The sequence below is a fragment of the Kitasatospora sp. NE20-6 genome (genome assembly GCF_045862635.1).
Genome location: NZ_BPRL01000005.1, coordinates 56,933 through 172,275, shown reverse-complemented (window position 1 = coordinate 172,275; position 115,343 = coordinate 56,933). Strand labels below are relative to the sequence as shown.

General features: G+C 73.6%; 94 protein-coding genes and 3 tRNA genes (2 of these 97 running past the window's edge). 22 read left to right on the top strand and 75 right to left on the bottom strand.

Features of this window, described 5'->3' with window-relative positions:
* The 3 genes from ppdK to SNE206_RS06305 form a co-directional block, all read right to left on the bottom strand.
* Positions 1–960, bottom strand: partial view of a pyruvate, phosphate dikinase gene (gene ppdK / locus SNE206_RS06315; RefSeq protein ID WP_407912352.1) — the beginning only. Its footprint begins 1,749 nt before the window's first position; only the first 960 of its 2,709 coding nucleotides appear in the window; its start codon is at positions 958–960; the stop codon falls past the left edge of the window.
* A 563-nt stretch (positions 961–1,523) separates the two neighbouring features.
* Positions 1,524–2,597: a tRNA dihydrouridine synthase DusB gene (gene dusB / locus SNE206_RS06310; RefSeq protein ID WP_407912476.1), complete on the bottom strand. Its 1,074-nt coding sequence runs from the start codon at positions 2,595–2,597 to the stop codon at positions 1,524–1,526.
* Between the two features lie 271 nt (positions 2,598–2,868).
* On the bottom strand, positions 2,869–3,804 hold the full coding sequence (locus SNE206_RS06305; protein WP_407912351.1) for a helix-turn-helix transcriptional regulator: 936 nt from the start codon (positions 3,802–3,804) through the stop codon (positions 2,869–2,871).
* A 101-nt stretch (positions 3,805–3,905) separates the two neighbouring features.
* On the opposite strand from SNE206_RS06305, the gene SNE206_RS06300 reads away from it, so the two are divergent.
* The 3 genes from SNE206_RS06300 to SNE206_RS06290 all read left to right on the top strand — a co-directional run bounded on the left by SNE206_RS06300 (position 3,906) and on the right by SNE206_RS06290 (position 7,633).
* Positions 3,906–5,357 carry an MFS transporter gene (locus SNE206_RS06300; protein WP_407912350.1) on the top strand — a complete coding sequence of 484 codons (1,452 nt, stop codon included), beginning with the start codon at positions 3,906–3,908 and terminating at the stop codon, positions 5,355–5,357.
* A 121-nt stretch (positions 5,358–5,478) separates the two neighbouring features.
* Positions 5,479–6,057: an NADAR family protein gene (locus tag SNE206_RS06295; RefSeq protein ID WP_407912349.1), complete on the top strand. Its 579-nt coding sequence runs from the start codon at positions 5,479–5,481 to the stop codon at positions 6,055–6,057.
* A gap of 190 nt (positions 6,058–6,247) precedes the next feature.
* Positions 6,248–7,633 (top strand): hypothetical protein, encoded by a 1,386-nt coding sequence (locus tag SNE206_RS06290; protein WP_407912348.1) that lies wholly within the window; start codon positions 6,248–6,250, stop codon positions 7,631–7,633.
* Positions 7,634–7,784: 151 nt separating this feature from the next.
* Here SNE206_RS06290 and SNE206_RS06285 read toward each other — a convergent pair whose 3' ends face one another.
* Positions 7,785–9,167, bottom strand: a complete 1,383-nt coding sequence (locus tag SNE206_RS06285) for a glycine--tRNA ligase (protein ID WP_407912347.1) — start codon at positions 9,165–9,167, stop codon at positions 7,785–7,787.
* 212 nt (positions 9,168–9,379) lie between these two features.
* On the opposite strand from SNE206_RS06285, the gene SNE206_RS06280 reads away from it, so the two are divergent.
* The 4 genes from SNE206_RS06280 to SNE206_RS06265 are packed head-to-tail and all read left to right on the top strand — an operon-like array spanning position 9,380 to position 12,550.
* Positions 9,380–10,348 (top strand): metal ABC transporter substrate-binding protein, encoded by a 969-nt coding sequence (locus SNE206_RS06280; RefSeq protein ID WP_407912346.1) that lies wholly within the window; start codon positions 9,380–9,382, stop codon positions 10,346–10,348.
* A gap of 11 nt (positions 10,349–10,359) precedes the next feature.
* Positions 10,360–11,175 (top strand): metal ABC transporter ATP-binding protein, encoded by an 816-nt coding sequence (locus tag SNE206_RS06275; protein WP_407912345.1) that lies wholly within the window; start codon positions 10,360–10,362, stop codon positions 11,173–11,175.
* Positions 11,175–12,104, top strand: a complete 930-nt coding sequence (locus SNE206_RS06270) for a metal ABC transporter permease (RefSeq protein WP_407912475.1) — start codon at positions 11,175–11,177, stop codon at positions 12,102–12,104. Before SNE206_RS06275 ends, SNE206_RS06270 begins: the two co-directional genes overlap by 1 nt.
* A gap of 35 nt (positions 12,105–12,139) precedes the next feature.
* Positions 12,140–12,550: a Fur family transcriptional regulator gene (locus tag SNE206_RS06265; protein WP_407912344.1), complete on the top strand. Its 411-nt coding sequence runs from the start codon at positions 12,140–12,142 to the stop codon at positions 12,548–12,550.
* A 56-nt stretch (positions 12,551–12,606) separates the two neighbouring features.
* Here SNE206_RS06265 and SNE206_RS06260 read toward each other — a convergent pair whose 3' ends face one another.
* The 4 genes from SNE206_RS06260 to leuA all read right to left on the bottom strand — a co-directional run bounded on the left by SNE206_RS06260 (position 12,607) and on the right by leuA (position 17,101).
* Positions 12,607–13,470, bottom strand: coding sequence for an isoprenyl transferase (locus SNE206_RS06260; RefSeq protein WP_407912343.1), 864 nt, complete (start codon positions 13,468–13,470; stop codon positions 12,607–12,609).
* A 2-nt stretch (positions 13,471–13,472) separates the two neighbouring features.
* A complete protein-coding gene (recO, locus tag SNE206_RS06255) occupies positions 13,473–14,219 on the bottom strand; it encodes a DNA repair protein RecO (protein ID WP_407912342.1) in 747 nt (248 codons plus the stop codon).
* Positions 14,220–14,402: 183 nt separating this feature from the next.
* Positions 14,403–15,080: a TerB family tellurite resistance protein gene (locus tag SNE206_RS06250; RefSeq protein ID WP_407912341.1), complete on the bottom strand. Its 678-nt coding sequence runs from the start codon at positions 15,078–15,080 to the stop codon at positions 14,403–14,405.
* Between the two features lie 239 nt (positions 15,081–15,319).
* On the bottom strand, positions 15,320–17,101 hold the full coding sequence (leuA, locus tag SNE206_RS06245; RefSeq protein ID WP_407912340.1) for a 2-isopropylmalate synthase: 1,782 nt from the start codon (positions 17,099–17,101) through the stop codon (positions 15,320–15,322).
* 308 nt (positions 17,102–17,409) lie between these two features.
* Between leuA and SNE206_RS06240 the strand changes: the two genes are divergently transcribed.
* The gene (locus SNE206_RS06240; protein WP_407912339.1) at positions 17,410–18,468 is read left to right on the top strand and encodes a M4 family metallopeptidase; all 1,059 of its coding nucleotides are present in this window, start codon (positions 17,410–17,412) and stop codon (positions 18,466–18,468) included.
* A 63-nt stretch (positions 18,469–18,531) separates the two neighbouring features.
* Positions 18,532–18,798 (top strand): protealysin inhibitor emfourin, encoded by a 267-nt coding sequence (locus SNE206_RS06235; protein WP_405013403.1) that lies wholly within the window; start codon positions 18,532–18,534, stop codon positions 18,796–18,798.
* Between the two features lie 114 nt (positions 18,799–18,912).
* On the opposite strand, the gene SNE206_RS06230 is transcribed toward SNE206_RS06235, so the two are convergent.
* The 24 genes from SNE206_RS06230 to hrcA all read right to left on the bottom strand — a co-directional run bounded on the left by SNE206_RS06230 (position 18,913) and on the right by hrcA (position 47,278).
* Positions 18,913–19,740, bottom strand: coding sequence for a phosphate ABC transporter ATP-binding protein (locus SNE206_RS06230; RefSeq protein WP_407912338.1), 828 nt, complete (start codon positions 19,738–19,740; stop codon positions 18,913–18,915).
* Positions 19,741–19,771: 31 nt separating this feature from the next.
* The gene (locus SNE206_RS06225) at positions 19,772–20,713 is read right to left on the bottom strand and encodes a sortase (RefSeq protein ID WP_407912337.1); all 942 of its coding nucleotides are present in this window, start codon (positions 20,711–20,713) and stop codon (positions 19,772–19,774) included.
* The gene (locus SNE206_RS06220) at positions 20,710–22,392 is read right to left on the bottom strand and encodes a hypothetical protein (RefSeq protein ID WP_407912336.1); all 1,683 of its coding nucleotides are present in this window, start codon (positions 22,390–22,392) and stop codon (positions 20,710–20,712) included. Before SNE206_RS06220 ends, SNE206_RS06225 begins: the two co-directional genes overlap by 4 nt.
* Positions 22,393–22,478: 86 nt before the next feature.
* On the bottom strand, positions 22,479–24,080 hold the full coding sequence (locus SNE206_RS06215) for an Ig-like domain-containing protein (RefSeq protein WP_407912335.1): 1,602 nt from the start codon (positions 24,078–24,080) through the stop codon (positions 22,479–22,481).
* A gap of 39 nt (positions 24,081–24,119) precedes the next feature.
* Positions 24,120–25,115: a hypothetical protein gene (locus SNE206_RS06210; RefSeq protein ID WP_407912334.1), complete on the bottom strand. Its 996-nt coding sequence runs from the start codon at positions 25,113–25,115 to the stop codon at positions 24,120–24,122.
* A gap of 118 nt (positions 25,116–25,233) precedes the next feature.
* Positions 25,234–27,867, bottom strand: a complete 2,634-nt coding sequence (locus tag SNE206_RS06205; RefSeq protein ID WP_407912333.1) for a hypothetical protein — start codon at positions 27,865–27,867, stop codon at positions 25,234–25,236.
* A complete protein-coding gene (gene pstA / locus SNE206_RS06200; RefSeq protein ID WP_407912332.1) occupies positions 27,864–30,773 on the bottom strand; it encodes a phosphate ABC transporter permease PstA in 2,910 nt (969 codons plus the stop codon). The genes SNE206_RS06205 and pstA overlap by 4 nt, the downstream gene beginning before the upstream one ends.
* Positions 30,770–31,777 (bottom strand): phosphate ABC transporter permease subunit PstC, encoded by a 1,008-nt coding sequence (pstC, locus tag SNE206_RS06195; RefSeq protein ID WP_407912331.1) that lies wholly within the window; start codon positions 31,775–31,777, stop codon positions 30,770–30,772. The genes pstA and pstC overlap by 4 nt, the downstream gene beginning before the upstream one ends.
* Positions 31,774–32,169, bottom strand: coding sequence for a hypothetical protein (locus tag SNE206_RS06190; protein WP_407912330.1), 396 nt, complete (start codon positions 32,167–32,169; stop codon positions 31,774–31,776). The genes pstC and SNE206_RS06190 overlap by 4 nt, the downstream gene beginning before the upstream one ends.
* 405 nt (positions 32,170–32,574) lie before the next feature.
* The gene (gene era, locus SNE206_RS06185; protein ID WP_407912329.1) at positions 32,575–33,504 is read right to left on the bottom strand and encodes a GTPase Era; all 930 of its coding nucleotides are present in this window, start codon (positions 33,502–33,504) and stop codon (positions 32,575–32,577) included.
* 46 nt (positions 33,505–33,550) lie between these two features.
* Positions 33,551–33,706, bottom strand: a complete 156-nt coding sequence (locus tag SNE206_RS06180; protein ID WP_407912328.1) for a hypothetical protein — start codon at positions 33,704–33,706, stop codon at positions 33,551–33,553.
* 146 nt (positions 33,707–33,852) lie between these two features.
* On the bottom strand, positions 33,853–34,206 hold the full coding sequence (locus SNE206_RS06175) for a cytidine deaminase (RefSeq protein ID WP_407912327.1): 354 nt from the start codon (positions 34,204–34,206) through the stop codon (positions 33,853–33,855).
* A gap of 80 nt (positions 34,207–34,286) precedes the next feature.
* Positions 34,287–35,288: an aldo/keto reductase gene (locus tag SNE206_RS06170; RefSeq protein WP_407912326.1), complete on the bottom strand. Its 1,002-nt coding sequence runs from the start codon at positions 35,286–35,288 to the stop codon at positions 34,287–34,289.
* A gap of 126 nt (positions 35,289–35,414) precedes the next feature.
* Positions 35,415–35,951, bottom strand: a complete 537-nt coding sequence (locus tag SNE206_RS06165) for a DUF4383 domain-containing protein (RefSeq protein ID WP_407912325.1) — start codon at positions 35,949–35,951, stop codon at positions 35,415–35,417.
* A gap of 18 nt (positions 35,952–35,969) precedes the next feature.
* Complete coding sequence (locus tag SNE206_RS06160) at positions 35,970–36,200, bottom strand: hypothetical protein (RefSeq protein WP_407912324.1); 231 nt, start codon at positions 36,198–36,200, stop codon at positions 35,970–35,972.
* Between the two features lie 84 nt (positions 36,201–36,284).
* Entirely contained in the window at positions 36,285–37,610 is a 1,326-nt protein-coding gene (locus SNE206_RS06155; RefSeq protein ID WP_407912323.1) for a hemolysin family protein, read from the bottom strand.
* Between the two features lie 13 nt (positions 37,611–37,623).
* Positions 37,624–38,118 carry an rRNA maturation RNase YbeY gene (ybeY, locus tag SNE206_RS06150; protein ID WP_407912322.1) on the bottom strand — a complete coding sequence of 165 codons (495 nt, stop codon included), beginning with the start codon at positions 38,116–38,118 and terminating at the stop codon, positions 37,624–37,626.
* A 14-nt stretch (positions 38,119–38,132) separates the two neighbouring features.
* A complete protein-coding gene (locus SNE206_RS06145) occupies positions 38,133–39,233 on the bottom strand; it encodes a PhoH family protein (protein WP_407912321.1) in 1,101 nt (366 codons plus the stop codon).
* A 191-nt stretch (positions 39,234–39,424) separates the two neighbouring features.
* Positions 39,425–40,345, bottom strand: coding sequence for a ribonuclease Z (locus SNE206_RS06140; RefSeq protein ID WP_407912320.1), 921 nt, complete (start codon positions 40,343–40,345; stop codon positions 39,425–39,427).
* Position 40,346: 1 nt separating this feature from the next.
* A complete protein-coding gene (locus SNE206_RS06135) occupies positions 40,347–40,706 on the bottom strand; it encodes a histidine triad nucleotide-binding protein (RefSeq protein ID WP_405013381.1) in 360 nt (119 codons plus the stop codon).
* A 128-nt stretch (positions 40,707–40,834) separates the two neighbouring features.
* On the bottom strand, positions 40,835–44,053 hold the full coding sequence (locus SNE206_RS06130) for a PDZ domain-containing protein (RefSeq protein WP_407912319.1): 3,219 nt from the start codon (positions 44,051–44,053) through the stop codon (positions 40,835–40,837).
* 113 nt (positions 44,054–44,166) lie between these two features.
* Positions 44,167–44,916 carry a 16S rRNA (uracil(1498)-N(3))-methyltransferase gene (locus tag SNE206_RS06125; protein WP_407912318.1) on the bottom strand — a complete coding sequence of 250 codons (750 nt, stop codon included), beginning with the start codon at positions 44,914–44,916 and terminating at the stop codon, positions 44,167–44,169.
* 127 nt (positions 44,917–45,043) lie between these two features.
* Positions 45,044–46,183, bottom strand: a complete 1,140-nt coding sequence (gene dnaJ / locus SNE206_RS06120) for a molecular chaperone DnaJ (protein WP_407912317.1) — start codon at positions 46,181–46,183, stop codon at positions 45,044–45,046.
* 72 nt (positions 46,184–46,255) lie between these two features.
* The gene (gene hrcA, locus SNE206_RS06115; protein WP_407912474.1) at positions 46,256–47,278 is read right to left on the bottom strand and encodes a heat-inducible transcriptional repressor HrcA; all 1,023 of its coding nucleotides are present in this window, start codon (positions 47,276–47,278) and stop codon (positions 46,256–46,258) included.
* A 276-nt stretch (positions 47,279–47,554) separates the two neighbouring features.
* Here hrcA and htpX point away from each other — a divergent pair, with 276 nt between their 5' ends.
* Genes htpX through SNE206_RS06100 form a run of 3 tightly spaced genes read left to right on the top strand, consistent with a single transcriptional unit; the run spans position 47,555 to position 49,961 of the window.
* Entirely contained in the window at positions 47,555–48,478 is a 924-nt protein-coding gene (gene htpX, locus SNE206_RS06110; protein WP_407912316.1) for a zinc metalloprotease HtpX, read from the top strand.
* 12 nt (positions 48,479–48,490) lie between these two features.
* Positions 48,491–49,075: a PspA-associated protein PspAB gene (gene pspAB / locus SNE206_RS06105; RefSeq protein ID WP_407912315.1), complete on the top strand. Its 585-nt coding sequence runs from the start codon at positions 48,491–48,493 to the stop codon at positions 49,073–49,075.
* Between the two features lie 58 nt (positions 49,076–49,133).
* A complete protein-coding gene (locus SNE206_RS06100) occupies positions 49,134–49,961 on the top strand; it encodes a DUF3097 domain-containing protein (protein ID WP_407912314.1) in 828 nt (275 codons plus the stop codon).
* Between the two features lie 7 nt (positions 49,962–49,968).
* On the opposite strand, the gene SNE206_RS06095 is transcribed toward SNE206_RS06100, so the two are convergent.
* From SNE206_RS06095 to SNE206_RS06085, 3 genes are read right to left on the bottom strand one after another with little or no spacing between them, the layout of a single operon-like run.
* Entirely contained in the window at positions 49,969–50,526 is a 558-nt protein-coding gene (locus SNE206_RS06095) for a Uma2 family endonuclease (RefSeq protein WP_407912313.1), read from the bottom strand.
* 40 nt (positions 50,527–50,566) lie between these two features.
* The gene (gene hemW, locus SNE206_RS06090; protein WP_407912312.1) at positions 50,567–51,796 is read right to left on the bottom strand and encodes a radical SAM family heme chaperone HemW; all 1,230 of its coding nucleotides are present in this window, start codon (positions 51,794–51,796) and stop codon (positions 50,567–50,569) included.
* 55 nt (positions 51,797–51,851) lie between these two features.
* On the bottom strand, positions 51,852–53,750 hold the full coding sequence (locus SNE206_RS06085) for an AMP-dependent synthetase/ligase (RefSeq protein ID WP_407912311.1): 1,899 nt from the start codon (positions 53,748–53,750) through the stop codon (positions 51,852–51,854).
* Positions 53,751–54,045: 295 nt separating this feature from the next.
* Here SNE206_RS06085 and SNE206_RS06080 point away from each other — a divergent pair, with 295 nt between their 5' ends.
* From SNE206_RS06080 to SNE206_RS06065, 4 genes are all read left to right on the top strand, one after another.
* Positions 54,046–55,779: an ABC transporter ATP-binding protein gene (locus SNE206_RS06080; RefSeq protein ID WP_407912310.1), complete on the top strand. Its 1,734-nt coding sequence runs from the start codon at positions 54,046–54,048 to the stop codon at positions 55,777–55,779.
* A gap of 80 nt (positions 55,780–55,859) precedes the next feature.
* Positions 55,860–57,758, top strand: coding sequence for an ABC transporter ATP-binding protein (locus SNE206_RS06075; RefSeq protein ID WP_407912473.1), 1,899 nt, complete (start codon positions 55,860–55,862; stop codon positions 57,756–57,758).
* An 85-nt stretch (positions 57,759–57,843) separates the two neighbouring features.
* Complete coding sequence (gene sigJ, locus SNE206_RS06070; protein WP_407912309.1) at positions 57,844–58,722, top strand: RNA polymerase sigma factor SigJ; 879 nt, start codon at positions 57,844–57,846, stop codon at positions 58,720–58,722.
* A 134-nt stretch (positions 58,723–58,856) separates the two neighbouring features.
* A complete protein-coding gene (locus SNE206_RS06065) occupies positions 58,857–59,927 on the top strand; it encodes an NAD(P)/FAD-dependent oxidoreductase (protein ID WP_407912308.1) in 1,071 nt (356 codons plus the stop codon).
* 140 nt (positions 59,928–60,067) lie between these two features.
* Here the strand turns inward: SNE206_RS06065 and lepA are convergent, their stop codons facing one another.
* Entirely contained in the window at positions 60,068–61,939 is a 1,872-nt protein-coding gene (lepA, locus tag SNE206_RS06060; protein ID WP_407912307.1) for a translation elongation factor 4, read from the bottom strand.
* Positions 61,940–62,376: 437 nt separating this feature from the next.
* On the opposite strand from lepA, the gene rpsT reads away from it, so the two are divergent.
* Both rpsT and SNE206_RS06050 read left to right on the top strand, forming a co-directional pair.
* Complete coding sequence (gene rpsT / locus SNE206_RS06055; protein ID WP_407912306.1) at positions 62,377–62,640, top strand: 30S ribosomal protein S20; 264 nt, start codon at positions 62,377–62,379, stop codon at positions 62,638–62,640.
* 931 nt (positions 62,641–63,571) lie between these two features.
* Positions 63,572–64,174 carry a hypothetical protein gene (locus SNE206_RS06050; protein ID WP_407912305.1) on the top strand — a complete coding sequence of 201 codons (603 nt, stop codon included), beginning with the start codon at positions 63,572–63,574 and terminating at the stop codon, positions 64,172–64,174.
* A gap of 44 nt (positions 64,175–64,218) precedes the next feature.
* Here SNE206_RS06050 and holA read toward each other — a convergent pair whose 3' ends face one another.
* A complete protein-coding gene (gene holA / locus SNE206_RS06045; protein ID WP_407912304.1) occupies positions 64,219–65,214 on the bottom strand; it encodes a DNA polymerase III subunit delta in 996 nt (331 codons plus the stop codon).
* Between the two features lie 97 nt (positions 65,215–65,311).
* Between holA and SNE206_RS06040 the strand changes: the two genes are divergently transcribed.
* Both SNE206_RS06040 and SNE206_RS06035 read left to right on the top strand, forming a co-directional pair.
* Complete coding sequence (locus SNE206_RS06040; protein WP_407912472.1) at positions 65,312–65,548, top strand: hypothetical protein; 237 nt, start codon at positions 65,312–65,314, stop codon at positions 65,546–65,548.
* Between the two features lie 112 nt (positions 65,549–65,660).
* Positions 65,661–66,584: a helix-turn-helix transcriptional regulator gene (locus tag SNE206_RS06035; RefSeq protein ID WP_407912303.1), complete on the top strand. Its 924-nt coding sequence runs from the start codon at positions 65,661–65,663 to the stop codon at positions 66,582–66,584.
* A gap of 21 nt (positions 66,585–66,605) precedes the next feature.
* Here the strand turns inward: SNE206_RS06035 and SNE206_RS06030 are convergent, their stop codons facing one another.
* From SNE206_RS06030 to SNE206_RS05960, 15 genes are all read right to left on the bottom strand, one after another.
* Complete coding sequence (locus SNE206_RS06030) at positions 66,606–69,227, bottom strand: ComEC/Rec2 family competence protein (protein WP_407912302.1); 2,622 nt, start codon at positions 69,225–69,227, stop codon at positions 66,606–66,608.
* Between the two features lie 109 nt (positions 69,228–69,336).
* Entirely contained in the window at positions 69,337–70,362 is a 1,026-nt protein-coding gene (locus SNE206_RS06025) for a ComEA family DNA-binding protein (protein ID WP_407912301.1), read from the bottom strand.
* A gap of 156 nt (positions 70,363–70,518) precedes the next feature.
* Complete coding sequence (locus SNE206_RS06020) at positions 70,519–71,367, bottom strand: DegV family protein (RefSeq protein WP_407912300.1); 849 nt, start codon at positions 71,365–71,367, stop codon at positions 70,519–70,521.
* A 245-nt stretch (positions 71,368–71,612) separates the two neighbouring features.
* A complete protein-coding gene (locus tag SNE206_RS06015) occupies positions 71,613–72,374 on the bottom strand; it encodes a hypothetical protein (RefSeq protein ID WP_407912299.1) in 762 nt (253 codons plus the stop codon).
* Positions 72,375–72,821: 447 nt separating this feature from the next.
* On the bottom strand, positions 72,822–75,707 hold the full coding sequence (leuS, locus tag SNE206_RS06010) for a leucine--tRNA ligase (RefSeq protein ID WP_407912298.1): 2,886 nt from the start codon (positions 75,705–75,707) through the stop codon (positions 72,822–72,824).
* A 272-nt stretch (positions 75,708–75,979) separates the two neighbouring features.
* Complete coding sequence (locus SNE206_RS06005) at positions 75,980–77,293, bottom strand: hypothetical protein (RefSeq protein ID WP_407912297.1); 1,314 nt, start codon at positions 77,291–77,293, stop codon at positions 75,980–75,982.
* A 97-nt stretch (positions 77,294–77,390) separates the two neighbouring features.
* Positions 77,391–77,463 (bottom strand) — tRNA-Ala (locus SNE206_RS06000).
* Positions 77,464–77,977: 514 nt separating this feature from the next.
* Positions 77,978–78,050: transfer RNA gene (locus SNE206_RS05995), tRNA-Ala, on the bottom strand.
* 41 nt (positions 78,051–78,091) lie between these two features.
* A tRNA-Ala gene (locus tag SNE206_RS05990) sits at positions 78,092–78,164 on the bottom strand.
* Between the two features lie 106 nt (positions 78,165–78,270).
* Positions 78,271–78,918 carry a histidine phosphatase family protein gene (locus tag SNE206_RS05985; RefSeq protein ID WP_407912471.1) on the bottom strand — a complete coding sequence of 216 codons (648 nt, stop codon included), beginning with the start codon at positions 78,916–78,918 and terminating at the stop codon, positions 78,271–78,273.
* Positions 78,915–79,352 (bottom strand): ribosome silencing factor, encoded by a 438-nt coding sequence (gene rsfS / locus SNE206_RS05980; protein ID WP_407912296.1) that lies wholly within the window; start codon positions 79,350–79,352, stop codon positions 78,915–78,917. Before rsfS ends, SNE206_RS05985 begins: the two co-directional genes overlap by 4 nt.
* Before the next feature lie 120 nt (positions 79,353–79,472).
* The gene (locus SNE206_RS05975; protein ID WP_407912295.1) at positions 79,473–81,368 is read right to left on the bottom strand and encodes a LytR C-terminal domain-containing protein; all 1,896 of its coding nucleotides are present in this window, start codon (positions 81,366–81,368) and stop codon (positions 79,473–79,475) included.
* A 16-nt stretch (positions 81,369–81,384) separates the two neighbouring features.
* Positions 81,385–82,014 carry a nicotinate-nucleotide adenylyltransferase gene (nadD, locus tag SNE206_RS05970; protein WP_407912294.1) on the bottom strand — a complete coding sequence of 210 codons (630 nt, stop codon included), beginning with the start codon at positions 82,012–82,014 and terminating at the stop codon, positions 81,385–81,387.
* A gap of 109 nt (positions 82,015–82,123) precedes the next feature.
* A complete protein-coding gene (locus SNE206_RS05965) occupies positions 82,124–82,270 on the bottom strand; it encodes a hypothetical protein (RefSeq protein ID WP_405013355.1) in 147 nt (48 codons plus the stop codon).
* A 151-nt stretch (positions 82,271–82,421) separates the two neighbouring features.
* Entirely contained in the window at positions 82,422–82,568 is a 147-nt protein-coding gene (locus SNE206_RS05960; protein WP_407912293.1) for a hypothetical protein, read from the bottom strand.
* A 183-nt stretch (positions 82,569–82,751) separates the two neighbouring features.
* On the opposite strand from SNE206_RS05960, the gene SNE206_RS05955 reads away from it, so the two are divergent.
* Positions 82,752–83,852, top strand: coding sequence for a M48 family metallopeptidase (locus SNE206_RS05955; protein ID WP_407912292.1), 1,101 nt, complete (start codon positions 82,752–82,754; stop codon positions 83,850–83,852).
* Positions 83,853–83,894: 42 nt separating this feature from the next.
* Here the strand turns inward: SNE206_RS05955 and SNE206_RS05950 are convergent, their stop codons facing one another.
* From SNE206_RS05950 to SNE206_RS05840, 23 genes are all read right to left on the bottom strand, one after another.
* Complete coding sequence (locus SNE206_RS05950) at positions 83,895–84,950, bottom strand: hypothetical protein (protein ID WP_407912291.1); 1,056 nt, start codon at positions 84,948–84,950, stop codon at positions 83,895–83,897.
* Positions 84,951–85,046: 96 nt separating this feature from the next.
* Positions 85,047–85,640: a hypothetical protein gene (locus tag SNE206_RS05945; RefSeq protein ID WP_407912290.1), complete on the bottom strand. Its 594-nt coding sequence runs from the start codon at positions 85,638–85,640 to the stop codon at positions 85,047–85,049.
* A gap of 83 nt (positions 85,641–85,723) precedes the next feature.
* A complete protein-coding gene (locus tag SNE206_RS05940; RefSeq protein ID WP_407912289.1) occupies positions 85,724–87,031 on the bottom strand; it encodes a glutamate-5-semialdehyde dehydrogenase in 1,308 nt (435 codons plus the stop codon).
* Between the two features lie 105 nt (positions 87,032–87,136).
* Positions 87,137–87,649: a hypothetical protein gene (locus SNE206_RS05935; RefSeq protein ID WP_407912288.1), complete on the bottom strand. Its 513-nt coding sequence runs from the start codon at positions 87,647–87,649 to the stop codon at positions 87,137–87,139.
* Between the two features lie 70 nt (positions 87,650–87,719).
* On the bottom strand, positions 87,720–88,856 hold the full coding sequence (proB, locus tag SNE206_RS05930) for a glutamate 5-kinase (protein WP_407912287.1): 1,137 nt from the start codon (positions 88,854–88,856) through the stop codon (positions 87,720–87,722).
* A gap of 182 nt (positions 88,857–89,038) precedes the next feature.
* Positions 89,039–90,520, bottom strand: a complete 1,482-nt coding sequence (gene obgE, locus SNE206_RS05925; RefSeq protein WP_407912286.1) for a GTPase ObgE — start codon at positions 90,518–90,520, stop codon at positions 89,039–89,041.
* A gap of 112 nt (positions 90,521–90,632) precedes the next feature.
* Positions 90,633–90,890, bottom strand: coding sequence for a 50S ribosomal protein L27 (gene rpmA, locus SNE206_RS05920; RefSeq protein ID WP_407912285.1), 258 nt, complete (start codon positions 90,888–90,890; stop codon positions 90,633–90,635).
* 12 nt (positions 90,891–90,902) lie between these two features.
* A complete protein-coding gene (gene rplU, locus SNE206_RS05915; protein WP_405013346.1) occupies positions 90,903–91,220 on the bottom strand; it encodes a 50S ribosomal protein L21 in 318 nt (105 codons plus the stop codon).
* Positions 91,221–91,447: 227 nt separating this feature from the next.
* Entirely contained in the window at positions 91,448–95,044 is a 3,597-nt protein-coding gene (locus SNE206_RS05910) for an Rne/Rng family ribonuclease (RefSeq protein WP_407912284.1), read from the bottom strand.
* A 351-nt stretch (positions 95,045–95,395) separates the two neighbouring features.
* Positions 95,396–96,160, bottom strand: a complete 765-nt coding sequence (locus SNE206_RS05905; protein ID WP_407912283.1) for a TIGR03936 family radical SAM-associated protein — start codon at positions 96,158–96,160, stop codon at positions 95,396–95,398.
* A 139-nt stretch (positions 96,161–96,299) separates the two neighbouring features.
* Positions 96,300–97,079: a hypothetical protein gene (locus SNE206_RS05900; protein WP_407912282.1), complete on the bottom strand. Its 780-nt coding sequence runs from the start codon at positions 97,077–97,079 to the stop codon at positions 96,300–96,302.
* Positions 97,080–97,150: 71 nt separating this feature from the next.
* Positions 97,151–99,079 (bottom strand): TIGR03960 family B12-binding radical SAM protein, encoded by a 1,929-nt coding sequence (locus tag SNE206_RS05895; RefSeq protein ID WP_407912281.1) that lies wholly within the window; start codon positions 99,077–99,079, stop codon positions 97,151–97,153.
* 146 nt (positions 99,080–99,225) lie between these two features.
* Positions 99,226–100,425, bottom strand: a complete 1,200-nt coding sequence (gene rodA / locus SNE206_RS05890; RefSeq protein ID WP_407912280.1) for a rod shape-determining protein RodA — start codon at positions 100,423–100,425, stop codon at positions 99,226–99,228.
* Positions 100,422–102,644 carry a penicillin-binding protein 2 gene (mrdA, locus tag SNE206_RS05885; RefSeq protein WP_407912279.1) on the bottom strand — a complete coding sequence of 741 codons (2,223 nt, stop codon included), beginning with the start codon at positions 102,642–102,644 and terminating at the stop codon, positions 100,422–100,424. The genes rodA and mrdA overlap by 4 nt, the downstream gene beginning before the upstream one ends.
* Before the next feature lie 52 nt (positions 102,645–102,696).
* Positions 102,697–103,338 carry a rod shape-determining protein MreD gene (gene mreD / locus SNE206_RS05880; protein ID WP_407912278.1) on the bottom strand — a complete coding sequence of 214 codons (642 nt, stop codon included), beginning with the start codon at positions 103,336–103,338 and terminating at the stop codon, positions 102,697–102,699.
* Between the two features lie 2 nt (positions 103,339–103,340).
* Entirely contained in the window at positions 103,341–104,279 is a 939-nt protein-coding gene (gene mreC, locus SNE206_RS05875) for a rod shape-determining protein MreC (RefSeq protein ID WP_407912277.1), read from the bottom strand.
* A gap of 130 nt (positions 104,280–104,409) precedes the next feature.
* The gene (locus SNE206_RS05870) at positions 104,410–105,435 is read right to left on the bottom strand and encodes a rod shape-determining protein (protein ID WP_030270516.1); all 1,026 of its coding nucleotides are present in this window, start codon (positions 105,433–105,435) and stop codon (positions 104,410–104,412) included.
* 400 nt (positions 105,436–105,835) lie between these two features.
* Positions 105,836–106,249, bottom strand: coding sequence for a nucleoside-diphosphate kinase (ndk, locus tag SNE206_RS05865; protein ID WP_407912276.1), 414 nt, complete (start codon positions 106,247–106,249; stop codon positions 105,836–105,838).
* 101 nt (positions 106,250–106,350) lie between these two features.
* Complete coding sequence (locus SNE206_RS05860) at positions 106,351–106,725, bottom strand: DUF4233 domain-containing protein (RefSeq protein WP_407912275.1); 375 nt, start codon at positions 106,723–106,725, stop codon at positions 106,351–106,353.
* A gap of 7 nt (positions 106,726–106,732) precedes the next feature.
* Positions 106,733–108,130: a bifunctional tetrahydrofolate synthase/dihydrofolate synthase gene (folC, locus tag SNE206_RS05855; RefSeq protein WP_407912274.1), complete on the bottom strand. Its 1,398-nt coding sequence runs from the start codon at positions 108,128–108,130 to the stop codon at positions 106,733–106,735.
* 76 nt (positions 108,131–108,206) lie between these two features.
* Positions 108,207–111,008 carry a penicillin acylase family protein gene (locus SNE206_RS05850; protein WP_407912273.1) on the bottom strand — a complete coding sequence of 934 codons (2,802 nt, stop codon included), beginning with the start codon at positions 111,006–111,008 and terminating at the stop codon, positions 108,207–108,209.
* A 145-nt stretch (positions 111,009–111,153) separates the two neighbouring features.
* Positions 111,154–111,678 carry a hypothetical protein gene (locus tag SNE206_RS05845; protein ID WP_407912272.1) on the bottom strand — a complete coding sequence of 175 codons (525 nt, stop codon included), beginning with the start codon at positions 111,676–111,678 and terminating at the stop codon, positions 111,154–111,156.
* Between the two features lie 337 nt (positions 111,679–112,015).
* Complete coding sequence (locus tag SNE206_RS05840) at positions 112,016–114,658, bottom strand: valine--tRNA ligase (protein WP_407912271.1); 2,643 nt, start codon at positions 114,656–114,658, stop codon at positions 112,016–112,018.
* A gap of 181 nt (positions 114,659–114,839) precedes the next feature.
* Between SNE206_RS05840 and SNE206_RS05835 the strand changes: the two genes are divergently transcribed.
* Positions 114,840–115,343, top strand: the 5' portion of a protein-coding gene (locus SNE206_RS05835; protein ID WP_407912270.1) for a hypothetical protein. 537 nt of this gene lie beyond the right edge of the window; only the first 504 of its 1,041 coding nucleotides appear in the window; it begins with the start codon at positions 114,840–114,842; the stop codon falls past the right edge of the window.

The window sequence follows — 115,343 nt, the reverse complement described above, 5'->3', positions numbered from 1 at the left end:
GAGGTCGTGGTAGTGCAGTTCGAGCTTCTGCATGATCGCCATCAGCTCGTCGTACGACTTCTTGTCGAGGTTCTCCAGCTCGGCCAGCGGCAGGGTGTTGCGGATGCCGGCGACGACGTCCTCGCCCTGGGCGTTGGAGAGGTAGTCGCCGTACACGCCGACGGCGCCGGTCGAGGGGTCGCGGGTGAAGGCGACGCCGGTGCCGGAGTCCTCGCCGAGGTTGCCGAAGACCATGCTGCAGACGTTGACCGCGGTGCCCAGGTCGTTGGGGATGCGCTCCTGACGGCGGTACAGGCGGGCGCGGTCGCCGTTCCAGGAGTGGAAGACGGCGTGGATGGCGAGGTCCATCTGCTCGCGCGGGTCCTGCGGGAAGTCCCGGCCGGTCTCGCGGGCGACGATCGCCTTGAAGGTGTCGACCAGGGCGCGCAGGTCGTCGGCGGTCAGGTCGAGGTCGCTGGTGGTGCCCTTGGCGTGCTTGGACGCGTCGAGGGCCTCCTCGAAGAGCTCGCCGTCGACGCCCAGCACGGTCTTGCCGAACATCTGGACCAGGCGGCGGTAGGAGTCCCACGCGAAGCGCTCGTTGCCGGACTGGGCGGCGAGGCCGGCCACCGAGGCGTCGGAGAGGCCGATGTTGAGCACGGTGTCCATCATGCCGGGCATGGAGAACTTGGCACCGGAACGGACGGACACCAGCAGCGGGTCGTCGGCCTGGCCGAGCTTCTTCCCCATCGCCGCTTCGAGGGCCGTCAGGTGGCTGCTGATCTCCTTGTGCAGCGAGGTGGGCTCGCTGCCCGTCTCCAGGAAGACCTTGCACGCCTCCGTGGTGATGGTGAACCCCGGGGGGACGGGGAGGCCCAGGTTGGTCATCTCGGCGAGGTTGGCACCCTTCCCGCCCAGAAGGTCCTTGAGGTCCTTGTTTCCTTCGGTGAAGGAGTAAACAAACTTCTGCTTCGCCGCCACGGGTCGTCTCCTCGCACACGGTTGCCCTGACGCCGGAGAACATACCCATTTCAAAGGCGCTTCCGTGCCGCCAATAGGCCGTACGAGCTCGATGAACCGTCAGGACCCGGCAGATCGAATGCCCGGAGTGACATTCACCTCTGGTGCGGAAATCGTCCGTATGACGCGAGCAAACGTTCAAGTAGTGAACGCATGGAAACCCCAAGATCACAGGAACCGGACACGGAGTAACGGTCGATCGCCGCCCACGTTTCCCCGGTTTGATTTCCTGCAGCCAGGTGCACCGATCCGGCGGACACCCCCTTCGGGAAGCGATTCACGCTCCGGGTGCCCCCCGGCCATCTGACCGGCCGTCAACCCCCCGCGTCGTGTGGCAAGCGTCACGACCTTATCTCAGCCCTCGAACCGCCGCCCCGACCAAGATCGGCACTCTCCGGTGGCAGACCATCACCGGAGCGTCACCGAAATCTGCCGCAAAGGAGCCCTCTTGGCCAGATGGTCCAAGAGGGCTCCGCCGCACCGGCAGGGCGCCGATCCGGCCCGACTTCGACGGAATGGAGCGGTCAGCCGCCAGATGTATCCGATTCGGCATCACCCGAGGGTCGCGCGCAGTCGTACGGATCGTCCAGCCAGCCCTCGGGCAGCACCACGCGGTTGTTGCCGCTGGTCCGGCCGCGCGGCCCGTCCGCCCCCGTCGGCCACAGCTGCTCCTGGTCGACCTGGGCCAGCAGCCCCGCCAGCTCGGCCAGCGAGCCGGCGTTCGCCAGCCGCACCCGCAGCTCCGAGCCGACCGAGAAGCCCTTGGTGTACCAGGCCACGTGCTTGCGGAAGTCGATCACGCCGCGGGCCTCGTCCCCCAGCCACTCGCCGAGCAGCTGGGCGTGCCGCACCATCGCCCGCGCCACCTCGGCGAAGGACGGGCGGGCCGGACCGGCGTCACCCTCGAAGACGGCGACCAGGTCCTTGAACAGCCAGGGGCGCCCCAGGCAGCCGCGGCCCACCACCACGCCGTCGCACCCGGTCTCGCGCATCATGCGGACGGCGTCGCCCGCCGACCAGATGTCGCCGTTGCCCAGCACCGGGATCCCCGCCGGCACCGCCTCGCGCAGCCGGGCGATCGCCGACCAGTCCGCGGTGCCGCCGTAGTGCTGCGCGGCGGTACGGCCGTGCAGGGCGATCGCCGAGACCCCCTCCTCGGCGCCGATCCGGCCCGCGTCGAGGAAGGTCAGGTGGTCGTCGTCGATGCCCTTGCGCATCTTCATCGTCACCGGCAGCGCACCCGCGTTGGCGACCGCCTCCCGCAGGATGTCCCGCAGCAGGTTCCGCTTGTAGGGGAGGGCCGAACCGCCGCCCTTGCGGGTCACCTTCGGCACCGGGCAGCCGAAGTTCAGGTCGATGTGGTCCGCCAGGCCCTCGTCCGCGATCATCCGGGCCGCCCGGCCGACCGTCACCGGGTCGACGCCGTACAGCTGGATCGACCGGGGCTTCTCGCTCGGGTCGAACCTGATCAGCTGCATGGTCTTGGCGTTCCGCTCGACCAGCGCCCGGGTGGTGATCATCTCGGAGACGTACAGGCCCTTGCCGCCGCTCTGCTCGCGGCAGAGCGTACGGAACGGCGCGTTGGTGATCCCCGCCATCGGTGCCAGCACCACCGGCGGCCACACCTCCAGCGGGCCGATCGCCAGCGGTGCGAACTCCCCGGGAGCGGGAGCGGAAGCGGCCCCGGGCAGGGCGCCCGGCGCCGGGGACGGTGCGTCGGACGGCGTGGCGCCCGGTGCGGCGGCGGTGTCGGTGTCGGAGGTGCTGAGCGTGCTGGTCATGCGCGGCAGGTCCTCGGCAGAGGGGAATCGGGACTCCCCATTGTCCCCCACCCGCGCGGCCGGACGGCCCGCCCGGCCCCGGGGCGGGTCAGCCGCCGGCCGCCGCCAGCCGGTCCAGCGCCTGCCGGGTCTCCGCGTCCTGCGGGGTGTAGGCGACCACCCGCGGTCCGGGCCGCGGGCCCAGCCACAGATTGGTGTACTCGAAGCGCAGCAGGCCCGCCTCCGGCAGCAGGAACCGCTTCAGCCCGTTGCCCTGACCCGCCACCTCGTGCCGCTCCCACGCCGCCTCGAACTCCGGCGACACCCGGCGCAGCCGCGTCAGCAGCGACTTCCAGGCCGGCTCGGACCCGTGGTCGGCCATCGCCGCACGGAACCGCGCGACCATGCCGGGGTGCGCCTCGTCGACGTCGACCAGCGTGCGGCGGAAGACCGAGTCGGTGAACGCCAGCCACATGAGGTTGCGCTCCTCCGGCGGCAGGGCGTCGAGGTCGCCCGTGATCCAGGTGTAGGCGCGGTTGTACGCGAGGATGTCGTACCGGCTGTTGAGCACGGCCGCGGGCAACGGCTCCAGCTGCACCAGCAGCGCCCGCGCGGCCGGGGTCACCGTGGCGCACTCGACGACCGGGGCCGGGTCGTCCACGCCGGCCAGGACGAAGAGGTGGGCCCGCTCGGTCGGGTCGAGCCGCAGCGCACGGGCCACCGAGCCCAGCACCTGCGCCGACACCTGGATGTCCCGGCCCTGCTCCAGCCACGTGTACCAGGTGACCCCCACGGTGGCCAGCTGCGCCACCTCCTCGCGGCGCAGCCCCGGGGTGCGGCGGCGCCCGGTCTCGGGCAGGCCCACCTGCTCGGGCGAGATCCGCTCCCGGCGGCTCCGCAGGAAGGCTGCCAGCTCCTGGCGGCGGGCGGCCGCGGGCTGCCGGGCGGCCGGGGCCACGGGGGCCGACGGAGCTGCGGGGGCTGTCGGGGCTACGGGGGCGAAGACGGCCGGGGCCGGCTGGGCGGACAGGGTGGTGGAAGCCATGGCACCAGCATGCCCCTCCGGAGATCCCGGTGCCAGGTGTTCGGTATACCTGGATAAACCCTGTCTGGTACCAGGGTGCGCAGGCGCGGATCGTAGGACCCGTGACTCAGCAACCGACGCTCCCGCGGACCCCTTCCTCCGCCGCTGCCGCCCCCGGGGCGGCCCCGGCCCCCGTCTCCCTGGGCACCGCCGGCCTCGTGACCGTCCTGCTCGGCGCCTTCCTCCCGATGCTCGACTTCTTCATCGTCAACGTCGCGCTGCCCACCATCGACCACGACCTGGCGGCCGGCCCGGCCGTGCTGGAGCTCGTCGCCGCCGGGTACGGCATCGCCTTCGCCGTGCTCCTCGTGCTCGGCGGCAGGCTCGGCGACGCCCTCGGCCGGCGGCGGCTGCTCGTCGCGGGCGCCGTCGCGTTCACCCTGACCTCGCTCGCCTGCGGCATCGCCCCCACCGCGTGGATCCTCGTCGCGGCCCGGGTCGCGCAGGGCGCCGCCGCGGCACTGCTGCTGCCGCAGGTGCTCGCCACCATCACCGCGACCGGCACCGGTGCGCAGCGGGCCCGGGCCCTGAGCATCTACGGCGCCGTCGGCGGGATCTCCGTGGTGATCGGGCAGGTGCTGGGCGGCCTGCTGGTCGCCGCCGACCTGTTCGGCACGGGCTGGCGCGCGGTGTTCCTCGTCAACGTGCCGTTCGCGCTGCTGACCGCCGTGCTCGCCGTCCGGTACGTGCCGGAGACCCGGGCGCCGCGGGCGGCCGGCGTCGACCTGCCGGGCACGGCCCTGCTCACGGCGGCCCTGCTGGCCCTGTTCGTCCCCCTCATGGAGGGCAGGGCGGTCGGGTGGCCGCTGTGGACGTGGCTGCTGCTCGGCTCCTTCCCGCTGCTCGCGGCCGCCTTCGCCGTCGTCGAGCGGCGGGCCGAGCAGGCCGGCCGCACCCCGCTCGTCCCGCTCTCGCTGCTGCGCGTCCCGGAGATGCGGCGCGGGCTGGGCATCGCCCTGCCGTACTTCACCGGGTTCGGCGGCTTCATGTTCGTCGTCGCGATCATGCTGCAGCAGGGCCTGCACCTGGGCCCGGTCGCGGCCGGCTGGGCGCTCGTGCCGATGGCCGTCGGCTACTTCGCGGCCTCGCTCTCCGGCCCCCGGCTGGTCGGACGGTTCGGCAGCCGCGTCATCACGGCCGGCGGCGCCGTCCAGGGGCTGGGCCTCCTCACCCTGATCGCGACCGTCCTCTCCGACGGGGCGCACCTCTCGCCGCTGCGCATGCTGCCCGGGGTCGCCCTCGCGGGGATCGGCCAGGGCCTGGTGGGCACGCCGCTCTTCCGGGTGGTCCTCTCCACCGTGCCGGCCGAGCGCGCCGGGGTGGGCAGCGGCGTGCTGGCGACGGCTCAGCAGTCGAGCCTGGCCCTGGGGGTGGCGACCCTCGGCACGCTGTTCCTCGCACTGGCGCCGGGCCAGGGCCTGGACCGGGCGCTGGCCCTCGTGCTGGCCCTGCAACTCGTCGGCTCGGCCGCGATCGTGGTGCTGAGCGCCCGCCTGCCGCGCTCGGTCGGGTGAGTGCTCCCCGGGCCGCCGGACCCGTCGCCCTGCCGAGTCCCGGCGCGGCGGCGGGCACCGGGCGGGACCGGCGGCCGAAAACCGGCGGCGGGCGCCCGGCCGCGGATGGGACCATGGCCCCATGACGACCACCGGGCCCACCCTGCCGACCGACGCCCGCAGCCGTGAGCAGCTGGCCGCCCTGGTGGCGGCCGGGGCCCGGCCGCGCTACCTGCTCTTCTGGGGGCACCGGCCGGAGCAGGACGGCCGGATCGGCGCGGGGGCGCTCAGCCAGTGGTGGCCCGGCGGCCTCACCGTCGACGGTGAGACCTACCGCACCGCGGAGCACTGGATGATGGCGGGCAAGGCCCGGCTGTTCGGCGACGAGGGCGTCCGGGCGCAGGTGCTGGCCGCCCGCACGCCGGGCGAGGCGAAGAAGCTCGGCCGGCTCGTCCGCGGCTTCGACGAGAAGCGGTGGGCGGCCGAGCGGTTCGAGCTCGTGGTGCGCGGCAACGTCGAGAAGTTCGGGCAGGACGACGCCCTGCGGTCCTACCTGCTGGGCACCGCCCACCGGGTGCTCGTGGAGGCGAGCCCGCTCGACCGGGTCTGGGGCATCGGCCTGGCGGCCGACAGCGACGACGCCACCCGTCCGCAGCGCTGGCCCGGCCTCAACCTGCTCGGGTTCGCGCTGATGGAGGCCCGCGCCCGCCTCGCGGGCTGACCGCGGCCGGCCCGTCAGGGGTGCGAACGACCGCCACCCGCAAGGGTGTTCGCCCGGACATCGGGTGCGGACGAAAACCGGACGTCTCCTGTCCGTAACACGGTTGCCGTATCACTTGGCCAGGATGGCCCGCAGTCAGTGCCGGGGGCCGGCCGAGAGGCCCCGGGGCGGAGAGGGCCGGTCGCGCGCGATGACGGTACAGGAGCTGGGGCCCACGGCAGCGGATGTCCAGCTGCTGCGGACGGAGCTGGACGAGCTGCTCCGGGCGCGGCAGTACGCCGCACAGCGCGAAGGCCGCCTCGCCGAGGCGGTCGGCGCCGCCCGCGAGCCGGACCGCGCGCACGGCTACGCCCAGCCGCAGCGGTTCCCCGATCCCGAGCTGCTGCGGCAGCTGGCGCAGGCCCGGACCCTCCGCGAGGGCCTGGGGGTGCGCTGCCTGGAGCTGAGCGAGCGTCTGCTGGCGGTGGAGGACGGCCTGCGGCAGCGCGGCGCCGCGTGGGCGGACGGGCAGCACGGGGCCGCGGCGCCGGAGGCGGTGCCCGACCGGCCGGCCGCCGTCGAGCGGCCCGCGGCCGCGCCGCGGCGCAGGCGTCCGACCGGGGCCCGGTTCGGCGGGGTGTACGAGGAGGAGGCCGACCAGGAGTCCACCGCGGCCGTGGCGGCCCCGGTGGCCGCTCCGGCGGCGCCGGCCCGCGGGGCCCGCTTCGGCGGGGTACGGCCCGCCGCCGACACCGTGCCGGAGCCGTCGCCGCAGAGTCCGTCGCCGCAGGGTCCGCCGCCGGTGGAGGCCGCGGCTCCCGTGCCGCGCAGTGCCGAGGAGCTCGCGGGGCTCGCCCAGCGGATCGGCGAGCTGCACCGGCGGGGCTCGACGCACGAGTCGGCGGCGGTCGTGGCACAGGCGGCGGTGACACTGGCCCCGCGGGACGTGGCCCGGCTGGCGTCGGCCCTGCGCTCGCGCGGCCCGCACGGTTCGGCGGGCTACCTGGCCCGGGCGGCCGCGCACGGCCCGGCCCGGCAGGCCGCCGACACGCTCGCGGAGCTGCGGCGCACCGGGCTGACGGACGAGGCCGCGGAGCTGTTCCACGCCCTGTGGAGGCTGCCGGCGGCAGCGCTGCCGGAGCTGCTGGCCGCCCTGGAGGCGACCGGCCAGGCGGCCGACGGACACACCCTGCTGTGGGAGTGGGCCTCCGCTCCCCCGGCCGAACTCGCCTCGCTGGCCGCCCGGTTGTCGGCCGCCGGACGTACCGGCGACGTCTTCGGGCTGCTGCGCCAGACGGCCGGACGGCCGGTCGCCGACGTGGTGGCCGCCGTCGGGGAGCTCGGCTCCGCGACGGGCGGCCCCGAGGGGGCGCAGCTGGCGCTCGCGCTGGTCGGGGAGGTGGCGGCGCTGCGGTCGGCCGCGGACCTCGCGGAACTGGGAGCGGCCCTCGTGCGGTGGCCGGTGCTGTACGGGGCACTGCTGGCGGGGGTCGCCGCGCTGGACGAGAGCCGGACGAGGTCGGCGCTGGCCGCGCTGCGCTCGGTCGGCCTGCCGACCGTACCGGCCGCCGCGGGGCGTTCGCGCGGTCGCCGCTGAGCGGGCGGGCCGCCGGTGCCGGCGGGCGGGAAGGCGGAAGGCGGAAGACGGGCAGGAAGGCGGAAGGCGGGCGGGTGCGGGGAGGCCGGGGAACGGCCGGGCCCCCTCGGCCGCGGACGGCGGAGGGGGCCCGGTCGGGGTCGGCGGTGCGTCAGCAGCCGATGAGGCGCGCGCCCAGGTACGACTTGACCTGGTCCAGGGAGACGCGCTCCTGGGCCATGGTGTCGCGGTCGCGGACGGTCACCGCGTCGTCCTCAAGGGTGTCGAAGTCGACGGTGACGCAGAACGGCGTGCCGATCTCGTCCTGGCGGCGGTAGCGCTTGCCGATCGCGCCGGCGTCGTCGAACTCGACGTTCCACGCGGTGCGCAGGTCGGCGGCGAGGCCGCGGGCCTTGGGCGAGAGGTCGGCGTTGCGCGAGAGCGGCAGCACCGCGACCTTGACCGGGGCGAGGCGCGGGTCGAGCCGCATGCCGACGCGCTTCTCCATGACGCCCTTGGCGTTGGGCGCCTCGTCCTCGAAGTACGCGTCGAGGAGGAAGGCGAGCATGGCGCGGTTGAGGCCGGCCGCCGGCTCGATGACGTACGGGAAGTAGCGGTCGCCGGACTCCTGGTCGAAGTACTTGAGGTCCTGGCCGGAGTGCTCGCTGTGCACGGCGAGGTCGTAGTCCGTGCGGTTGGCGACGCCCTCCAGCTCGGAGTACTCGGTGCCGCCGAAGTTGAAGCGGTACTCGATGTCGACCGTGCGCTTGGCGTAGTGGGAGAGCTTCTCCTTCGGGTGCTCGAAGAAGCGCATGTTCTCCTCGCGCAGGCCGAGGTCGCGGTACCAGTTCCAGCGCTGCTCGAGCCAGTACTCGTGCCAGGTCTCGTCCTCGCCCGGCTTGACGAAGAACTCCATCTCCATCTGCTCGAACTCGCGGGTGCGGAAGATGAAGTTGCCGGGGGTGATCTCGTTGCGGAAGCTCTTGCCCACCTGGGCGATGCCGAACGGCGGCTTCTTGCGCGAGGTCGTCTGCACGGCCTTGAAGTTGGTGAAGATGCCCTGCGCGGTCTCGGGGCGCAGGTACGCCAGGCCGGACGCGTCCTCGGTGACGCCGAGGTGCGTCTTCAGCATGCCCGAGAACTCCTTGGGCTCCGTGAAGGCGCCCTTGTTGCCGCAGTTCGGGCAGTTGAGGTCGGCCAGGCCGTTGGCGGGGAGCCGGCCGTGCTTGGCCTCGTACGCCTCTTCGAGGTGGTCGGCGCGGAAGCGCTTGTGACACGAGAGACACTCGGTGAGCGGGTCGTTGAAGGTGGCGACGTGGCCGGAGGCCTCCCACACCTCGCGGGCGAGGATCACCGAGGAGTCGAGGCCGACGACGTCCTCCCGCGCGGTGACCATCGCACGCCACCACTGGCGCTTGATGTTCTCCTTGAGCTCGACGCCCAGTGGACCGTAGTCCCAGGCGGCGCGGGTACCGCCGTAGATCTCGCTGCAGGGGTAGACGAAGCCACGGCGCTTGCTCAGGCTGACGATCGTGTCGATCTTGTCGGCGGCCACAGTGCTCTCTTCATAACGACGGCACGGTCTGGGCGCGGCTGGTTGCGCGCACCCGAATACCTCAGGTTACCGGGCCCCCGGGTACGGGGTTCAAATCGGTTATGGCCGCGGGGCGCCCGTCCGGCGGGTGGCCGGGGGCCGGACGGCGGACGGCACGGTCACCCGATCGGGTGAGTTGACAATCATTTCCACATAAGATGAGAATGGTTGTCATGAAGATCCGACGACGCCCCGGCGGCAGCACCCGCCGGCCCACCGCCCCGACAGCCCTCGCCGCCACCGCCCTCACCGCCGCCCTCACGCTCACCGCCTGCGGCGGGAGCAGCAGCGCCGAGGACTCCGGCGGCCGGCTGTCCGTGGTCGCGTCGTTCTACCCGATGGAGTACCTGGCCGCGCAGATCGGCGGTGACCACGTGAAGGTCACCGGGCTCACCGCCCCCGGCGTCGAACCGCACGACCTCGAACTGACCGCCAAGCAGGTCGGCTCCGTGCAGAAGGCCGGCGCCGTCGTGTACCTCAAGGGCCTGCAGCCCACCGTCGACAAGGCCGTCGGGCAGTCCCGCTCGAAGCACGTGGTCGACGCCGCCGCGGCCTCCCCCCTGGTCGACCACCACCTCGACGAGGGCGCCGAGGAGCAGGACGGCCACGCGCACGCCGAGGGCACCGGCGACCCGCACGTCTGGCTCGACCCGACCCGCTACGCGACGGTCGCCAAGGCCGTCGGTGCCGAGTTCGCGAAGGCCGACCCGGCCCACGCCGCCGACTACGAGAAGAACACCGCCGACCTCGTCGGCCGGCTCGCCGCGCTGGACGAGGAGTTCCGCACCGGCCTGCAGGGCGCGAAGCAGAAGGTGTTCGTCACCAGTCACGCCGCCTTCGGCTACCTGGCCGACCACTACGGCCTGGAGCAGATAGCCATCAGCGGCGTCGACCCCGAGGCCGAGCCCACCCCGGCCCGGCTCGCCACCATCCACCGGGCCGCCGAACAGCACGGCATCACCACGGTCTTCTTCGAGAGCCTGGTGAGCCCCGCCCTGGCGAACAGCGTCGCGAACGACCTGAAGCTGAAGACCGCCGTCCTCGACCCGATCGAGGGCATCAAGGGCGGCAAGGGCGACTACTTCTCGGTCATGCGGCAGAACCTCGCCCACCTGCGGACCGCGCTCGGCACCACCAGCTGACGGGACACCCCATGAGCTCAGTCATCCCCCGGCGACGCACCGCCGCGACCCCGGCCCCCGACGGTCCCGACCGTCCCGCCGCCGTCCTGCTGCGCGACGCGGTCGCCGCGGTCGGCGGCCGGCCGGTGCTGCGCGGCGTCGACCTGACCGTCCGCCCCGGCGAGGTCGTCGCGCTGCTCGGCGCCAACGGCTCCGGCAAGTCCACCACCGTCAAGGCCGTCATCGGCGGCGTCCGGCTCGACGGCGGCAGCCTGGAGCTGTTCGGCACCCCGTACGCGGCGTTCCGCGACTGGCGGCGCATCGGGTACGTGCCGCAGCGCACCACCGCCGCGGGCGGCGTGCCGGCGACCGTCCGCGAGATCGTCTCCACCGGACGGCTGCCGCAGCACCGGCTGCGGCCCTTCCGCCGCGGCGACCGCGAGGCCGTCGACCGGGCGCTGGCCGCCGTCGGCATGGCGGACCGCGCCGAGGACGGCGTGGCCGGCCTCTCCGGCGGCCAGCACCAGCGGGTGCTGATCGCCCGCGCCCTGGTCGGCGAACCCGACCTGCTGATCATGGACGAGCCGATGGCCGGCGTCGACGTCGCCAGCCAGCAGGTGCTCGCCGACATCCTCCGCCGGGAGGCCGGACGCGGCTGCGCCGTCCTGCTCGTCCTGCACGAACTCGGGCCGCTGGAGCCGCTCATCGACCGGGCCGTGGTGCTGCGCGACGGCTGCGTCGCCCACGACGGCCCGCCGCCGCGCGGCGTCGGGCAGCACGCCCTGCCCGGCCACGACCACGTGCACCCGCACGCCGACGACCACCGCACCCAGGGACTCCTCGCATGATCGAGATGCTGCAGTACGACTTCATGCAGCGGGCGCTGATCGCCGCCGTGCTGGTCGGCATCACCGCTCCCGCGGTCGGCGTCTACCTCGTGCAGCGGCGCCAGGCGCTGATGGGCGACGGCATCGGCCACATCGCGCTCACCGGCGTCGGCCTGGGCTTCCTCTTCCAGACCAGCCCGGTCTGGATGGCGGTGCTGGTCTGCGTGGTCGGCGCGGTGCTGATGGAGCTCGTGCGCTCGCGCGGCAACCAGCGCGGCGACATCGCCCTCGCCATGCTCTTCTACGGCGGCATGGCCTGCGGCAAGCTGCTGGTCAGCGTGAGCGCCGAGGCGGGCAGCGGCAGCCTGGAGAGCTACCTGTGGGGCTCCATCCTGACCGTCTCGCCGTCCGACCTCGCCACCATCGCCGTCCTCGCCGGCACCGTCGTGGCGGTCACCTTCGGACTGCGCCGCCAGCTCTTCGCGATCTGCCAGGACGAGGAGTTCGCCCGGGTCACCGGCATCCCCGTCCGGCTGCTCAACCTGCTGCTCGCGGTGATGGCCGCGGTCACCGTCACGGTCGCGATGCGGGTCGTGGGGCTGCTGCTGGTGAGCGCCCTGATGGTGGTGCCGGTCGCGGCGGCGCAGCAGCTGACCCGGTCGTTCCGGGCCACCCAGACCGCGGCGGTCGGGATCGGCATCGGCGTCGCCGTGCTGGGCGTGGCCGGTTCGTACCAGGCCGACGTGCCGTCCGGGCCGGCGATCGTGCTGCTCGCGATCGCCGCGTTCGGGATCCTCGGCGCGGTCGCCGGGCCGCTGGCCCGGCGCCGGCACCGGATCGCCCCGGACACCGGGCCCGCCGTGTGCGACGTCGTGCTGCCCGCCCAGGCCCGGGACGGGAAGAGCGACGGGAAGAGCGAGGTCCCCGCGGGTCCGGGGCTGGCACAATGAGGTGCGACACCACCCCATTCCCAGGAGGACCCACGGTGACGACCGCAGGCCCGACGCCGCGCGCCCGATCCACTCGGCAGCGAACCGCCGTCTCGGCGGTCCTGGACGAGATCGAGGACTTCCGGAGCGCGCAGGAGCTGCACGACATGCTCAAGCACCGGGGCGACTCGGTCGGCCTGACGACCGTCTACCGGACGCTGCAGTCGCTCGCCGAGGCCGGCGAGGTCGACGTGCTGCGCACCGCCGAGGGTGAGGCGGTCTACCGCCGGTGCAGCAGCGGGCACCACCACCACCTGGTGTGCCGGCACTGCGGTGCGACCGTCGAGGTCGAGGGCCCCGCGGTGGAGCGGTGGGCCAACGCCGTCGCCGCCGAGCACGGGTTCAGCGACATCGCGCACACGCTGGAGATCTTCGGCACCTGCGGGACGTGCGCCGCGAAGGTGTGAGACGCGTACGCGTGAGGCCCGGGTCGCACCGACCCGGGCCTCACGCGTGCACGGGGTCAGCGCTGCGCGGGCAGCTCGGCCGCGCCGTCCTGGTCGGCCGCGTCGTCCTGGTCGGCGACCTCGTTGGGCTTGGCCCCGCCGAAGCGGCGGTCGCGCATCGCGAACTGCTCGCAGGCGCGCCACAGGTCACGGCGGTCGAAGTCCGGCCAGAGCACGTCCTGGAAGACCAGCTCGGCGTAGGCCGACTGCCAGGCCAGGAAGTTGGACGTGCGCTGCTCGCCGCTGGGGCGCAGGAAGAGGTCGACGTCCGGCATGTCCGGGTAGTACAGGTACTTGGCGAAGGTCTTCTCGTTGACCTTCTCCGGGTTGAGCTTCCCGGCGGCGACGTCGCGGGCGATGGCCAGCGCGGCGTCGGCGATCTCGGCGCGGCCGCCGTAGTTGACGCAGAAGTACAGCGTCATCGCGTCGTTGTTCTTGGTCTGCTCCTGGGCGACCTGCAGCTCCTGCACGACGCTCTTCCACATGCGCGGCATCCGGCCGGCCCAGCGGATGCGGATGCCCATGGCGTCCATCTCGTCGCGGCGGCGGCGGATGACGTCCCGGTTGAAGTTCATGAGGAACTTCACCTCGTCCGGGGAGCGCTTCCAGTTCTCGGTGGAGAAGGCGTAGAGCGAGAGGTTCTTGACGCCGACCTCCAGGCAGCCGCGCAGGACGTCGAGGACGACCGCCTCGCCGACCCGGTGGCCCTCGGTGCGGGGCAGGCCCCGCTCCTTCGCCCAGCGGCCGTTGCCGTCCATCACGCAGGCGACGTGGTTCGGCACCAGGTCGGCCGGGATCCGCGGCGGCCGGGCACCGCTGGGGTGCGGTGCCGGAACCTGGTAGTCCCGCTGCTTGCTGCCGAAGAGCCGTCGCGCTGCCATGCTCATTTCTCCACGTATCTCATCGAGCGGATACCCCGCTCCAGGTGCCACTGCAGATAGGCGGCCACCAGCCCGCTGCCCTCGCGCCAGTACCGCGGCGCGCAGGCGTCCGCCGTCCGCCAGTCCCCGGAGAGCAGTGCGCCGAGCAGTACCAGTGCCTCAGGGGAGGGTACGGCACTTCCGGGCACCCGGCAGTCGTGGCAGAGCACGCCGCCCGCCTGCAGCGAGAAGAACCGGTTGGGTCCGGGCAGGCCGCACTTGGCGCAGTCGGTGAAGCTCGCGCCGTAGCCGTTGACGGCGAGCGAGCGCAGCAGGAAGGCGTCCAGCACGAGGTGGGACTGGTGGGTGCCGTCGGCGAGCGTGCGCAGGCCGCCGACGAGCAGCAGGTACTGCTGCACGGCGGGCTCGCCCTCGTTCTCGGCGAAGCGCTCGGCGGTCTCCAGCATCGCGGTGCCGGCGGTGTAGCGGGCGTAGTCGGTGACGATCCGCCCGCCGTACGGGGCGATGGTCTCGACCTGCGTGCACAGCGGCAGGGTGCGGCCGACGAGGTCGCTGCCGCGGCTGAAGAACTGCACGTCGACGTGGGAGAACGGCTCCAGCCGGGCCCCGAACTTCGACTTCGTGCGGCGCACGCCGCGGGCCACCGCGCGGACCCTGCCGTGCTGGCGGGTGAGCAGCGTGATGATGCGGTCGGCCTCGCCGAGCTTCTGGGTGCGCAGCACCACGCCGTCGTCGCGGTACAGGCTCATGCGGCGGCGCTCCGGGCGGACGTGGTGGGCATCCCCCCATTGTCGCGTACGGCGGTGACAGGAACGCCGCGGACGGGCGGGCAGCCGTGAACCCGCACCCGGGGCAGGGGGGATTGCCCGGTCGGTGCGGGTCACGGCGGGGCCCGGGAGGGGGGGAGTCGGGCCCGGATCGGGGCGCCGCCGTCAGCGGGGCGCGCGGGTGGCGGCCTCCAGCAGGTCGTCGACCTGCGGGGCCCCGAGCCGCAGGCACCGCCCGACGGCGGCGAGCGCGGCGCGCTCCTGCGGCAGGTAGCGGCCGTCGGCGAGGGCGATCCAGGCGCCCTGCAGGAGGAGCCGCTCGCGGCCGCCCGGGGCGAGGTGCGGGGCGAGCGGTTCGAGGGCGGCGTGGAGCTCGATGGCGAGGCCGCCGGCACCGGCGGCGGTGCTGTCGTCGACGTCCTGCGGCGCGCCGCCGCTGCACCCGGTGAGGGCGGCGAGCGCGGCGAGCACCTGCGCCTCGCCGCAGTCGTCGAAGCCGGCCTCGCGGATGAGCCCGCAGGCGGCGTCCCGGCCGGCCCGGCTGCCGGCGCCGCCGGCGGCGAGCACGGCGAGCGCGATCGTGTACTGCGCGTCGCGGAGCATCGCGGCGAGGCGCACGCTGGTGAGCTGCTCCAGCGTCTCGACGCCGTACCGGCCGTGGCAGCTGGTGCACTGGACGCTGCCGATGACCGGGCCGAGCGGGAGCACCGGGGTGCCGAGCAGCCGCAGCCACCGCCGGCCGTGCTGCCGGCGGTAGTTGCGGTCGCCACCGCAGCCCGGGCAGAAGAAGTCACCGAGGACGTCAGTCCGCCAGCGAGGACGGACACCCCACAACCGTGTCACGGCGCCACTCCCCAGACATGGCAGGCGGCCTGCACATCTGCGGGCAGGTCACGCGACCGGACTCCGCGGGCGTCCCACCGACCCCGGTTCCGGTGCGTCGATGTTGCCACGGTTACGGGCACGTGTCAGCACCCCGAACGGGTGCCGCGGGGAAAAAATGTGGCGCAGGACACATCGGGCGGGGATGCGGCGAGAGGCCGCCCTCCCGGGCGGCCTCTCGTGTGCGGACGAAGCGGGGGTCAGCCGCGCTGCGCCCGGTTGACGGCGCTGACCAGAGCCTTCAGGGAGGCCAGCACGGTGTTGCCGTCGATGCCGACGCCCCACAGCACCTTGCCGTCGACGGCGCACTCGACGTACGCGGCGGCCTGGGCGTCGCCGCCCTCGCTCAGGGCGTGCTCGGCGTAGTCCAGCACGCGGACGTCCTGGCCGACCCCGGCCAGCGCGTCGACGAACGCGGAGACCGGGCCGTTGCCGGAGCCGGTCAGGGTGACCCGCTCGCCGTCGACGACGGCCTCGGCGGCCAGCACGTCGCGGCCGTCCTCGGTGGTCAGGCTGCGCGGGCCGTCCAGGGAGATCCGGCCCCACGGGTTGGCCGGGGTGGGCAGGTACTCGTCCTGGAAGACGGCCCAGATCTCGGCCGGGGTGACCTCGCCGCCCTCGGCGTCGGTCTTCGACTGGATGGTCCGGGAGAACTCGATCTGCATCCGGCGCGGCAGGTCCAGCTTGTGGTCGTTCTTCAGGACGTAGGCGATGCCGCCCTTGCCGGACTGGCTGTTGACCCGGATGACGGCCTCGTACGAGCGGCCGACGTCCTTCGGGTCGATCGGCAGGTACGGCACGCCCCAGGTGTGCTCGCCGACCGGCACCCCGGCGGCGGCGGCGTCGGCCTCCAGCGCGTCGAAGCCCTTCTTGATGGCGTCCTGGTGGGAGCCGGAGAACGACGTGTAGACCAGGTCGCCTGCGTACGGGTGGCGCTCGGCGACGCCCATCTGGTTGCAGTACTCGGCGGTGCGGCGGATCTCGTCGATGTCCGAGAAGTCGATCATCGGGTCGACGCCCTGCGAGAAGAGGTTCATGCCGACGTTGACCAGGTCCAGGTTGCCGGTGCGCTCGCCCTGGCCGAACAGACAGCCCTCGACGCGGTCGGCGCCGGCCATCACGGCCAGTTCGGCGGAGGCCACGCCGGTGCCGCGGTCGTTGTGCGGGTGGGTCGACAGGCAGACGAACTCGCGGCGGGACAGGTTCCGCGACATCCACTCGATCTTGTCGGCGTAGACGTTCGGGGTGGACCGCTCGACGGTGGTCGGCAGGTTCAGGATGATCTCGCGGCCCTCGCCGGGCTGCCAGACGTCCATGACCGCCTCGCAGACCTCCAGGGCGAAGTCCAGCTCGGTGTCGATGAAGATCTCGGGCGAGTACTCGTAGCCCAGGACGGTCTCGTCGCCCAGGATCTTCTCCGCGTACTCCATCACCAGGCGGGTGCCGTCCACGGCGATCGCCTTGATGTCGTCCTTGCTGCCCTTGAAGACCACCCGGCGGAACAGCGGCGAGGTGGCGTTGTACAGGTGGACGGTGGCCCGCGGCGCGCCCTTCAGGGACTCCACGGTGCGCTCGATCAGGTCCTCGCGGGCCTGGGTCAGCACCGAGATGGTGACGTCCGCCGGGATCGCGCCCTCCTCGATCAGCGAGCGGACGAAGTTGAAGTCGGTGGCGCCGGAGGACGGGAAGCCGACCTCGATCTCCTTGTAGCCCATGCGCACCAGCAGGTCGAACATCTTGCGCTTGCGGGCCGGCGACATGGGGTCGATCAGGGCCTGGTTGCCGTCACGCAGATCGGTGGAGAGCCAGCGGGGGGCCTGCGTGATGACCCTGGACGGCCAGGTGCGGTCCGGCAGGTCGACGGTGCCGAAGGGTACGTAGCGGTGGAACGGCATCCCGGAGGGCTGCTGCTGCACCGTGCGCGCCGTGATCGGGGTGGGGCGGTCGATGAACGCGCGGGCGACGGACGACTGCTCGGTCATGGGTGACTCTCGGCTTCCATGTCGATTGCGGGCTGATCGGGGGCTTGGACACCCGAACTCGGCCGACTGGTGTGCCGCATCCAGAAAGGGCGCAACACGGCTCCCCGCGGCAAGGGAGCCGGCCTCGATGGACTACAGGCCCTCGCCGCGGCAGCTAAGAAGAAGCAGCCCGTAACGCATGATGTTCACCAGCGTAACCCAGGCGCCGGAGCATACGAAGCGGGTCCGGCGGCGATTCCACCCACTGAGACGGACGGAACACCGCAGGGGTGGTGACAATTCGTCATGGATGCGTCACCCTGGGCGACATGGCAGCGACCTCCGCGCACCTCCAGACGCCCCTTCCGCCGCCCGCTCCCCCGCGCTGCACCATCGTGCCGCCGCACATCCTGCGGCGGCTCGCCGACCAGGGCCACGGCCCCGCCCGGCACTCCCTCGCCCTCGACACCGGCCTGCGCGAACAGCGCCTCGCCGCGGCCCCGCCGGTCGCCGCGACGCAGCACCTCACCCGTACCGTCGGCGACGCCCGGCACACCGAGACGCTGCCCGGCCGCACCGTCCGCCGCGAGGGCGGCCCGGCCGGCGCGGACGCCTCCGTCGACCGCGCCTACGACGGGCTCGGCGCCACCTTCGCGCTGTTCCGCGAGATCTACGGCCGCGCCTCGATCGACGACGCCTGGCTGCCGCTCGACGCCACCGTGCACTACGGCGACCGCTACGACAACGCCTTCTGGAACGGCGAACGCATGGTCTTCGGCGACGGCGACGGCGAGATCTTCAACGACTTCACCACCTGCCTCGACGTCATAGGCCACGAACTCACCCACGGCGTCACGCAGTTCACCGCCGAGCTGGAGTACCGCAACCAGTCGGGCGCCCTCAACGAATCGCTCTCCGACGTCTTCGGCTCCCTCGTCAAGCAGTACGCCCTCGGGCAGACCGCCGCCGAGGCCGACTGGCTCATAGGCGCCGGCCTGCTCGCCCCCGGCATCCACGGCACCGCCCTGCGCTCGATGAAGGCCCCCGGCACCGCCTACGACGACGAACGCCTCGGCACCGACCCGCAGCCCTCCCACATGGACGGCTTCGTGCACACCACCCGCGACGGCGGCGGCGTGCACATCAACTCCGGCATCCCCAACCACGCCTTCTACCTCGCGGCGCAGGCCCTCGGCGGCCACGCCTGGCAGGCCGCGGGCCGCATCTGGTACGACACCCTCACCGGCGGCCTGCTCTCCCCCTCCAGCGGTTTCACCGCCTTCGCCCGCGCCACCGTGGCCACCGCGAGCTCGCACAACCCCGGCTACACGGGCGTCGCCGACGCCGTCGCCGAGGCATGGTCGCAGGTCGGGATCGACACCGCCTGACGGACGGGTGGAGTCTGTGAAAGATCTCGGCAAAGCCCAGCCCTGCGTAGCACACTGACAACCATGCGTATCCAGGTCACCCGGACCGGCGGTTTCGCCGGCCTCGTCGCGCACGCCGAGCTGGACACCGCCGAACGCCCCGACGCGCCGCACGTGCACGCGCTGGCCCGCGAGGCGGTGGCCGGCGGACTTCGCGCCCCCTCGTACGGCGTGCCCGACGGCTTCCACTACGAGATCACCGTCGACGGCCGCACCGTCTACTGCGCCGACCCGAAACTCAGCGACTCCCAGCGGGAGCTCGTCGGCCTGGTGCTCCGCGAAGGAGCGTGAGCACCGGGCGACGGTGCCGCGGACGGCCCCGCCCGGGATGAGACCCGGGACACGGCCCGGGACACGGCTCGCACCGGGCCCCGCGTACGCGGCGAGGACGCCGGCCCCGCCCGCTCAGCCGAACCGGCCGTTCACGTAGTCCTCCGTCCGGGGGTCCGCCGGGGTGCCGAACATCGCGTCCGTCGGCCCGTGCTCCACGATCGCCCCCGGGGTGCCCTGCTCCGCCAGGAAGAACGCGCACCGGTCGGAGACCCGCTGGGCCTGCTGCATGTTGTGGGTGACGATCACGATCGTCACCTCGTCGACCAGCTCCCGGATGGTCTGCTCGATCCGGCGGGTCGACGTCGGGTCGAGCGCCGAGCACGGCTCGTCCATCAGCAGCACCTTCGGCCGCACCGCCAGCGAACGGGCGATGCACAGGCGCTGCTGCTGGCCGCCGGAGAGCGCACCGCCCGGCTGCCGCAGGCGGTCCGCGACCTCCTTCCACAGGCCCGCCTTGGTCAGGCACTCCTCCACCAGGCCGTCCTTCTCCGCCCGGGACGCCCGCAGGCCGGTCAGCCGCAGCCCGGCCACCACGTTGTCGTAGATCGACATGGCCGGGAACGGGTTCGGCTTCTGGAAGACCATGCCGATGTCGCGGCGGGCCGCGGTGAGCCGCTTGCCCGCCGCGTACACGTCCTCGCCGTCGAGCAGCACCTCGCCCGCCAGCGCGGCCCCCGGGATCAGCTCGTGCATCCGGTTGAGGATCCGCAGGAACGTCGACTTGCCGCAGCCGGACGGGCCGATCAGCGCGGTGACCTGCCCCGCCGGCATGGTGAGCGACACCTGCTCCAGCACCCGGCGGTCGCCGAACCAGGCCGACACCGCACGCGCGTCCAGGGTGCCCGCCGCGCTCGGCAAGGCGGTGTCGGGCCGCAGGTCGGTCCGGTCGGTGACGGTCATGGTGCAGGGTTCCTTCCGTGTGACGGGTACGTCAGATCAGATTGGGCAGCAGCCGGGCGACCTCGTCGGCGACCGCCAGGGCCAGGGCGGAGAGCACCGGCACCCCGACGATCCACGCCTGGCGCCGCCCCCAGCCCGCCCACGCCGCGGCCAGGGCCACGGCGGCGAGCAGCAGCCCCTCGCCCCACAGCACCAGCGGCACCCACGCGCCGTCGTCCCGCCCCATCGCCTTCTCCCCCGCGGGCAGCGCGGCGGCGGTCAGCGGGCGGGCGTTCGCCGGCTTCACCGGGGTCGTCAGGTCGGCGTCGACCAGCAGCGTGCCGGACGGGGCGTAGCGCGCGCCCGCCCCGGTCACCAGGACGATCCGCCCGGCACCGGCCTTCACCGCGGGCGGCACCGGATCACCGGCCCGCCGCACCGCCACCACCCGGAAGCGGTGCCTGCCCTGGCCGGTGGTGACGGTGAACGTCTCGCCGGTGTGCAGCTGCGCCAGCGTGCCGAACGGGCCGCCGTAGCCGCTCTGCCGGCCGAGCAGCACGCTGGTGCCGGCCTGGCCGGGCATCGGGGTGTCGCGCCGGTGCCCGGGGCCGTACTCCAGCACGCCCCCGGCGGTGCCCTCCCGTACGACCTCGCGCAGGCCGAGCTGCGGGATCTCCAGCAGGGCGACCGGGGTGCCGGGCACGACGGGCTTCCCGTCATGCCCGAGCTGCCCGACGGGGGCGGTGCCGAGCGCCAGGCTCTCGCGCAGCTGCGCGTAGCCGGTCTCCGCGTCGCGCAGGTGGCGCAGGCCGCCGAGCGGGCCGAGTTCGAGCAGCAGGCCGAGCAGCAGGGCGGCGGTGATGACGAGGGCGGCGCCGACCAGCTGCGGGCCGTCCGGGCGGGACGGCCGCCGCTCCGGCGGCGCGGGCGGGGCGGCGGCCGGGGCGGGGAGCGGGGCCGCGGGCGGCACCGGAGGCGCCTCGGTGAGGGTCATGCGCGTGCCCCCGCGGTGCCGCGGCGGGCGAGCCGGCGGCGGACCAGGCCGCCGCCGGCCGCGACGAGCACCAGCACGCCGGCGCCGGTCGCCCACACGGCGGCCGACGGGCCGCCGCCCGGCGCTGCGGCCGCCGCGGCGGCCTGCCCGGCCGGGATGGGCGGCTGCGCCGCCGGGTCGGCCGCGGCGGCGTGCACGAGGCCCTCCGGGGCGACGGTGGCCGCCTGCCACGTGGTCGGCGAGGAGAAGGTCAGCACCCCGGCGAAGTCGCGCAGCGCCGTGGGATTGACTTTGTTCCGGCAGCTGGCGGTGACGGTGTACGCGCCGTGCAGCGGGGCCGCGCCGGCCCGGTTGGCGACCACCCGCAGGGTGTTGCCGAGCGGCACGACGTACCCGCCGTTGGCGGCCGGGCGGTAGACGGCCGCCGCGACGGTGCCGGTCAGCGCGGCGCCTTCGGCGGGGAAGCCGGCGCCGGTGATCCGGACGGTCAGGTAGTCGGCGGCCGGGTGCGGGCAGAGCCCTGAGGTGACGACGTCGATGGCGTCGTCGTCGTGGCCGGTCGCGTAGTCGAACGCGAGGGTGCCGGTGTCGGCGGCCCGGGCGACCGGGGCGGCGGCGAACTGACCCGCCAGCAGCAGGACGGCGAGCACCGCCGCACCGGCGGCCACCGGCACGGCGGCGGCGGGCGCGGCGGGCCGTACGGGCGGTGCGTTCCGGCGGCGGCGCCACCACCGGGCGGCGATCAGCCCCGCGGGCAGCAGCACCGCGAGCAGCGCCCACGGCACGGACGCGAAGCGCTGCTTGCGGACGCTCCCGGCGAGGTCGGGGTCCTTGTCGCCGGCGACCGGCAGCGGGTCGACGGTGATGCCGGCGGTCCCCCACAGGGTCGGGTAGGCGCCGGTGACCTCGACGCGGTGGGCGACCGCGTTGCCGGGCAGCAGCTCCGCCAGCGCGGCGGGCGCCGTACCGGTGGCGACCGTGCCGAACACGTTGGCGACCCGGACGGCCTGACGGCCCGCGAGCCGGACGTTGCCGGTGTTGCGGACGGTGTAGGTGACCGTGGTGCGGCCGGTGGCGAGCGGGTTGGCGCTCGGGTGGTAGACGGAGTGCACGTCCTCGACGGTGAGCTCGGCCTTCAGGTCGCCCGCCACCCGCACGTGCACCCGGGCGCCGACCCGCTGGTCGACGGTGACGGTGTTGCCCCGGGCGTCCTTCGTCTCCTGCCGCAGCGCGGCGACGATCCCGGCCGCGTGGTCGCCGGGGGTCGCCGCGGCGGGCACGGCGAGCGTGAACGGCACGATCTGCCGGCTGCGGGCCGGCAGCGTGAGCGAGGTGGCGCCGGTGCGCAGCCACGAGCCGGCCTGCGTGGACGGCCGGCCCTCCGGGAGGACGTCGTAGCCGCCGGTGTCGGTGTTGAAGGCGTCCGCGGGGTAGATCCGCAGGGTGACCGGGCGGTCGCCGTAGTTCCACACCGCCACGTGGTCCTTGACGACGGCACCCGGCGTGGCGCCGTACGAGAACGAGCCGCGGGTGTCGGGGGCGGTGGCGGAGGCCGGCTGGATGCCGAAGGTCTGCGCCTGTGCGGGCTGCGGCGCGCCCCCGTCGGCGGCACGGGCGGTCGGGCCGAGCGGCAGCAGGGCCAGCAGGGCGGGGGCCAGGAGCAGGAGCCAGCGGCGCATCGGCGGCATCATCCTCGGGTGCGGGGTTCGGATCGGGGGCCGGGCCGCCCGGTGGGGGCGGCCCGGCAGGACCGGCTGACCTGGGGTCAGATCGCGGTCAGGGTGAGCACGCCCTGGTAGGTGCCTGCCAGGGTGGAGGTCGGCGCGAGCAGGGTGAGGTCGGCGCCGAGCTTGGCGGTGCCGAGGCCGGTGGCGGTGGCCAGGGTCCGGGAGGACTTCAGGCCGAGCGCACCGGCGTCGTTCGCCTCGACCGCGTTGGCCGGGGCGACCTGCCCGCCGAGGGTGACCTTGAGGCCGTCGCCCTTGGAGACCAGGGCCGGTGCCCAGCCGAGGTTCTGCGCGTTGATGGCGTTGCCGCCGGAGGTGAACTGCGCGACCTGGCCGCTGACCGACCAGCCGGGGGCGCCGGCGCGGGTGTCGGTGACGGTGACGGCCTGGATCGGGCCGGCCGCCGAGTACAGCGTGCTGGTGGAGTTCAGCGCGAGCGGCGGCAGGGTGACGTTGCTGCCGGCCACGCTGATCACCAGGGCGCCCGGGGCGACGGTGGTGGTGATGGTCTCGGAGACCGGGGCGGGCGGGGTCGGGTCGCCGGGGTTCGGCGGGGTGACGACCGCGGTGACGGTGAACGGCACCGCGGCGGACGCCGACGCGGCGAACTGCGCGGCGTCGGCCGGGGTGAAGGCGGCGGTGAGGGCGTGGTCGCCCTCGGCGAGGTCGCTCACGGTCGCCGAGGCGGTGCCGCCGGAGACGGCGACCGGGGAGCCGAGCGGGGTGCCGTGGTCGGCGAACTGCACGGTGCCCGGGGCGTTCGGGGAGACCGTGGCGGTGAGCTGCACGGGGCTGCCCTTGGCGGCCGAACCGGACGGGCTGATCGCGAGCGCCGTGGTGGTGGCGGTCGCCCCCTGGGGGCTGACGGTGTAGGCGGTGGCCGCCGACGCCGAGCCGAGGTAGTGCGCGTCGGTGGAGGTGAAGACGGCCGACAGGCTGTGCGCGCCCTGGGCGAGGGTGGTGACGGTCAGCTCGGCCTGGCCGGCGGAGACCGCGACGGGGGAGCCGACCGGGGTGGTGCCGTCGAGGAACTGCACGGTGCCGGCGGCGGCCGGGGAGACCGCGGCGGTCAGCTTCACGTCCGAGCCGACGGTGGCCGAGGAGCCCGGGGTGACGGTGAGCGTGGTGGTGGTGGCGACGGCGGCCGGGGCGTTCGGGTCGGTCGAGGTGTAGGCGGTGGGGCTGGTGAACCAGACCGCGCCGACGAAGTCGCCGAAGTACGTCACGCCGATCTTGTTGCGGCAGCGCAGGTGGAACTCGTACTTGCCGGTCAGCGTGGAGAAGCCGTTCTTCTGCGCGAAGCTGCGCATGGTGTCGTTCAGCGGCACGGTCATCCGGCCCTGCGCGTCGGGCGGGAAGACCGACTGGGCCTGGTTGAGGGAGGCGCCGTAGCCCTCGGCCGGGAAGCCCTGGCCGAGGACGAGCAGCTGCAGGTTGGTGCCGCCGGGGCAGGCGCCGGAGGAGACGACGCTCATGAGCTCGTCGTCCGCGCCGGTGGCGGGGTTGACGGCCAGGGTGCCGATGGTGGGGCTGGCGTCGTCGGCGTACGCGGTGGCGGCGCCGAGCACGGTGGCGGAGGCGGCGGCCAGCAGGGTGGCCGCGCCGAGCGCGACGGTGCGCTGGATACGGAGGGTCTTCACGGTGTCAACAGCCTTTGCTCGGAGGGTGGTGGGCGTGCGTCAGCCGGTGGTGCGGGACGTGTCGCCGCAGTTGGCGTTGGTGCCGAAGCCGTACTGCTTGATGAGGGCGGGCTGCTGGCAGATCGCCGAGCCGCTGCCGACGAAGACGTCGCTCCACGGGCTCGTCCCGACCCTGGACGTCGGGATCACGTTGTAGACGTCGCGGGTGGCCGCGGCACCGGTGTTGAGCAGCACCGAGGGCACGCCGTTGATGTTGCCGAGCTGGGCGGTGCCGCGGAGGTCGGCGATGGTGCCGGAGCTCTGCGCGATGTACTGGGCGATGGAGAACGGCACCAGGGAGTTGGGGTCGAGGACGCGGCCGTCGTGCTCCTCGATCTTCTTGCCGCCCTTGGTGTCGGTGACGCACGGGTACTTGCCCGCCACGACGTCGGCCTCGGTGATGCCGACCGTCGACTCCCAGAAGCTGCGGGTGCCGGAGCCCGCCTGCGGCAGCATCGGGTGCACCAGGTAGGTCGGGCCGGTGCCGACGTAGCCGGGGTCGCAGCTGTAGATGGCGTGCAGGTCGGCGGTGGAGAGGTCGAGCGGCAGGGAGCTGCCCGCGCTGACGGCGTAGGTGACGCCGTCGACCGCGAACGGCACGTAGGTGAGACCGGGGGTGGCGGCCGCCAGGTTGAGGCTGGAGGAGCGGGAGAACTGCAGGCAGTTGTTGCCCTTGTTGAGCTCGTTGAGCAGGGTGGTGCGGCCGGCGCCGGAGCCGTTCGGCCGGTTGAGGCCCTGGCAGGCCGCGGCGGCCTGGGGGCTGATGGTGGCCGAGCCGACCGCGTCGTACGAGCCGATGACCTTCTGGCCGTTGACGGTGACCACGTTCGACAGCGCGTTCATGACGCCCTGGGTGGTGTCCGAGCCGACGCCGGCGAGCGGGCGGTGGACCGGCGTGCCGGACGGGTCGGCGTGGGCGGTGCCGGTGCCGGCCACGAGCAGGCCGAGGCCGCTGAGGACGGTGACGCACTTGGCGAACGTGCGCTTGCTGGACATCTGCACGGGTTCTCCCCTGGAAACGGCTGGAAACGGCGTTCTGGACACCCGGCCGGAGGACCCCGGCCGGGTGGTGGCGCACCTGCGTCGGCGGAACGGGAGGTCAGGAGGTCTTCGGTCAGGGCCGGATGCGGCGGCGCAGCACCCGCGGCACGTACGCGCCCGCGGCCGCCGCGGCGAGGCCGGCGACCAGCACCGCGACCAGCACGTGCCGCAGCGGGCCGACCTCCGTCCGCCCGGTGCGGGCGGCGGGGGCCGCGTCGGCGGCCGGGGCCAGCGTGACCGGGCTGTGGACGGGCGCCGGGGCGGCCGGGCCGGTGTCGGAGGATCCGGTGCCGCCGGACCCTCCGGGCCCGCGGGCGCCGGCCGGACCGGCGGTGCTGCGGGTGCCGCTGCCCGTGGGTGCGGGGGTCGCCGCGCCCGCGCCGGCCGCGATGCGGTCGGCGGCCGCGAGGGTCTGCCGGCGCAGGGCGTCGGGCAGTCGGGCGTAGCCGGCCGGGAGCCGGCCGGCCGCGACGCCCGGGGTCTGGCCGTCGCCGACCGCGTAGCGCAGCAGCGAGGCGTACGCGGCGCCGCTCGCCCGGTCGAGGGCGGCGGGCACGGTCGCCGCGTACGTGACGGAGGTCAGCGGGTAGGCGCCGGCGGTCCTGGCCGCCGGGTCGACGACCGGCACCCCGGCCACCGCGCCGGGGGTGGCGGCCGCGGCCGCGGCGAGCAGGGAGGCGGTGCCCGGTGCGACGAACTCGCCCGCGGTGTTGCGGAGTTTCGCGGTGTCGAGGCCGTACCGGTCGGCGAGCGCCGTGGTGGTCAGGACGAGCACGCCGCGCAGCCCCTGGGCCTGCGGGGGCGCCTTCCTGAGCGAGCCGGGGGTGGTGGTGGCGTCCCACACGGACTTCGCGAGGGTGTCTCCGCGGGCGGCGGCGCGGGCGCCCTCGCTCATGCTGTTGGCGAAGGGGTGGGAGTCGAAGTTGCACCAGGGGGGCCGGCCGGTCTCGTCGTCCGGGAAGGCCAGGCAGTAGTCGTCGACCTTGGAGTAGTTCGACTTCGGCGCGGTGACGGGCGTGGTCAGGTACCGCTTGTTGACGGAGTCGTGCCAGGTCGGGCTGGGCCGTCCGGCGAGGAAGTCCCGGGCGTCGGGGTCGGCGAACAGCCAGCGCCACACCAGCAGGGGGCCGTCGCCCTCGCCGGAGGGCAGCAGCAGGTCGGGGATCCGGGACGGGAAGTAGAGGTCCTTGAACTGCGGGTTGATCGCGAGGAACTCCGGGTCCGAGGTGAGGTCGGCGGGGTTGTCCGCGGGGATGTCCGGGTCGCCCGGGTTGGCGGCGAACCGGTAGCTCTGGGTGAGGAGTTTGGCGACCAGGCGCGGGGTGAGGCTGAGGTCGGTGATCCGTTCGCCGTCCCGCTGCCGGACCTCGGGCGGGGTGCGGGAGTACGACTGGCTCTCGATGTCGAAGGCGATGGTGAGCCCCGAGACGGCGACCGGCGCGTAGACGGGGTCGCGGCCGGGGGTCTGCTCGGCCGGTGCGAGCGGGGCCCCGACGTAGACCAGGCCGGGGTCGCCGTCCTGGAGCCGGGCGCGGGCCCGGTCGTCGGTGAGCCGGGTGAAGCTGAAGATGCCGCCGGCCTGCTGGCAGAGCACCGGCTGCCACCGGGCGATCATCTCCTCGGCGAGTTCGGTGCCGAGGGTGGGCCGCTCGGGGCTGCCGATCGGGCAGGAGATGCCGACCGGTTCGAAGTGCAGCGGCACGACGAGGCGCTGCTGCCAGTTGGTGGCGGACAGCGGGGACGACTGCAGCTGCCCGGACTGCCCGCTGGGGGCCTGCCCGTCGACCTCCTTGTCGCCGCGCGGCACGATCACCAGCCAGCAGCGGCGGCCCTCGGTGAACGGGCCGGTCCGGCCCTGGGGCGTCTGCCCGCAGCCGAGGCCCGGGGCCTGGGAGCCGGTCTGCACCTCGAAGTAGACCTGGCCGGTGCCGTCGGCGCGGGTCGGCGCGAAGGGCACCTCGTTGGTCGACTGGATGTCGAAGTACTGGCTGCTGCCGCCGGTCTCGGCCGGGTCGCCGGTGGCGGGCCGGAACGGCACGTACGCGTTCTCGTTCTCCTTCGCGGGCCGCACGGTCTCGGCCGGGTCGATGAGCGTGCGGCCGTAGTTGAGCTGGCGGCTGGGTACGAAGGCGCCGCCGCGGCTGTCGCCCTTGGTCGCGCCGTACTGGCACTGGGAGCGGTCGGGGCCGGTCTCCTCGTCACCCCAGCACTGCATGATCTCCAGGTAGTTGCGGGCGAAGACCATGGGGCTGGGCTCGGTCGGGCGGCCGCCCGTCCAGGTGACGGCGACCACCTGGTTCACGAGGTGGCCGGTCTGGCCGACCGTCACCTCCAGGCCGGCGAAGTCGCCGCTGCCGGTGACCGTGACGGGGTCGGCGGCGGTGGCGGCCCCGGTGGCGGCGGGCGCGAGCCGGGCCGCGCCGGGCGCCCGGCCGAGGTCGCGGCGGGCCTGGGTGCCGGCCGGGGCGGGGGCGGCGGCCGGGCCGGCCGCCGGGGCCGCGGCCGGGCCGTCGATCGGCACCGGGGCGCCGGTGACCGGGTCGACGGGGATCTGCGGGGAGGCCGTCCCGGCCGCCGCGGCGGGGACGGGGCCCGGGCCGGTGCCGGTGGAGAGCGAGGCTCCGGCGGCGGTGCCGAGCAGCAGGGCGAGGACGGCGCCGGTGCGCAGCGCCCGCCGGGCGGAGGTGCGGAGGGTGCGGGCGCTCATCGCCGGGCCTCCCGTCGGGCGGCGCGGCCGGCGACCAGCGGCGGCAGCACGATGACGGCGCCGAGCAGCACGCCGGCGATCAGCATGAGGGCGTGCCGCAGGCCGGTGCCGGAGCCGGCGGCGATGGCGACCGAGTCGCCGGTGAGCTGCTGGCCGGTGCCGCCGGTGGCGGCGCCGCCGCCGTCCAGGGCGGGGTCGGCCCCGGTGGAGCCGGTGCCGTCCGCCGCGCCGCTCGTCCCGCCGGTGCCGCCGGTGGTTCCCGCGGCGCCCGCCGTACCGCCCGCGGCGCCGCCGGTGCCGCCCGTGCCGCCGGTGCCGCCGCCCGTGCCCCCGGTGCCGGTGGGGGTGGTCTGGCGGGCGCCGCCGGTGCCGGTGGCGCACTGGGTGGCGGAGCCCTTCCTGTCGCAGTCCTGCGGCGGGGCGGCGCTGTCGGCGTACGGGTTGCGGCCGCCGGAGCCGAAGGTCGGGTTGGCGCACTTGGCGGCGTCGAAGGCGCGCTTCTCGCTGCCGGGCACCTTGGCGAGCTGTTCGAAGGCGGACTGCACGAGGTTCGCGGTGAGCGGGGAGTAGCCGAGTCCGTCGGCCTGTTTCTGGCCCTCGCAGAGGAAGTAGTAGCCGAAGGCGGCCAGGGTGCGGCCCTTCTCCGGGCTGAACGTCCCGGCCGCGCTGGTGTGGACGATCATGTAGCTGTAGCTGGAGAGCGGGTAGGCGCTGCGGTCCGGGCTGTCGTAGACCTCGTCGAGCTGCTGGGTGAGGTCGGCCGGGTTGATCTTCGCGCGCTTGAGGGCCACGGAGACGTTCCTGCCGTTGGGCTCGGTGTAGTAGCCGGCGCTGTTGAGCATCTTGACCACCGGGAAGTGGCTGTTGAGCGCGTACGAGTACTCGACGTAGGTGATGGCCCCGACGTTGGCCTCGTTGGCGACGGCGTTGGCGACGGCCACGGAGGTGCCGAGCGCCTGCCAGGTGGAGCCGCTCTTCAGCGGGAAGAACGAGGTCATGCCGCAGGGGGCGCGGCGCGAGGTCGACCGGCAGTAGTCGTCCCAGACGCCCTGCTGGCGCTTGCTCATCCAGGTGGTGAGCTGCGCGGTGGTGCCGGAGCCGTCGGAGCGGACGATCGGCCGCACCGCGACGTCCGGCATCTTGAGGCCCGGGTTCTCGGCCTGGACGGCGGGGTCGTTCCAGCGGGCGATCTTGCCGGTGAAGATCTTCGCGACGGTGTCGCCGGAGAGCCGCAGGTTGGTGACCCGGTTGCCGCCGATCTTCAGGTTGTACATGAACGAGGTGCCGCCGGCCACGATCGGCAGGTAGGCGAACGGCACGGGCGGCGGCGCGTCGAACTGCCCGCCGTCGGTGAGGCCGTACGGGATCTCTGAGACCGCGAAGTCGGCGGCGCCGTTCTTGAACTGGTTGCGGCCGTAGCTGGAGCCCTGGCCGTCGAAGTCGATGGTCATGCCGTACTGCTTGACGTTGCTGATCCAGGAGTCGACCGCGTTCTGGCTCCAGGTCGACCCGGCCCCGCCGATCCGGCGGTAGTCCTCCGCGGCGGCCCGGGGCGCCCCGGTGAGCAGCGAGGTGCCGCACAGGACGAGCGCGGTGAGCAGGGTGAGGGTGCGGGTGAGGGCTCGGCGGTGCACGGGGGCCTTTCGGGGTTCTGTGGGGTGCGGCGCGTCGGTCCGCCGCATCCGGGCCGCGTCCGCGGCGGACCTCCGCGTCCGGGCGGCGGACTGACGCCTCGACAGCTCGCCGGGTCCGCGTCCGCCGACCGCGCGGGCCAGCAGGAACAGCAGCAGCACCAGGGCCAGCAGCACCGCCGCGGCGCCGAAGGCCCGCGCCACCTGCAGCTCGCTGGGGAACTTGACCAGGGTGAAGGCCATCAGCGGCAGGGAGGCCTGGCGGCCGTCGATCGGGCTGAGGTTGAGGTTCTTGGTGTAGCCGGAGCAGAGCAGCACCGGGGAGGTCTCGCCGATGCCGCGGGCCGCGCCGAGGATGACGGCGGTGGCGAGCCCGGAGCGGGCGCTCGGCAGGGTGACCGTCCACACGGTGCGCCAGCGGCTCGCGCCGAGCGCGTACGACGCCTCCTTGAGGGAGGCGGGCACGAGCCGGAGCACCACGTCGGCGGCGCGGACGAGGATCGGCAGCATCATCACCGACAGGGCGATGCTCGCGGCCAGGCCCGAACGCGGCCAGTCGAGGGTGACCACCCACACCGCGTAGACGAACAGGCCCGCGAGGATGGAGGGCAGCGCGGTCATCGCCTCGACGAGGGTGCGCACCAGCCGTGCGAAGCGGCCGGGCACCTCGCTCAGGAACACGGCGCAGCTGATGCCGAGCGGGATGGTGATCGCCAGCGAGATGGTGATCTGGGTGAGGGTGCCGACGACGGCGTGCAGGGCGCCGCCGCCGGTGAGCGGGTCGGCGGGGCCGGCCGCGGAGAGGTCCTGGGTGTAGAAGTTGGTGTGCCGGAGCGCGTCGAAGCCGTTCCAGAAGACGTAGCCGACGGTCCACACGAGGACCGCCAGGACGACCGCGGCGAGGGAGTGCACGACGGCGGCGGCGAGGCGGTCGCGGACGGCGAGGCCGTTCTCGTCGCGGGAGACCACGAGCGCGTACAGCCCGAGGAACGCGAGCCAGGTGCACACGGCGAAGCCGACCGCGCCGCTGAACGGTGCGAACCGCTGGAAGACCAGCGCGCCGAGCGCGAGTGCGCCGGCCAGGCTGCCCCCGAGTGCCCAGCGGTCGCCGGGCCGGCCCCCGCCGGTGCGGCGGCGCACCGGCGGGGGGCCGCCCGCGGGACCGGCGGGCGGCACGACGGTGGTGCGCGGGGTCCGGGGCAGGGTGACGGTGGTGGCGGTGGCGGTGGCGGTGGCGGTGGTGACGGTGGCGGTGGTGGTGGTGCGGTCGGTCACGAGCCGGCCCCCGATCGGCTGCGGGCGACCACGGCGGCCGCGGCGAAGTTCACCACGAGGGTGAGCAGGAAGAGGGCGAGGCCGGCGGCCATCAGTGCGGAGACCGAGAACGGGCTGGAGTCGCCGTAGCGCAGGGCGATCAGCGGGGCGACCGCGCTGCCGCCGGTCTGCAGGACGTGCGGCTGGATCTCGAAGTGCATGGAGAGGATCAGGTACACGGTGATCGTCTCGCCGAGGGCGCGGCCCAGGCCGAGCATGGTGCCGCCGATGATGCCGCCGCGGCCGAACGGCAGCACGACCGTGCGGATCATCCCCCAGCGGGTGGAGCCGAGCGCGTAGGCGCCCTCGCGCTCCGCCGCCGGGGCCTGGTCGAAGACCTCGCGCATGATCGAGCACATGATCGGCGTGATCATGAAGGCGACGACGGTGCCGGCCATCAGGCTGGACGCCGTGTAGACCAGCGGCGGGTTGAGCGGGTCGTCCGGGTCGACGCCGTCGACGTGCAGCAGCGGGATCCAGCCGAGGTACGTGGACAGCCAGCGGGCCGTGCCCGCGAGCTCGTACTGCAGCAGCACGAAGCCCCACACGCCGTACACGACGCTGGGCACCGCCGCCATCAGGTCGACCAGGCCGACCAGGGTGCGGCGCAGGCCGCGCGGCGCGTACTCGCTGATGTACAGCGCGCAGCCGAGGGCGAGCGGCACGGCCAGGCCGACCGCGATGCCGCCGATCAGGACGGTGCCGGTGATCACCGCGGCGATGCCGAACTGGCCGTGCCCGCCGTCCGGGTTCCAGTCCTGCACGGTGAGGAAGGACAGGCCTGCGGTGCGCAGGGCGGTGCTCGCCCGCACGGCGAGGTAGCCGCCGACGGAGAGCATGACGACCAGCACGAGGGCGCCGCTGCCGCGGGCCCAGGCGAGGAAGATCCGGTCGGCGAGGCCGACGTCGGTGCGCAGCACCCGGGGGGTGTCGGGGGCCCCGGCCGAGGGGGCGGGGGCGGTCACGTGCCGACGCCGCGGAGCCGCACCACGGGGGCCGGACGGCCGAGCGGGCCGTCGTCGACGCCGCGGGCCCCGGCCAGGAAGCGGGCCAGGTTGTACTGGCACTCGCGCTGGCGGCGGTAGGCGCGGGTGGAGCAGGCGACGGTGCGACCGTCGACATCCAGCCGCCAGCGCCACTGCTGTCCGTGCTGGACGGAGCCGATGGACGGCCGTCCGCGGTCCAGGCCGCGGCGGAGCTGTTCGATGGCGTGCAGGCAGGCGGGGACGGACGCGAAGTCCTCGCCGCTCTGCCCGAGGTGACGGTTGTTCGCACCGAGCAGCCGCCAGACGGTGGTGTCCCGCTGGGGGTCCGCCGTCGCGGGTCTGCTGACGATCAGGAACCGCGGCTGTCCCATGCCGGTATTCGCCTTCCGGAGCGCTCTGTGGCCGGAAGAGACCGTCTCGGGTGCCGAAGGATGACCGGATGCCGCCGCATGAACGCCGGACACGGCGGATGTGAACGGGTGGTGCGCGGGTTCTCCACGACTCACTCACCGTCCGTACACACTCTACGGGCGTCACGCCGCACGGCCCCCGCGGCGACCCCTCCACCGCGCTCCCGGACGGACCCCGGCGGGCACCCCCCGGCACCCCCGGCGGGCCCCTCAGGCACTCCCCGACGGCTCCGCGGACCGTGCGCCGTCGCCGTGCGCCGTGCCGTGCGGACCCGTGCCGTGCGGACCCGTGCCGTGCGGACCCGTGCCGTGCGGGCATGCGAAGGGCCCGCCGGGCGGATGCCGGCGGGCCCTGGCGGTGCGGGCTCAGAAACCGAGCTTGCGCAGCTGCTTGGGGTCGCGCTGCCAGTCCTTGGCGACCTTGACGTGCAGGTCGAGGTAGACCGGCGTGCCGAGCAGCGCCTCGATGTGCTTGCGGGCGGTGGTGCCGACGTGCTTGAGCCGGGAGCCCTTGGCGCCGATGACGATCGCCTTCTGGCTCTGCCGCTCGATGTAGACGTTGGCGTGGATGTCGAGCAGCGGGCGGTCCGCCGGCCGGCCCTCGCGGGGCAGCATCTCCTCGACGACCACGGCCAGCGAGTGCGGCAGCTCGTCGCGGACGCCCTCCAGGGCGGCCTCGCGGATGAGCTCCGCGACCATGATCTGCTCGGGCTCGTCGGTGAGGTCGCCGTCCGGGTAGAGCGGCTGGCCCTCGGGGAGGAGCTTGCTGAGGAGGTCGGCGGCCAGGCCGACCTGCTGGTCGCCGACGGCGGAGACCGGGATGATCTCGGCCCACTCGATGCCGAGCTCCAGCCCGAGCTGGTGGACCGCGATGAGCTGTTCGGCGAGCCGCTTGGAGTCGACGAGGTCGGTCTTGGTGACGATCGCGACCTTGGGGGTCTTCTTGATCCCGGCGAGTTCCTTGGCGATGAACTTGTCGCCGGGGCCGAGCTTCTGGTCGGCGGGCAGGCAGAAGCCGATCACGTCGACCTCCGCCCAGGTGGAGCGGACGAGGTCGTTGAGCCGCTCGCCGAGCAGGGTCCGCGGCTTGTGCAGGCCTGGCGTGTCGACCAGGACGAGCTGCGCGTCCGGGCGGTGCACGATGCCGCGCACGGTGTGCCGGGTGGTCTGCGGACGGTCGGAGGTGATCGCGACCTTCGTCCCGACCAGCGCGTTGGTCAGGGTCGACTTGCCCGCGTTGGGACGGCCGACGAAGCACGCGAACCCGGAGCGGTACGGGGAGGAAGGGGCATTCATGCGCCCCATTCTCCCTGATCACCGGGGGCCGGGCGGACCGCCGCCCTCAGCCGGTCTTCTTCCTGCCGGTCATGGCGCCCACCAGCACGAGCAGCAGCAGCACGAGCGAGCCGATCAGCCAGTACGGCGAGCCGGTCTCGCGCCAGCGGCCGAAGCCCATGACGGTGAGCAGCAGCCCTGCGAAGAACGCGAGGACGCCCATCTCCCCTCCCCCTGACGAACGGATGATCAGACTATCCGTCCGGGCGGGGCGGCGGGGAGCGCGGGACGGCCGGACCGCAGGGATCCGGCCGTCCGCCGCGGGCCCGGCAGCGGGCCGCCGACGGCGCCCGCAGGCCTCAGCGGGCCTCAGCGGGCCTCGGCGCGCAGCCGCAGGGCGCCGTCGGCGCCGGCCAGCAGCACGGGCGTACCGGCCCCGCCGAGGTCGCGGACGGCGGCCAGGTCGGCCTCGGCGGGCTCGGCCGCGTCGCTGACCACCGCGGCGGCCTCCAGGCCCTGTGCGCCGCTGGCGACGGCCATGGCGACGGCGGTCTGCAGGGCGCTGAGCCGCAGCGACTCCAGGGCCACGCTGCCGGCGACGTAGGTGCGGCCGGTCTCGTCGCGCACCGCGGCCCCCTCCGCCACGCCGTTGCGGGCGCGGACGGAGCGGGCCAGGGTGATGATCTTCTTGTCCTCGGGGTCCAGTTCGGTGAGCTCAGTCATGAGGCCTGAGCATAGGCGCCCGTGGCGATCACGCGCCGGGGCGTCCGCCGCCGGGGCGTCCGGCCGGCCCGCGGGGGCGCTCAGGACCTCTCGGCACCGGACAGCAGGGCGCCCTCGCCCGCCGGCGCGAAGGCGGCCAGGGCGTCGTCGATCCGGGCCAGGACACCCGCGTCGAGCTCGACGGCCGCGGCGGCCTGGTTCTCCTCGATGTGCGCCGGGGTGCGGCTGCCGGGGATCGGCACGACGTGCTCGTCCTGGTGCAGCAGCCAGGCCAGCGCGAGCTGCCCCGGGGTGAGGCCGAGCTCCACGGCGATGCCCCGCAGCGGGGCGTAGCGGTCGTTGTTGGCGGCGAGGTTGGCGGCGTCGAAGCGCGGCATGTGCTGCCGGAAGTCACCGTCGGCGACCTGCTGGACGGTGCCGGTGAGGAACCCGCCGCCGAGCGGGCTCCACGCCACCAGGCCCGCCCCGAGCTCCCGGGCCGCGGCGAGCAGCGCGGGGTCCACCGGCTGCCACATCGACCACTGCGTCTGCACGGCGGCCACGGGGTGGACGGCGTGCGCGGCGCGCAGCTGGTCGGCCGTGACGTTGGAGAGGCCCAGGTGCCGGACGAGCCCGGCGGCGACCAGCTCGGCGACGGCGCCGACGGTGTCCTCGAAGGGCACCTCCGGGTCCGGGAAGTGCGGGTAGTAGAGGTCGATGACGTCGGTGCCGAGGTTGCGCAGCGACTGCTCCGCGTAGCCGCGGACGTACTGCGGCTCGGCGTTGACGGCGAGCTCGCCGAAGGAGTACGTGACCGGGAAGGTGTGCGGCTTGGCGCCGTCGGGGATGCGGAAGCCGAACTTGGTGGCGATCACCACCTCGTCGCGCCGCCCGGCGAGCGCCCGGCCGACGAGCTGCTCGTTGTGGCCGTCGGCGCCGTAGCCGTCGGAGGTGTCGATCATCGTGGCGCCGGCGTCCAGGGCGGCGTGCAGGGCCGCGACGCCGCGGCCGTCGTCGATCTCCCCGTACACGCCGGGCGACAGCACCATCGCCCCGTAGCCGACCGGTGCCGTGGGCAGTCCGCCGAGCAGGCGCTGGCTCATCGGGGCACTCCTCAGGGTGGGGTCCAGAACGGTCCCACTCTGCACCGCGACCTGACGGTGCGTCAAAATCGTCCCGCACCGCGGAACCCGGACACGCGTCCGGGTTCCGCGGGAGGGTGGTGCCGGTCAGTGCCCGACGGGTTTCGGCGGGCCTGGCCTGAGCACCTTGACGAGGGTCTCCGGCCCGGACGGCTGCGTCACGGGCCCGCTGTGGCGATCGCGCCAGTACGGGTTGTCGTGCGGCAGGTGGCTGCTCACCCTGCCGTACATGCCGAACGTCAGGATCACGAACCCGAAGACGAAGCTGAAGAGCACGTTCGGGATCTGGAACGCCAGCCGGTTGGCGCTGCTGTCGAGCACCATCAGGCCGACGAAGCCGGCGAGGACGAACACCACGCCGACGATCATGTTGAGGTTCGACGCGAAGTTCCCTCCGATCACCGCGCCGAGGACGAGGATCGCGCCGACCACGATCGACAGCACGCTGAGCGCGCCGTTGCTGGAGAGCCCCAGGGTCTCCTTGCCGCTGGTGTCCAGGAAGCCCGTATGGTCGAACAGGCCGAGGATGCCGAAGACCAGCAGGAACACGCCGCCGAGACCGGCTCCGTACCGGTAGACGGTCGCCAGCCGGTGGTCGACGGGGAGTTCGTCTTGCAGTTTCATCGCTGCCTCCGCTCCGCGTCAGCCGTGTTCGGCCCGGTGGAAGGGAACCTCGTGCAGATAGAGCGACCCGCACTGCTGGCAGGTCCGCAGTCCTCTGCCCCAGTCCGTCTCGGGCCTGGTCTCGGCATCGGGTTCGATCTTGGCGCCGCACATGCCCTCGTCGGCACCGGCGGTCCGGACGATGTGCCATCTCCTGACCTCGCCGGACCGCCCGGCCGGGCCGTACTCCGCGCGCAGTTGATGCGTCATACCTCCAGGGTGCGCGCCCCCGGCCGTCCTCGCCAAACGCGACCGGCCCCTCACCGGGAGGGGCCGGTCGTGCACGGAACGGCGCTACGGCGCGTCGACGGCCTCGCTGTCGGCGGGCTGCCGGACGGGCGCGGCGACGATCGTGCCGATGCGGTTGCGGCGGCCCGCCGAGCTCTCCGCGCTCAGCCGGATCGCCACCAGGTCGGTGGCGTCCTCGTCGGGCACCGGGATGTCGCAGGACGAGCCGGGGATCGGCACCCGCCCCAGGTGCTTGGCGAGCAGGCCGCCGACGGTCTCGACGTCCTCGTCCTCCAGCTCCAGCCCGAAGAGTTCGCCGAGGTCCTCGACCAGCAGCCGGGCGGTGATCCGGTACGAGCCGTCGCCGAGGTCCTCGACCGGGGCGATCTCCCGGTCGTACTCGTCGGTGATCTCCCCGACGATCTCCTCCAGGATGTCCTCGATGGTGACCAGGCCGGCGGTGCCGCCGTACTCGTCGATCACGATCGCCACGTGCGACCGCATCTGCTGCATCTCGCGCAGCAGGTCGCCCGCGGGCTTGGAGTCCGGCACGAACACGGCCGGGCGCATCACCTGGCCGACCGGCTCGGACTCGGACTCCCGGTTGACGTGGGTGCGGCGCACCAGGTCCTTGAGGTAGACGATGCCGACCACGTCGTCCTCGTTGTCGCCGACCACCGGCATCCGGGAGAAGCCGGAGCGCAGCGCCAGGGTCAGCGCCTGCCGGACGGTCTTGTGCCGCTCGATCATCACCAGGTCGGTGCGCGGCACCATCACCTCGCGGACGATGGTGTCGCCGAGCTCGAAGACGGAGTGCACCATGCGGCGCTCCTCGTCCTCGATGAGGTCGTCCTTCTCGGCGAGGTCGACGAGGGCCCGCAGCTCGGCCTCGGAGGCGAACGGCCCCTCCTTGTAGCCCTTGCCGGGGGTCAGCGCGTTGCCCAGCAGGATCAGCAGCCGCGGGATCGGCCCGAGGATCCGGGCCAGCGGCAGCAGCACGAAGGAGGCCGTGGTCGCCGTGGTGAGCGGGTGCTGCCGGCCGATCGTGCGGGGGGAGACGCCCACCGCGACGAACGACACCAGCACCATCACGCCGACGGCCACCAGCACGGCCTGCCAGGTGCGGTCGAAACTGCTGATGCAGACCACGGTCACCAGGACGCCCGCCGCCATCTCGCTGGCCACCCGGATCAGGGTGGCCAGGTTGAGGTAGCGGATCGGGTCGGTGGCCAGGGTCAGCAGCCGGGCCGAGCCCTTGCGGCCTGCCCGGACGGCCTCCTCCGCCCGGAAGCGGGACACCCGTGAGATGCCCGCCTCCGCGCAGGCCGCCAGCCAGCCGAGGACGACCAGCAGCAGGGCCCCGACCAGCAGGCTCGTACTTTCACCGCTCACCGAAGGCCGGCCCTCAGTGGACGGTCGGCGCCGGGGAGATCCCCGACAGGCCGCGGCCGGAGCGCCAGTCGTCCAGGATGCGCTTCTGCAGCCCGAACATCTCCTGCTCCTCGTCCGGCTCCTCGTGGTCGTAGCCGAGCACGTGCAGCACCCCGTGCACGGTGAGGAGCTGCAGCTCCTCGTCCATGGAGTGCTTCGACGGCGCGGCCTTGCCCTGCTCCCGGGCGACCTCGGGGCAGAGCACGATGTCGCCCAGGAGTCCCTGCGGCAGCTCCTCGCCCTCCTTGCCGGGACGGAGCTCGTCCATCGGGAAGGACATCACGTCGGTGGGGCCCGGCAGGTCCATCCACTGGACGTGCAGCTCCGACATGGCGTCGCTGTCGACCAGGATCACGGAGAGCTCGGACTGCGGGTGGATCCGCATCTTGTCGAGGGCGTAGCGGGCGATGTCGAGGATGGCTTCCTCGTCGGCGTCCCACCCGGACTCGTTGGCGATGTCGATCGACATGGAGGGCTTGTGACTCAGCTTTCGGTGCGATGGGACTGGCGCGGGGCACGGGCGCCCCGGCGCTGGACGGGCTTGCGGGCGGGGGCCTCGTCGGACTCCTGCAGGGCGTCCCAGCGTTCGTAGGCGTCGACGATCCGGCCGACCAGCTTGTGCCGGACGACGTCGGTGCTGGTCAGCACCGAGAAGTGGATGTCGGGTACGCCGGCGAGGATCTCCTGGACGACCTTGAGGCCGCTGCGGGTGCCGCCCGGCAGGTCGATCTGGCTGGTGTCGCCGGTGACCACCACCCGGGAGTTGAAGCCGAGCCGGGTCAGGAACATCTTCATCTGCTCGGGCGAGGTGTTCTGCGCCTCGTCGAGGATGATGAAGGCGTCGTTGAGGGTGCGGCCGCGCATGTACGCGAGCGGTGCGACCTCGATCGTGCCGGCGGCCATCAGCCGGGGGATGGAATCCGGGTCCATCATGTCGTGCAGCGCGTCGTAGAGCGGGCGCAGGTACGGGTCGATCTTCTCGTAGAGGGTGCCGGGCAGGAATCCCAGCCGCTCCCCCGCCTCGACCGCGGGCCGGGTCAGGATGATCCGGTTGACCTCCTTGGCCTGGAGGGCCTGCACGGCCTTGGCCATCGCCAGGTAGGTCTTGCCGGTGCCCGCCGGGCCGAGGCCGAAGACGATCGTGTGCTTGTCGATCGCGTCGACGTAACGCTGCTGGTTGAGGGTCTTGGGGCGGATGGTGCGGCCCCGGTTGGAGAGGATGTTCGCGGTGAACACCTCGGAGGGCGCCGGGTGGTCCGGGTTGTCGGCGGCGCTCCTGAGCATGGCGATGGAGCGCTCCACGGCGTCCTCCGTCAGGGGTTGGCCGGTGCGGAGCACCAGCATCATCTCGTTGAAGAGCTGCTCGACGATCCGGATCTCGGCGCGGTCGCCCGTGGCGGTGACCTCGTTGCCGCGCACGTGGATGTCGGTCTGCGGGAAGCCCTGCTCGATCACGCGCAGGAGGGAGTCCGCCGCACCGAGGAGAGTCACCATGGGATGCTTCTCCGGGATCACGATCCGGGTGCTGGCCTCCGCGTCGCGGCGCGGCTGTCCGTTGGTACGGGTCTGCGGTGTGTCACTCATGGGTCGGCACAGCGGCCTGCCTCATCCCCATCCGTCGTCTCGGGGTGCAGCTCGGGGGTGTCCGAGGTCACCAGGGTACGCCGCGCGCGCCCTCTCCAGGAGGGCAGGGCACCGGGTCGGCGCGGCACCGCCCGGCGGGTTCGATGGTGCGCCACCGCGCAGGGCTGCGCGAGTGGTTTTCGTCCGCCGTGCTACGTCCGGCGCTTCGGCACCGGGATCCTGGCCAGGTCCTCGGCGACGACGATCTCGCCGTCGAACTGCTTGCGGGCCTCGGCGAGGTGCTGGTCGAGCACCGGGTAGCGCTGCGAGAAGTGGGTGAGGACGAGGGTCCGCACGCCCGCCTCGGCGGCGACCGCCCCGGCCTGCCCGGCGGTGAGGTGGCCGTGCTCGCGGGCCAGGTGGGCGTCCGCGTCGGCGAAGGTGGCCTCGGCGACGAGCAGGTCCGCCCCGTCGGCGAGTTCGGCGACGCCGTCGCACAGCCGGGTGTCCATGACGAAGGCGAAGCGCTGCCCGGGGCGGGTCTCGCTGACCTCGTCGAGGGTGACCGTGCGGCCGCCCGCCTCGATCCGGCCGTCCTGCAGGAGGGTGCCGACGGCGGGGCCGCGCAGGCCGAGGGCGGCCAGGCGCTCCGGGATCATGCGGCGGCTGTCCGGTTCGGTGAGGCGGTAGCCGAACGACTCGACCGGGTGCGAGAGCCGTACCGCGGAGAGCTCGAACGCCGCGCCGGGCGCCGGCAGCGGGCCGGGGTCGAGGATCGGCCGGGGCCGCAGCTCGGCGCTCTCGTGGTAGGCGGAGGAGTACCGCAGCCGGTCGAAGAAGACCTGGCCGGAGGCGGGGTAGTAGGCGTCGACCGGGTGCGGGACGCGGTCCAGGCTGATCCGCTGGATCACGCCGGACAGGCCGAGGCAGTGGTCGCCGTGGAAGTGGGTGACCGCGATCCGGGTGATCTGGGTGGCGGACACCCCGGCGTGCAGCATCTGCCGCTGGGTGCCCTCGCCCGGGTCGAACAGGATGCCCTCGCCGTCCCAGCGCAGCAGGTAGCCGTTGTGGTTGCGGTGCCGGGTGGGCACCTGGCTGGCGGTGCCCAGGACGACGAGTTCGCGCTGCGACACGTCAGACCAGGCCCTCGCGGAGCGGGGTGCCGCCGAGGACGTGCACGTGCGCGTGGAAGACCGTCTGGCCGGCGCCCGCGCCGGTGTTGAAGATCATGCGGTAGCCGGAGCCGTCGATCTTCTCGTCGGCGGCGACCTCGCCGGCCTCGGTGAGGAGCTCGGCGGTGATCGCGGGCTCGGCGGCGGCGAGCGCGGCGGCGTTCGGGTAGTGCACCTTCGGGATGACCAGCACGTGGGTCGGCGCCTGCGGGTTGATGTCGCGGAACGCGACGGTGTTCCCGGTCTCCCGGACGAGCGTCGCCGGGATGTCACCCGCCACGATCTTGCAGAACAGGCAGTCGGGCTGGGCCTCGCCGGCCATGAGCGGTCTCCTCGGTCATGAGCACTGGTGATCGTCACTGACGGTCCGCAGCCTAGCCGAGGCGCCCCCCGGGCAGGCGGCGGCCGGGGGCGGGGACGGCACGGTGGCCGCCCCCGCCCGCGGGCGCGCTACAGCCCGGGCAGCGGCGGGGGCGTGCGGGCCGGCTGCTCGGCGAGGGCGGCGAGCGCGAGGCGGACGCCCTCGGCGAGCTGGGTGTCGCGGCCCGCCGCCCAGTCCTGCGGGGCGATCTCCACGACGACGTCCGGGTCGACGCCGTGGTTCTCCACGCCCCAGCCGTAGCCCTCCAGCCAGAAGGCGTACTTGGGCTGGGTGACGGCGGTGCCGTCGACGAGCGCGTACTTGCCGTCGATGCCGATCACGCCGCCCCAGGTGCGGGTGCCGACGACCGGGCCGATGCCGAGCGCCTGGATGGCGGCGTTGACGATGTCGCCGTCGGACCCGGAGAACGCGTCGGCCAGCGCCACCACCGGGCCGCGCGGGGCGTCGCCCGGGTACGGGTCCGGGTTGGCGATGTCACGGGCCCGGTCCCAGCCGATGATCTTCCGGTTGAGCTTCTCGATGACGAGCTGCGAGGTGTGGCCGCCGCGGTTCTCCCGCAGGTCGACGACGACGCCCTCGCGGGCGAGCTCGACCCGCAGGTCGCGGTGGAGCTGCGCCCAGCCGGAGCTGACCATGTCGGGCACGTGGAGGTAGCCGAGCCGGCCGCCGGAGCGCTCGCGCACCTCGGCACGGCGGCCCGCCACCCAGTCGTGGTAGCGCAGCGGCTCCTCGTCGGCGAGCGGCACCACCACGGGGTGGCGGGTCGTGCCGTCCTTGCCGGCGACGGTCAGCTCGACCGGCCGGCCGGCGGTGCCCGCGAGCAGCGGCGCCGGGCCGGTGACGGGGTCCACCGGGCGGCCGTCCACCGCGAGGACCGCGTCGCCGGGCCGGACGGCGACGCCCGGCGCGGCCAGCGGCGAGCGGGCCCGCGGGTCGGACGACTCGCCGGGCAGGATGCGGTCGACGCGCCAGACGTCGCCGTCGCGGACGAGGTCCGCGCCGAGCAGGCCCTGCCGGCGGGCGGCCTCCGGGCCGCGGCCGGGCGGGGTGACGTAGGCGTGGGAGGTGCCGAGCTCGCCGACGGTCTCCCAGAGCAGGTCGACGAGGTCGTCGTGCGTGCCGGCCCGGTCCACCAGCGGGCGGTAGCGGTCCAGGACGCCGGCCCAGTCGACGCCGTTCATGTCGGCGCGCCAGTAGTTGTCGCGCATCAGGCGGCCGTTCTCGTCGAACATCTGGCGCCACTCGGCGGCCGGGTCGACGGTGACGCGCAGGCGGCCGAGGTCGACGTCGACCTCGTCGTCCTCGCCGGCCTTGCGGTCGGCCGGGACGATCTTGAGCGCGCCGCCGTCGCGGACCGCGAGGCGGGTGCCGTCCCCGCTGACCGCGTAGCCGTCGAGGCCCGCGACGATCTCCTGGGCACGGCGCTTGCCGAGGTCGAAGTGCTCCAGCGCCGGGCGCGGGTGGTCGTCCTCCAGGGAGGCGGCGTTGTCGCCCAGTTCGCCGACGAGCGGCAGCCGGGTCCACACCACGCCGTCCTTGACCGCCCGCAGGCTGCCGAAGGAGCCGCCCTCCACGGGGAACGGCAGGATGCGGTCGGCGATGCCCTCCAGGTCGACCCGGGTGGGCTCGGGCGCGGTGTCCTCGGCCTTCCCGGCGTCCTTCCCGGCGGGCTTGGCGTCCTCGTCCTCGCCGCCGACGGGCCGGCCGGCCCGCTGCGGGCCGAACGGCGACGGGGTGTCCGCGGCGAGCGTGATCAGGTACGGGCGGGTGCCGGTCGGGAACGACAGGTCGAAGGAGTGCACGTCGTAGACCGGGTCGAAGTTGCGCACCGACAGGAACGCCAGGTGCTTGCCGTCCGAGGTGAAGGCCGGCGAGTAGTCGACGAAGCGCTGCTGGGTGGCCTCGCTGACGGTGCGGGCGGTCAGGTCGGCCAGCATGATCTGGCGCAGCGACCAGGCGCCGAGCACGGGGCTGGACCACGCGAGCCGGCCCGAGTCGGGGCTGAAGGCGAGGCCGGTGACCTCGCCGTTCTCGCTGCGGGCGAGCTCGTGCACGGTGCCGTCGGAGAGCGCGACGAGCAGCACCCGGCCGTCGTGGGAGGCCACGGCGAGCTGCTTGCCGTCCGGGGAGGCGACGAGGTCGAGCACCCGGCCGAGCCGGCCGGCGGCGAGGCGGCGGCGGCCGGGCTCCAGCACGGCGGGCGCGTACTCCAGGGCGTCGTCGCCCTCCGCGTCGGTCACCCAGACGACGCCCTGCGCGCCGTCGGCGCCGGGCACGACGCGGGCGAGGCGGGCGCGCACGCCGGGGGTGTCGTCGAGCACCCGGGCGGGGCCCTCACGGTGCGTCAGCCAGTGCACCGTGCCGCGGACGACGACCGCGCCGGCCCGGCCGGTGCGGTCGGGGGCGACGCCGTCGAGGTGGCCGGAGGCGGCGACCGGGTGCGGCTGGCGGCGGGTGCGCGGCCCGGCGAGGCGGATGTCCAGGCGCCGGGGCACGGCACCGTCGAGGTCGTCGAGCAGCCACAGGTCGCCGCCGCCGTGCCAGACGACGCGGGTGCCGTCGGTGGTGGCGTTGCGGGCGTAGAACGGGCCGTCGCTGTGCCGCCGCAGGTCGGTGCCGTCGGGGAGGCTGGAGTAGAGCCGGCCGCTGCCCTCGTGGTCGGAGAGGAAGGCGATCCGGCCGCCGACCCACAGGGGCGACTCGATGTTGCCGCCGAGGTCGGCGTGCACGCGGGTGAAGTCACGCGTGCCGATCCACAGCTTCCCGGCGGTGCCGCCGCGGTAGCGCTTCCAGTGCGCGGGCTCGCGGCTGAACGCCGACAGCAGCAGCACCCGGTCCCCGCCCGGCTCCAGGGCGAGGCCGCCGACCGGCCCGTACGGTAGGCGGGTCGCCTCGCCGCCGTCGAGCGGGACGGCGAACGCCCAGCTGCGGCGCAGGGTGGCCTGCCCGGCGGTGGTGACGGCGATCGGGCGGCCGTCGGCCGTCCAGCCGCGCAGCTGGGTGCGGGCGCTGCCCCAGTGGGTGAGGCGGCGGGCGGGGCCGCCCCCGGCGGGGGCGACGTGGATCTCCGGCGCCCCGTCGCGGGTCGAGGTCCAGGCGACGTGCGCGCCGTCCGGGGAGAAGCGCGGGTGGGAGGCCGGGGTCTGGTCCGCCGTCAGCCGCCAGGCCCGGCCGCCGTCCAGCGGCGCCAGCCAGACGTCGTCCTCCGCGACGAAGGCGACGAGGTCGCCGTGCAGGTGGGGGTGGCGCAGGTAGGCGCCGTGGGAGGTGCTCTGCGGTTCGGTCACAGGCAGCACCCTAGGCACGGCCCGGCGCCGACGCAGGCGGTTTCTTCAGGAGGGTACGAACGGGTCGTGCGGACCCCGCCGGAGGGGCGTACGGGCCGGGCCCGGACGCCGGATCAGGACCAGCGGCCGGTGCGGCCGAGCAGCAGCGCACCGGCCGCCACCCCGGCGGTGGAGGTGCGCAGCACCGTCGGGCCGAGCCGGTGGGGTGCCGCGCCGGCCTCGGCGAAGGCGGCGAGTTCGTCCGGGGAGACGCCGCCCTCGGGGCCGACGACGAGCACGATGTCGCCGCCGGCGGGGAGTTCGGCGGTGGCGAGCGGCCGGGCGCCGTCCTCGTGCAGGACGGCGGCGAACGCCGCCCGGGCCAGCAGCGGGGTCAGCTGACGGGTGGTCACGAGGTCGTGCACCTCGGGGAAGCGCAGCCGGCGGGACTGCTTGCCGGCCTCGCGGGCGGTGGCGCGCCACTTGGCGAGCGCCTTGGCGCCCCGGTCGCCCTTCCACTGGGTGATGCAGCGGGACGCCGCCCAGGGGATCACGGCGTCGACGCCGGCCTCGGTCATGGTCTCCACGGCGAGTTCGCCGCGGTCGCCCTTGGGGAGCGCCTGGACGACGACGATGCGGGGGGCCGGCTCCGGCTCGGTGCGGACGGTGACGACGGTGACGTCCAGCGCGTCCTTGCCGTGCACCGCGGCGACGGTGCCGTCGGCGCCCAGGCCGTGGCCGTCGGCGAGGGTGACGGCCTCGCCGGTCTCCAGCCGCTTCACCGCGGCGGCGTGGCGCCCCTCGGGCCCGTCGAGGCGGACGACCGATCCCGGGGCGGCCCCGGCCAGCAGCGCGGTCTCGACGACGAACACGGGCGCGGTCACAGCGGCTCCACTCCTGGTGTGCGGGGGGCCTCCCCGGGCGGCCCGGGGAGGCGGGGGTGCGGGGGTGCTGCACGACCGCGGGGCCCGGCCGGTCGGCCGGGCCCCGCGCGTCGGTGCAGGCGACGGCCTAGCGGCCGTTGAAGGCGTCCTTGAGCCGCGAGAACAGGCCCTGCTGGCCGGGCGAGAAGTGACCGGACGGCCGCTCCTCGCCGCGCAGCACGGCGAGCCGCCGCAGCAGGTCCTCCTGCTCAGGGTCGAGCTTGGTCGGCGTCTGCACCTCGACGTGCACTATCAGGTCGCCCCGGCCGCCCCCGCGCAGGTGCGTGATGCCGCGGCCGTGCAGCGGGATCGACTGGCCGGACTGCGTGCCGGGCCGGATGTCGACCTCCTCCATCCCGTCGAGCGTCTGCAGCGGCACCTGGGTGCCGAGCGAGGCCGCCGTCATCGGGATGGTGACCGTGCAGTGCAGGTCGTCGCCGCGCCGCTGGAAGGTCGGGTGCGCCGACTCGGCGATCTCGACGTACAGGTCGCCGGCCGGGCCGCCGCCGGGGCCGACCTCGCCCTCGCCGGCCAGCTGGATGCGGGTGCCGTTGTCGACACCGGCGGGGATCTTGACGGTGAGGGTGCGGCGGGCGCGGACGCGGCCGTCGCCGGCGCACTCCGGGCACGGGGTCGGCACGACGGTGCCGAAGCCCTGGCACTGCGGGCAGGGACGCGAGGTCATGACCTGGCCGAGGAACGACCGGGTGACCTGGGAGACCTCGCCCTTGCCGCGGCACATGTCGCAGGTCTGCGCGGAGGTGCCGGGTGCGGCGCCCTCGCCGGAGCACGTCGTACAGGTGACGGCCGTGTCGACCTGGAGCTCCTTGGTGGTGCCGAACGCGGCCTCCTCCAGGGTGATCTCCAGGCGGATCATGGCGTCCTGGCCGCGGCGGGTCCGCGAGCGCGGTCCGCGCTGGCCCCCGGCCGCGCCGAAGAAGGCGTCCATGATGTCGGAGAAGCCGAAGCCCGCGGCGCCGAAGCCGCCTGCCCCACCGCCTCCGCCGTTCGGGGAGAGCGGGTCGCCGCCGAGGTCGTAGACCTGGCGCTTGGCCGGGTCCGACAGCACCTCGTAGGCGGCGTTGATCTCCTTGAACCGCTCCTGGGTCTTGGGGTCCGGGTTGACGTCCGGGTGCAGTTCACGCGCGAGGCGCCGGAACGCCTTCTTGATCTCGTCCTGCCCCGCATCCCGTCGGACGCCGAGTACCGCGTAGTAGTCCGTGGCCACCAAATGCTCCGCTTGTTCCGCCTCTAGAAGTGCTTGCGCCCGACCGGCCGCGCGGTGTCCGCGCCGCCGTTGTTACGACTCGGCCAGGATCTGACCCACGTACCGTGCCACCGCTCGCACCGCCCCCATTGTGCCGGGGTAATCCATCCGGGTCGGACCGATCACTCCCAGTTTTGCCACGCTCTGGTCGCCCGAACCGTAACCGACGGAGACCACGGACGTGGAATTGAGTCCCTCGTACGCGTTCTCCCGGCCGATCCGGACGGTCATGCCCGACTCCGCGGTCTCCCCCAGCAGGCGCAGCAGCACCACCTGCTCCTCCAGTGCTTCGAGCACCGGCTGGATGGTCAGCGGGAAGTCGTGGCCGAAGCGCGTCAGGTTGGCCGTGCCGGCCAGCATGATGCGCTCCTCGTTCTGCTCGGCGAGCGTCTCGAAGAGCGTGGCGAGCACGGTGGAGACGGCCGGCCGGTCGACGGGCTCGAACGACCCGGGCAGGTCCTCCAGGAGCTCCGGGACGTCCGGCAGCCGCTGCCCGCACGCCTGGGCGTTGAGCCTGGCGCGCAGGTCGGCCAGGACGGTCTCGCCGACCGCGCCGGGACAGTCGACGATCCGCTGCTCCACCCGTCCGGTGTTGGTGATCAGGACGAGCATCACCTTCGCGGGTGCCAGCGCGACCAGTTCGACGTGCCGCACGGTGGAGCGGGTCAGGGAGGGGTACTGCACCACGGCGACCTGCCGGGTCAGCTGGGCGAGCAGGCGCACCGTCCGGGCGACGACGTCGTCGAGGTCGACCGCGCCCTCCAGGAAGTGCCGGATCGCCCGCCGCTCCGGGGCCGTCATCGGCTTCACCTCGGCCAGCCGGTCCACGAAGAGCCGGTACCCCTTGTCGGTGGGGATGCGCCCGGCACTGGTGTGCGGCTGGTGGATGAAACCGTCCTCCTCCAGGGCGGCCATGTCGTTGCGCACCGTCGCCGGGGAGACCCCGAGGTTGTGGCGCTCCACGAGGGCCTTGGAGCCGACCGGCTCCTCGGTGCCCACGTAGTCCTGGACGATGGCCCGCAGCACGGCGAGCCTGCGCTCGTCGAGCGGGCGCACGGCGGCACGCGTGTCGATCAGGCGCTCGTCGACCCTGCGTTCGTTGACCACGGGGCACGCACCTCCGTCTCCGCCCGTTGGACCTGGTAGCCGTCCGGTCCTTTGGCACTCTGGAAGGCAGAGTGCCAGAACCGTACCTGCCAGTGTAAGGCCCTCCCCCGGCGGCAGGAACGGGCCGCCCACGTGATCCTCGACCGATTGTCGGGACCGCGGGCCGCGCCGCCCCCGCCTCCTGGTGGCAGCATCGAAGGCGAGCGAGCTACCGAAGGAGCAGCGATGTCGTCGTCACGGCAGCACTCCCGCTTCGCACCGGACCGCGGCCTGACCGGCCGGATGGTCGTCACGATGTTCCTGATCGGCCTGGTGTACGTCGGCTTCACCGGCGTGCTGATCGTGCTGCTGCGCGGCGCCTGGCCGATCGTCCTGCTGATCTCCGGCGGCCTGTTCGTCGCGCAGTTCTGGTTCAGCGACCGGATCACCGAGCGGGCGATGGGCGCCCGGCCGGTGACCCCCGAGGAGTACCCGCAGCTGCACGGCACCGTCGACCGGCTGTGCGCCCTCGCCGACATGCCGAAACCGCGGATCGCCGTGGCCCACAACGACATGCCGAACGCCTTCGCCACCGGGCGCAACCAGCAGAAGGCCGTGGTGTGCGTGACCACCGGCCTGCTGCGCCGCCTGGAACCGGAGGAGCTGGAGGGGGTGCTCGCCCACGAGCTGTCGCACGTCGCGCACCGCGACGTGGCCGTCATGACCATCGCGGGGTTCCTCGGCGTGCTCGCCGGGCTCATCACCCGCATGGCGCTGTACGGCGGCTTCCTGGGCGGCGGCAACCGCAACAACAACGACCCCAACGCCGCGATCGCGCTGATCCTCGTCCCGCTGGTCAGCATGCTCGTGTACGCCCTCAGCTTCCTGCTGACCCGGCTGCTCTCCCGCTACCGGGAGCTCGCCGCCGACCGGGCCGCCGCCCAGCTGACCGGCCGGCCCAGCTCGCTCGCCTCCGCACTGACGAAGGTGACCGGGCAGATCGCCGCCATCCCCACCGAGGACCTGCGCAGGTCGCAGCCGTACAACGCCTTCTACTTCGCCCCGGCGCTGAGCGCGCGGGAGGCCGCCTCGCAGCTGTTCTCGACCCACCCGTCGCTGGAGCAGCGGCTGGAGCAGCTGGCGCGGATCTCCGCCGAGCTCGGCCGGTGAGAGGAGCGCACCGTGGGTTTCCTGGACTCCCTGCTGGGCCGTACCAAGCCCGTCGAGCCCGATCTGGACCAGCTCTTCGGCATCCCGTCGGCGGCGCTCACCCTGGAGGCCGCGGCGGGCTTCCGGCCGACCGGGCTCGGCGCGGTGTGCTTCGCGGCCGTCGAGGGCGGCGCCTTCGAGGAGGTGCAGCAGCAGGTGCAGGCCCTGCTGGACGCCGACACCGGACGCGGCGGCGTGCCCGTCGAGGCGTCCCGGGACGCCTACGGCTACTCCTGGCTCCTCTCCCGGCACACCCCGGAGGAGCTGCCCGACCTGGTCAACGACCTGCACGCGGTCAACAGCGAGCTGGAGGCGCACGGTTTCGGCCCGCAGCTGCTCTGCTCGATCGTGGGCTTCCGCAACGCGTCCGGGCAGCCGCTGGGCCTGGTCTACCTGTACAAGCGCGGCACGTTCTACCCGTTCGCGCCGGTGCCGGGCGGCGGCGAGAAGCGCAACAGCCCGGTGGAGCTGCAGGTGAAGGCGATGCTGCCGAACGACCTGCGGATCGAGTCGGACCTGTCGCGCTGGTTCCCGGTGTGGGGCGCCCCGGGACTGTAGCCGGACGGCGGGCCCGCGGGATCCGCCGGGCGGTGCGCCGGCTCGTAGACTCCCGTCCATGCGCAGCAGGGAGTACGGGCCCGATCTGACCCCGCCGTGGAAGCGGCAGCAGCCCGCGCCGGAGGTGGCCGCCGAGCGCGACCTGGTGGTGGAGGACGCGGCCACCGGGTACTGCGGGGCGGTCGTGCGGTGCGAGCGGACGGCCGAGGGGTTCACCGTGACCCTGGAGGACCGCTTCGGCAGGCACCGGGTGTTCCCGCTGGTGCCGCGGGGCTTCCTGCTGGAGGGGCGGGTGGTGACGCTCGTCCGCCCCGCCGCCGCGGCCCCCGCGGCCGGGCCCGCCCGGACGGCCTCCGGGTCGGTCGCGGTGCCGGGGGCGCGGGCCCGGGTGGCCCGGGAGTCGCGGATCTACGTGGAGGGCCGGCACGACGCCGAGCTGGTCGAACGGGTCTGGGGCGACGACCTGCGGATCGAGGGCGTGGTCGTCGAGTACCTGGAGGGCGTGGACGACCTGCCGGCGATCGTCGCCGGGTTCGCGCCCGGCCCGGGGCGGCGGCTCGGCGTGCTCGTCGACCACCTGCTGCCGGGCACCAAGGAGCACCGGATCGCCGCGCGGGTGACCGGTGCGTCGGTGCTGGTGGTGGGCCACCCGTACGTCGACGTGTGGCAGGCCGTGAAGCCGTCCAGCGTGGGCATCCCCGGCTGGCCGGAGGTGCCGCGCGGGGAGGTCTGGAAGGAGGGCGTCTGCCGCCGCCTGGGCTGGCCCGTGGACCCGCCCGCGGCGTGGCGGCGCATCCTCGCCTCGGTGGACTCCTACCGCGACCTCGACCCGGCCCTGCTGGGCCGGGTCGAGGAGCTGATCGACTTCGTGACGCAGCCGGACTGAGACCGGGTCAGTCGAAGGTCTGGAAGTCCGAGGTGTCGAGGGTGATGCCGAGGACGTCCAGCGGAACCGCGGCGCCGAAGCGGCTGGTCCGCGCGGACAGGTAGTCCGGAAGGCCCTTGACGTTCTCGTCCGCCGGTTCGGTGAGCAGGGTGCACTGCCCCTGGACCGGATCGACGATCAGGTAGGCGGGGATGCTCCCGGCGGCGTACATCTCGCGCTTGGTCCGGTGGTCGCGGTCGCCGCTGGTCCTGGAGACGACCTCGACGACCAGGGCCAGGGCAGCCGCCGGGACGAGGCGACCCGGACCGTCGACGGCTCCCCGCTCGTAGACCACGAGGTCGGGTTGAGGCTCACTGACCTCGCCGGGGATCGCGATGTCCTGGGTCTGGCCCCGGTGCCAGCGCGCGCGCGGGATCTGGTCCTGGATCGACTCGATGATCCAGTTGTGGACCCGGTCCGGCCCCGCCATCATCACGATTTCCCCCCGAATGAGCTCGGCCTTGAACCCCTCCGGGACGTCGAGGCTCTCGTAGATCGCACTCACCCGGTCGTCAACGGCAGTCATCACTCGCTCCCTCGGACGGCTGCTACCAAGGTAACGGCCGTCAGTCGACGAGGTCACGTACCACGGCGTCGGCGAGGAGCCGTCCGCGGAGGGTGAGGGCGGCGCGGCCGTCGGCGTGGGCGGCGGGGTCGAGGAGGCCGTCGGCGAGGGCGGTGGCGGCGGCCTTGCGGCCGGTGGCGGTGAGCAGGTCGAGCGGGCAGCCGTCGACGAGGCGCAGCTCCAGCAGGATGCGCTCGACGCGGCGGTCCTCGTCGGCGAGGACCTCGCGGCCCAGGGCGGGGGTGCGGCCCTCGGCGAGGGCCTGCGCGTACGCCGCGGGGTGCTTGGCGTTCCACCAGCGGACGCCGCCGACGTGGCTGTGGGCGCCCGGCCCGGCGCCCCACCAGTCGGCGCCCGTCCAGTAGAGCTCGTTGTGGCGGCAGCGGCCCTCGGGCGTGGTGGCCCAGTTGGAGACCTCGTACCAGGCGTAGCCGGCGGCGGAGAGCGCCTGCTCGGCGATGAGGTAGCGGTCGGCGTGCACGTCGTCGTCGATCATCGGCAGCTCGCCGCGCTTCACGCGGGCGGCGAGGCGGGTGCCGTCCTCGACGATGAGGGAGTAGGCGGAGACGTGGTCCGGGCCCGCGCCGATCGCGGCGTCGAGGGAGGCCCGCCAGTCGTCGTCGGACTCGCCGGGGGTGCCGTAGATGAGGTCGAGGTTGACGTGGTCGAAGCCGGCCGCGCGGGCCTCGGCGACGCAGGCCTCCGGGCGGCCCGGCGTGTGGTGGCGGTCGAGCACCTGCAGCACGTGGCGGCGGGCCGACTGCATGCCGAAGGAGACCCGGTTGTAGCCGCCCGCCCGGAGCTCCTCCAGGTAGGCCGGGCCGACCGACTCGGGGTTGGCCTCGGTCGTGACCTCCGCGCCCTCGGCGAGGCCGAACTCCTCGCGCAGGGCGGCGAGCATCCGCACCAGGTCGCGGGCGGGCAGCAGGGTGGGCGTGCCGCCGCCGAGGAAGACGGTCCGCACGGGCAGGTCGGTGTCGCCGAGGACCGCCCGGGCGTGCCGGATCTCGGCGATCACGTTGTCGGCGTACGTCTCCTGCGAGGCGACGGCGCCGGAGCTGCGCAGTTCGGTGGCGGTGTACGTGTTGAAGTCGCAGTAGCCGCAGCGGCTGGCGCAGTACGGCACGTGCAGGTAGAAGCCGAACGGCCGGCTGCCGAGCCCGGCGAGGGCGGAGGAGGGCAGCGAACCGTCGGACGGCACGGGTTCGCCGTCGGGGAGTGCGGAGGGCATGACCCCATTGTCCCGTACGGCTCGGGTTGCCCCGGCGCCGTACGGGACGGGGCGGTCAGGCCTCGTTGGCGCCGGCGTACATCCCGGTGATGGCGTCGGCGTAGGTGCGCTCGACGACCGGGCGCTTGATCTTGAGGCTGGGCGTGAGCTCGCCGTGCTCGATGTCGAGGTCCCGCGGGAGCAGCGTGAACTTCTTGATCGTCTGCCAGCGCTGCAGGTCGCCGTTGAGGCGCTGCACGAAGCCCGCGATCAGCTCGTGCGTCTCGGGGGCGCCGACGACCTCGGCGTACGACTTGCCCGCCAGGCCGTGCTCGGCGGCCCACGGCATGATCACGGCCTCGTCGAGGCCGATCAGCGCGGTGCAGAAGTTCCGCTGGTTGCCGATGACCAGGATGTTGCTGACGAACGGGCAGACCGCCTTGAACTTGCCCTCGACCTCGCTCGGCGCGACGTACTTGCCGCCGGAGGTCTTGAACATGTCCTTCTTGCGGTCGGTGATCCGCAGGTAGCCGTCCTTGTCGAGCTCGCCGATGTCGCCGGTGTGGAACCAGCCGTCGCTCTCCAGCACCTCGGCGGTCTGCTCGGGCATCTCGTGGTAGCCGCGCATCACGCCGGGGCCGCGCAGCAGGATCTCGCCGTCCTCGGCGATCCGCACCTCGGTGCCGGGCAGCGGCAGGCCGACCGTGCCGACCCGCACGTGGCCCTCCCGGTTCACGGTGGAGCCGGCCGAGGTCTCGGTGAGGCCGTAGCCCTCCAGGATCGGCACGCCCGCGCCCATGAAGAAGAAGCCGATCTCGGGGGCCAGCGCGGCGCTGCCGGAGACCGAGCCGCGCATCCGGCCGCCGAACGCGCCCCGGATCTTCGCGTAGACCAGCTTGTCGGCGATCGCGTGCTGCACCCTCAGCCCCAGCGGGGCGGTCGCGCGGCCGGTCGCGATCTCGTTGGCCTGGGTGGTGCGCGCGTGGTCGCGCGCCACGCCCGCGGCCCACTGGAAGATCTTGTACTTGGCGCCGCCCTCGGCCCGGGCCTTGCCCGCGATGCCGTTGTAGACCTTCTCGAAGATCCGCGGCGCGGACGCCATCAGGGTCGGGCGGATCGCCGGCAGGTTGTGGATGATGCGGTCGACCCGGCCGTCCACGGCCATCACGTGGCCGGTGGCGATCTGCCCGGAGATCAGCGTCTTGCCGAACACGTGCGACAGCGGCAGCCACATGAACTGCACGTCGTCCGCGCGCAGCAGCCCGCTCTCCTCCTGCGCCACCGCCTCGTACGCCCAGCAGTCGTGCACCAGCCGCACGCCCTTGGGGCGGCCGGTCGTGCCGGAGGTGTAGATGAGGGTGGCGAGCTGCTCGGGCTGCAGCGAGTCGACGGACTTCTCGACGGCGTCCGGGTGGTCCGCCAGCCAGGCGGCGCCGCGCTCCTCCAGCCCGGCCAGGGTCAGCACGGTCAGACCGTCGGCCTCCGGCAGCCCGTCGGGCGCGTCGAAGAGGATCACGGTCTCCAGGCCCGGCAGCTGCGCCCTGGTCTCGACGACCTTGGCGAGCTGCTTGGTGTTCTCGGCGAACAGCGCCCGGCTGCCGGAGTTGGCCAGGATGAACGCGGTCTCGTCCGCGTTGGTGCTGGGGTACACCGTCGTGGTGGCCGCACCGGCGCACATGTTGCCCAGGTCGGCGATGATCCACTCGACCCGGGTGGCCGAGGAGAGCGCGACCCGGTCCTCGGACTCGATCCCGAGCGACATCAGGCCCGCCGCGACCGCCCTGACGCGTTCCGCGGTCTGCGCCCACGTCAGCGAACGCCACTGCTCGGCCCCGGGAGCGCCGTCCGCGGCATGCTCGTCGACCGGCACCGGGTAGCGGTACGCCTCCAGGTCGGGCGTGGCGTTTACCCTGCTGAGGAACAGATGGGCCACGGAGGGCGGACGGCGCTCGATCATGGACTGCACGGAACTCAACGAGGACCTCCGGGGGGCGGGTGGTCGAGGGTGAGGGAGGACGGCGGCCGTGGGGGCAGCCGACCGACCCGCCTTGTTAACCAGCAAGTAACAAGAGCCAGGCAGCAGCCTAGGGGGTGCGCAGCAGTTCCGTAAGAGGGTCAGGACACCTGGCACGGCATCGGACCTGCAGTGCAGGGCGACCCTGCGGTTGCGGACCACCCCGGCGACTGATGTGGTCCTAGCACGAAATACCCAGTCGCGAGTAGACCCAAAAGAGGATGCGCGCATCCCCGGCGACGACGAGAGTGTCACGGTGCTGATCAGACTGTTGCGGGCCCACCTACGGCCCTACCGCCAACCGATCTCCCTGCTGGTGCTGCTCCAGCTCATCTCCACCATCGGGGCCCTCTACCTGCCCACGCTGAACGCCGACATCATCGACGACGGCGTGATCAAGGGAGACACCGGGATCATCCTGCGCCTCGGCGCCGTGATGATCGGCGTCGCCCTCGCCCAGGCCGTCTGCTCGGTCGGCGCCGTGTACTACGGCGCACGCACCGCGATGGCCGTCGGCCGCGACATCCGCGCCACCGTCTTCGACCGGGTGCAGAGCTTCTCCGCCCGCGAACTCGGCCACTTCGGCGCGCCCTCGCTGATCACCCGGACCACCAACGACGTCCAGCAGGTCCAGATGCTGGTGCTGATGGCGTTCACCCTGATGGTGGCAGCGCCCATCATGTGCGTCGGCGGCATCGTCATGGCGCTCAACCAGGACGTGCAGCTCTCCGGGCTGCTGCTCGCCGTCGTCCCGATCCTCGGCATCGTCGTGGTGCTGCTCGTCCGCCGCCTCCGCCCGCAGTTCCGCGGCATGCAGGAGCGCATCGACGGCGTCAACCGGATCCTGCGCGAGCAGATCACCGGCATCCGCGTCATCCGGGCGTTCGTCAAGGACGGCCACGAGCAGGAACGCTTCGCCTCCGCCAACCAGGACCTCGCCGACGTCTCCCTGCGGGTCGGCCGCCTCATGGCCTTCATGTTCCCCGCCGTCATGTCCGTGGTGAACGTCTCCAGCGTCGCGGTGCTCTGGTTCGGCGCCCACCGGATCGACAGCGGCGGCATGCAGATCGGCGCGCTGACGGCCTTCCTCTCTTACCTCATGCAGATCCTCATGAGCGTCATGATGGCCACCTTCATGTTCATGATGGTGCCGCGCGCCGAGGTCTGCGCCGAGCGCATCCAGGACGTGCTGACCACCGAGACCAGCGTCACGCCCCCGGCCCACCCCGTCACCGTCCTGGAGCGGCACGGCCGGCTCGAACTGCGCGACGTCGAGTTCCGCTACCCCGGCGCCGAGGCGTCCGTGCTGCGCGGCATCGACATCCACGCCCGGCCCGGCGAGACCACCGCCGTCATCGGCTCCACCGGCGCCGGCAAGTCGACCCTGCTCGGTCTCGTCCCGCGGCTCTTCGACGCCACCGGCGGCCAGGTGCTCGTCAACGGCGTCGACGTCCGCGAGATCGACCCGCTCACGCTCTCCGGCGTCATCGGCTTCGTCCCGCAGAAGCCGTACCTCTTCTCCGGCACCGTCGCCAGCAACCTGCGCCACGGCCGGCCCGACGCCACCGACGAGGAACTGTGGCAGGCCCTCGCGACCGCCCAGGCCAAGGACTTCGTCGAGAAGTTCCCCGAGGGCCTCGACGCCCCGATCGCCCAGGGCGGCACCAACGTCTCCGGCGGCCAGCGCCAGCGGCTCGCCATCGCCCGCGCGCTCGTCCGCAAGCCGGAGATCTACCTCTTCGACGACTCGTTCTCCGCGCTCGACTACGCCACCGACGCCAAGCTGCGCCGGGCCCTGGCCGCGGAGACCTCCGACGCCACCGTGGTGATCGTCGCCCAGCGCGTCTCCACCATCCGCGACGCCGACCGCATCATCGTCCTCGACGAGGGCGCGGTCGTCGGCACCGGAACCCACCAGGAACTCATGGCCGACAACCCGACCTACCGGGAGATCGTCCTCTCCCAGCTCACCGAACAGGAGGCGGCGTGACCAGCCCCGGCAAGCCGGCGAAGCCCAGCGCCTCGCAGGAGGCCGCCGCCCGCCGCGGCCCGGCCGGCCCCGGCCGGTTCATGGGCGGCCAGGGCACCGAGAAGTCCATGGACTTCAAGGGCTCCAGCAGGCGCCTGCTCGCCATGCTCCGGCCGCAGCGCACCCTGCTGTACGGCGTCCTCGCCCTCGGCGTCGTCAGCATCGGCTGCGCCGTGGCCGGCCCGTACGTCCTCGGCCGCGCCACCGACCTGATCTTCGCCGGCGTGGTCGGCGCGCAGAGCCCGGCCGGCGTCAGCAAGCAGCAGGTCCTGGAGAGCCTGCAGCAGCGCGGCGACGGCGCCGTCGCCGACATGCTCTCCACCGTGCCGTTCACGCCCGGCCAGGGCATGGACTTCGACGCCATCGGCACGGTGCTGCTCTGGGTGCTGGGCATCTACGTCGTCTCCGCCGTCTTCGGCATCCTCCAGGGACGGCTGGCCACCACCGCCATCCAGCGCACCGTCTACCGGCTCCGCCAGGACGTCGAGTCGAAGATCGCCCGGCTGCCGCTCAGCTACTTCGACAGGCAGCCGCGCGGCGAGGTGCTCAGCCGGGTCACCAACGACATCGACAACATCGGCCAGTCCATGCAGCAGACCATGGGCCAGGTCGTGAACTCGCTGCTGACCATCGTCGGCGTGCTCGCGATGATGTTCTGGATCTCCCCGCTGCTGGCGCTGATCGCCCTGATCTCCGTGCCGCTGTCGGTCGTCGTGGCCGCCCGCGTCGGCAAGCGGGCGCAGCCGCAGTTCGTCGCCCAGTGGAAGACCACCGGCGCGCTCAACGCGCACATCGAGGAGATGTACACCGGCCACGCGCTGGTGAAGGTCTTCGGCCGCCAGCAGGAGGCCGCGAAGGTCTTCGCCGTGGAGAACGAGGCGCTGTTCGAGTCCAGCTACCGCGCGCAGTTCATCTCCGGCATCATCCAGCCGGCCATGATGCTGATCGGCAACCTCAACTACGTGCTGGTCGCCGTGGTCGGCGGCCTGCGGGTGGCCGGCGGCGCCCTGTCGATCGGCGACGTGCAGGCGTTCATCCAGTACTCCCGGCAGTTCAGCCAGCCGCTCACCCAGGTCGCCTCCATGGCCAACCTGGTGCAGTCCGGCGTGGCCTCCGCCGAGCGCGTCTTCGAACTCCTCGACGCCCCGGAGCAGAGCGCCGAACCGGCCATGCCGGAACGCCCCGCCGAGCTCTCCGGCCGGGTCGCCTTCGAGGACGTGTCCTTCCGGTACGAGCCCGACAAGCCCCTCATCGACGGCCTGTCGCTGAAGGTCGAGCCCGGCCAGACCGTCGCCATCGTCGGACCCACCGGCGCCGGCAAGACCACCATGGTCAACCTGCTGATGCGCTTCTACGAGGTCAGCGCCGGCCGGATCACCCTCGACGGCGTCGACGTCGCCGCGATGTCCCGCGAGGAGCTCCGCTCCGGCATCGGCATGGTGCTCCAGGACACCTGGCTGTTCGGCGGCAGCATCGCCGACAACATCGCCTACGGCGCCGACGGCGCCACCCGCGAACAGGTCGTCGACGCCGCGAAGGCCGCCCACGTCGACCGCTTCGTGCGCACCCTGCCCGACGGGTACGACACGGTCATCGACGACGAGGGCGCCGGCGTCAGCACCGGCGAGAAGCAGCTGATCACCATCGCCCGCGCGTTCCTCGCCCAGCCCAGCATCCTCGTGCTGGACGAGGCGACCAGCTCGGTCGACACCCGCACCGAGGTGCTGATCCAGCGCGCCATGGCCCGCCTGCGCACCGGGCGGACCAGCTTCGTCATCGCCCACCGGCTCTCCACCATCCGCGACGCCGACGTCATCCTGGTGATGGAGAACGGATCGATCGTCGAGCAGGGCACGCACGACGAGCTGATCAGCGCCGAGGGCGCCTACGCCCGGCTGTACCAGGCGCAGTTCGCCGAGGCCGTGGCCGAGGTCGACTGACGGCCCCGCCGCGTACGGGAGGGGGGAGGTCCGGTCCGTCCGGGTCTCCCCCCTCCCGCGTGCCGGGCCGCGCTACGGTGGTCGGGTGACCGACGTCGACCAGACCGCCATCGACGCCTTCGAGGCCCAGCGCCGCTACCTCGGCGCCGTGGCGTACCGGCTGCTGGGCTCCCTCGCCGACGCCCAGGACGTGCTCCAGGAAGCCTGGCTGCGCTGGCAGGGCGTCGACCGGGCCGGCGTCGACGACCCGCGCGCCTACCTCACCACCGTCGTCACACGGCTCTGCTACGACCAGCTCGGCTCCGCCCGGGCCCGCCGCGAGGCGTACTTCGGCGAGTGGCTGCCCGAACCGGTCGTCTCCACCGACGCCACCCCCGACGAACTCGCCGAACTCGGCGAATCGGTCTCGCTGGCCGTGCTCGCCGTCATGGAACAGCTCTCCCCCGCCGAACGCGCCGCGTTCGTGCTGCACGACGTCTTCTCGGTCGGCTTCGACGAGATCGCCACCACCCTCGACCGCACCCCGCAGGCCGCCCGGCAGCTCGCCTCGCGCGCCCGCCGCCGGGTCCGCGAGGGCGGCCGCCGCGGCACCGTCGACCCCGCCGAACACCGGCAGGCCGTCACCGCCTTCGCCGCCGCGACCGCCCGCGGCGACCTCCAGGCCCTGCTCGCCGTCCTCGACCCGGACGTCGTCTGGCACTCCGACGGCGGCGGCGTCGTCTCCGCCGGCGCCCGGCCCGTGTACGGCGCCGACAAGGTCTCCCGCCTCGTCGCCGGCCTGGTCACCCGGTGGTACACCCCGGAGTCCTCCTACGCGCACGTGCTGGTCAACGGCGAACCCGGCCTCCTCTTCCTCTCCGCCCCGGACCGGATCGCCGGCGTGATGGCCTTCACCGTGACGGACGGCCGGATCGCCGAGACGTACGTCGTCGTCAACCCGGAGAAGCTCTCCCACCTGGGCTGACCGGCCGCTCCCCACCCCCGGGCGCGACTGTGACCCGGATCACGGTCACAGCCGCGCCCGCTGCGTCGTCCCCCTTCCGAGCAGCGTCCGCAGGCCGCCCGCGAGGCAGGCCGACCGCATCGGAGGACCGACGGATGACCGAGCAGCAGCGCATCGTCGTGGTGGGGGCCGGGTACGCCGGACTGACCGCCGCCAACCGCATCGGCCGGAACAGGCCGGTCACCCTCGTCGCACCGGAGGCCCGGTTCCTGCACCGGGTACGCCAGCACGAGGCCGCCGCCGGCCGGCCGGAACACCGGCCCGACATCGCCCACGTGCTCCGCGGACGCCGGGTGACCCACCGGCAGGCCCGCGTCACCGAGATCGACCTGACCGCCCGCAAGGTGTTCCTCGACTCCGGCGCACCCCTCGCGTACGACACCCTGGTGTACGCCCTCGGCAGCCGCACCGCCTTCCACGGCGTCCCCGGGGCCGCCGAGCACACCTACCCCGCCGAGCGCGCCGCCGAGCTGCGGCAGCGCATCGCCGACGCCCCCGCGCCCGGCACGATCGCCGTGGTCGGCGGCGGCGCCACCGGCATCGAACTCGCCACGGAACTCGCCGAGGCGCACCCGGCCTGGCGGATCGCACTCGTCTCCGCGGAGCGGATCGGCGGCTGGCTCTCCCCCAAGGGGCGCGGCCACGTACTGGCCGTGCTGGCACGGCTCGGCGTCCGGCTGCACGAGCACACCGAGGTCACCGGCGTCGGCCCCGACGGGCTGCGCACCGCGACCGGGCCGGTCCCCGCCGACCTCACCGTCTGGGCCGCCTCGATGGAACCGCACCCGCTCGCCGCCCGGGCCGGCCTCGCCGTCGCCCCGGACGGCCGGGCCGTGGTCGACGGGCAGCTCCGCTCCGTCTCCCACCCGGACGTCCACGTCGTCGGCGACGCCGCCGCCGTCGACCTGCCCGGCACCGGCCGGCTGCGGATGGGCTGCGTCACCGCCCAGCCGATGGGCCGCTACCTCGGACGGCTGCTCGGCGGACGCACCACCGAGCCGTTCACCTTCCGGTACGTCGTGCACTGCCTCAGCCTGGGCCGGCGGGAGGCCTTGGTGCAGCTGGTCCGCGCCGACGACGCGATGCGGCCGGCGGTGCTCACCGGGGCGGCCGGACGGCTCACCAAGACCCTGATCGTCAACGGCGTGGTGACCGGGCTGCGCTGAGCGGCGGGGGCGGGGCGGGGGTCCGGCGGGAGGCGGTGGCTCCTGGTTGCCTGGTTCCCGGAACGGCGGAGGGCCGCCGCACCGCACGTCGGATCGACTCCGACGTGCGGTGCGGCGGCCCTCGCGGTACCGGGCGGGCGCTACTTCTTCTCGCCCTTGGGGGCCTCGGCGTCGGTGGACAGCGCGGCGATGAAGGCCTCCTGCGGGACCTCCACGCGGCCGACCATCTTCATCCGCTTCTTGCCCTCCTTCTGCTTCTCCAGCAGCTTCCGCTTACGCGAGATGTCACCGCCGTAGCACTTGGCGAGGACGTCCTTGCGGATGGCGCGGACGGTCTCACGGGCGATGACCCGGGAGCCGATGGCCGCCTGGATCGGCACCTCGAACTGCTGCCGCGGAATCAGCTTCTGCAGCTTGCCGGCCATCATCACGCCGTAGTTGTACGCCTTGTCCTTGTGCACGATCGCGGAGAACGCGTCGACCGCGTCGCCGTGCAGCAGGATGTCGACCTTGACGAGGTCGGCCGCCTGCTCGCCGATCGGCTCGTAGTCGAAGGAGCCGTAGCCGCGGGTCTTGGACTTCAGGTGGTCGAAGAAGTCGAAGACGATCTCCGCGAGCGGGAGGGTGTAGCGCAGCTCGACGCGGTCCTCGGAGAGGTAGTCCATGCCCTGGAGGTTGCCGCGGCGGCCCTGGCAGAGCTCCATGATCGCGCCGACGAACTCGTTCGGCGCCAGGATGGTGCCGCGCACCACCGGCTCGTGGACCTCGGAGATCTTGCCGGTCGGGAACTCGCTCGGGTTGGTGACGGTGTGCTCGGTGCCGTCCTCCATCACCACCCGGTAGATCACGTTCGGGGCGGTGGAGATCAGGTCGAGGTTGAACTCGCGCTCCAGCCGCTCCCGGATGATCTCCAGGTGCAGCAGGCCGAGGAAGCCGCAGCGGTAGCCGAAGCCGAGCGCGACCGAGGTCTCCGGCTCGTAGACCAGCGCGGCGTCGTTCAGGCGCAGCTTGTCGAGGGCGTCGCGCAGCAGCGGGTAGTCCGAGCCGTCCAGCGGGTACAGGCCCGAGAACACCATCGGACGCGGGTCCTTGTAGCCGCCCAGCGCCTCGGTCGCACCCTTGTGCATCGAGGTGATCGTGTCACCGACCTTGGACTGCCGGACGTCCTTCACACCGGTGATGATGTAGCCCACCTCGCCGACGCCGAGGCCGTCCGCGACCTTGGGCTCCGGCGAGATGACGCCGATCTCCAGCAGCTCGTGCGTCGCGCCGGTCGACATCATCGCGATGCGCTCACGCTTGGTGAGCTGGCCGTCGACGACACGGACGTAGGTGACCACGCCGCGGTAGGAGTCGTAGACCGAGTCGAAGATCATCGCGCGGGCCGGGGCGTCCTTGACGCCGACCGGGGCCGGGATGTTGTCGACGATGTGGTCGAGCAGGTCCTCGACGCCCAGGCCGGTCTTGGCGCTGACCTTGAGCACGTCCGACGGGTCGCAGCCGATGATGTGCGCGATCTCCGCGGCGTACTTCTCCGGCTGGGCGGCCGGCAGGTCGATCTTGTTGAGGACCGGGATGATCGTGAGGTCGTTCTCCAGCGCCAGGTACAGGTTGGCGAGGGTCTGCGCCTCGATGCCCTGCGCCGCGTCGACCACGAGGACGGTGCCCTCGCAGGCGGCCAGCGAACGGGACACCTCGTACGTGAAGTCGACGTGGCCCGGGGTGTCGATCATGTTCAGGATGTGCGTGTTCCCGGTGTTGGCACCGGTCAGCGGCGCCCACGGGAGGCGGACCGCCTGCGACTTGATGGTGATGCCGCGCTCACGCTCGATGTCCATGCGGTCGAGGTACTGGGCGCGCATCTGCCGGGGGTCGACGACACCGGTGATCTGCAGCATCCGGTCGGCGAGCGTCGACTTGCCGTGGTCGATGTGGGCGATGATGCAGAAGTTGCGGATCACCGCCGGGTCGGTCCGGCTGGGCTGTGGCACGTTGCTGGGGGTCGCGGGCACCTTGGTCCGATTCTCCGTGTGGTCCGGGGGCCGGGGTGTCCGGGTCATCGCTGACCGGCTTCCCGGGGACCGGACGGGCTCGTCCGATCGATGTATGGCTCCCCCCATCCTCCCACGAGCCCGGGGCGCCGTGGCGGCCAGCTCTTCCGCCCGGCCGGACGGGCACGGAAGGACCTCCGCTCCTCCGCCCCCACCGGGGCCCGGCGGCGCTCCGCGGAGGGTCGGCGCCGCTCCGCGGGGAGTCGGCGGAGGGTCGGCGGCGCTCCGCGCAAGGGAGGGACCGCCGGCCGGCTGCACGGGCGCGGCCGGTTTGGGGACGGCCGACCGCCCCTGGTAGCGTGGGGCGCTGCACCCCGCCTTCGGCATGCCCTCTCAGCAGGTCACGGAATCCGGGGGTGCAACCCGTCAAGACCGATCAAGACAGACTGAGGCTCTTCGTGGCGAACATCAAGTCCCAGATCAAGCGCAACAAGACCAACGAGAAGGCGCGCCTGCGCAACAAGGCCGTCAAGTCCTCGCTGAAGACCGCGCTCCGCAAGGCCCGCGAGGCCGCCGCTGCCGGCGACTCCGCCAAGGCCACCGTGCTGGCCCGCGAGGCCTCCAAGGCCCTCGACAAGGCCGTCAGCAAGGGCGTCATCCACAAGAACCAGGCCGCCAACAAGAAGTCGGCGATCACCAAGCAGGTCAACGCCACCGTCTGATCGACGGTGACACGTCGGCACCGGTTCCGGTGACGACCCCCGGGCCAGGCCCGGACCGGACGGCTCAGCAGCGGCCCTCTACCCGCGCCCGCCGTCCACCCCCTCTCGGAGCAGCACCGGCCCTCTACCCGGAGCCCCGAGACGCTCGACTCCGTACCGCACGCGGCCTGCGTTCGCCACGCGGGTGCGGTACACAGCACCACCGACGCGCCTGATCACAGGCGCTCCGCCGACTGCCCGCCCGGTCTCGACCGGGCGGGCAGTCGGCGTTTCCGGGCCCGTCCCGCCGCGCGGTGAACGGTGGGCCGGTGGACGGTGCGACGGTTCACGGTGGACGCCGATCCAGGACGGGCCGGGGGCCGACCGATCGCGCCCGTCCGGGTCGGGTCGGGCCGGGTCCGCACGGCTGGGCGGTCGGGTTGCGCGCTCGGGCTGCGCGGTCGACACGGAGAGGCGGTGACCTCGACCGATTATCCTGTGACTCTCTGTCATGACATCTTCACCGGTATGGTTCGGTGCTACCACTCCGCCGGACGGCCACTTGGGGGCTCCGATGTCGACACCCACGCCGCCACCCCCGCATGCGGCACCGACCCGGGGCGCAGCGCCGACCGGGTACGGGCCCGGGACCGGGCCCGGTGGCTACGGGCAGGGTCCGCTCACAGGGACCGGATCGGCCGGCCACCTCGGGAACGGAGCCCCGGGCGGGCCGCCGACCGACCCCCGCACCGGACACGGCCGAGTCCCGGTACCCGTACCGGGAGCGGGGACGGGACCTGGGACGGGGACGGGGGCGGTCCCGGGGCAGTTGCCGACACCGGGTCAGGTCCCGACGCCGGGGCACGGCGGGACTGTCGGCGACGGCGCGACCGGTGCGGGCGGCGGGCGCGGCACCGGCCGGTCCGGACGGGCGCGCGGCCTGCTGTGGGGCGTGGGCGGGGTGCTGGCCGCCTCCGCCGTGTGGGCCACCGCGGTGCTGACCGTGCCGCAACTGGTGGCCACCGGCCGTCCCGTGCCGGGTGCCGGGCCGTACCGGCTCGTCGACGACGTCTGTGCGACGGCACCGCTCACGACCTTCGGGCAGCTCTACCCCTCGGAGTACGGCAAGCCCTACCACTACGCGACGCGGCACCCCGCGCTCGACGACATGTACTGCAGCCAGTACCTGAAGAAGACCGGGGCGGACACCGACTACGTCTCGCTGTACATCCAGGCGCAGTTGCACAAGGCCACCGACCCGCAGCCGGAGTTCGAGGCGCAGCGGGCCGGGCTCCTGCAGCGGAAGTACCAGATCACCTCGGTGCCGGACCTGGGCCAGGACGCCTACCTCGGCTACCTGGACGACCCGAGCACCTCCGACGCGAGCTGGCACTACATCACGCACGTGCTGTACGTCCGCGACCGGGGGCTGACGTACTACCTGAGCTGGTCCGGATCGTTCCAGGACGGCAAGACGAGCGCGCCGGACCGGGAGCAGATCCGTCAGGCCCTCGTCATCGACAGCCGCGACCTGATGCACGCGCTCGGCGGCTGACTGCACCTCTGCCGCCACGAGCCCGGGCCTGCCTGACCGGCGGCTCAGTACGAACGGGATCCGGACCGGGCCGCGCGGGCGACGGCGACGACCGCCCGCTCCAGCGCGTACGCCGGGTCGTCGGAACCGCCCTTGACCGCGGCGTCCGCCTGCGCGACGGCCGTGAGGGCGGCCGCGACGCCGTCGCCCGTCCAGCCGCGCATCTGCTGGCGCACCCGGTCGACCTTCCACGGCGGCATGCCCAGCTCCCGGGCGAGATCGGCCGGGCGCATGGAGCGTCCGGCCGTCGCCAGGCGGCCGATGCTCCGCACACCCGAGGCGAGCGCGTAGGTGATGCCGGTGGGCGGCTGCCCGACCGCCAGGGCCCAGCGCAGCCGTTCCAGCGCCTCGGCGGCGCGGCCCGTGACGGCGAGGTCGGCGACCTCGAAGCCGGTGGCCTCGGCGCGGCCGCTGTAGTAGCGGGCCACGGAGGCCTCGTCGATGGTGCCCTCGACGTCGGCGGTGAGCTGGCTGCAGGCGGCGGCGAGCTCGCGGAGGTCGCTGCCGAGCGCGTCGAGGAGTGCCTGGCACGCCTCCTGCCCGGCCGCCCTGCCCAACTGCCGGAACTCGTTGCGCACGAAGGCGAGCTTGTCGCCGCTCTTCGTGAGCTTGGCACACGGAACCTCGCGGCCCCCGGCCTTCTTCGCCGCGTCCAGCAGGCCCTTGCCCTTGGCCCCTCCGGCATGCACGAGGATCATGATGACCTCCTCCACCGGCGCGTCGAGGTACGCCTTGACCTCCTTGACCGACTCCGCGGAGAGGTCCTGCGCGGCGCGGACGACGATCACCTTGCGCTCGGCGAAGAGGGAGGGCGTGGTCAGCTCGGCGAGGCTTCCGGGCTGCAGAGCCCCGGGGGCGAGGTCCCGCACGTCGGTGTCCGGGTCGGCCGCCCGTGCGGCGGCCACCACCGCGGCCACCGCGCGGTCGAGCAGCAGCTCCTCCTGGCCGACCGCGAGGGTCAGCGGGGCGAGCAGGTCGTCGGGTGCACTCTTCCTGGCCATCGCGTACCAGGATCGCACGGGCCGCGGACACCCCCGGACCGTAACGCCGCAGGGCCGGTTGGAGAATGGTGCCGTGACCGAGAACCTCACCCGCCAACTGCTCGTCCTGCCCGACCGCGATGCCGCCGAGGAGGTGCTGGAGGAACTGGCGACCCGCTTCCCCGACCTCGACGATCCCGAGCTGGTGCGCGATGCGCTCGCCGGGGAGGACGACGCCGAGGACGCCCAGTGGCTGCTCGTCGTGGAAGCGCCGGAGGACGGATGGACGGAGGCGCAGCTCGCCGAACTCGACGCGGTGGCCCGCGCGCAGGAGGGGTGGCGCGAGGAGGACTGAGCCCTTGCCGCGCGCCCGGGACGAACCGGCGACGGGCGACGGGCGACGGGCGGCGAGGGTGGTATCGCGGGGCCCTGGCTCTCCGCCGCCGGGACGCCCGATCATGGGAATCATGGACATGGACCGCCGGGAACTCGCCGACTTCCTCCGACGCTGCCGTGAGCGTCTGAGCCCTCAGGACGTGGGCCTGCCCGCGGGGGCCAGGCGGCGCACCCCGGGGCTGCGGCGTGAGGAGGTGGTGCAGTTGGCCGGCATGTCGGCGGACTACTACATCCGGCTGGAGCAGGCCCGGGGTCCGCAGCCGTCCGTGCAGATGCTCGGCGCGCTCGCCCGGGCGCTGCGGCTGTCGGAGGACGAGCGCGACCACCTCCACCTGCTGGCCGGGCACCGCCCCCCGGCCGGCCGGCAGGCCGGGGACCACATCAGGCCGGCCCTGCTGCACCTGCTCGACCAACTGCGGGACACCCCGGCGCAGATCATCAGCGACCTCGGCGACCTGCTGGCCCAGAACGCCGTCGCCACGGCGCTGTTCGGCAGCGTGTGCTCACTGCGCGAGGGCGAACGGAACGTGGTCCTGCGGTGGTTCACCGATCCGACGGTCCGCCGGGCGTACGCGGCCGAGGAGCGTGACCACTGGAGCCGCGTACACGTGGCCGATCTGAGGGCGGCCGTCGTGCGACGGTCCAACGACGCCGCGTCCCGCGCGCTGGTGGCGCGGATCGCGGCGGCGAGCGAGGAGTTCGGGCGGCTGTGGGAGCTGCACGAGGTGGCGGTGCGCCGGACCAGCCGGATGAGTGTCGTGCACCCCGTGACGGGTCCGATCAGCCTGGACTGCGAGGCGCTGCTGACACCGACGGAGGACCAGCGCCTGCTGATCTTCACGCCGCCTCCCGGCACCTCGGCGGCAGGGCAGCTCGAACTGCTGCGGGTGGTCGGAACCGAACGCTTCGACTCGCCCGACCGCCGCAGCACCGGCACCATCGGCACCACCACCGGTACCACCACCAGCACCACCGGGACCGCCACCGGAAGGTGAGCGGAGGGGGACGGGCGGGCCTCACGGATGCCGTCCCGTGGCCACCCCGAGTCGGCCCGGGCCGCCCACGACGGCGATGTCCCCGGCCCGGTCGGTCCGCAGGACGGTCGCCCCGAGCGCGGTGAGCCGGTCCACCGTCCGGGCCGCCGGATGGCCGTACGGGTTCTGCCGGCCGCACGAGACGAGGGCGAGCCTCGGGTGGAGCGCACCGGCCAGGTCCCAGTCCTGGTGGGCCGAGCCGTGGTGCGCCACCTTGAGGACGTCGACGCGGGCGGGGGGTGGACCCGCCCTGAGCAGGGCGGCCTGGGCCGGCGGTTCGAGGTCGCCCAGCAGGGCCATCCGCAGTGTGTCGCCGGGCGGTCCGACGGTGGCGATCAGGGCGATGCTGGCGTTGTTCGCCCCCGGGGTGGCCGGGCCGAGGGTGTCGTCCGGCCAGAGCACGTCCCAGGACAGCTCCGGGCCGGCGGTCCGGTGCTCACCGCGGTCGGCGCGGAGCACCGGGATGCGGGCGGCGCTCGCCCAGCGCAGCACGCGGGCCTGTTCGCCCGGGGGTGAGCCGAGGAGCGTCACCTGGAGTGCCCCGACGCTCCGCCCGTGCACGACGCCGGGCACACCCTCGACGTGGTCGGCGTGGAAATGGCTGAGGATCAGCAGCGGGATGCGGGTGACGCCCAGGCGGCGCAGGCAGGCGTCGGCGGCCGCGGGATCGGGCCCGGCGTCCACGACCACGGCGGTCCGCGGGGCGACCGGAAGCACCGTCATGTCGCCCTGGCCGACGTCGCACATCGCGAATCGCCAGCCGGGCGGCGGCCAGCCGGTGGCGATCCGGACCAGGGCGGGTGGGCGCAGCAGCACGACGGCGAGCACCAGGGCGACACTCACCGCCAGAGCGGCCCTGACCCGCTGCGGGGCGGTGCGGCCCGCGGCCAGGAGCGGCGGGAGCGCCCAGCAGAGGGCGAGGGTGACACCGGCGAGCAGCGCGGCACCGGTGGGCCCGGTGGGCCACCCGAACAGCGCGCCCGGCAGGGCCGCGCCGTGGCGGGCGACGGCCGCCAGCCAGCCGGTGGGCAGCGCCGCGAGGTCGACGAGCAGCCGGGCTGCGGACGGCGCCGTCGGGGCAACGGCAAGGGCGGCGAAGCCGAGCAGCGTGGCGGGGGCGACGGCCGCCTCGGCGAGCAGGTTGCAGGGGACGGCCACCAGGCTGACCCGGGGCGCGAGCAGGATGGTGACGGGTGCGCAGCATGCCTGGGCGGCGGCGGTGGCCGCGACGGCGGTGGCGAGGAAGCCGGGCCAGCCGCGGCGGCGGAGGGCGTCGGCCCATCGCGGTGCGAGGGTGAGCAGTCCCGCGGTGGCGAGCGTGGACAGCAGGAAGCCGTAGGAGCGGGAGAGCTGGGGATCGAGGAGGACCAGCAGCAGCACGGCTCCGGACAGGGCCGGAACGCCCTGCCGGGGGCGGCCGGTGGCGAGGGCCAGCAGGCCGATGAGGCCGGTGGCAGCGGCCCGGAGGACGCTGGGTTCCGGGCGGCACACGGTGACGAAGGCCAGTGTGAGTACGGCGCCGCAGAGGACGGTCGTGCGGGTTCGGAGTCCGAGGAGGCCGGCCAGGCCGCCGCGGCCGGCCTCGCCGGGTCGGCGCGGTGCGCCGGTCAGGACGGCCATGACGATGGCGAGGTTCGCGCCGCTGACCGAGGTCAGGTGGCCGAGGTCGGTGGCGCGGAAGGCCTCGCGGAGGTCGTCGGGGAGCCTGGAGGTGTCGCCGACGACCAGGCCGGGGAGCAGCCCGCGGGTGTCCGGCGGGAGGTGGTCGGCTGCGCTGCGGAGCCCGGCGCGGAGCCTGGCGGCGGCCTGCTGCGGCCGGTTCGGGCCGGACAGCTGCCGGGGCGGTCCGTGGACGGTGAGGCGCGCCGCGCTGCCCGGGCGGGCCGCCGTCCCGGTGGTGGGAAGGGTGACGTCCGCGGCGACCCTGGTCGACGGCACGAGTGTGCGCCACTGGGCGATGTCCGGGGCGCGGACGACGACCTGCACGGGGGTGTGGACGGTGACGGCGGGCCGGTCGGGCTCGCCCGGGAAGCGGACACGCTCCACGACGGCGTCGAAGGTCACCGTGGTCTGGCCGGGGACGGTGCCGCGCACCCGGCCGGTCCGGGCCGTCGGGTCGCCGGCGAGGGTGAGGTCGACCGACAGCCGGACGGCCGGAGCCTGGGTCGACAGCGGTGACGGCGAGGGCGGCCCGTGGGCGGGCGACGGCGGAGGCAGCGGCCGGGCCAGCTCCGGGATCGGCCCCCGGTGGAGGTCCGCGGTGTGCAGGACGGTGGTCAGGGTGGCCGCCGCCGCGGTGAGGAGGACGGCGGCCATCAGGGGAAGCGTGCGGGCCGGCAGCCGGCGTACGTCCGCAGGGCGGTCTGCGGGCCGCCGGAGCAGCAGGACGGCCGTGCTCGTGACCAGCAGCGCGGCGACGACGAGCAGCGGATGGTGCCGCGGTGCCACGCCGAGGACGGCCGAGGTCACCGCCCACGCCGTGAGGGCGGGCACCAGGAGCCGCAGGTCGGGCCTGGCCTCACCGGGGTCGGGCGGGGCGTGGTCGCGCCGCTCCGGGCGGGCTGGCCGTACGGGGCCCCCGGTCCGGGTGCGGATGGTCGTCATGTTGCTCCCTCCGTCGGAGTCGGGGCTCGCGTCGTAGCGGGTTCGCGGTACAGGGGTGTTCGGTGCAGGGGTGTGCGGCCGCGGGGTCCGGCCGGGCGGACTCGGGCCGTCAGAGCGTGAGCAGGCTCCTGATCTCGGAGAACTTCTTCTCGCCGATGCCGGGCACCTGTCTGAGCTGGTCGATCGAGCGGAACGGCCCGTGCTCCTGCCGGTACAGGAGGATCCGCTGCGCCAGCGTCGGGCCGACCCCGGGCAGGGTGTCCAGCTGCGCCGCGGTCGCCTGGTTGAGGCTGACCAGGGCTGCCCGGCCGGGGGCCGTCCCGGTCTGGCCCGCGGGGGCACCGACGAGAATCTGTTCGCCGTCGCCGAGCACGCGGGCCAGGTTGAGCCCGTCGGTGTCCGTACCGGCCAGGGCTCCCCCGGCGGCGCGCAGGGCGTCGGCCACCCGGGATCCGGTGGGGAGGGTGCGGAGGCCCGGGTGTTCGACCTTCCCGGCGACGTCCACGACGACGGTGGGGGCCGGCGAGCCGGGCGGGCCGGTGGTGTCGTGGGTGGCTGCCGGTGCGCTGCTGGCCGCCGCGGCCGGGACGGTCACCGCTTCGGGCCGGTTCAGCCAGAAGTGCTGGACGGCGTAGCCGACGGCGAGCAGGAGCAGCGCGGCGAGGCCGAGCGCAGCCCGCCGGTCGAGGGTGAGGCCGGGCGGAAGGGCGAAGGCGAGCCGTCGTGCCTGGGCCGACCGCGGAACGTCGGTCGGTGCGGGCCCGGGAGCGGTGGCCTCACCGAACGGCGAGCCGAGGTCGGGCGGCGGTCCGGCACCGTGCGCGGCCGGCGGGCCGTCCCGGACGTGGCGACGGCCGCGCACGGACCGCCGCCCGCGCGGTGGGGCCGGCGGCGGTCGGCCGTCACCCGTGCCCGGTCGGCCGCTGCTGCCCGGCCCCTGCGGACGCTGGGCGGTCGGCCCGGCGCCGCCGGGTGCCGGACCGCCGCCGGACGTGTCCGGCGGCAGCCTGAGGGGGCGGCCGTCGGCGGCCGCGGGGCTGCCGCGCAGGGCGGAGGTGAGCAGGACGGCCAGCCGTCGCCGGACCGTCTCGGTGGTCTCTCGGCGCCGTGCGGCGCCCGGGATGATCGTCCTCATGCCGAGGACGGTACGGATCTCCCCCGGCCGTCCTCGGGCACCGCGATCCGCCTGTGGACAACTCGGCCCTGTGGACAACGGGTGTCCCCCGGACGGGTGGGGACCGCGTCCGGACGAGTGACAACCGCGTGCAGGAGGGAACCCGTCGGCCGCCGCTCAGCAGCGCGGCGAGACCACCACCGCCAGCAGTCCGGGGCCGACGTGCGCACCGATGACGGCGCCGACCTCGCCGACGTACAGGTCGCGGAGCCCGGGCACGCGCTGCCGCAGGCGTTCGGCGAGCGGTTCGGCGCGTTCGGCGGCGGCCAGGTGGTGGACGGCGATGTCCACCTCCGCGTCGCCGGCGCGGTCCACCGCGATCTCCTCCAGCCGGGCGATCGCGCGGGAGGCCGTGCGCACCTTCTCCAGCGGTTCGATGCGCCCGCCCGAGAGGTGGAGCAGCGGCTTGACGGCGAGGGCCGAGCCAACCAGGGCCCGGGCGGCGCCGATCCGTCCGCCGCGCCGCAGGTGTTCGAGGGTGTCGACGTAGAAGAAGCCGCTGCAGGCGGCGGACCGGCGGACGGCGGCCGCCGCGGCCTCGGCAGGTCCGAGTCCGGCCTCCGCCGCCTGGGCGGCCGTCAGGACGCAGTGGCCGAGCGCCATGCCGACCAGGCGGCTGTCGACCACCTCGACCGGGATCTCCGCCTCGGCGGCGGCCAGCACGGCCGCCTCGTAGGTGCCGGAGAGCTCGGACGAGAGGTGCACCGACACGACTCCGGTGGCCCCGGCCTCTGCCGCTGCGCGGTAGGCGCCGGCGAAGGTCTCGGGGCTGGGACGGGACGTCGTCACCCGCCGCTTGGCCCGCAGGGCCTCGGCGACGTCCTTCGGCGAGATCTCGACGCCCTCGGTGAGGACCTCGTCCCCGACGGCGACGCTGAGGGGCACCACCTCGATCCGGTGCCGGTCGACGGCGTCCTGGGGGAGGTAGGCCGTGGAATCGGTGACGAGGGCGAGGTGGCCGGGCATGAGCCGGAGGTTACTCCGCGACCGGCGCAGATGACAGCGGCCGCCCTCCCCCGGACGGCCGCGCGCCCGTCCCCGGGGCCCGGGGCCGTCCCGCCGGTCGGCACGGACGCGCCGCCGCCGAGCGGCCTGACCCGTCCTGGCTCTCGTACTGGCCCTCGTACTGGTGTCGGCCCTGACGCCGGCCCTGACGCCGCGCCACCTTCCGGCCGGGCGGCCGGCGGGGAGGGGTGTCCGGTGCGGCGTGCCTACGCACCACCGGTGTGCGGCTTGCGCAGCCGGTCGGCCAGCCGGTTCAGCGGCTCGCCGAGCCCGAGGACGTCCTCGGCCCGCAGGCGTCCGCCGGTGCCGAGCCCCTTCGGCCCGTCGCCGGCTGCGGACGAAGCCTGCGCGGCCGACGCGGCAGGCCCGGCAGGCGCGGCAGGCGCGGCCCCCGGAGCGGCGTCCGGGCCCGCGACGCGGTCCCAGTGCCGGAGCGCACCGGCCTCGTCCTCGCACTCCCGGCCGAGCCTGGCCAGTTCGTCGTCGGCGAAGCGCCGCATCCGGTCCTGGGCGGCCCAGCGCATGGCCTCCGCGGAGTGGGTGATCCGCCCGGCGCGCTCCTTCAGCTCGGGCAGCCGGGCGGCGAGGCGGCCGGGGTCGGGCTCGCGTTCCAGGGTGCGCATCTCGCGGTCGAGTTCGGCGGCGTGCGCGTCGAGGCGGGCCAGCAGCTGGAGGGATTCGGAGAGCTGGGAGTCCTCGGCCACCCCGGCTTCGAGTACCTGCCGGGTCGCGTCGAGCGAGGTGCGCAGCGACAGGCGGGCGGAGGCGAGCTGCCCCTGCGAACCGGGCTTGGCAAAGGACTTGGCCCGCAGGGCGGCGTTCTCGACGGCGCGCCGGGCTTGGGCCTCGTGCCGTTCGACCTTGGCCGCGACGGCCTTCGCGGCCTTGACCGTGCCGACCACGGCCATGACGGCACCCGCCATGACGAACAGCACTACCAGGGCGATCACCACGCCGAGCGCGTCCATCCCTACCCCACTTCCCCGGTGCCCGCCGGGGCCCGGTCGCCGGTGCGGCCCGCGCGGCCGCCCTGGAACCTCCACCGTAGCCTCCGGGGCGCTCGGTGCGGAGCCTCTGCGGCCTGCGGACGGCAGAGATCAGGGTGAGCTCAGGGACCTCTCAGGGCTTGATCGGGGCCGCAGGGGCGGGGATCCGTACCGCCCCCGGGTCCGGGCGGTGCTCCACGCCCGTGCGGGCCGCCGAAGATCCCGGGCCCGAACCGAACCGCCCGGAACCGCACCGCACCACACCGGCCCGCGCAGAGCCGCACCCGCACCCGCACAGAGCCGCACCGCACCGCACCCGCACAGAACCGGCCGCCGCAGAACGGCCGACGGGCCGGGTGCCCCCGAGGGAGCACCCGACCCGTCGTGCGGTCCGCGTCGGCAGCCCGCGCGGGGCGGCCGTCACGGGCGTCAGCCGGTGACGATGTTGACCAGCTTCGGCGCCCGCGCGATGACCTTGCGCACCGGTGCGTCGCCGATGGCGGCGACGACCAGCGGCTCGGCCAGGGCCAGGGCCTCCAGGTCGGCGTCGGAGATGTCGGGCGCGACCTCCAGGCGGGCCTTGACCTTGCCCTTGATCTGGACGACGCAGGTGACGGTCTCGTCGACGACGTACGCCGGGTCGGCGACCGGGTAGTCGGCGAAGGCCAGCGAGTCGGCGTGGCCCAGGCGGTGCCACAGCTCCTCGGCGACGTGCGGGGCCAGCGGGGCGATCAGCAGGACGATCTGCTCGGCGACCGGCCGCGGGGTGGAGCCGCGCTTCACCAGGAAGTTGTTCAGCTCGATGGCCTTGGCCACGGCCGTGTTGAACCGCAGGCCGGCCATGTCGCCGCGGATGCCGTCGATGGCCTTGTGCAGGGCGCGCAGGGTGGCCTCGTCGGGCTCGTCGTCGGTGACGACCAGCTCGCCGGTGGCCTCGGAGACGATGTTGCGCCACAGGCGCTGCAGGAAGCGGTACGAGCCGATGACGGCGCGGTCGTCCCAGGGGCGGGAGACGTCCAGCGGGCCCATCGACATCTCGTACAGGCGCAGCGTGTCGGCGCCGTACTGGTCGGCGAACTCGTCGGGGGCGATGGCGTTCTTCAGGGACTTGCCCATCTTGCCCGCCTCGCGGCGGACCTGCTCGCCCTCCCAGAAGAAGGCGCCGTCGATCTCCTCGACCTCGGCGGCGGGCACCGGGAAGCCCCGCTCGTCGCGGTAGACGTCGGCGGTGATCATGCCCTGGTTGAACAGCTTGTGGAACGGCTCGACCGAGGAGACGTGGCCCAGGTCGTGCAGCACCTTGTGCCAGAACCGGGCGTACAGCAGGTGCAGCACCGCGTGCTCGGCACCGCCGACGTACAGGTCGACGCCACCGGCCGGCTTGTCGGCCGTCGGGCCCATCCAGTAGGCCTCGTTGGCGGGGTCGACGACCTTCGCGGAGTTGACGGGGTCGATGTAGCGCAGCTCGTACCAGCACGAACCCGCCCAGTTGGGCATGGTGTTGGTCTCGCGGCGGTAGGTCTTCGGACCGTCGCCCAGGTCCAGCTCGACGGTGACCCAGTCCGCGTTGCGCGACAGCGGGGTCTTCGGGGTGGAGGCGGCGTCGTTCGGGTCGTAGGTGTGCGGCGAGTAGTCCTCGACCTGCGGCACCTCGACGGGCAGCATCGACTCGGGCAGCGCGTGCATGGCGCCGTCCTCGCCGTAGACGATCGGGAAGGGCTCGCCCCAGTACCGCTGGCGGCTGAACAGCCAGTCGCGCAGGCGGTAGTTGACGGTGCCCTCGCCGATGCCGCGGGCGGCCAGCCACTCGGTGACGCGGGCCTTGGCGTCGACGACGCCCAGGCCGTTCAGCGACAGGTCGGCGTGCGCGGAGTTGACGATCGCGGCGTCGTAGGACGCGAAGGCGTCGTCCCAGGCGGACGTGTCCTGGTCGCGGCCGTCGGTGGGCTCGACGACGCAGCGGATCGGCAGGCCGAAGGCGCGGGCGAACGCGAAGTCGCGGTGGTCGTGGGCGGGCACGGCCATGATGGCGCCGGTGCCGTAGCCCATCAGCACGTAGTCGGCGATGAAGACGGGCACCTGCTCGCCGCTGACCGGGTTGGTCGCGTACGCGCCGGTGAAGACGCCGGTCTTGATCTTGGCGTCGACCTGGCGCTCGACGTCCGACTTGGCGGCGGCCTCGGCGCGGTAGGCGGCGATCGCCTCGGCGGGGGTGGCGGCGCCGCCCGTCCAGTCGGCGCGCACGCCGGCCGGCCACGCGGCGGGAGCGATGGCGTCGACCAGGGCGTGCTCGGGGGCCAGCACCATGTAGGTGGCGCCGAACAGCGTGTCGGGGCGGGTGGTGAAGACGGTGATCGCCTCGCCGCCGGCGACGGCGAAGTCGACGCGGGCGCCCTCGGAGCGGCCGATCCAGTTGCGCTGCTGCAGCTTGATGGCCTCGGGCCAGTCCAGCAGGTCCAGGTCGGCGATCAGGCGGTCGGAGTAAGCGGTGATGCGCATCATCCACTGGCGCAGCTTCGACTTGAACACCGGGAAGTTGCCGCGCTCGGAGCGGCCGTCCGCGGTGACCTCCTCGTTGGCCAGCACCGTGCCCAGCCCGGGGCACCAGTTGACCGGCACCTCCTTGGAGTACGCCAGCCGGTACTCGCCCAGCACCTCGTCGCGCTCGACCGCGGACAGCTCGGACCAGGCGCGGCCGCCCGGCACCTCGCGCGAGCCGTCGGTGAACTGCGCGACCAGCTCGGCGATCGGACGGGCCCGGCCGGCCGCCTCGTCGTACCAGGAGTCGAAGATCTGCAGGAAGATCCACTGCGTCCAGCGGTAGTAGTCCGGGTCGATCGTGGCGATGGAGCGCCGCGCGTCGTGGCCCAGGCCCAGGCGCCGCAGCTGGCGGCGCATGTTGGCGATGGCCGCCTCGGTGGTGATGCGGGGGTGCTCGCCGGTCGCGACGGCGTGCTGCTCGGCGGGCAGGCCGAACGCGTCGTAGCCCAGCGTGTGCAGGACGTTGTGCCCGGTCATCCGCTGGTAGCGGGCGTACACGTCGGTGGCGATGTAGCCCAGCGGGTGGCCGACGTGCAGGCCGGAGCCGGAGGGGTACGGGAACATGTCCATGATGAAGCTGTGCGGCTTCGCGGCGACGTCGCCGGCCGCGCCGTCGGCCAGCGGGCCGGACGGGTTGGGGGCGTTGAACGTCCCCTCCTTCTCCCACAGGTCCTGCCAGCGGGACTCGATCTCGGCGGCCAGCGCCGCGCCGTAGCGGAAGGGCTCGGAGGCGGCCTCGGCCGCGCCGGAAGCAGGGGTCGTCGTCTCGCTCATGGTCCTTCGGGCTCCATCGTCATCAGTCAGCGGACCTGCGCCGTACACCCGGCGCGCGCTCGACGCGCCCGGGCCGTCCTCGAAAAGCAAAAAACCCCTCGCAGGAGGGGTCGCCACGCCGACTCCGGCCCCGGGCCGGTCCTGGTCAGCGCGGCCGGCTAAGGAGCAGGCGCACGGTTCGCATGGGCTCAGGGTACCGCAAGGGCCCTTGCCCTCCGGTGCGCATTTCCCCCGTGCACGGACCGCGGCGCCGGCCGGTGCGGCGGCGGTTTCTAGCGGGCGGCCGCGGCGGTGCCGTCCTGCTCCCGGGAGGCCGTGTCGAAGTCGCGCAGGGCCCGGGCCACCCGGGCGGACTGCATGCCCGACGCCAGGTGCCGGGCCCGGTCCGCGGTGCGGGCCGCCTCCTCGTGGGCGCCGGTGCGCCGGTACGCGTCGGCGAGGCGCACCATCAGCAGCGCCCGGGCGCGGGCGCGTTCCGGGGGGAGCGCGGCGACCGCGTCGGCGAGCATGCGCTGGGCACGCTCGTACTCGCCGAGGAAGAGGTGCGCCTCGCCGATCATGCCGGCGAGGTCGGCGCGTTCCTGCACGTGCTCCTCCTCGCCGTCGAGGGCCTGGAAGGCGCGTTCGGCGACGGCCTCGGCGCTGATCTGCTCGCCCTTGCGGCCGTGGGCGCGGGCGATCCGGCCGAGTTGGAGGGCGCGTTCACGCGGGGTCAGCACCTCGTCCGCGGCGCGCAGTGCGGTGGAGAGCATGGCGACGGCGTCCAGGCCGCGCCCGCCCGAGTTGTACGTCGCCTGCACGGCGAGGCAGCCGACCACGCTCACGCCGAGCCGGGGTTCGCCGGAGACGTGGGCGGCGCGCAGGGCGGCGACGAAGGCGCGCTGCGCCGCGGCGTCGTTGCCCATGTCGTAGTTGGCCCATCCGACGAGCCGGGCGAGGCGTCCGGCGGCGCCGTAGAGCTGCCGGCCGAGGTGCTCGTCGTACGCGCCGAGCTCCAGGAGCTTGCCGACCATGGCGAGTTCGGCCTTGGCGGGGTCGAGGATCAGGCCGCCGCCGAAGGCGCGTTCGAGGCGGCGTTTGCTGTCGTGGGAGAGCCGGAGGTCGCCGAGCTGCTCGGGGGCGACGAGCAGCGCGCCCGAGCCGCCGGTGACTTCGGGCGGCGGGGACGCCCAGTGCCGGGCGGCCTGTTCGAGTTCGTCGCCGCGGAAGAGGTCGGTCAGCCGGACGGGTGCCGCGTCGGCGCCCGCCTCGCGGAGTGCGGTCTGGGCCGTGTCGGCCGTCCACGGGTCGGTGAGCAGGCGCGGCGAGAGGACCTTCGCTCCGCGGCCACTTCCCATGCGGCCCCACAGCTGCTCGTAGGTGACCGCTATGCCGACGGCCCGGCCGAGCACCTCGCAGACGGTCTGGTCGTGCGGGGCGCGCGGCACCATGCCGCGGTCGCGCCACTTGTAGGGCGCGGTGGAGCTGATCGCGAGGCCGGGCGGGAGCCCGGTGTTCACCTCGCGGGCGAGCCGCTCGGGGCTCCACCCGAGCTGGTGGAGGATCCGGGCGAGCTCTTCGTTCCGCTTGCGCACCAGGTCGGCCATACCTCGACGGTAGCGGGCGGGCCGCGGGCGGGGGTAGGCGATCGGCGCAACGACGGAAGGGCCGCCCTCCCGGAGGAGAACGGCCCTTCATCTTCTGTGGAGCTACGGGGAATTGAACCCCGGACCTCTTGCATGCCATGCAAGCGCTCTACCAACTGAGCTACAGCCCCGCGCAGTGGTCACCGGCCGTTTCCCCCGGCGACATCGACCACTTTACACGGTCGCGGGGGTGCTCCCTAATCAGTTCCCCGGGGCGGGCCACCGCGCTCCTCCGCACCGTCGCACCGACCTGACCAGGGCCGCACCGGGGAAGGCCGCGAGGGCGGGGCCCGCCCGGACCGCCGCCGCCCGGGCGCCGCCGGCAGGCCCGGCGATCATGGGAGCCGCCCGGCGGCGCCGCGCGGGACGGGCCTCCGCGACCCGACCGGGCGGGCTCTCCCCCGGCACCCGCCGCACCGCCTCCGGGCCCTCCGCGGGCTGCGCACGGGCCGCACGCGGTCTCCCCGCTTCCCCGCACCCTGCGGCCCCCTCCGCGGGCCGTACGCAACCTCCCGCATCCCCGCCACCCTGCGCTCCCCTCCGCACCCGCGGGCAGGGCCGGCGGGCACCGCGGCAGCGGTCCCGCACACGCCGTGAACGCCGAAGGCCGCCATCCGGATCGGATGGCGGCCTTCGGAACCACTGTGGAGCTACGGGGAATTGAACCCCGGACCTCTTGCATGCCATGCAAGCGCTCTACCAACTGAGCTACAGCCCCGCGACACGTGCGGCCCGGGTGACCCGGCCACTGGTGCGGAGTGGAGCTACGGGGAATCGAACCCCGGACCTCTTGCATGCCATGCAAGCGCTCTACCAACTGAGCTACAGCCCCGCAGTCCCGGATTGGCGCTTTCCTGTCGGTCTGCGCTCCTCGCTGCGAACGAGGAAGACTCTAGCCGGTCCGGCCCGGAACTGCGAAATCGCCTCCCGGGCCGGGCTCAGGTCTCGTCGCCGATGACCGGCTGCGGCAGCGTGCCGGCGTTGTGCTCCAGCAGCCGCCACCCGCGCGCGCCCTGTCCGAGCACCGACCAGCAGCAGTTCGACAGGCCGCCGAACCGCTCCCACAGCACCGGGTCGATGTCGAGCAGCCGACCGATCATGGTGCGGATCGTCCCCCCGTGGCTCACCACCACGAGGGTGCCGTCCTCGGGCAGCTTCTCGGCCGCGGCCAGCACCACCGGTACGGCCCGGTCGGCCACCTCGGTCGCCAGCTCGCCGCCGCCGCGGCGCACCGGGTGGCCCTGCGCCCAGGCTTCGTACTCCTCGGCGAAACGCGCCCGGATCTCGGCGTTGGTGAGGCCCTGCCACTCCCCGGCGTAGGTCTCGCGCAGGCCCTCGTGGTGCTGCACGTCCAGCCCGGTCACCCTGGCCAGCTCCGCGGCGGTGCGGGCGGCACGCTGCAGGTCGGAGGAGATCAGGAGGTCGGGCCTGAGGCCGGAGAGCAGCCGGGCGGCCCGCTGCGCCTGGAAGACGCCCTGGTCGGTGAGCGGGATGTCGGTGGACCCCTGGAACCGGGATTCGAGGTTCCAGGCGGTCTGGCCGTGCCGCCAGAAGACGATGCGCGGCCCCCGCGCGGCGCGGCTCAGCTCTCGTCTCCGGCGGTCGCGTTGCCCGCGGCGTCGGTCAGCGCACCGTCGGGGCGGTTGCGGGTGGCCAGGGCGTCGGCGGGCAGCGGCAGCTCGGGGCAGTCCTTCCAGAGCCGGTCGAGGGAGTAGAAGGAGCGCTCCTCGGAGTGCTGGACGTGCACGACGATGTCCAGGTAGTCGAGGAGGATCCAGCGGCCCTCGCGCTCGCCCTCGCGGCGTACGGGCTTGACGTCGAGCTGCTCGCGCAGCTGGTCCTCGATCTCCTCGGCGATCGCCCGCACCTGGCGGTCGTTGGCCGCGGAGGCGATGACGAAGGCGTCGGTGATCGACAGGACGTCGCTGACGTCGAAGGCGATGACGTCGTGCGCCAGTTTGTCCGCGGCCGCCTGTGCGGCGACGTTGATCAGTTCCTGGCTATGGTCAGTGGCAGTCACGGTGCTCTTCCGGCTCGTCTGTGTGGTTACCCCACCAGGATCTCACGAACGCCCCGGGCCCCCGGCCGGTTATGGCAGGGGGCCTGTGCGGGAGGGCCGGGCGGCCGCGGGGCGCGACGGTCAGCCGTCCGCCTTGGGCAGGCCCTTGTAGTCCTTGCCGAGCACGACGACGAGGTCGGTGCTCTGCGGACCCGCCACCTTCTTCGCGGCCTCCGGCTGGAGTCCGAGCGCCCCGGCCAGCGTGCGGGCGGCCTCGGCGCGGGCGTCGTCGGTGTAACGCACCTCACTGGCGGCCTGCGCGGTGCCGGGCTTGGTGCTGCCGGGCACGACCTCCATGCCGGCGTTCATGGCCTGCACCGAGGCGTCGTTCACCGCGGTGCCGGTGCCCGAGGCGTTCAGGAAGGAGACGCGGGGGACGCTGCCGGTGGAGGTGGCGTTCTTCACGGTGCCGCCGAGCACGTCCTTGACCTGCTGACCGGCGGCCGCGTCGAGCGTGCCGTCGGCGGCGGCCTTCAGCGTCTGGGTGCCGAGGTGACCGGCGTCGGCCTGCTTGGCGAGCTGGGCGAGCACCCCGGCGAGCGCCTTCTCCGGCAGGGAGGGGTCGAGCACCGCGTTCATCCGGTGCACGTCGTCCGTGGCCTCGGTGAGGTCGGTGGGCATGGCGTGCAGCACGGCCGCCATGACCTGCCCGAAGCGGGCCAGCTGGGCGTCCCGCCCCTCGTCCGGGCCCTGCAGGGTGGCGTACGCCACGGCGGCCTGGCCGTTCAGCGCGGTGCCCTTGCCGGCGGCGGCGAGCACCTTGCCGTCGGCGTCCTTCACCTCGGCGTTCGTGTCCACGGTGATGCCGCCGAGCTGCGCCACGAGCAGCGTCAGGTACGGGGTGTCGAGGCGCCAGGTGCCGGCGACGGGGGCGCCGAGCACCGCGGCGAGGCCCTCCCGGGTGCCGGACGGGCCGAGGTCGTCGAGGGCCGTGCCGGTGCTGGTGGTGCCGCTGTCGCCGCCGGGCAGCTTGAGGGTGTCGGGGAGGAGCAGCACGGTGCCCTTGCGCCCGGAGACGTCGTCGACGAGCAGGGCGGTGCTGACCTTGCCCTTGAGGTCGCGCAGGTGCACCACGCTGACCTGTCGGCCGCCGGCGGCCGCGGCCGCGGAGGCGCCGCTGTCGCGGCCGGTCCACCAGACGTAGCCGCCGACGCCGCCGCCCGCCACGGCGACCGTGACGGCGAGCGCCACGAGCCGGTTGCGGAGCTTGCGGCGGCGTTCGGCCCTCACCTCGCTGCGCGACTCGGCGAACTTCAGCCAGTCGATGACGTCCTCGGACTCCTCCGCCTCCTCGTCGACGAAGGTGAACTCGCCCGTCTCGTAGTTCGGGTCGCCGGCCTGCCGGCGGGCCTCGCGTCCGCCGCCGACCTGCTCGGACGGCTGCGCGGGCACGGTCGGGGCCGGGGCCCGGACGGGTCCGGGCCGGGGCGGGGCGGCGACCGGCGCGACGTGCTGCAGCGGCGGCTGCGGCACGGGCGGCTGCCGCACCGGCTGCACCGGCACGGACGGCTGCTGGTACGGGTCCTGGACGTAGCCCTGCTGCCCGTGGCCGGCGTACGGGTCCTGCCCGCCGACCGGCTGCTGCTGGTAGTAGCCCTGCTGCTGGCCCTGCTGCGGCTGCTGCGGGTACCCCTGCTGCTGATAGCCCTGCGGGTAACCGCCCTGCTGCGGCGCGGGCGCCTGCTGCTGGTGGTAGCCCTGCTGCGGGTAGCCCTGCTGCTGGTGAGCGGACTGCTGGTGGGCGGGCTGCGCGTACGGGTCCTGCGGGTACGGCTCCTGCGGGTAGCCGCCCGTGTACGGGTCGCCGGGCTGCTGCTGGCCGTACGCGTCGTGGCCGTAGGCGTCGTGGCCGTCCTGGCCCTCGTAGGCGTAGCCCTGCTGCGGGTGCTCGGGCCGTCCGTAGGGGTCCTGCCCGTTCGGGGCGTACGGGTCGTACGGGTACCCCTGCGGTCCGCCGCGGTCTGCCGTTCCGGTCACGCCGTCCCTCCCGGGATCAGGGCTGGGCCGGCGCGTAGAGCGCCCGCTTGTCGATGTAACGGACCACGCCGTCCGGGACGAGGTACCAGACCGGCTCGCCCTTGGCGACCCGGTTGCGGCAGTCCGTGGAGGAGATGGCCAGTGCGGGCACCTCCACCAGGGAGACGCCGCCGGCCGGAAGACCGGCGTCCGACAGAGTGTGCCCCGGCCGGGTGCACCCGATGAAGTGGGCGAGCGCGAAGAGTTCCTCGGAGTCCCGCCAGGAGAGGATCTGGGCGAGGGCGTCGGCGCCGGTGATGAAGAACAGCTCGGCGTCGGGGTGCAGGTCGCGCAGGTCGCGCAGGGTGTCGACGGTGTAGGTCGGACCCTGCCGGTCGATGTCGATCCGGCTCACCGAGAACTGGGGGTTCTCCGCGGTGGCGATGACCGTCATGAGGTAGCGGTCCTCGGCCGGGGTGACGTGGCGGTCCGACTTCTGCCAGGGCTGCCCGGTCGGTACGAAGATCACTTCGTCGAGGTGGAAGGCGCTCGCCACCTCGCTGGCGGCGACCAGGTGCCCGTGGTGGATCGGGTCGAAGGTGCCGCCCATGACGCCTATGCGCTTCCCCGCCCCGCCCGTGCCTGCGGAATCGGCCTGCTGTCCCATGCCGCCACACCTTACGCGACGCGCGTCACGGCCTCGCAAGCCGCCTGAAGAGGTCCGCGGGAGGGAGCGCGCAGCTTCTGTGCAGGCGCTCCCCCGCGGCCCGGCCGGCTCAGCGGTCGCGGTTGAAGCGGGTGGTGATGAACGCCAGCAGCAGCAGGATGAACAGTGCGGAGCCGCCGGTCAGGTACGGGTTGAGGCTCTCGTGGTTGCCGCCCTCGGCGAGCTGGGTCAGGGCGGGCAGTGCAGCAGTGCTCATGGTCGGCAGGACCTTCTCGGCTCGGGGGCGGACGAGGCTGCGGGCCGTACGGCCTGCGGCCTCATCGTACGGGTGGCCGCCTCGCAACCGCGCGGCGGCCCACCGCGTCTGATTCCTCGTAGCGGGCCGCGCGCGGCAGGCACCCGACTCGTCAGTTGTCGCGTCCTGCCCGCAGCAGGATCCACGCCAGCAGGGCGACACCCACGAGGGAGCCGACCACGATGATCCGCAGGAACAGGCCCGGGCCGTTCTCGGTGGAGATCGGTCCGGCCAGGTGGACCAGGGTTTCGGGGGACATCGGCGGTGCTCCTCTCGCTCCGGACGACCAGCGTAGACCGGGGCGTACCGGACACCCTCCACCGCCCCCCGGGGCGGCGTACCGTGTGCGCGGGGACGAGTACGCACGCACGGACGTTGGAGCCAACAGCAGCGGGGGCCGGCTGTCAGCCGGTGCCGGCGACCACCAGGAGGTACTCGACACATGACCGACATGTCCAAGGACAGCGGCGGCAGCACGCCGAGCCGTCGCCGGCAGCGTTTCCCGGAGATCTCCACCCGGGCCTGGGAGCACCCGGCGGACCGCTCGGCGCTCGTGGCGCTGCGCAGGCTCAGCGGCTTCGACGACGTGCTCAGGAAGCTGGCCGGGCTCGTCTCCGAGCGCAGCGTGCGGCTGATGTTCCTGGCCACCGCCGTGAAGACGTCGGAGCGTCAGTTCCCGGAGCTGCACGCCATGGTGCGGGACGCCGCGTACGTGCTCGACCTCGACCGGGTGCCGGACCTGTACGTCACGCAGGACCCGACCGTGAACGCCATGTGCATCGGCATGGAGACGCCGATCATCGTGCTCACCAGCGGCCTCGTCGACCTGCTCGACGAGGAGGAGCTGCGCGCCGTCGTCGGCCACGAGGTCGGCCACGCGATGTCCGGGCACGCCGTCTACCGGACGATGCTGCTGATCCTCACCAACATCGCCGCCCGGATCGCCTGGCTCCCGCTGGGCAGCCTCGCCGTCATGGGCGTCATCACCGCGCTCAAGGAGTGGTTCCGCAAGGCGGAGCTCTCCTGCGACCGGGCCGGCCTGCTCGCCGGCCAGGACCTTCAGGCGTCCATGCGCGGGCTGATGAAGCTCGCCGGCGGCCACGACCTGGCGGAGATGAACGTCGACGCCTTCCTGGAGCAGGCCGAGGAGTACGACAGGGCCGGCGACCTGCGCGACGGCGTGCTCAAGCTGCTGCAGGTGCTGCCGCAGACCCACCCCTTCGCCGTGGTGCGCGTCGCCAAGCTGAAGAAGTGGGCGGAGAGCGACGAGTACCGCTCGATCCTGGCCGGCGCCTACCCGCGCCGCGGCGACGACCCGGACGCCTCGGTCGGCGCCCAGTGGAAGGCCGCCGCCGATTCCTACTCGCAGTCGGTCAAGGAGTCCAAGGACCCGCTGATGGGCCTGCTCCGCGACGTGGCCGGCGGGGTCGGCACGGTCGGCGGACGACTGCGCGACACCTTCGCCGGCGCCGGACGCACGGCCGGCAGCACCAACGGCAGTGCCGACGGCAGCGACGGCAACGGCTCCGGCCCCGCCGAGTAGCACCCCGCGGGGTGCCCGGGCCGTCCGGTCACGGTCGTCCGGTCACGGCCGGGCGAGCGGCCCGAGCACCCCGCACAGCTGCCAGGCCGGACGGCTGCGGTCACCCGGGTCGACGGCGCCCGCCGCGGCCGCGCCGGCGCCCGCCAGCAACGGCTGCAGATAGCCGCCCATGGGGGCGCCGCACGCCGTGGGCCCCGCCTGCACCACCGCGTCGACCAGCCGCAGCCGGTCCGAACCCAGATCCAGCCGGTCGAACTCGAACCGCAGGTCGCGCCGGACGGTGTACAGGCTGACCGGCCCCTCCGCCGTCCCGGCCGCCCGGACCGCGTAGACGAACGTGTGGTCGGTGTCGATCGCCAGGATGTCGTTGCCCGCCTCGCCGATCCGCACCGCGCCGGCCGCCTGCACCGTGTCGGTCGCCAGCGCCACCTGCCCCGGGTCGAACCGGACCAGCCAGCCCGTCGCCGCGTGGTGCCGGTCGTCCAGCGGATGCCGGATGCTCTCGTCGTACTGCCCCTGCTCGCCCGGGGTGAGCAGCGCCCGCGCCTCCGCCGACCCGCTCCGCTCCAGCGTGGCCGGGGCCAGCGCGGACGCCACCAGGTAGCGCTGCACGACGGACAGCGCCCGGCCGACCTCCGTCCGCGTGAAGTGCGCGGTCGCGCTCCCCGCGGGCAGCGCGAGACCGGCCGCCCCCTCCGCGTAACCGGCGGGCAGCGCCGCGAACGGATGCGCCGGGTCCGGCACCGCGGCGACCGGCGCCGCAGGGCCGAGCGCCACCAGGCCGGTGGTCAGCTGGCGGCCGAACGGCGGCGAGGCCTGCCGGTGCGGCGCACTGACCCCGAAGTACACGGCCGCGGCGAAGGCCAGCAGCACGACCAGCAGCAGGGCCACCGCCTGCCGGGGCAGCGTCCCGAACGGGCCCAGCCCGATGCGCGTCCGGATCGCCCGGTCCGTACCGGCCAGCCGCTCGCGCGCCGACAGCTCCTGGATCCGGGCAGCCCGCACGAAGGACTCGTCGAAGACGACGGACCGGAACTCGTCGTCGCTGCCGGAACCACCGTCGGGCGCACCCTCCGGAGGCTCACGCGGGTCACCCATAGGACAAGGGTAGAACCGGAACGCGCAAGGTTCGAGGGGCCGCACCCGCCGTGGCCCGGACGGGCCACGCGAACCGCACCGCCCCCGCGGACCCGCTCAGCCGCTCACCAGAGCCACCGCCGTGGGCAGCGGCGCCACCGAGGGCACTCCCGGCGTGCTGCTGGAGCCCACCCCGGGCCGGTGCGGCGACTCCCCCACACCGCCCGCCCCGCGGTAGATCGCCGCCACGGCCACGGCCACCAGCCCGACGCCCATCACCACGGCGAGCACCCAGGCGACCGGCCGGTGCCAGCGCTGCTGCGCCACGTACCGGCCGTCGTAGCCGAGCGGATCCCAGCGGGGCGTCCGCGCCCAGCGGGCACGGCGACGCACCCGGTCGGTGCCGGACCACGGATCGGGGTAGTGGTGGTCGTCGTCCAGGCCGCCCGGGTGCGGACGCAGCTCCAGCGGCAGGACGTCGCCGGTGCCCGTCATCTCCGGGGCCACCAGGTCGTACGGCCTGGCCGGTCCCGCGGTCTCCGGCTCGAACCGCGCCTCGGCCGCGGCGAGCTGCCGCTCCAGGGCACTCGGCTCGTGCACGGCCGCAGACCGGACGAAAGCCTCGTCGAACACCACGGTGGCGAACTCGTCGTCCGCACCACCGTGGTCGGCGCCGTCGGGGTTCGGTGAGCCCCCCACATCCTCAGCCACGGGATTCAGCGTATTACCGGGCGGCCCTTTTGTCTGTGGCTCCTCGCATCTGCCCCGACCGCACGCCGTGACCGGCAGCCCCGTCAGGACCCCACGGTCGGGGTGGCCTCGCCGCGCACATGGCCGTCACCAGTGACGATGTACTTGGTGGAGGTCAGCTCGGGCAGGCCCATCGGCCCGCGGGCGTGCAGCTTCTGGGTGGAGATGCCGATCTCCGCCCCGAAGCCGAACTCACCCCCGTCGGTGAACCGGGTCGAGGCGTTGACGGCCACCGTGGTCGAGTCGACCAGCTGGGTGAAGCGGCGCGCCGCGGCCTGCGAGGCCGTCACGATCGCCTCGGTGTGGCCCGAGGACCACCGGCGGATGTGCGCGACCGCATCGTCCAGCGACGGCACCACGGCCGCCGCGATGTCGTACGACAGGTACTCGGCCGCCCAGTCCTCGTCGGTCGCCGGCACGACGGTGGCCGCGGTGCCCTCGGCGGCCTTCAGCACCGCGTCGTCGCCGTGCACGGTCACGCCGGCGGCGGCCAGCGCCTCCAGGGCGAGCGGCAGGAAGTCCTCCGCGACGTCCTGGTGGACGAGCAGGGTCTCCGCCGAGTTGCAGACGCTGACGCGCTGCGCCTTGGAGTTGAGCAGGATGCCGACCGCCATCGCCAGGTCGGCCCGGGCGTCGACGTAGACGTGGCAGTTGCCGGTGCCGGTCTCGATCACCGGCACGGTGGACCCTTCGACGACCGTACGGATGAGCGACGCCCCGCCGCGCGGGATGAGCACGTCCACGTAGCCGCGGGCGCGCATCAGCTCCTGCACCGACTCCCGGCTCTCGCCCGGCACCAGCTGCACCGCGTCGGCGGGCAGCCCGGCGGCCTCCACCGCGTCGCGCAGCACGGCGACCAGCGCCGTGTTGGAGCGGTACGCGGAGGCGGAGCCGCGCAGCAGCACCGCGTTGCCGGACTTCAGGCAGAGCGCCGCCGCGTCGACCGTCACGTTGGGACGGGCCTCGTAGATGATGCCGACCACGCCGAGCGGCACCCGCACCTGGCGGACGTCCAGACCGTTGGGCAGCGTGTAGCCGCGCACCACCTCGCCGACCGGGTCGGGCAGGCCGACCACGGACCGCACGTCGGCGGCGATCGCCGCGATGCGCTCGTCGGTGAGGCTGAGCCGGTCGATCACCGACTCCGCGGTGCCGGCCGCGCGGGCACGGTCGACGTCCTCCGCGTTGGCCGCGGTGATCTCCGCGCTCCGGGCGACCAGGGCGTCCGCGACGGCCAGCAGCGCCGCGTCCTTGGCGCTGCGCGGTACCGGGGCGAGCACGGCGGCCGCCTCACGGGCTCGGCGCGCGACGGCGAGGACGGGGCTGTCGGTGGTGGCGAGGTCGCTGGTCATGTCTGAAGGGTAGCGAGTCGGCGCACCCCGACCGGCCCCCTTTTCGCCCGCTGAGACGGGCCGGGCGGCGGTCCGCGGACCGCACGGACGCCCGGTCCGGCCCGCTCAGTACGGGTGCACCCCGCCGGGCTGCGGCGGCGGGGTGCCGAAGCCCTCGGCCACCCGCTGGTGGTACGTCGCCCGGTCGACGACCTCCAGGCCGACGATCTCCCACGGCGGTAAGTTCGCGGACGCCTTGTGCTCGCCCCACAGCCGGAGCGCGACCGCGGCGGCGTCGTGCAGGTCCCGGGCCTGCTCCCAGTAGCGGATCTCGGCGTGGTCCTCGGCGTAGCGGGCCGTCAGGAAGAACGAGTGGTCGTGCGCCAGCTGTTCCAGCCCGGACCTGAGTTCGGGGAGCGGGGTGGTCCGGCCGGCCACCGAGAGCACGACGTGCCACAGCCGGGCCTGCTCCTCGGCCCGGTCGTCGGGCCGGTCGCCGGCGTCCGGCCGAGCCCTCAACTCGCGTACGGCGGGTGGAGGTCCGTCGGGTCGGTCGTCCCCTGCGCGGCCCCCGGAGATGCTGGTGAGCCTGCGTTCGGGCGTCTCGCCGGGCAGTGTTCCCGGGCGCCTGCTTGCCATCGGCAGCCTCCTGTTCGGCGACGTGCTGCTGCTCCGGCACCGGCCACCCTGCCGGTGCCCGGCGGCCCCGTCAGCCGCGCAGGACGACCAGGTCGTCGCGGTGGACGACCTCGCGCTCGTACGCGGCACCGAGCTCCTGGGCCAGCTCCCGCGTGGACCGGCCGAGCAGACGGGGCAGCTCCCTCGCATCAAAGTTGACCAGTCCGCGGGCCACGATGTGGCCGTTTTCGCCAAGAAGGTCGACGGGATCACCCGCGGTGAAGTCGCCTTCCGCCTTGGTCACCCCGGCGGGCAGCAGGGACTTGCCGCCGTGCACCACCGCGTCGACCGCCCCGGCGTCCAGGTGCAGGGCGCCGCGCGGGGTGGAGGCGTGCTCCAGCCAGAGCAGCCGGTCGGCGGAGCGGCTGCCGGTCCGCTGGAAGAGCGTGCCGGTGGGCCGGCCGGCGAGGGCGTCCGCGGCGTGGCTGGAGGCGGTCAGGACGACCGGGATGCCGGCGCCGGTGGCGATCCGGGCGGCCTCGACCTTCGTGACCATGCCGCCGGTGCCGACACCGGCCTTGCCGACGCTGCCGATCTCGATGCCGTCGAGGTCGTGCGGGCCGCGCACGGTCTCGATCCGGCTGGTGCCGGGCTTCGCCGGGTCGCCGTCGTACAGGCCGTCGACGTCCGACAGCAGGAGCAGCAGGTCGGCCCGGACGAGGTGGGCGACGAGCGCGGCCAGCCGGTCGTTGTCCCCGAACCTGATTTCGGCGGTGGCCACGGTGTCGTTCTCGTTGACGACCGGCATGGCGCCCATGGCGAGGAGCTGGTCGAGGGTGCGGTAGGCGTTGCGGTAGTGCGCGCGGCGGCTGGCGTCCTCGGCGGTGAGCAGCACCTGGCCGACCCGGATGCCGTACCGGGCGAAGGAGGCCGTGTAGCGGGCGACGAGCAGGCCCTGGCCGACGCTGGCGGCGGCCTGCTGCCGGGCGAGGTCCTTGGGGCGCTTGTCCAGGCCGAGCGGGGACAGGCCCGCCGCGATGGCGCCGGAGGAGACCAGCACCACGTCGGGGGCGTCGGGGCGGGCCCGCACCTTGGCGATCGCGTCGACGAGCGCGTCGACCCGGTCCGCGTCCAGGCCCCCGGCGGCGGTGGTCAGGGACGACGATCCGACCTTGACGACGATCCGCCGCGCGGCGAGGACGTCCTGCCGCAGTGTCTGATCCGTCATCAGTGCCCTCCGGTGTCATGGGTCGAGCCCGCCGCTCGACCGCAATCTACGCGATCCGGGCGGCGGGCCCGTCGGGATATCAGCTGGCGGACGCCGCGACCGGGGCACGGCGGTCCCCGTCCCGCCCGGCGGCCGCCGGAGGGGAGGGGACCGGCGCGGGCCGGGGCACGGCGCGCCGTCGGCTAGTACTCCTCGTCGTCGCCGTCGCCCTCGATGGCGGGGCGGCCCGAGGAGAGCGCCTCGAACGCGCGGTACTCCTCGTCCGCGACGTCGCGGCCGCGCTGGCGGTCGCGGCGGCGGTCGACGGCGGGCCGCTGCGTCTCGAAGCGGTGGTCCTCGCCGCGGCGGCCGAGCATCTCGGCACCGGAGGCCATGGTCGGCTCCCAGTCGAAGACGACGGCGTTGTCCTCGGGGCCGATGATGACCGTGTCGCCCTCCTTGGCGCCGACCTTCCACAGCTGCTGCTCGATGCCGAGGCGGGCGAGCCGGTCCGCGAGGTAGCCGACGGCCTCGTCGTTGGCGAAGTCGGTCTGGCGGACCCAGCGCTCCGGCTTGATGCCGCGGATGCGGTAGGCGCCGTCCTCCTCGGTGACGGTGAAGCCGGCGTCGTCGACCGCGGTCGGGCGCAGCACGATGCGGGTCGACTCCTCGACGGGCTTCGCGGCGCGGGCCTCGGAGACGATCTGCGCGAGGGCGTAGCTGAGTTCGCGGAGGCCCTTGTGGGCGAGCGCGGAGACCTCGAAGACGCGGTAGCCGCGCTCCTCCAGGGAGGTGCGGGTGAGGTCGGCGATGTCCTGGCCGTCCGGCACGTCGACCTTGTTGAGCGCGACGAGGCGGGGCCGGTCCTCCAGGCCGCCGTACTGCGACAGCTCGGCCTCGATGGTCTCCAGGTCGGTGAGCGGGTCGCGGCCGGGCTCCAGGGTGGCGCAGTCGAGGACGTGCACCAGCACCTCGCAGCGCTCGACGTGGCGCAGGAACTCCAGGCCGAGGCCCTTGCCCTGGCTGGCGCCGGGGATGAGGCCGGGCACGTCGGCGATGGTGTAGACGGTCTCGCCGGCGGTGACGACGCCCAGGTTGGGGATCAGGGTGGTGAAGGGGTAGTCGGCGATCTTCGGCTTGGCGGCCGAGAGCACCGAGATGAGCGACGACTTGCCGGCGCTCGGGTAGCCGACCAGGGCGACGTCGGCGACGGACTTGAGCTCCATCACGATGTCGCGGGCCTCGCCGGGCTCGCCGAGCAGGGCGAAGCCGGGCGCCTTGCGGCGGGCCGAGGCGAGCGCGGAGTTGCCGAGGCCGCCGCGGCCGCCGGCGGCGGCGACGAAGGTGGTGCCGTGGCCGACCAGGTCGGCGAGCACGTTGCCCTCCCTGTCGAGCACCACGGTGCCGTCCGGCACGGGCAGGACGAGGTTGTGACCGTCGGCGCCGGTGCGGTGACCGCCCGCGCCCGGCTTGCCGTTGGTGGCCTTGCGCTTGGGCGAGTGGTGGTACTCCAGCAGGGTGGTGACCTGGGCGTCGACGACGAGGGTGACGCTGCCGCCCTCACCGCCGTTGCCGCCGTCGGGTCCGCCGAGCGGCTTGAACTTCTCCCGGTGCACGGAGGCGCAGCCGTGGCCCCCGTTACCCGCGGCGACGTACAGCTCGACGCGGTCCACGAAGGTGGTCATGGGATGTGCCTCCAGTGCGAAGAAAGTATGGTCCTGCAGGTAAAACAGGAAGGGTGGACCGGATCATCCCGGCCCACCCTTCACAGTGAGTCTTGACGCAAGGTCAGGAGACTCAGGCCTCGACGGCCACGATGTTGACGACCTTGCGGCCGCGACGGCTGCCGAACTGCACGGCACCGGCGCTGAGCGCGAACAGGGTGTCGTCGCCGCCACGGCCGACGTTGGCACCCGGGTGGAAGTGGGTGCCGCGCTGGCGGACGATGATCTCGCCGGCGCTGACGACCTGGCCGCCGAAGCGCTTCACGCCGAGGCGCTGGGCGTTCGAGTCGCGGCCGTTCCGGGTAGAGCTTGCGCCCTTCTTGTGTGCCATCTCGCTATCCCCTTACTTGCTGACGGAGTCGATGCTCGTGATGCGCACCGCGGTGTACTTCTGGCGGTGACCCTGACGACGGCGGTAACCCGTCTTGTTCTTGTAGCGGAGGATGACGATCTTCTCGCCCTTGGTCTCCTCGACCACCTCGGCGTGCGCCTTGACGCCGCCGAGCACCCACGGGTCGGAGGTGACGGCGTCACCGTCGACGACCAGGATGGTCGACAGCTCGACCGAGTCACCCGGCTTGGCCTCGATGCGGTCAATCTCCAGCACGTCGCCGACGGCGACCTTGTGCTGGCGGCCGCCTGCGCGAACGATCGCGTACATGCGGTACCTGCTTTCTGTACTCGGTCGGAGCTCACCGATGCCAGCTGCCTGGGTACGGACACAGGAGCCTCCCCCGATCCGGGCTTGTGGGCCGCGATTCGGGAGGTGAGATGCTCGGGAGCAGTGGCGTCAACACGCCGAGGGTCAAGAATACGGACCGGCGCCCCTGGGGGCAAACCGGACCGACCGGGCCCGGGACGGCGCGTGCCGTCCCGGGCCCCGGGGCGTTACTCGGCGGCGCCGTCACCTTCGGCGGCCGCGGCCTTCTTGGCCGCCGCGCTCGTCCGCTTGGTGGCGGTCTTGCGGGCGGTGGTCTTCTTCGCCGCCGTCGTCTTCTTGGCGACGGTGGTCTTCTTGGCGGCGGCCTTGCGGGGGGCCCGCTTCTTCGGCGCGGGTGCCTCGTCCCCGGCCTCGTCCTCGGACACCGGCGCCTCCGCGGCGGCCTCCTCGGGGGCGGCCTCCCCGGACACGGTCACGGCGGCCTCGACGGCCTCGACGGCCTCGGCCTGCGGGGCCTCCTCGGCGGCGGGCTCCGCCACCGGCTCGGGGGCCAGCTCGGCGGCCGTCAGGGCCGCCTCCATGGCCGCCTCGGCACGGGCCCGCAGCACGACGATCTCGGCCTCGGCGGGTGCCCCGGTCGGCGCGGTCGCCTTGCGCACCGCACGGCGGCGCGGACGGCCCGCGACGGGCGCGGCGGCGGACGGCGCGGTGACGGCCTCGGCGGCCTGCACGACGGCAGCCGCAGCAGGCTCGGCCTGCGGGGCGGCCTCCGGCTCGACGGCCTCGACGGTTTCGGGGGCCTCGACGACCGCGGCGGCCGCGGCGGCCGTCTCGACGAACTCCAGCTCGTCCTCGGCCGTCTCCGGCTCCTCCAGGTGCTCGTCCTCGGAGAGGATCTCGATCTGGGGCTCGGTCTGGGAACCGCCCTTGCCGCGCCGGCGGCGCTTGCTGCTGCCGGTCGGCTCGCCGGAGGCGAGGGTGCCGCCACCGCCGCCGTGGCTGTGCGGCTGGTCCATGTGCACGATGACGCCGCGCCCGTTGCAGTGCACGCAGGACTCGGAGAACGACTCCAGCAGGCCCTGGCCGACCCGCTTGCGGGTCATCTGCACCAGGCCGAGCGAGGTGACCTCGGCCACCTGGTGCTTGGTGCGGTCGCGGCCCAGGCACTCCAGCAGGCGGCGCAGCACGAGGTCGCGGTTGGACTCCAGCACCATGTCGATGAAGTCGATCACGATGATGCCGCCGAGGTCGCGCAGCCGCAGCTGGCGGACGATCTCCTCGGCCGCCTCGATGTTGTTGCGGGTGACGGTCTCCTCGAGGTTTCCGCCCTGACCGACGAACTTGCCGGTGTTGACGTCGACCACGATCATCGCCTCGGTGCGGTCGATGACCAGCGAACCGCCGCTCGGCAGCCAGACCTTGCGGTCCAGCGCCTTCATGAGCTGCTCGTCGATGCGGTACGTGGCGAACACGTCGACGTCCGAGGTCCACTTCTGGAGCCGCTCGGTGAGGTCGGGGGCCACGTGGGAGACGTAGTCGTGGATGGTGTTCCACGCGTCGGAGCCGCTGACGATGACCTTGGTGAAGTCCTCGTTGAAGATGTCGCGGACGACCCGGACGGTCATGTCCGGCTCGCCGTAGAGCAGCACCGGGGCGTTGCCGGTGGCGACCTTCTTCTGGATGTCCTCCCACTGCTGCTGCAGCCGCTGGACGTCCCTGGTCAGCTCGTCCTCGCTGGCGCCCTCGGCGGCGGTGCGCACGATGACGCCCGCGTCGTCCGGGACGATCTTCTTGAGGATCTGCTTGAGGCGGGCCCGCTCGTTCTCGGGCAGCTTGCGGCTGATGCCGGTCATCGAGCCCTCGGGCACGTAGACCAGGTAGCGGCCGGGCAGCGAGATCTGGCTGGTCAGGCGGGCGCCCTTGTGGCCGATCGGGTCCTTGGAGACCTGCACCAGCACGGACTGGCCCGACTTGAGGACCGACTCGATCCGGCGCGGGCCGCCGTGGCCGCCCAGCGCGCCGAAGTTGACCTCACCGGCGTACAGCACCGCGTTGCGGCCCTTGCCGATGTCGACGAACGCGGCCTCCATGGACGGCAGCACGTTCTGCACCTTGCCCAGGTACACGTTGCCGACGTACGAGGTCGCCTGCTCCTTGTTGACGTAGTGCTCGACGAGCACGCCGTCCTCCAGGACGCCGATCTGGGTGCGCTCGCCGTTCTGGCGGACGACCATGACGCGCTCGACCGACTCGCGGCGGGCCAGGAACTCGGCCTCGGTGATGATCGGCACCCGGCGGCGGCCCAGCTCGCGGCCCTCACGGCGGCGCTGCTTCTTGGCCTCCAGACGGGTGGAGCCCTTGATGGACTGCACCTCGTCCGGGTCGAACGACGGCTCGGTGGAGCGGCGGCGCGGCTCGCGCACCTTCACGACCGTGCGGACGCCGTCCTCGGTGCTCTCGGCCGGCTCGGAGCCGCCCTCGCCACCACGGCGGCGGCGGCGCCGGCGGCGGCGCGAGGAGGACAGGCCGGCGGCGAGGTCGTCCTCGTCGCCCTCCGGCTCCTCGTCCGCGCCCTCGTCCTCGGCCTGCGGCTGCTCGGTGCCCGCGGCCTCGACGGCCTCCGGCTCCTCGGACTCCCCGCGACGGCGGCGACGGCCGCCCCGGCGGCGGCGACGGGACGGACGGTCGTCCTCCCAGTCGCCCTCCTGCTCCGGGCCGCTCTCGGGGGCCTCGACCGGCTCCTGCACCGCGACGGGCTCCTGCGGGCGGGCCACGGGAGCGGGGGCCGGGGCGGCGACGGGGGCGGGCTCGGCCTCGGCCCGGGCCGGCTGCTGGCGGGTCCGGGCGGGCGTCTGGACCCGGACGGACGTACGGACCCGGCGACGGCGGCCGACCCCGCTGTACTCGAACTCTTCCTCCGTCCCGGAGGAGGAGGGGGCGGCCGCGGCGGCCGGGGCCGCCTTCTCGGCCGGCTTCCCGGCCGGTGCGGCGGCGGGCGCGGCAGCAGGGGCCGCGGCGGGGGGCGCTGCGGGCGCGGTGTAGGGCGCGGGCTCCTGGAAGACCGGCGCCTGGAAGATCGCGGTGGACGGGCGGACCGCACGGCGGCGGACCCGCTGCGTGGGCTCCGGCTCGGCGGCGGGCGCCGGCGGCGCGGCCTCGACCGGGGCGGCCTCCGGCTCCCCGGCGGCGGCCTCGGGCTCCTCCTCGGCCTCCTCGACGGGCTCCTCGGCGACCGGCTCGGGCACCACGGGGGCCTGCTCGACGACGCGGCGGCGGCGGGCACGGCGGGCCGGGGCGGCCGGCTCCTCGGCGACGGCCTCGACGGCCTCGGCGGTCGGGGCGGGCTCGGCCGCGACGACGGGCGCCTCGGCGGGGGCCTCGGGCTCCGCGGCGGGCGCACCGGCCGGGGCCTCGGCACGCTTGCGGGCCCGGCGGGCCCGGACGGGCTTCTCGGCGGGCGCCTCCTCGGCGGCCGCAGCCGCGGGCGCCTCCTCGACGGGGGCGTCGACCGGGGCCTCGGCCTCGGTCACGACGATCGGTGTGGCCTCCGGCGCACCGGCCGGGGCCTCGACGCGCTTGCGGGTCCGCCGGGCCCGGACGGGCTTCTCGGCGGGCGCCTCCTCGGCGACCGCAGCCGCGGGCGCCTCCTCGGCGGGGGCGTCGGCCGGGACGACGGTCTCGGCGCTCTCGGCGGCGGCACCCTGGGGCGCGCCGGCCGGGCGGGACACCGCGCGGCGCCGGCGGCGCGGCGGGGCGGCGGAGCCGCCTTCGGCGGGGTTGTCGGCCGGTTCCGCAGCAGACTGCGGTTCGGTGTTCTCGAGCATGCGGGTGGATCTCCCGTCAGGCCCCCGGGCTCCGCATCCGGGCACGGCTCGACACCTGGGTCACGGTCGGCCACGGAAATGGCGGGCCAACTCCCACGGTGCCGCCGTGCGGACGCGAGGCCGCACAGGAGCTCGTAGTCTCGCTCGGCGTCCCGCACGGTGCGGGATGTCGAAAGTCTTCTGGTCTGACCAGTTGTTCTCTGTTGTCAAGGCCGGGCCTCGGGGCCCGTCTGCGTGCGACGACGCTCGCTCCCCTGGGAAGCCGCGGGGACCTGGGGAGCCACGGCCCGGTGGCGGGCCCTGGCTCCCTGCCCGCTCGGCGGTCGGCGAAGGCGTACGGCCCTGCGGCCGTCAGAGGCCTGTCGGGGCCGCAGCGCGATCGAGCGCCAGCGGGTCGGTCACCGTGCCGGACTCCTCGTCGAGCGGCCCCTGCGCCAGCCTGGTCACCTCAGCGGGGACCGGCGGCGCCAGGTCGGCCGTTGCACGGAGACCGGACAAAACGTCGTCGGGTCGTACGGCGGGTGTGGCGTGTCGTACTACCAGCCGCAGTATCGCACAGGCTGCGCCCGGACGAACATCGTCGGCACGCTCTGTGGCAGTGTCGTTACCATCGCCGACCTGCGGCGGGAGGACGGTGAGCGCCGCCACGGCCCCACGGGCGTCGAACACCCGCATGCCGTTCTTGGTCAGGCGCTTCACCTCGACCTGCTCCGCCGCCAGGAACTCGGCCACCGCGCGGGCCGCCTCGGCGTGCTCGACACCGGCCAGCCTGAGCTGCCACTCGGAGGCCTCCAGGCGCTCGACGAAGTGGGCGGTGCGCACCTCGACGGCGTCGATGACGTCCAGGCCGGGGGGCAGGGACGCGTCCAGCTGGGCGCGGAGCGCCTCCGGGTCCAGCACCTCGGCGAGACCGATCTCCAGGTACTCCGCCTCGCTGGCGACCCCGGTCGGTGCGGCGTTGGCGTAGCTGACCTTGGGGTGCGGCGTGAAGCCGGCCGAGTACGCCATGGGGACGGCCGAACGGCGGAGCGCGCGCTCGAACGCCCGCTGGAAGTCCCGGTGGCTGGTGAAGCGCAGACGGCCGCGCTTGGTGTAGCGGAGACGGATGCGCTGCACCGTCGGCGCGGGCGGCGGACCGTCGGGCGTGCGGCGTGCCAGGGCTGCTCAGTCCTTATGTCGGTGTCCCGTCCGGCCGCAGGCGGCCGGGTGTCTGTCAGGACAAGGGTACGCGCCCGGGCCCGCCGCCCCGACCGGGTCACCCCAGAAGGACCCGCCGCACCTCGCGCACCACGCCCTGGACCTCCACCTTCACCGGCCACCACACCTCGCGCCGCACCCAGCGGCACGGCCGGACCACGAGGAACCGCCAGAGCCGTCCGCCGATCCGCCACGCCCAGGCGATCGCCCGCCCGGCCTCCCGGAGCACCGGGTACAGCGCCGCCCTCCAGCACCACGCCAGCACCGCCCCCAGGGCCCGCAGGCACCACAGCAGCGCACGGCCGAGCGGCACCAGCACCCACCGGTACGCCCACACCGTCGGCACGACCACCAGCGCCCGCAGGCACCACAGCAGCGCACGGCCGAGCGGCACGAGGATCCGCCGGTACGCCCACACCGCGGGCTCCACGACCAGCACCCGCAGGCACCGCAGCAGCGCGCGGCCGAACGGGCCGAGCACCCGCCGCTCCAGCCAGGCCAGCGCCCGCCCGAGCGGCACCAGGATCCGCCGGTACACCCACACCGCGGGCTCCACGACCAGCACCCGGCCCAGCAGGACCAGCGCCGCGCCCACGGCCCGCACGACCGCCACCAGGGCCCGTACGAGGGGCACCAGCACCCAGCGGCAGACCCACCCGGCCGGCACGACCACGAACACCCGCAGGCACCACAGCAGCGCCGTGCCGAACGGCCGCAGCACGACGAGCAGCAGCTCCCCCGCGAAGCGCAGCGGCACCACCACGAGCAGCGCGAAGATCCGCGCGGGCACCCGGATGCAGGCCACCAGGCAGCCCTCGGCGGGTCGTTCCTTCTCCATCGGTCTCCTTGTCACGCAGCGGCCCTCCCCGGCGAACACGCCGGGGAGGGCCTGGAGGTTGCGTGACGGTGCTAGGGCTTGACCACGCTCAGCGGCAGCAGCTTCTGCCCGGTCGGGCCGACCTGGATGTGGGTGTCCATCTGCGGGCAGACGCCGCAGTCGAAGCACGGGGTCCAGCGGCAGTCCTCGACCTCGACCTCCTCCAGGGCGTCCTGCCAGTCCTCCCAGAGCCAGTCCTTGTCGAGGCCGCTGTCCAGGTGGTCCCAGGGCAGCACCTCCTCGTAGGTGCGCTCGCGGGTGGTGTACCAGTCGACGTCGACGCCGGTGCCGGCGAGGCCCTTCTCCGCGCTCGCGATCCAGCGGTCGTACGAGAAGTGCTCGCGCCAGCCGTCGAAGCGGCCGCCGTCCTCGTAGGCGGCGCGGATGACGGCGCCGATCCGGCGGTCGCCGCGGGAGAGCAGGCCCTCGATGATGCCGGGCTTGCCGTCGTGGTAGCGGAAGCCGATGTTCTTGCCGAACTTGCGGTCGTTGCGGATGGAGTCGCGCAGCTTGGTGAGGCGCGCGTCGGTGTCCTCGGCGGAGAGCTGCGGCGCCCACTGGAACGGGGTGTGCGGCTTGGGCACGAACCCGCCGATGGAGACGGTGCAGCGGATGTCGTTGGTGCCGGTGACCTCGCGGCCCTTGGCGATGACGTTCTTCGCCATGGTGCCGATCTGGAGCACGTCGTCGTCGGTCTCGGTCGGCAGGCCGCACATGAAGTACAGCTTCACCTGGCGCCAGCCGTTGCCGTAGGCGGTGGCGACGGTGTTGATGAGGTCCTCCTCGGACACCATCTTGTTGATGACCTTGCGGATGCGCTCGCTGCCGCCCTCGGGGGCGAAGGTGAGGCCGGAGCGGCGGCCGTTGCGCGAGAGCTCGTTGGCCAGGTCGATGTTGAACGCGTCGACGCGGGTCGAGGGCAGCGACAGGCCGACCTTGTCCTCGGCGTAGCGGTCGGCGAGGCCCTTGGTGATGTCGGCGATCTCCGAGTGGTCGGCGGAGGAGAGCGACAGCAGGCCGACCTCCTCGAAGCCGGTGGCCTTGAGGCCGCGCTCGACCATCTCGCCGATGCCGGTGATGCTTCGCTCCCGCACGGGACGCGTGATCATGCCGGCCTGGCAGAAGCGGCAGCCGCGGGTGCAGCCGCGGAAGATCTCGACGGACATGCGCTCGTGCACCGTCTCCGCGAGCGGCACGAGGGGCTGCTTCGGGTAGGGCCACTCGTCGAGGTCCATGACGGTGTGCTTGCTGACCCGCCACGGCACGCCGGGGCGGTTGGGCACCACGCGGGCGATGCGGCCGTCCGGCAGGTACTCGACGTCGTAGAAGCGCGGCACGTAGAAGCCGCCGGTCCGTGCGAGGCGCAGCAGCACCTCGTCGCGGCCGCCGGGGCGTCCTTCGGCCTTCCAGGCGCGGATGATCTCCGTCATGTCGAGGACGGCCTGCTCGCCGTCGCCGACGACGGCGCAGTCCAGGAAGTCCGCGACGGGCTCGGGGTTGAACGCGGCGTGGCCGCCGGCGAGCACGATCGGGTCGTCGAGGGTGCGGTCCTTCGCCTCCATCGGGATGCCGGCGAGGTCGAGCGCGGTCAGCATGTTGGTGTAGCCGAGCTCGGTGGAGAACGACAGGCCGAAGACGTCGAAGGACTTGACCGGCCGGTGGGCGTCGACGGTGAACTGCGGCACGGCGTGCTCGCGCATGAGCGCTTCGAGGTCGGGCCAGACGCTGTAGGTGCGCTCGGCGAGGACGCCCTCGCGCTCGTTCAGCACCTCGTAGAGGATCATGACGCCCTGGTTGGGCAGGCCGACCTCGTAGGCGTCGGGGTACATCAGGGCCCAGCGCACGTCGCAGGCGTCCCAGTCCTTGACGGTCGAGTTGAGCTCGCCGCCGACGTACTGGATCGGCTTCTGGACGTGCGGGAGGAGGGCCTCCAGGCGTGGGAAGACCGATTCGACTGGCATGCGGTGAGCCCTTTGAGACGTGGACGGGGTGATCCTCAAGGGTAGCCGAACCGGCAGGTGCGATTTCTCGCCCGAACGCCGCCGCCCGTCCGGACGGGGTCCGGACGGGCGGGGCGGGGCGGTGCGGGCGGGGAGGGAACCGCTGGTCAGATCCCTATCGGCCGCTGGGCGCGGACGGACTGCAGGAGCCCTATGCCGATCCAGACGGCGAACATCGAGGAGCCGCCGTAGGAGACGAACGGCAGCGGGATGCCGGCGACGGGCATGATGCCGAGGTTCATGCCGATGTTCTCGAAGGCCTGGAAGGCGAACCAGGTGATGACGCCGGCGGCCAGCACGGTGCCGTAGAGGTCGGTGGCCTGCCGGGCGATCCTGCAGCCGCGCCAGAGGATGACGCCGAGCAGGGCGATGAGGGCGATGCCGCCGACGAACCCTAGCTCCTCGCCGGCGACGCTGAAGACGAAGTCGGTCTGCTGCTCGGGAACGAACTGGCCGGTGGTCTGGAAGCCGTGGAACAGGCCCATGCCGGTGAGCCCGCCGGAGCCGATCGCGATGCGGGCCTGCGCGGTGTTGTAGCCGACGCCGCCGGGGTCGAGGGTGGGGTTGGCGAAGGCGGCGAAGCGGTCGATCTGGTACTTGCTCAGGACGCCGAGCTTCCACACCAGGAGCGCTCCGGCGCCGCCGGCCGCGATGAGGCCGAAGACCCAGCGCCGGGCGGCGCCGGAGGCGAGCAGGATGCCCATGATGATGACGCCCATCACCATGACCGAGCCGAGGTCGGGCATCAGCATGATGACGGCCATCGGGACGGCGGCGATGACGAGCGCCTGGACCACGCTGCGCGAGGGGGGGAACTCCCGCTCCCCCGCGTCGACGCGGGCGGAGAGCACGACGGCCATGCCCATCACGATGGAGAGCTTGGCGAACTCGGCGGGCTGCAGCGAGAAGCCGCCGCCGAACTGGATCCAGGAGTGCGCGCCGTTGATGGTCGAGCCGAGCGGCGTGAGGGTGGCGACGAGCAGCAGCAGGACGCCGATGTAGACGAACGGCACGCCCGTACGGAGCCGGCGTGTCCCTATGGCGACGGTGACGGCGCACAGGGCGATGCCGATGAGGGTGTTGGTGAGGTGGCGGTAGAGGAAGTACTGCGGGTCGCCGTGGGTGAGGGCGTCGCGGCCGCGGGTGGCGGACCAGACGAGCAGGGAGCTCCCGAGGGAGAGCGCCAGCGCGGCCAGGACCATGATCCAGTCCATCCGGCGCAGCGGCGCGTCCTTCGCGAGGACCCGGGAGATCGAGCCGCGGGGCGGGGCGAGCCGCACGTTGCGGTACGAGCCGTAGGAGGTCATCCGCGGCTCCTTCCGGGGGTGCGGGCGGGTTCCAGGGCGGCGAGGGCCAGGGTGGTGGTGCTGCCTGCGCCGCCGGTGGCGGGGGTGGGGTCGAGGAAGGCCCGGGTGCCGGAGTACGCGGCCTGGAGGATGGCGGTGCCGTCGGGGTTGAACTTGGGGAGCTCGGCCTGCGGCTTGGGCAGCAGGGCCTTGCCGCCGTCGATGTTGCCCTTGTCGTCGACGCCGTAGAGCGCCTGGTAGATGCGTCGCACCGAGTCGCCGGAGCCTCCGGAGCCGGTGCCGCCCTGGCTTATCGTCATCACGACCGCGTAGTCGTCGCTGTAGGTGGTGAGCCACGAGGTGGTCTGCTTGCCGTTGACCTCGGCGGTGCCGGTCTTGGCGTGCAGTTCGATCTTCTTCTGGGGCCAGCCGGCGCCGGTGAACTTCCAGGCGGCGGTGCCGCTGACGACGACGCCGGCGGTGGCCTGGTCGATGTACTGCAGCAGCTTGCCCTGGGCGGGGATCTTGCCGTCCTCGTGCGGGGCGATGTCGCGGACGAGCTTGCCGTCCGGGCTCATGATCGCCTTGCCGACGCTGGGGCGGTAGAGCGTGCCGCCGTTGGCGAGGGCGGAGTAGATGCGGGCCATCTGGAGCGGGGTGACGAGGGTGTCGCCCTGGCCGATGGCGAAGTTGACGGCGTCACCGGCGCGCATGACGTTGCCGTCCTGGCAGTTCTCGCGGGCGATGAGGTCGGCGTACTCCTTGCCGCCCTTCGCTGCCTGCTCGCACCAGGAGGTCTTGTTGGCGTCGTAGAAGGCCTGCTTCCACTGCCGGTCGGGCACCCGGCCGGCGACCTCGCTGGGGAGGTCGATGCCGGTCTTGGCGCCGAGGCCGTACTGGTGGGCGGTCTTGGTGAACCAGTCGGCCGGGTTCTTCGGCTTGATGCCGCCGTCCTTCAGCCACTGGTCGTAGGAGAGGTGGTAGAAGACGGTGTCGCAGGAGATCTCCAGCGCCTTCTCCAGGGAGATGTCGCCGAAGCTCTCGCCCTCGAAGTTGTTGAAGACGCGGCCGCCGATGGTCATGCTCGGCGGGCAGGGGTAGTGGCCGTCGAGCGAGTAGCCGGCCTGGACGGCGGCGGTGGTGGAGATGACCTTGAAGGTCGAGCCGGGTGCGGAGAGCCCCTGGATCGCCCGGTTGATCAGCGGGTAGTTGGAGTCCTTGTCGGTGAGCGCCTGGTAGTCGCCCGCGGAGATGCCGCCGACCCACAGGTTGGGGTCGAAGGTCGGGGCGCTGGCCATGGCGACGATCCGGCCGGTGTGGACGTCCATGACGACCGCGGCACCCGAGTCGGCCTCGTAGTTCTTGTGGGTCTCCTTGTCGTAGACCTTGCGGGCGTCGGTCATGGCGCGCGCGAGCTGGTCCTCGACGACCTTCTGGACCTTGGCGTCGATGCTGGTGACGAGGTTGTTGCCGGGCTGGGCGGGGGTGGTGCCGGCGCTGCCGATGACGCGTCCGAGGTTGTCGACCTCCAGCCGGTCGACGCCGGTGGTGCCGCGCAGGTCGTCGTCGTAGACGGATTCGAGGCCGGCCCGGCCGATCTGGTCGGACGGCAGGCGGCGCTCGCGGCCCTCCAGTTCGGCGCTCTTGGTGACCTCGTCGTCGGTGACCGGCGAGAGGTAGCCGAGCACCTGGGCGGCGCTGGCCCCCTCGGCGCCGGTGTAGCGGCGGACGGCGGTGGGCTGGGCGGTGACGCCGGGGAAGTCCTCGCGGCGCTCCATGATCTGCATGGCCTGCTGCGTGGTGGCCTGCTGCGTGACCGGGATCGGCTGGTAGGGCGAGCCGTTCCAGCAGGGCTTGGGCGTCTTGGCGTCGCAGAGCCGCACCTTGGCCTGGACGTCCTTGGCGGGAAGTCCGAGCACCTCGGCGAGGCGGCCGAGCACGGCCTTGCCGCGGTCCTTCTGCTGCATCAGGGAGGTGCGGCTGACCGAGACGACGAGCTTGGTCTCGTTGCCGGCGAGCACCCGGCCGGAGGCGTCGAGGATCTCGCCGCGCACGGCGGGCTCCACGACCTCCCGGATGTGGTTGCCCTGCGCCTGCGCGGCGTACTGGCTGCCCGTGCGGATCTGCAGGTACCAGAGTCGCCCGCCGAGGGTGGCGAGCAGCGACAGCACCAGGATCTGCAGCACCACGAGACGGATCGTCACCCGTTGGGTGCGTCCGGTCTCCGGGATGTTGCTCACTGGGGGGACTCCTCCTCGGAGGTCTGCGGTGTCGGGAGGTGGGGCCGGCGCCTCAGGGGCGGCGGGCGAGGCCGAGGACGCGGCGCTTGCGCGGGCCGGCCGGCATCGGCGAGGACTCCCGGGTGGTCTTGTAGCGGGCGAGGCTGCCGAGCCCGGAGCCGCCCGGGTCCTCCGTCTCGGTGCTGCCCGCGCCGCGCTCGAAGCGCCGGGCGAGGAGCATCACCGCGGGCACCACGAAGGGGGCCAGCAGGACGTCGTACAGCAGGGCGCTGAACACGAGCCCGCCGAGTCCGACGTGACGGGCCGCCGTGTCGCCGACGAGGGCGCCCACGGAGGCGTACAGCCCGGTGGAGACGACCGCGGCGCAGGCCACGACCAGCAGGGCGCTGACCGCGGACCGCTGCCGACCGCCCTCGGGGCGGAGGAGCCCGGCGGCGTAGCCGACGAGGCAGAGCACGAGGGCGAACCGGCCGACGGCGTGGTCGGACGGCGGGGCGAGGTCGGCGAGCAGGCCCGCGGCGAAGCCTGCCAGGCAGCCGCCGGCGGGACCGTGGACGAGCGCGAGGCCGACGACGACGAGCATGAGGAGGTCCGGGGTGGCTCCCGGCAGCTGGAGCCGGCCGAGCACGCTGACCTGGATCACCAGGCCGAGCAGCAGCAGGACGGCGGAGAGCAGGATGCGGTTCACACGCACGGTCAGTTCCCCCCGGCAGGTGTGGCGGACGTGGTGGACGGCTGCGCCGGGGCGGCCGCGGGGGCGTTCGCCGCGGCGGTGGGCTTCGGCGGCAGCACCCCGTCGCGCGGGTCGCTGCGCGGCGGCACCACGACGACGCCGACCAGGTCGAGCCGGGTGAACTGCACGTACGGCTCGACGAGGACGGTCTTGGTGAGCTGCCCGGGCGTCGCCTGGACCTCGACGACGCGGCCGATGGGCACGCCGGGCACGAACGGGCGTCCGCTGCGGGAGCCGAAGGAGACGACCCGGTCGCCGGTCTTGACCTGGGCCTTGCCGTTGAGCAGCTGCACCTTCATCGGGGCGGTGCCCTGGCCGGCGGCGAAGCCGATCTCGTCGCTGCCCTCCATGCGGGTGCCCGCGGTGAAGCCGGGGTCGGAGGCGAGCAGCACGGTGGCGGTGGTCGGGGCGACGGTGGTGACCCGGCCGACCATGCCCTGGCCGTTGACGACGGTCATGTCGCGGGTGAGGCCGTCGTCGCTGCCGGCGTCGATGGTGATCGTCCAGGAGAAGCCCTGGGCGGCGCCGAACGCGATGACCTGGGCGGCCTTGATGGTGTAGCCGCCCTTGCCGGCCGTGCCGAGCAGGTCGTCGAGCTGCTTGGTGCGGCCGGCGGCGGTGTCGGAGGAGGCGAGCCACTGGCGCAGCTCGGTGTTCTCCTTGGTGATCTGGTCGAGGCGCTGCTGGTGCGTCGAGGCGTCGCGGACGGCGCGCACGGTGCCGGCGACCGGGTCGACCACGCCGGAGGCGGCGCGCTCGACCGGGCCGAGGGCCTCGGCCGCCACCCGGCGGACCCCGCCGAGCGGCGAGTCCTCGCCGCCCTTGATGTCGACGGTGATCAGGGCGAAGGCGACCGCGACCAGCAGGATGAGCAGTAGTCGGCTCTCTCGAGTGTCCCTCACGGTGCTGGAGCGCCCCTTCGTTCCCTGGTACCGGTTGTTCAGTTGGATTGGTGCGGCGCACGGGTGCCGCGGTGTGCGGCGGCCCCGTGCCGCGGTGGTGCGGCGGCGGCGGGCCGCCGCCCGTGGCGGGTCAGCGCCGCGGCTGGGCGTCCAGCACCTGCTGGAGCGCCTCGAACTCCTCGACGCACTTGCCGGCCCCGAGCGCCACCGAGTCGAGCGGGTTCTCGGCGATGTGGATGGGCATGCCGGTCTCGCGGCGCAGCCGCTCGTCGAGGCCGCGCAGCAGGGCGCCGCCGCCGGTGAGCACGATGCCGCGGTCCATGACGTCGCCGGCGAGCTCCGGCGGGCACTGGTCGAGCGTGGTCTTGACGGAGTCGATGATCGAGTTCACCGGCTCGTCGATGGCCTCGCGGACCTCGGCCGCGGAGATCACGACGGTCTTGGGCAGGCCGCTGACGAGGTCGCGGCCGCGGATCTCGGCGTGCTCGTCCTTCTCGCCCTCCAGCGCGAAGGCGGAGCCGATCGACATCTTGATCTGCTCGGCGCTGCGCTCGCCCAGGAGGAGGCTGTACTCCTTCTTGATGTGCTGGACGATCGCGTTGTCCAGCTCGTCGCCGGCGACGCGCAGGGACTGCGCGGTGACGATGCCTCCGAGGGAGATCACGGCGACCTCGGTGGTGCCGCCGCCGATGTCGACCACCATGTTGCCGGTGGGCTCGTGGACGGGCAGGCCGGCGCCGATCGCCGCGGCCATCGGCTCCTCGATGATGTGCACCTGGCGGGCGCCGGCCTGGGCGCTGGCCTCGATGACGGCGCGGCGCTCGACCCCGGTGATGCCGGAGGGCACGCAGACGACGACCCGGGGGCGGGCGAGGTAGCGGCGGCGGTGGATCTTGAGGATGAAGTAGCGGAGCATCCGCTCGGTGATCTCGAAGTCGGCGATGACGCCGTCCTTGAGGGGCCGGATGGCGACGATGTTGCCCGGGGTGCGCCCGATCATCTTCTTCGCCTCGGCGCCGACCGCGAGGATGCCGCCGGTGTTGGTGTTGACCGCGACGACGGAAGGTTCGTTGAGAACGATCCCCTTGCCCCTGACGTACACCAGCGTGTTGGCAGTGCCGAGGTCGATCGCCATGTCACGGCCGATGAACGACAGATTGTTGGCCATGGGGTGTGCAGTGCCTTCCCGAGCTCGGTGTGCATGTGCGGGGGGTGGGCCGATCGCGCGCGCCCACGACAGGGCTGACATCAGCTGAGGAGCGGTACCGGGCCCTTGAGTTGCGACCATCGTAGCCAGGCCTGTTCACCGCGGACCGCGAGGTACGGCATGCTGGCCATTCTTAGACGGAGGATGTGCTACTCACGGGATTGGGACGCCGTGTCGGAGCTCCGGGTTGCGCGTTCCGGTGAGGATTTCGTGGAACTCACCTGGTCGGGCCAGGCCGGGTTGCACCCGGCCCGGCCCGGGGGTCCGCCGTGTGCGGCACCGGATGGTCGGGCGTGCGCGGGGTGGGGCGTGCGCGGGGGTCCGGGTGCCCGGGTCAGGCGTGCGCGGGTCAGGCGTGCGCGGGGAAGAAGATCTTGATCTCGCGCTCGGCCGACTCGGCCGAGTCGGAGGCGTGGATCAGGTTCTCGCGGGTGATCGTGGCGAAGTCGCCGCGGATGGTGCCGGGGCCGGCCTGCAGCGGGTCGGTCGCACCGGCGAGCGCGCGGATGCCGGGCACGACGTTCTCGCCCTCGACGATCAGGGCGAGCGACGGGCCGGAGGTCATGAACTCCAGCAGCGGCTCGTAGAAGGGCCGGCCGACGTGCTCGGCGTAGTGCTGCTCCAGCGTGGCCCGGTCGAAGGTGCGCAGTTCGACGGCGGCGAGCCGCCAGTTGGCCTTGCGCTCGATACGGCTGATGATCTCGCCGGTCAGGCCGCGCTCGACGGCGTCGGGCTTGAGCAGGACGAGAGTGCGCTGGGACACGGTGCGGCTCCAGAGGATCGGCTTCGGCATGGTGTATGGGCCACGTCAGACACTACCCTGCGTGCGCGGCCCGTCGGGAGGAACGGGCCGCTCAGCGGGGGTCAGGCGGTGGCTGCGGGCGCCGCGGCGGGAGTGCCCGCGGAAGGTGCGGCGGCGGCCCGGGCGGCCTTGATCTCGTCGATCCGGCGGCCGTAGCGCACCGAGCACCACCAGAGGGCGGCGAAGACCGCGCCGAGGACGTACATCGTCGGGAGGACGAGGCCGCTGGCGATCAGTCCGATCTGCAGCGCCCAGCCGACGGCGACGGCGCCCGGGCGCTCGATGATGCCGCAGAGCAGCACGCAGAGCAGCATCGCGACACCGCTGACCGTCCAGATGGTGCCGGTGGACACGTCGGACAGCTGCATCGCCACCAGGCCGGCGAACAGGATGAGCAGGGCCTCGCCGATCAGCGTCGAGGAGCACAGGATCCGCATCGGGGCACTACTTCCTTCCGAACAGCAGGCGTGCCTCGCCCACCGTGATGACCGAGCCGGTGACGAGGACGCCGGCGCCGCCGAGGTCCTCCTCCTCGGCGAGGGTGATCGCCGCCTCGATGGCGTCGTCGAGGCGGCGCTCGATCTGCACGCGGTCCTCGCCGAAGATCTCCACGGCGATCGCGGCCAGGTCGTCGACCGCCATCGCGCGGTGGGTGGAGTTCTGGGTGATGACGACCTCGGCGAGGACCGGCTCGAAGACCTCCAGCAGCCCGGCCACGTCCTTGTCGCCGCTCGTGGCGATCACCCCGACGAGCTTGGTGAAAGCGAAGGCCTCGCCGATCGCGGCGACCACCGCCTCGGCGCCGTGCGGGTTGTGCGCGGCGTCCAGGATGACGGTCGGGCCGCGGCGGACGACCTCCAGCCGGCCCGGCGAGGAGACGCCGGAGAACGCCTGGCGCACCTTGTCGACGTCGAGCTGTCCGCCGCCGCCCGCGCCGACGCCGAAGAACGCCTCGACCGCGGCCAGCGCCAGGACGGCGTTGTGGGCCTGGTGGGCGCCGTGCAGCGGGACGAAGATGTCCTCGTACTCCGCGCCGCCGAGGCCGCGCAGGGTGACGAGCTGGCCGCCGATCGCGACCTCGCGGCGGATCACGCCGAACTCCATGCCCTCGCGGGCGACGGTCGCGTCGACCTCGACGGCGCGCGCGAGGATGGTCCGCGCGGCGTCGACCGGCTGCTGGGCGACGACGGCGACGGCCCCGGGCTTGACGATGCCGGACTTCTCGACCGCGATCTCGCCCGGCGTCGAGCCGAGCTTGTCCGTGTGGTCGAGGCCGATCGGGGTGATGACGGCGACCGTGCCGTCGATGACGTTGGTGGCGTCCCAGGAGCCGCCCATGCCGACCTCGACGACGGCGACGTCCACCGGGGCGTCGGCGAAGGCCGCGTACGCCATGCCGGTCAGCACCTCGAAGAAGGACATCGCGACGGGTTCCCGCTCGTCGACCATCCGCACGTACGGCTCGATGTCGCGGTAGGTCTCGACGAAGCGCTCGGGGCTGATCGGCACGCCGTCCAGGCTGATCCGCTCGGTGACGGACTCCACGTGCGGGCTGGTGTACCGGCCGGTGCGCAGCTCGAAGGTGCCGAGCAGCTGCTCGACCATGCGGGCGGTGGAGGTCTTGCCGTTGGTGCCGGTGATGTGGATCGACGGGTACGAGCGCTGCGGCTGGCCGAGGATGTCCATCAGGGCGCTGATCCGGTCGAGCGAGGGCTCCAGCTTGTTCTCGGGCCAGCGGCCGGAGAGCTCGGTCTCGACGGCGCGCAGCTCGGCCTCCGGGCCGGCGGCCGCCGCGTCGGAGGGGCGGGAGGTGTACGGGTTCTGCTCGGCCTTGTCGCTCACGGGGCCAGTCTACGGAGCGCGGCGCCCTGCTCCGGCGCGGGCACCCCGGGCGGGGCGTCCGCGCCGGAGCGCGGGGTCAGCGGTGCGAAGGGAACTGCACGACCTGCTGGTAGGTGGGCCGGTTCTGCCAGGTGGTCTTCGCGTCGGTGACGCCGCCGAGCGGGCGCTGGACGATCGTGTCGGCGCACCACTGGTCGCCGGCTGCGCAGTCCGCGTCGCCGGGGTAGACCTGGGCGGCGGTCTGCGCGGCGGCCTTCCCCAGGCTGTCGAGGAGCGCTCCCCGGCAGGCCGCGAGGTCTCCCCCGCCGCAGTACGGCCGGGCGAGCGGGCCGGCGACCGGGTCGCCGAGGACACCGCGCAGGTCCTTGTCGAGGTAGCTCCACCAGCCGTACTGGAAGGCGGAGCCCTTGTGCGGGATGGACTCGTTGGCGCTGACCGGGCCGCCGGAGGGGCCGGTCTGTCCGCCGGAGGGCGACTCGTTGATCTGGAGGGCGCCGGTGAGTGCGGTGAAGAGCGGGTCGCCGAGGCCCGGCCGCAGGACGGCGTCGGCGAGCAGCGGCCACCAGGCGTCGAGGATGCGGACGGCGTCCGCGTCGGCGTAGCGGTGGCTGCCGGGCGAGGTCTCGCGCCGCAGCGACCCGGCGGCCCGCCAGGTCTCCAGCCGCTGGACGGCGGTGGCGAGGACGGGGTCGGTGACGGGTGCGGAGCGGATCACCCGGAGGAGCTCGGGCAGCACGTCCTCGGCGCGCAGGTCGGCGAGGGCCGCGCCTTCCATGGCCTGGGTGAGCGAGACCCGGCTCGCCCGGCCGCCGCCGGCGAGGAGGGCCCTGACGCGGTCGTCGAGGAGGTTCCCGCGGTGCACGGAGCCGTTGCCGAAGCCTGCGGCGGCGAAGCCGGCGGCCTGCTTGTTGTTCCAGGAGATGTAGTAGTCCTGGTTGACGGACTGCGGGTGCTCGGCGGGCGGGGTGTAGCGGGCGGTGTTCGCGACGGGGTCGAAGTCCCGCCACTCGTAGGCGGGTTCGCCGCGGGTGGGCAGGCCGGGGTCGACGCCGGGGGCGCGCACCGGGTTGGTGCCGGAGTTGTAGTACGCGATGTCGCGGGAGTCGGCGTAGAACCAGTTGAACGTGTAGTTGATGTTCTGCGCGGCCTGCTGGAAGCTCGCGGCGTCGTGCACCGCGCCGGGGTCGTTGAGCATCTGGAAGCCGATGATGGAGTCGGCCTCGTGCCGGTAGGTGGAGCGCAGCGAGGTGAAGGCGACGGGCTGTCCGCCGACGGTGCCGCGGGCCGTGACGAGGCCGTACTTCGTGCGGTTCATCACCAGCGTGTAGGAGCCGGCGCCGGTGGGGTCCGCGGTGGTGGGCTTCCAGGTGTTCTTCTGTTCGAGGCGCTCCAGCGGGAGGCACTGCCCGTGCCAGAGGTAGTGGTCGGCGGTGGTGGTGGCGGGGCTGCCGTCGGTGGTGCAGAGCGGCACGGCGTACGTGTCGGTGATGTCCTGGCCCGCGGAGGTGGCGCTCCACGCGTAGTCCTGGCCGCGTCCGAGCTGCACGTAGAAGCTGAGGCCGGCGAAGGCGGCGCCGCGGGCGCTGATGCCGGGGCCCTGGATCTCCTCCAGCATGAGCAGCTGGGGGGCGAAGTAGCCGGTCTGCGGGCCGAAGACGGCGACGGGGTGGCCGTCGTCGGTGTGGCTGCCGGAGACCAGGAGGGCGTTCGACATGCCGTGCCTGGCGGTGAGGAGGTTGCCGGGCAGCAGGCCGGGCGCGGCGGTGGCGGTCTGGCCGCCGGTGCCGGTGGCGTCGTGGACGAGGCGTTCGGGGACGACGGACCCCGCGTCCGGCAGGGCGGTGCCCTGCGGGTCCTGCGGCGGCTGCGCGTACGGGAACCGCTGCCCGTCGTGGAGGGTGAGCACGGCCTCCGGGTCGTCGGACTCGCGCAGGGACGACCAGACGCGGTCGCCCTCGGCCTGGCCGTAGCGTGCTTCGGCGGCCAGCCTGACCTGGGCGGAGGCGAGTTCGCCGCCGCCGCCGGAGCCGAAGAGGGCGCCGACGACGGAGGCGAGGGCGACGAGGTCGGTGAGCTTGAACGGGTCGATGGTGCCGGCGTTGGTGACGGCGTCGATGTGGCCGGTGAGGTCGTACTCGCCGGGGAACCAGCGGCCGTTGTAGGCCTCGCGGATGTACTGGTTGATGCCGTCGAGGTAGGCGTTGGCGTCGGCGAGGGCCTGCCGGGCGCGGTCGCCCTGGCCGGCGATGGCGTCGATCTGCTGCTGGAGTTCGGCCTCGGTGTAGGGGGCGGCCTGCCAGAAGCTCTGCTCCAGCTGACGGTTGGCGGCGGCGCCGCCGGCGAAGCCGGAGAGCTTGCCGCGGCCGACGTGCCGGAACAGGTCCATGACCCAGAGGCGGTCCTGCGCGGCGGCGTATCCGGCGCCGTACTCGGTGCCGTAGCGGGTGGTGCCGGTGATGTGGGGGATGCCGGTGGCCTTGTCGCGGACGATGGCGACGTCGGCCCGCGGGCGGGTGGTGGAGGCGATCCGGTCGGCGGGGACGCCGAAGGAGGCGTCGTTGAAGAAGTTCCTCAACTGGGCCTCGGTCAGCTGCGGGTAGGCGCCGGCGAGGGCGGCGTAGGGGCCGAGCTGGTCGTCGGTGTGGGCGGGGCGGCTGCCGAAGACCTTGTGGAGGAGGATCTCGGAGAGCGTGGCGTTGCCGTTCTCGCCGGGCGGCAGGATGTCGAGGCACCGGCCGGCGCAGAGGTCTCCGGCCACGGCCGCGACGGGGGCGGGGGCGGCTGCGGCGGGTGGCGAGGCGGTGGGGGCGAAGGCGGCGATCAGGGCTGCCGCGAGGGTGGCGGCGGCGAACCTGGGTGCACGGGGGCGTCGTTGCATACCGGCTCCTCGGTCGAGTTGCGGCTGCGGTGCTGCGCTGTGCTGCGCTACCCGACGGTAGGACGCCTGCTGACACTCTGCCTAGTAGCGTGCATGCCACAACGCGGCCGGGAACGCGCCGCGTTGCGCACCCTCCCCGGTTCCGTCAGGCGTGACGGGCCACGGGCACGTGCACCGTGCGGCCGCCGTGCCGGCGCCGCAGCTCGGCGGCGATCTCCGCCCCCTCGCCCTCGGGGAGCAGCGGCAGCATCATCGCGACGGCCTGCAGCAGCCCGCCCACCAGGTACGTGGTGTCGGGCGTGGCGGCGATCAGGGCACGGACCGTGGGGACGTCGCCCGCGTCCACCGCCTCGATCAGGCGGGCCGGGTCAGCCGCGTCTTCGTCGAGCAGCACGCCGGAGGTGTCGGCCGGCACCCGTCGGGCGAGCCCGCGCAGCACCCGGTCGGCGGCCTCGGGGGCGTACGCCTTGCGCACGGCCTCGGCGGCGATCCAGACCAGCAGGGTGGTGACCTCGCGTTCGACGTTCTCGGCGAAGAGCCGGTCCAACTGGTCGTCGAAGGACAGCTGGTTGCCGTGCCGGAATGCCAGCAGAAGCGCCGCTGCCCGGGCTTTGGCCGCCTCGACCTCGCGCAGGGGCAGTTCGTCGGCCAACTCCATTGTTGCCGGCATGACGTGTCCTCCCGTCAGTCGCGCACCCGAATGGCGACGTCTGCCCACCGTACACATCCCACCTCGGAACACCAGGTGAACGCGCGCAGGCAGAAACGGATGGAATTCACCGGACATCGATCACTGTGTTTCACCGGGTGCGCCACGGATGCACACGGGGAAATACCGCCGAACGGTCTATCAAGAACACGGCCGATTGCGCCGAATACGCGTTTTCCGACGGCTCCGCGCAGGTGCCGGTCCGCGCCGCGGCGGAATCCGGGACCACCCGCCCGGCACGCCGACGCCCGGCCGGGTCTCCCCCGGCCGGGCGTCGGTGCGTCCGTCGTGCGGCGGGTCAGGCCTGCGGCAGGCCCGCCAGCTGGGCGGTGATCCGCGCGATGTCGGCCCCGGCGGCCTCCTGGCGGGTGCGGATCTTGGCGACGACCTCGTCCGGCGCCTTCGCGAGGAAGCCCTCGTTGCCGAGCTTGGCCGTGGTCTGCGCCTTCTCCTTCTCGGCGGCCGCGAGGTCCTTCTGCAGGCGCTTGCGCTCGGCGGCCACGTCGATGGTGCCGGAGAGGTCCAGTGCCACGGTGGCACCGGCGACCGGCAGCGAGGCGGTGGCCGAGAATTCCTCCGCCGGGACGGTCAGCCGGAGCAGGGAGCGGATCGCGTCCTCGTGGACGGCGAGCACGGTGCCCGTGAGGTCGAGTCGGGCCGGCACCTTCTGCGCGGGCTGCAGGCCCTGGTCGGAGCGGAACCGGCGGACCTCGGTCACCACCTGCTGGAGGGTGGCGATCTCGGCCTCGGCGGCGGCGTCACGGCGGGAGCCGTCCGCCGTCGGCCAGGCGGTGACCACCAGCGACTCGGCGCCGGTCAGCGTCGTCCACAGGGTGTCGGTGACGAACGGCACGATCGGGTGCAGCAGCCGCAGCGTGACGTCGAGGACCTCGCCGAGCACCCGGCGCGAGGCGTCGGCCTGCGCGCCGCCCTTGGCCAGGGTGGTCTTGGAGAGCTCGACGTACCAGTCGAAGACCTCGTCCCACGCGAAGTGGTAGAGCGCGTCCGAGACCTTCGCGAACTCGTAGTCCTCGTACAGCGCGTCGACCTCGGCCACGGTCGCGTCGAGGCGCGAGAGGATCCAGCGGTCGACCGCGGTGAGCTCCTCCGCGGGCGGCAGCGGGCCCTCGACGGTGGCGCCGTTCATCAGGGCGAACCGGGTGGCGTTCCAGATCTTGTTGCAGAAGTTCCGGGAGCCCTTGACCCAGTCCTCGCCGATCGGCACGTCCGCACCGGGGTTGGCGCCGCGGGCCAGCGTGAAGCGGACGGCGTCGGCGCCGTACGCGTCCATCCAGTCCAGCGGGTCGACGGCCGTGCCGGACGACTTCGACATCTTCTTGCCGAACTCGTCACGGACCAGGCCGGTCAGCGCGACCGTCTTGAACGGCACCTGGCCGTCCATCGCGTACAGGCCGAACATCATCATCCGGGCGACCCAGAAGAAGATGATGTCGTGGCCGGTCAGCAGCACGTCGGTGGAGTAGAACTTCTCCAGGTCGGCGGTCCGCTCCGGCCAGCCGAGCGTGGAGAACGGCCACAGGCCGCTGGAGAACCAGGTGTCCAGGACGTCGGGGTCCTGGTGCCAGCCCTCGCCGGTCGGCGGCTCCTCGTTCGGGCCGACGCAGACGACCTGGCCCTCGGGGCCGTACCAGACCGGGATCCGGTGGCCCCACCAGAGCTGGCGCGAGATGCACCAGTCGTACATGTTGTCGACCCAGTCGAAGTAGCGGCCCTCCAGCGCCTTCGGGTGGATCTGCACCCGGCCGTCGCGGACGGCGTCGCCGGCCTCCTTGGCCAGCGGCTCGACCTTGACCCACCACTGCAGGGAGAGCCGCGGCTCGACGACCGTGTGGCAGCGCGAGCAGTGGCCCACGGCGTGCTCGTACGGGCGCTTCTCGGCGACGATCCGGCCCTGCTCGCGCAGCGCGCCGACGACCGCCGAGCGGGCCTCGAAGCGGTCCAGGCCGAGGAAGGGGCCGTGCACGGTGATCGCACCGTGCTCGTCCATCACGGTCAGGTTGGGCAGGCCGTGGCGCTGGCCGATGGCGAAGTCGTTCGGGTCGTGCGCGGGCGTCACCTTGACGGCGCCGGTGCCGAACTCCGGATCGACGTGCTCGTCCGCGACGACCGGGATCTGCCGGTCCGTCAGCGGCAGCTTGATGGTGCGGCCGACCAGGTGCCGGTACCGCTCGTCCTCGGGGTGGACGGCGACCGCGGTGTCGCCGAGCATCGTCTCGGCGCGGGTGGTGGCGACCACGATCGAGTCGTCGCCGTCGCCGTAGCGGATCGAGACCAGCTCGCCGGGGCGGTCCTTGTGCTCGACCTCGATGTCGGAGAGCGCGGTGAGGCAGCGCGGACACCAGTTGATGATGCGCTCGGCGCGGTAGATCAGGCCGTCGTCGAACAGCTTCTTGAAGATGGTCTGGACGGCCTGCGACAGGCCCTCGTCCATGGTGAAGCGCTCGCGCGACCAGTCGACGCCGTCGCCGAGGCGGCGCATCTGGCCGAGGATCTTCCCGCCGTAGCTCTGCTTCCACTCCCAGACCTTCTCGACGAAGGCCTCGCGGCCCAGGTCGTGCCGGGAGAGGCCGGCTTCGGCGAGCTGCTGCTCGACCTTGTTCTGGGTGGCGATGCCGGCGTGGTCCATGCCGGGCAGCCACAGCGCCTCGAAGCCGAGCATGCGCTTGCGGCGCGTCAGGGCGTCCATCAGCGTGTGCTGGAAGGCGTGACCCAGGTGCAGGGCGCCCGTGACGTTCGGCGGGGGGATGACGATCGTGTACGCGGGCTTGTCGCTCTTCGCGTCCGCGGTGAAGTAACCGCGTTCCACCCAGCGCTCGTACAGCGCGCCCTCTACCTCCGCCGGGGCGTAGGTCGTCGGGAGGGTGGCTGCGTCGTCCCCGGGGTAGGACTTCTCGGGGCGCTGGTTCGTCGTGTCGGTCACGACGCACAGTTTACGTACGAGGGGGGCCTCGTTACGAACCGATAGGCCGCGGACCACCCGGCCCGGTGCGGACGGCCGTGCGGTAGCGTGCCCGGATACTCGCACGGGTGACCGTGCGAACACGGACGAGAAGCCACGACGGCAGGCCGCGGTGACACCGTGGCGGGGGGACGGGTCTTTCATGTACGGCCAGGGTCAGCAGTACCCGCAGGACAAACCGCAGCAGCCCCAGCAGCCCCAGCAGCCGCCGTACGGGCAGCCCCCGTACGGCGGAGCGCCCCAGCCGCAGCCCGGCTACGGCTACCCGCAGCAGCCCGCGCCTCCGTACGGCGCCCCGCAGCCGCCCCCGCCGTACGGCGCCCCGCAGCAGCAGCCGCAGCCCGGCTACGGCTACCCGCAGCAGCAGCCGGCCGCCCCTTACGGCGGCCAGCCCGGCTACCCGCAGGCGCCGGTGCCGCAGCAGCAGCAGCCGTACGGCGCGCCCGGCGGATACCCGCCGCCCGCACCGCGCAAGAGCAACAGCGGCCTGGTGATCGCGCTGGTGATCGGCGCCGTCGTGCTGGTCGGCGGCGGACTCGCGGTCTGGGGCCTCTCGACCGGCGACGACACCGGCACCAACACCGGCACCGGCGGCACCACTGCGGGGAGCACCGGCGGCACCGGCGGCACCACCGGCGGCGGCGGT

What these genes read in the sequence shown, in the direction of transcription:
- SNE206_RS05895 (WP_407912281.1), bottom strand. Translation starts at nt 99,079, where the DNA reads ATGCCAGTCGAATCGGTCTTCCCACGCCTGGAGGCCCTCCTCCCGCAC.
- SNE206_RS05965 (WP_405013355.1), bottom strand. Translation starts at nt 82,270, where the DNA reads ATGAGCACTGCTGCACTGCCCGCCCTGACCCAGCTCGCCGAGGGCGGC.
- SNE206_RS06190 (WP_407912330.1), bottom strand. Translation starts at nt 32,169, where the DNA reads ATGGGACAGCCGCGGTTCCTGATCGTCAGCAGACCCGCGACGGCGGAC.
- SNE206_RS05845 (WP_407912272.1), bottom strand. Translation starts at nt 111,678, where the DNA reads ATGCCGGCAACAATGGAGTTGGCCGACGAACTGCCCCTGCGCGAGGTC.
- SNE206_RS06170 (WP_407912326.1), bottom strand. Translation starts at nt 35,288, where the DNA reads ATGAGCCAGCGCCTGCTCGGCGGACTGCCCACGGCACCGGTCGGCTAC.
- SNE206_RS06280 (WP_407912346.1), top strand. Translation starts at nt 9,380, where the DNA reads ATGAAGATCCGACGACGCCCCGGCGGCAGCACCCGCCGGCCCACCGCC.
- SNE206_RS06180 (WP_407912328.1), bottom strand. Translation starts at nt 33,706, where the DNA reads ATGGGCGTCCTCGCGTTCTTCGCAGGGCTGCTGCTCACCGTCATGGGC.
- SNE206_RS06225 (WP_407912337.1), bottom strand. Translation starts at nt 20,713, where the DNA reads ATGACCCTCACCGAGGCGCCTCCGGTGCCGCCCGCGGCCCCGCTCCCC.
- SNE206_RS06275 (WP_407912345.1), top strand. Translation starts at nt 10,360, where the DNA reads ATGAGCTCAGTCATCCCCCGGCGACGCACCGCCGCGACCCCGGCCCCC.
- SNE206_RS06135 (WP_405013381.1), bottom strand. Translation starts at nt 40,706, where the DNA reads ATGGCCGGCGAGGCCCAGCCCGACTGCCTGTTCTGCAAGATCGTGGCG.
- recO (WP_407912342.1), bottom strand. Translation starts at nt 14,219, where the DNA reads ATGAGCCTGTACCGCGACGACGGCGTGGTGCTGCGCACCCAGAAGCTC.
- SNE206_RS05940 (WP_407912289.1), bottom strand. Translation starts at nt 87,031, where the DNA reads ATGACCAGCGACCTCGCCACCACCGACAGCCCCGTCCTCGCCGTCGCG.
- SNE206_RS06005 (WP_407912297.1), bottom strand. Translation starts at nt 77,293, where the DNA reads ATGGCCGACCTGGTGCGCAAGCGGAACGAAGAGCTCGCCCGGATCCTC.
- obgE (WP_407912286.1), bottom strand. Translation starts at nt 90,520, where the DNA reads ATGACCACCTTCGTGGACCGCGTCGAGCTGTACGTCGCCGCGGGTAAC.
- SNE206_RS05910 (WP_407912284.1), bottom strand. Translation starts at nt 95,044, where the DNA reads ATGCTCGAGAACACCGAACCGCAGTCTGCTGCGGAACCGGCCGACAAC.
- SNE206_RS06230 (WP_407912338.1), bottom strand. Translation starts at nt 19,740, where the DNA reads ATGACCGTCACCGACCGGACCGACCTGCGGCCCGACACCGCCTTGCCG.
- SNE206_RS06100 (WP_407912314.1), top strand. Translation starts at nt 49,134, where the DNA reads ATGCGCAGCAGGGAGTACGGGCCCGATCTGACCCCGCCGTGGAAGCGG.
- SNE206_RS06165 (WP_407912325.1), bottom strand. Translation starts at nt 35,951, where the DNA reads ATGAAACTGCAAGACGAACTCCCCGTCGACCACCGGCTGGCGACCGTC.
- holA (WP_407912304.1), bottom strand. Translation starts at nt 65,214, where the DNA reads ATGGCCAGGAAGAGTGCACCCGACGACCTGCTCGCCCCGCTGACCCTC.
- era (WP_407912329.1), bottom strand. Translation starts at nt 33,504, where the DNA reads ATGAATGCCCCTTCCTCCCCGTACCGCTCCGGGTTCGCGTGCTTCGTC.
- SNE206_RS05950 (WP_407912291.1), bottom strand. Translation starts at nt 84,950, where the DNA reads ATGGGTGACCCGCGTGAGCCTCCGGAGGGTGCGCCCGACGGTGGTTCC.
- SNE206_RS06020 (WP_407912300.1), bottom strand. Translation starts at nt 71,367, where the DNA reads ATGCCCGGCCACCTCGCCCTCGTCACCGATTCCACGGCCTACCTCCCC.
- rodA (WP_407912280.1), bottom strand. Translation starts at nt 100,425, where the DNA reads ATGACCTCCTACGGCTCGTACCGCAACGTGCGGCTCGCCCCGCCCCGC.
- SNE206_RS06240 (WP_407912339.1), top strand. Translation starts at nt 17,410, where the DNA reads ATGGCAGCGACCTCCGCGCACCTCCAGACGCCCCTTCCGCCGCCCGCT.
- SNE206_RS06205 (WP_407912333.1), bottom strand. Translation starts at nt 27,867, where the DNA reads ATGAGCGCCCGCACCCTCCGCACCTCCGCCCGGCGGGCGCTGCGCACC.
- SNE206_RS06235 (WP_405013403.1), top strand. Translation starts at nt 18,532, where the DNA reads ATGCGTATCCAGGTCACCCGGACCGGCGGTTTCGCCGGCCTCGTCGCG.
- SNE206_RS05850 (WP_407912273.1), bottom strand. Translation starts at nt 111,008, where the DNA reads ATGCAACGACGCCCCCGTGCACCCAGGTTCGCCGCCGCCACCCTCGCG.
- nadD (WP_407912294.1), bottom strand. Translation starts at nt 82,014, where the DNA reads ATGGGACAGCAGGCCGATTCCGCAGGCACGGGCGGGGCGGGGAAGCGC.
- SNE206_RS06095 (WP_407912313.1), bottom strand. Translation starts at nt 50,526, where the DNA reads ATGACTGCCGTTGACGACCGGGTGAGTGCGATCTACGAGAGCCTCGAC.
- SNE206_RS06210 (WP_407912334.1), bottom strand. Translation starts at nt 25,115, where the DNA reads ATGTCCAGCAAGCGCACGTTCGCCAAGTGCGTCACCGTCCTCAGCGGC.
- SNE206_RS06290 (WP_407912348.1), top strand. Translation starts at nt 6,248, where the DNA reads ATGACGGTACAGGAGCTGGGGCCCACGGCAGCGGATGTCCAGCTGCTG.
- SNE206_RS06175 (WP_407912327.1), bottom strand. Translation starts at nt 34,206, where the DNA reads ATGACTGAGCTCACCGAACTGGACCCCGAGGACAAGAAGATCATCACC.
- SNE206_RS05900 (WP_407912282.1), bottom strand. Translation starts at nt 97,079, where the DNA reads ATGGAGAAGGAACGACCCGCCGAGGGCTGCCTGGTGGCCTGCATCCGG.
- rplU (WP_405013346.1), bottom strand. Translation starts at nt 91,220, where the DNA reads ATGTACGCGATCGTTCGCGCAGGCGGCCGCCAGCACAAGGTCGCCGTC.
- SNE206_RS05935 (WP_407912288.1), bottom strand. Translation starts at nt 87,649, where the DNA reads ATGGCAAGCAGGCGCCCGGGAACACTGCCCGGCGAGACGCCCGAACGC.
- SNE206_RS06075 (WP_407912473.1), top strand. Translation starts at nt 55,860, where the DNA reads ATGGGCGGCCAGGGCACCGAGAAGTCCATGGACTTCAAGGGCTCCAGC.
- SNE206_RS06220 (WP_407912336.1), bottom strand. Translation starts at nt 22,392, where the DNA reads ATGCGCCGCTGGCTCCTGCTCCTGGCCCCCGCCCTGCTGGCCCTGCTG.
- SNE206_RS06035 (WP_407912303.1), top strand. Translation starts at nt 65,661, where the DNA reads ATGGACATGGACCGCCGGGAACTCGCCGACTTCCTCCGACGCTGCCGT.
- SNE206_RS05955 (WP_407912292.1), top strand. Translation starts at nt 82,752, where the DNA reads ATGACCGACATGTCCAAGGACAGCGGCGGCAGCACGCCGAGCCGTCGC.
- SNE206_RS05960 (WP_407912293.1), bottom strand. Translation starts at nt 82,568, where the DNA reads ATGTCCCCCGAAACCCTGGTCCACCTGGCCGGACCGATCTCCACCGAG.
- hemW (WP_407912312.1), bottom strand. Translation starts at nt 51,796, where the DNA reads ATGCCCTCCGCACTCCCCGACGGCGAACCCGTGCCGTCCGACGGTTCG.
- dusB (WP_407912476.1), bottom strand. Translation starts at nt 2,597, where the DNA reads ATGGCGGGGATCACCAACGCGCCGTTCCGTACGCTCTGCCGCGAGCAG.
- SNE206_RS06025 (WP_407912301.1), bottom strand. Translation starts at nt 70,362, where the DNA reads ATGAGGACGATCATCCCGGGCGCCGCACGGCGCCGAGAGACCACCGAG.
- SNE206_RS06030 (WP_407912302.1), bottom strand. Translation starts at nt 69,227, where the DNA reads ATGACGACCATCCGCACCCGGACCGGGGGCCCCGTACGGCCAGCCCGC.
- leuA (WP_407912340.1), bottom strand. Translation starts at nt 17,101, where the DNA reads ATGACCGAGCAGTCGTCCGTCGCCCGCGCGTTCATCGACCGCCCCACC.
- ybeY (WP_407912322.1), bottom strand. Translation starts at nt 38,118, where the DNA reads ATGTCGATCGACATCGCCAACGAGTCCGGGTGGGACGCCGACGAGGAA.
- SNE206_RS05860 (WP_407912275.1), bottom strand. Translation starts at nt 106,725, where the DNA reads ATGCGGATCCTGTGCTCCTCGACGCTGATCGGCGAGGCCCTGCTCATC.
- SNE206_RS06305 (WP_407912351.1), bottom strand. Translation starts at nt 3,804, where the DNA reads ATGGCTTCCACCACCCTGTCCGCCCAGCCGGCCCCGGCCGTCTTCGCC.
- rpmA (WP_407912285.1), bottom strand. Translation starts at nt 90,890, where the DNA reads ATGGCACACAAGAAGGGCGCAAGCTCTACCCGGAACGGCCGCGACTCG.
- SNE206_RS06065 (WP_407912308.1), top strand. Translation starts at nt 58,857, where the DNA reads ATGACCGAGCAGCAGCGCATCGTCGTGGTGGGGGCCGGGTACGCCGGA.
- SNE206_RS06295 (WP_407912349.1), top strand. Translation starts at nt 5,479, where the DNA reads ATGACGACCACCGGGCCCACCCTGCCGACCGACGCCCGCAGCCGTGAG.
- SNE206_RS06145 (WP_407912321.1), bottom strand. Translation starts at nt 39,233, where the DNA reads ATGAGTGACACACCGCAGACCCGTACCAACGGACAGCCGCGCCGCGAC.
- leuS (WP_407912298.1), bottom strand. Translation starts at nt 75,707, where the DNA reads ATGAGCGAGACGACGACCCCTGCTTCCGGCGCGGCCGAGGCCGCCTCC.
- SNE206_RS06160 (WP_407912324.1), bottom strand. Translation starts at nt 36,200, where the DNA reads ATGACGCATCAACTGCGCGCGGAGTACGGCCCGGCCGGGCGGTCCGGC.
- htpX (WP_407912316.1), top strand. Translation starts at nt 47,555, where the DNA reads ATGTCGTCGTCACGGCAGCACTCCCGCTTCGCACCGGACCGCGGCCTG.
- SNE206_RS06015 (WP_407912299.1), bottom strand. Translation starts at nt 72,374, where the DNA reads ATGGACGCGCTCGGCGTGGTGATCGCCCTGGTAGTGCTGTTCGTCATG.
- proB (WP_407912287.1), bottom strand. Translation starts at nt 88,856, where the DNA reads ATGACGGATCAGACACTGCGGCAGGACGTCCTCGCCGCGCGGCGGATC.
- SNE206_RS06260 (WP_407912343.1), bottom strand. Translation starts at nt 13,470, where the DNA reads ATGGCAGCGCGACGGCTCTTCGGCAGCAAGCAGCGGGACTACCAGGTT.